The organism is Aidingimonas lacisalsi, assembly GCF_008079445.1.
Lineage (GTDB): Bacteria > Pseudomonadota > Gammaproteobacteria > Pseudomonadales > Halomonadaceae > Aidingimonas > Aidingimonas lacisalsi.
In genome coordinates this window covers 115,344-230,686 of the sequence record NZ_VRYH01000006.1, presented here as the reverse complement: position 1 = coordinate 230,686, position 115,343 = coordinate 115,344, and the positions used below count along the sequence as shown (strand labels likewise).

The following is a 115,343-nucleotide window of genomic DNA, read 5'->3' as shown; positions in this document are numbered from 1 at the left end:
GTTCACAGCGGACTCGCAAACCATGACCGCCAGTCACGATAAATTCGATCACCGAGGGTTGCTAACGACCGCTAGCGTCCCAATAGTTTATAGTCAGGCTGTATTGACAATGAGACATGCACGGGTTGGCCCCTCGGTTACCCGACATGTCACCCGGACCACCCACTCACACAAGGGGGTTTAACGATGAGCCTTAGAATCGGCGATACTGCTCCGGACTTCACTGCAGAAACCACGCAAGGCAAACTGAATTTCCACGAATGGATTGGTGACGACTGGTGCGTTCTCTTCTCGCATCCCAAGGACTTCACGCCGGTGTGCACCACCGAGTTGGGCTATATGGCCAAGTTGAAGCCCGAATTCGACAAGCGTAACACCAAGATCATCGGCCTGTCGGTGGATCCCGTCGACAACCATGCGGCCTGGTCGAAGGATATCGAGGAAACGCAAGGGACCGCCCCCAACTATCCCATGATCGGCGACAGCCAACTGGAAGTCGCCAAGCTTTATGACATGTTGCCGGCCGATCTTGATGGCAGTGCGGAGGGGCGTACCCCGGCGGATAACGCGACCGTACGATCGGTCTTCCTCATCGGTCCGGACAAGAAGGTCAAGGCGATGCTCGTCTATCCCATGACGTCCGGGCGCGATTTCAACGAGGTGTTGCGTCTGCTGGATTCCGTTCAGTTAACGGCCAAGCACACTGTGGCCACGCCGGTTAACTGGCAACCAGGGGAAGATGTCATCATTCCCCCGTCGGTCAGCGACGAAGAAGCGCAGAAGAAATACCCGGAAGGCTACAAGACACTCAAGCCGTATTTGCGTACGGTCAAACAACCATCGTGATCGTCGATGGCGCGATGGCTCGATAAGCCGTCTTGTTGGATAGTCCGTCCCGTACCCGCCAGGGTACGGGACGCTCATGTACATGGGGGAATCATGACAGCGAGATTCACGGCGCTCTTGGCGTCGACGGTCGTGTCCATTGGTGCGCTTCAGGCACATGCCGATGCCGTGCCTGACGAAGCCAAGCTATACAAGTCACCAGCATGCGGCTGCTGCGACGGTTATGCCGACCACCTCGAGTCAAAAGGCATCGACGTCGAAGTGATCGATACCGACAATCTGCATCAGATCAAACAACAGGCAGGATTGCCTTACGGAGAAGGTGCTTGCCACACCATGGAGATGGGGAGCTACGTCATCGAAGGCCATGTGCCATTCGCCGCTATCGACAAGCTGTTCGAGACAATGCCGGATATCGATGGCATCAGCCTGGCAGGCATGCCCATAGGGACGCCCGGCATGCCTGGCATCCAGGAAGAACCCTATGAAGTCAAAAGCTTCACGGACCGGGAAGCGTCGCCCTTCATGACGCTGTAGTCTCGAAGCGATAGGCCAATAACCGCATGGCATTGAGCGTCACCAGGACGGTGGCGCCAGTATCGGCCATGACGGCGATCCACATGCCCGTTATGCCGAGCATCGTGGTAACCAGAAAGATCGCCTTGAAGCCCAGTGCCAGAGCGACATTGGTCTTCACATTGCGTAGCGTGGCGCGAGACAGGCCGACCAGTTCGGCGATACCGCCAACCCGGTTGCGGAGCAGTGCAGCATCGGCCGTTTCCAGAGCCACGTCGGTTCCCCCCCCCATGGCGATCCCCACGTCCGCCGCCGCCAGTGCAGGCGCATCATTGATGCCATCCCCCACCTTTCCGATCGGCCCACGACCGGCGGCTTGCCATTCATCTATCCGCCGGGCCTTGTCTTCCGGCAGCAAACCGGCATGCGTTTCGATACCCAAGGCTCCTCCGATCGCCGCTGCCGTTCGTGGATTGTCTCCTGTCAGCATGACGACCCTCAGACCTAATCGGGACAGCGCCGCTAGCCCTTCACCCGCATCCTCGCGTGGTTCGTCACGTACGGCGATGGCCCCAATCGGCTGCTCTCCGTCCAACAGCACGGTCACGGATTTTCCGGCACTTTCCAGTTGGGTGAGGCGTTCGCTTATCACCGCATGCGAGCGGAGAATTTCCTTGGCCATCTGAGGACTGATCAAGCGTAAGTCTCGCCCCTCGACACGGCCGCCCACACCATGCTCGGACAGCGCATGAGCCTCCTGTACAGCAGGTACGTCGACCGTCTCCTCACCAGCCCGATCGACAATGGCGGTAGCTATCGGATGGCTGCTGTCACGCTCCAGCGCGGCTGCCAGACGCAGTACCTCGTCATCACTGACCGAAAACCCGCAGATATCCGTTACCTGAGGTGTGCCCTCGGTCAATGTGCCGGTCTTGTCCAGAGCCACGATCTTTAGCGTTCCGAGCATTTCCAGAACCGCTCCGCCCTTGATCAACAAACCTCGACGAGCCCCGGAAGAGAGCCCCGCAGCGATGGCTGCCGGGGTCGATATCACCAGGGCGCAGGGGCAAGCGATCAACAACAGTGCCAGTGCCCGATACACGGACTCGGACCAGGCCAGCCCCACGACCCAGGGGGGCACGATGGCAACGAGCACGGCAACACCCACCACGGCCGGCATGTAATAACGCGCAAACCGGTCAATGAATCGAGCGACCGGCGCTTTGGCGTCTTGTGCCTCTTCTACAAGGCGAATGATTCTAGCGATCGTATTGTCCGTAGCGCTTCGCGTCACTTCGACCGTAAGTACCGCCCCCAGGTTGACAGTGCCCGCGAAGACGTCATCTCCCGGCCGCTTTTCGCAGGGCACGGATTCGCCGCTGACCGGCGATTCATCGAGACTGGACGCTCCTTCGAGAATACTGCCGTCACAAGGCATCCGGTCACCGGGACGGACGACGACGCGATCGCCAGGTACCAACGAGTCGGCGGCAACGTCACGTACCTCCCCCGAGTCCAGTAACCGAGCCGTCGATGGCGTAAGATCGGCCAAGGCGGAAATACTGCGACGAGCACGTGAGGAAGCGACGCCTTCCAGCAACTCGCCGACCGCGAACAGGAAAACCACCACGGCCGCTTCGGCCGCAGCATCGATGAGCAATGCACCCAATGCGGCTACGCTCATCAAGGCTTCAATGGTAAACACGTTCCCCAGCCGCAGGGACTGCCAGGCGGCTTTGGCGATCGGTACCAGACCGACCAGGGTTGCCACGACGAATGGCCAACGCCCCAGAACGGGCAGCAGCCACTCCAGTACGACCGCGATGACCAGTAGCAAACCGCTCGCCAGCACTAAACGTCCTTTAGCCGTCTGCCACCAGCGTGATGCCGTCGGGTTGGCCTGACGCTCCCGCTGCTCCTGATCCGATATGACGCCGTACCCGAGCCCCCGAATGGCCTCGACTATGGTGTGATTGGCCGGTCGACTGACGGTTGGGGTGACAATGACGGTACCGGCCGTCACATTGGCAGAGACATCACTGACCCCGGCGATTCTCGACACGGCGGTTTCGATTTTTGTCGCGCATCCCGGACAATCCATGCCTTCCACACGGAACCTGATAACCTCCTGAGTCGAGGCCTCGTGCGATACATTCGCCATTGGTAGACACTCCTGAGCCCTTGCCTTTGCCTAGGTGTTAAGCGCAGCATAATTCCTATAGTCACTAGAGGTTCAAGTGGAGAGGTCGAAGCCGAGGAGATACGCCAATGTCGAACGTCACCTCATCCGGCATGAGTATCGGCACACTCGCCGAGCGGGCCCAATGCAAGGTACAAACGATACGCTACTATGAACAGATCGGCCTGTTACCTGCGGCCATACGAAACGAGGGGAATCAGCGTCGCTATGGCGAGGATGCCGTCAAACGCTTGACATTCATTCGTCATGCTCGCGATTTTGGCTTTTCCGTGGAGTCGGTCCGCGAATTGCTCGAGATGGCCGACCATCCGGACATGCCCTGTGATGAAGCCGATGCCCTGGCGAGACACCATCTGCGCGAGGTCGAGGCGCGCCTGGCGAGGCTCGCGGCGCTTCGCGATGAATTGCGCCGCATGGTGACACAATGCCAGGGCGGCTCCGTGGATGAATGCCGAGTCATCGAAGTGCTCAGCGATCACCAACTATGCTTGCACGACGAGCCGCACGGCGGGGCGCAGGATATTCATTGAGCCTGCTGAGGCACCCAGTCCAGACGGGCTTCGAGTCCTCCCCGCTCCCGATTGCCGAGACTCAGACGAACGCGTTGTCGTCTGGCCAATTCGACGACGATGGATAATCCCAGGCCGCTGCCCTGGATGCGTTGCCTGGATACGCGCCGAAAGCGCTCGGTCACGGCCTCCAGCAACGCCTCCGGTATCCCCGGACCGGTGTCACGAATTGCCAGCCAGGGGTGCCCCTGATCCTCACCCCACACCACCTCGACGGTGCCTCCCGCCGGCGTATATCGCAGGGCGTTGTCGAGCAGGTTGCGTATCAGGATGCCCAGCTCGGTTACATCTCCCTGCACGGTCAGACGTGGTGAATCGGCTACCTGCAGCGTCTGATCATGCGCTTCCGCCAGCGGCCAGAGTTCAGCCGCCAACTCCATGACCAGTGCCGGCAAATCGACCGACGTAAGCGGTCTCCCGTCATGGCTATCCAGCCGTGCCAGGGTCAACAATTGCTCCACCACGCGTTGCAACCGTTCAATTCCGCCATATGCCTTGTGCAAGGCGTCATGTTCACCGGCAATGGCATTGTCCAGCTGGATCTTCAGTGCGGCTAGCGGTGTGCGAAGCTCGTGCGCAGCATCGGCCGTGAAGCGCCGCTCTCGTTCCAGAGCCGCTTCGAGACGAATGATGAAACCATTGACCGAGTCCCTGAGCGCCCGCAGTTCGCCGGGCACCACTGTCTGGATCGTGCTCATATCCCGCGCATTGCGTGCCTGCACCTGGTTGGAAAGTGTCGTAATGGGGCGCAAGCCGCGCCGAATGATGCGCGTCATGATCCATAGCAGCAGCGGCAACAGAATGGCCATCGGTATCAGGTGATTGAGCGTCACCCGCGCCACCAGCGCCTGCTGGAAATCCTGGCGAATACCGATACGCAGCCAAAAGCCGCTCTCGGCATCGAAAAGGCTGAGTACCCGCCACTCGCTGCCTTCATGAGTCAGCCATTCGTAACCTTCACTCGCGGGAGGGGGCGGAGGCGACGCATGCCAGCCGCCGCCATGTAGACGTGGCTCGCCGCCATCCTCCCAAATGCCGATGGCCAATTTGCGCTCCTCATGGTGATAGAGCGTGGCCTGTTCCCGGGAGGTCGGTTGCTCTTCGCCATCGCGGTAAAATCTGGCGGGCTGGTCCGGCTGGTGCAACCGTTCGACGATAGGGGCGAGATCGTCCGACGTCATGCCGGGAGCCAGTAGCCCCGAGACGATTCGACCGCTCAATCCCAGTTCGGCATCGAGCATGTTCTCCAGTTCATGGTCGGTGATCACATAGGCAGCGGTTACGGTCACCAACGTCACGATCACGAAGACCAATGCCAGGGTACGGGAGAGATAGCGCTGAATAGAAATCATGTCGCCTGGCTATCCAAGCGATAACCGATACCGCGAACGGTCACGATCAACGATTTGCCAAGTTTCTTGCGCAAGTGATGTACATGCACTTCCAGGGCATTGGATTCAAGTTCTTCGCCCCATCCATAGAGAAGACTCTCCAGTCGCGGACGGGGCAACACCTGGTCGTGATGCCGCGCCAACTCCAGCAGCAAGGCAAACTCACGCCGCCCCAAACTGATTTCCTGCCCGTACCAGATCACTCGATGACTCGCTTCATCGATCGACAGGTTGCCCAGCTCGAGCCGCTGCGATGCCCTGCCTTCGGCACGCCGGGTAATCACTCGCAGCCTGGCCAGCAACTCCTGCAGATCGAAAGGCTTCATGACATAGTCGTCGGCCCCCGAATCGAGCCCACGAATGCGTGCATCGACGGTATCGCGGGCGGTCAGGATCAAGATCGGCAGGCCACTGAGACGGCGCATCTCGGTCAATACCTCAATGCCATCGATATCCGGTAACCCCAGATCCAGCACCACCAGCGAAAACGCTTCCGTGCGTAGCGCAGCCAAGGCATCGCATCCATGCGTCATCCAATCGACGGCATACCCCTCACGCAACAACGCCGATTTTATGCCATCGCCCAACAAGGGGTCGTCCTCAACCAGCAATACCCGCATGTCACTCCCTCATTATTCTGCGACATTCCGCCGAGTCCGGTAGAGGTTTGCGATGCCGCTGGCCATGCCCTTCGAGGCTTAAGCCTGTGTTAAGGAAAGCATGAAATACTGACTCATATCGGACACACAGCGGTCACAACACGCGGTCCGCCCACTGACATCGTTCACCTTATTGGAGGTACCCGATGAATGTCATGACACGCTCTCTACCCTCGCTGGAATCACTGCACGGCTCACTTTCCATCCGCCGCCCCGCGACGCGTACCAACCTCTCAGCCGATAGTCCCGCACGCAGCATCCTGACCGATTTCTCGCTGTCTCCGGCGCTGACGGTGCCGGCCAACACACCGACCCGCTATGCCCAGGAAATCATGAAAGCCAGTGGCGTTCGTCTCTTGCTGGTCGTCGACGGTGCCGGGGAGTGCAACGGTGTTGTCAATTCCCGGGACCTGATCGGTGGACGTCGTATCACTCAGGCCATGCAACGGTTCGACATTCCCCGTCACGAAGTCACGGTCGGGATGGTGCAGACATCCTGCAGCAATCTCCACGGCCTGTCCTTGAACCAGCTCGACGCCATGACGATCGGGGACCTGATCAGAGCGTTGCAGACCCATGGCGACCAACACCTGCTGATCATCGAACACGATACGGCCAAGGGACAGCGTCTGCGGGGGCTCGTCTCGGCCGCCGACATTGGACGTGCACTGGATATCGAACTCCCCCAGTTGCCGGAAGCCCGGACATTTGCCGAAATCTGCCAGGTCATTCTCGGCCGCGAACTGTAGGCTGCCAAACCGTCACCACGTCAGCCCGTGTTGCGCAGCCCGGCAGCGATCCCCGCCATGGTCACCATCAGTGCGCGAGACAACTCGTGACTGATGGCGCCATCGGCATCCCGGTTGCGCTGCAACAGTTCCGCCTGCAAACCATGTAATGGATCGATGTACGGGTTGCGTACTTCGATAGCCTGGCGAATCAGTGGTGTATTCTCGAGCAATTCCTGCTGATCGAGGATCTCCAGCAAGGCTGTCTGCAAACGCGTAAACCGGTTGCGCAATTCGCTCCCCAGTTCCAGCAAGGATGGCTCATCGACCAGACGACGCTCATAGTAAGCGGCGATATCCACATCCGCCTTGGCCGACAGCATTTCGAGCATGTCGAGATAGGTACCGAAGAACGGCCACTCGGCACGCATTTCCCGCAACCGCTCCAGGCCGCCTGCTTCTTCCAGCCGTGCGTTGAACGCTTCTCCGCTGCCCAACCAGGCCGGCAGCATCAAGCGCGTCTGGGTCCAGGCGAAAATCCAGGGAATCGCTCGCAACGTTTCGACGCCACCGTCCTGACGCCGTTTGGTCGGTCGTGAGCCGAGCGGCAAACGGCCCAAGGCACTCTCCGGTGTGACAGCACGAAAGTAGGGCACGAAATCCGAGTTCTCCCGTACGACACCGACATATCCCCGATGAGCGACCTCAGCGAGATGATCCATCTCTTCACGCCATTCTGGTTTGGGCGCCGGAGGTGGCAACAGAGTCGCTTCCAGCACGGCACACGCATAGATTTCCATCGACCGCAGTGCGATATCGGGCTGACCGAACTTGAAACGTATCATTTCGCCCTGCTCGGTCACCCGCAGACTGCCATTCACCGACCCCGGCGGCTGGGACAAAATGGCGGCATGAGCCGGCCCGCCACCGCGGCCTACCGTGCCGCCTCGGCCATGGAACAGCGTCAGACCGACGCCGTGGGCATGACAGATATCGACCAGTGTTTCCTGTGCCCGGTATTGGGCCCAGGCCGCTGCCAGTTGGCCGGCATCCTTGGCCGAGTCCGAATAGCCGATCATCACTTCCTGAGCATCGCCCACCAGCCGTCGGTAACCGGGTAGCGCCAGCAAGCGGTCAATGACATCGCCGGACCGGTTAAGATCGTCGAGTGTTTCGAACAACGGCGCAATCGGCAGACGCACGTCGCCACCGACCTCCTTCATCAGCAGCGCTACCGCCAGGACATCGGAAGGCTGTGCCGCCATCGAGATGACATAGGTTCCCAATGCTTCGCTCTGTTCACGTGCGATCACGCGGAAGGTGTCGAGCACCTCGCGGGTCTCGGTGGAACACTCCCAACGCCGCGGAATCAGTGGACGCGCCGACTCGAGCTCCTGCAACAGGAATTCCTGACGCTGTAATTCACTCCAGTCGCGATAATGGCCAATGCCGAGAAATTCGGTCAGTTCTTCGAATACCTGGCTATGGCGCGCCGCATCCTGCCGAATATCGAGACGCGTCAACGTAACGCCGAACACAGCGACACGGCGCAATGTATCGAGCAGGATGCCATTGGCGATAGTATCCAGCCCTACATCGCAGAGAGAGCGATAGCAGGTCAATAGAGGTGCATAGAGTTGGTCGCGATGCTCAATGATCGGGCCTCCTTCATAGGGTTGGCCATCCAGGCAGGCCTTGGCCCAGTCACGCGTGGCCTCGACACGAGCGGCCAGACGCTTGAGTAGCGCTCGATACGGTTCGGCTTCGTCGCCGACCTCGGCACGCAAGGCGCTGTTGGCTCGCCACATAGACAGTTCAGCCTTGAGTTGCTCGAGATCACGCAGATACAGATCGGCCGCCATCCAGCGACCGAGCAGCAAGACTTCACTGGTGACATCGGCCGTCACGTTCGGATTGCCGTCACGATCCCCCCCCATCCAGGATGCGAAGCGCAGTGGCGCAGCATCCAGGGGTAAACGTTCGCCGGCCGCATCGAGCAGCAGGTTGTCGAGATCACGGTGAAAATCCGGCACCGCCTGCCACAGCGAGTTCTCTATGACGGCGAACCCCCATTTGGCTTCATCCACCGGCGTCGGACGCTCGTGGCGAATCTCATCGGTATGCCATGCCTGACTGATCAACTCTTCCAGCCGACCATGAGCCCGGTTGGCTTTCTCCGGTGACTCCGCCGCTCCTTCGATCGCCGTCAGGCAATCATCGATGGCGTCGTATTTCTGGATCAGCGTCCGCCGGATGACTTCAGTGGGATGGGCCGTCAAGACAAGATCCACTCGCATCCCGGCCAGCGTCTCGACGAGCTTCCTTGATGCGTATCCTTTGTTCTTGGCCCTCTCCAGCAATTCACCCAGCGCCGGCTGCGATCCCGGCTTGTAATCCTCGACTCGACGGAAGCGGGCACGATAATGCTGCTCGGCGATGTTGGCCAGATTCAGGAACTGGTTGAAGGCCCGCGTAACGGGCAGCAAATCCCGGTCCTCCAGTCGGCGCAAATACTCGATCAGGGCTTGCCTTCCTTCGGGCTCCCCCTGACGTCCCTCTTTGGCATAGGCTCGAATGGCTTCAATCTTATCGACGAAGGCTTCGCCTTGATCGTCGGCAATGGTACGTCCCAGGCTATCGCCCAGCACGCGCACATTGTCCCGCAATGACTCGTGAAGATCGTGACTCACTTCGTCCCCTCCTCTTGAGTGACGTTGTCCTGCGTGCGAGGGATATCGGTGTTGGATGACTGTCGTTTGGCCGCTTGCCAGTGCCGTTCCATACGTTCCAGGCTGACCTCGCCAGGCTGTAGCCCCTCAGCCTGCAGGACGGATTCCAGATACCGAAACCGGTACTCGAATTTGGCATTGGTATCGCGCAGGCAACGTTCAGGATCGGCCTTGAGCGTTCGTGACAGATTGACGACAGCAAACAGCAGATCACCGACTTCCTCGCAAGCCTGATCATGATGTCCTGCCGCCATTGCCTCCTCGACCTCGGCCAACTCTTCGCGAATCTTGTCGAATACTCCCTGGCTATCCGGCCAATCGAAACCTACCGTCGCGGCCCGCTTGGACAGTTTTGCGGCTCGCGACAGCGCCGGCAGCGTTCGTGGCACATCATCCAGCACAGAAGTCGCTTCTCGTTGGGCGCGTTCTTCGGCCTTGAGAGATTCCCACCGATGTTTGACCCGAGAGGTGGTCACTTCTGCTGCCGGGGTGTCCATTCGGCGTGATGACAATATGCCATCGGGAAAGACATGCGGATGTCGTCGCACCATCTTGACGGTCACGTCATGCACGACGTCATGGAAGTCGAAGCGCGCCTCCTCGCTGGCGAACTGACTGTAATACACCACCTGGAACAGTAGATCACCCAACTCCCCCGGCAACTCATCGAAAGCGCGCCGTTCGATGGCATCGGCCACTTCGTAGGCTTCCTCGAGCGTATGCGGCACGATACTGTCCCAGTTCTGTTTCACGTCCCAGGGACAGCCTTGTTGCTCATCACGCAGTACCGACATCAGGGTCAGCAAATCGTCGAGTCGATAGCGATTTCCGCTCATGCCTACTGTCCTTTTCCAGTCTTGGTGGGCTTGCGAGACTTTTTGCCGCCTCCACCCGTACGTAGCCGTTTGACGTCGGTGACATTGGGCAGTTGCTGAATACGTGAAAACAGTCGCCCCAATGTCTCGAGCCCATCGACTTCCACGGTGATGGTCATGCAGGCAATGCCGTCGTCCTGGTTGGTCAGCGTATTGACCGACAATACATTGACCTTGTCATTGCTGAGTACATTGGTCACGTCGCGTAACAACCCGGAGCGGTCCCATGCCTCGACCTGGATATCGACCGGATATTGCGTTTGCGCTTTCTCTCCCCACTCGACATCCACGATCCGTTTAGGCTCATCGACACGTAACTGCAGCAGGTTGGGACAATCCTGACGATGAATGGTCACGCCGCGACCTTGCGTGATGAAACCAACGATGGCTTCCCCCGGAACGGGGTGACAACAGTTGGCCATGCTGGTCTTGAGGTTACCGACTCCCAGCACGGTGATACCATCGCTGGACTCCTTGCTGGGCATTCGTCTCGGCTTGGCCAGCAGTCGATCCAACTGTTCCTGATCATCCGTTTCACCAAACAGCTGTTGCGCCTGGTGCAATACTTGCCCCACCCGCAGGTCCCCCGCACCCAACGCCGCGTACATATCATTGGGCGTGGTGTAATTGACCTGGCGGGCCAGCGCATCAAGGTCCATATCCTCGATGTCGAGACGTTTCATCTCCTTGTCGAACAGGGCCTTGCCTTCCTCCAGATTCTGATCGCGTGCCTGTTGCTTGAACCAGGCCTGGATCTTGGCACGAGCCCGGGAGGTCTGGACGAAGCCCAATGACGGATTCAGCCAGTCACGGCTGGGTCCGCCCTTGGTGGCTGTCAGTATCTCGACCTGCTGCCCAGTGTCCAACCGGTAGGTAAGAGGCACGATACGCCCATTCACCTTGGCGCCACGGCAACGATGACCGATTTCCGTATGCACCCGGTACGCGAAATCGATAGGAGTCGCCTGCTTGGGCATATCGATGACATGCCCATCCGGGGTGAAGACATAGATACGATCAGGTGCGACATCACTGTTCAGCCCTTCGCTCAGGTTGCCGACATCGCCGACTTCCTCTTGCCATTCGAGGACCTGACGCAGCCAGGCGATTTTCTCTTCATAGCCTCGGCTCTTGGTACCGGTGTCGTGGCCTTTGTAACGCCAGTGTGCACAGACACCGAGCTCGGCTTCCTCATGCATGGCAAAGGTGCGTATCTGGATCTCCAGCACCTTGTTTTCCGGCCCCAGTACCGCCGTATGCAGCGATTGATAGCCATTCTTCTTGGGGTTGGCGATATAATCATCGAATTCGCGAGGCACGTGATGCCATTGCGAATGCACGATGCCTAACGCGGTGTAGCAATCGGCCACTTCGGGAACCAGAATACGCACGGCGCGAACATCATAGACTTGAGAAAAGTCGATCCCCTTGCGCTTCATCTTGCGCCAGATCGAATAGATGTGCTTAGCGCGTCCGTCGACGTCACAACGGGAGATGCCTTGTGCCACCAGCAGTCCCTTTAGCGTCTCCACCACATCATGGATATAGCGATCACGAGCCAACCGCTTCTCGGCCAGTTGATGTGCAATGGATTTGTACTCGGACTCATGCAGGTATCGAAATGAGAGATCCTCGAGCTCCCATTTCAAATGACCGATACCCAGACGATGGGCGAGTGGGGCATATATATCGAAAACCTCTCGCGCAACGCGCAGTCGCTTGTCACGGGTCGTATCCTTGACCTGCCGCAAGGCACAGGTTCGTTCGGCGATCTTGATCAAGGCCACGCGCACGTCGTCGATCATCGTGACCAGCATCTTGCGCAGGTTTTCCTGCTGATTGTGCTGTGACAGGCTTTCGCTAGGTGCCTGCTGCGGACTGATCGCAGCCATGTGCAAGACGCCCTCGATCAAGTCGGCCACTTCCGTGCCGAACTGCTTGGTGATCGTGGCAACGTCGGTCTGGCCTTCACGAACCGCCCGGTACAATACCGCAGCTTCCAATGTCTCCTGGTCCAGCTTGAGCTCGCCCAGGATATCGGCCATTTCCAGCCCCATGCGAAAACTCGAGCCTTCGTTCAACCATGCCTTGTGCGGTTGCTCTGCTTCGCGCGCCACCCGATCGGCCATCTCGCACGCTTGGCGCATCTGCGCGACATCGCGCAGGCAGACGTCCTCCTGCAATCGCTCCAGCCATTGCTCGATATCGACTGCCCCCGATTCGGTCAATGGCTGATCTTCGCGCACTTTCACCATTGCGGTGGTTCCCTCCTTCCTTATGGCCGAGCGTGAACCGTTTCGAACAACAATGCCGATTCCAGATGCGCGGTCTGGGAAAACATATCGGCGATGGCGCTTGCCGTGATGCGGTATCCACCTTGCACAAGGCATGCCGCATCGCGAGCCAACGTCGCCGGATCGCATGAGATGTACAGGATACGCTTGGGTTGGCGCTCGGCAAGAGCCTGACACAGTATGTCGGCTCCCCCGCGTGGCGGGTCCAGGATCACCAGATCCCAGCATGACGCTGCCAACAGCCTGTCGACATCCACGGTCTGCATCAGATCCCCTTGATGCGAAATGACATTATCCAGTGCATTGTGACGCGCATTGTCGGCTAGTCGCTCCACCATGGCCGCACTACCTTCCACCCCGGTCACGCTTGCCGCGTCCACGGCCATCGCCAAGCTGAAATTACCGACACCGGCAAACAGGTCGAGGACGTCTCCACCGGTGATGAACGGTCTCACCCAATGAATGACGGTATCGATCAAGCACTGGTTGACTTCCGCATTCACCTGCAGGAAATCACCGGGCTTAAAACCGATATGCAACTCCCGCGAGCCAGTGGCGAGGCGATAATACAACCGGGGCGTCACTCCTCCGGCCCACTGGAGTATGGGCTCCTGACGGCCGGCTAACCAGCCCAGGTGCACGTCGTTAGACGATGCCCATGTGCGCCAGCGACGTTCATCTTCAGGGTGTGGTCGTAACTGGCGGACGATGACGCAGCCCCCGGCCTCGCTATCCAGCAACTCGACATGGCCAACAAGATGGGGCGCTTCCAGGGATGACAGTACCGCCGACAAGGGCGTCAAGAGAGACGACAACGATGGCACCAGAATGGCGCAATGCGCGATGTCGACCAAATGTCGGCTTCCGGCAGCACGAAAACCACAGTGAACCTGTCCTGTCGCATCGACCTTGACCCCTAAACGGGCCCGTCGCCGGTAACCGAACCCCTCGGTCGCCACCATTATCGGGTCATCGTCCAGCACGATCCGATGACGTGCCAGTTGCTCACACAGCACGGAACGCTTGTGCTCCCGCTGAGCGCTCAGAACCATGTGCTGCAGATCACAACCGCCACAACGCCCGAAATACTCGCATTCCGGCGTCTGACGATCCGTCGAGGCGCGCATGATCTCGCGTACATGTGCCTCATCATAGCGTCGACGGGCGTGGTGCACCGCGATGGATACGCGTTCGCCTGGCAACGCCCGCTCGACGAACATCGTCTTGCCACTCCGGGAGCGCGCCACACCACGACCATCGTGAGCCAGCCGTAACACCTCCACTCCCGGTTCATCCGCGTCACTGCGCTGCTCCTGCCGCGTCGTCCGTGACCTGTCCGGATTACGCGCGGGACGCCTTTTGCCTAACATGGCCATATCAGTGATCCGGGGCGTACAGCCCGGTTGACAGATAACGATCGCCGCGATCACAAACGATGAAGACGATCACGGCATTTTCAGTTTCTTCGGCGATACGCAGTGCACCCGCCAGCGCACCGCCCGACGAGACCCCTGCCAGGATACCTTCCTCACGTGCTAGGCGTCGCATGTGCGTTTCGGCCTCGGCCTGTCCGATATCCACGACCCGATCGACACGCGACGCATCGAAGATGGATGGGAGGTACGCCTCGGGCCACCGTCGTATACCGGCGATGGTGGCACCATCCTCGGGTTGTAGACCGATGATCTGGATCGAGTCGCGCTGTTCCTTGAGATACTGAGACACCCCCATGATGGTCCCCGTCGTGCCCATGGAACTCACGAAGTGAGTAATGTCACCATTGGTCTGCCGCCAGACCTCAGGCCCCGTGGTCCGATAATGCGACAAGGGGTTATCGGAATTGGCGAACTGATCGAGCGGTTTACCCTCGCCCCTGAGTATCATCTCCTGGGCTAGATCACGCGCCCCTTCCATACCGGATTCCTTGGTCACCGTGACCAGTTCGGCACCATAAGCCGCCATGGCTTGCTTGCGTTCGCTGGAGGCACTCTCCGGCATGACTAGGACCATGCGATATCCCTTGATCGCCGCGGCCATGGCAAGTGCAATCCCGGTATTCCCGGATGTCGCCTCGATCAAGGTGTCGCCGTTTTGGATGTCACCGCGCGCCTCGGCTTCGGCTAGCATCGACAGTGCAGGTCGGTCTTTGACCGACCCTGCGGGGTTATTGCCTTCCAGTTTGGCCAGCAGCGTATTGTTGCGACCCGCTGTAATGCGCTTTAGTCGCACTAACGGCGTATTGCCGACCGCATCCTCGAGGGTGGGAAAAGCCATACAAGCATCCTTATGGTATCGTCTGACGGAATTATATCGCTGTGGAAGATGAGACAACAGCGATAGCGCTGCCGCGACCTGGTGGCATACTACGCGTTTTCATTGCCGGTATCGGATGGCGAAGCATGTCGTTGAAGTCCCGTTTGATCGCTTTATTACTGGGTTTGCCGCTTGCCGCGGCAATACTGGTAGCCGCCCTGGCCATATTCAATGACATTCAGCAACGTCGAAGCGCTCTGAGTGAATCCCTGATCAGCAATGCCGACATACTGGCACCATCATTGAGTGCCATCCTGGCGCGCCATGACAGTGACGACCTCGCTCCAACCGAGGCGTTGCAGACGGAACTGCGGCCATTGGCCAAACGGCTCTTGAACATCGACGACGTGCAGTCAGTCTCTCTCAGAACCGGTGATGGAGAGACACTGCTGCAGCTCGGACAACATCCCGCTCGGCCAGCCGCATCGGTTCCCGAATCGACACGCCTCGAGACCGATGGACCGCCATGGCGACTGGACATGCCATTGGCGACACAAGACGACGCCCCACCGGTCTGGCTCGAAATGGAGGCCGATACCGTCGCCCTGGCTCTGGGGACTTACCATTTTCTGAGCTTGATGGGGCTGGTCTTTCTCATCACGGCCGTCCCCATCGCCATTTTCGTCTATCTCTTCAGTCGACGAATCTCCCGCTTCATAACCTCGTTACATCAGGCACTCGCCAGACTCTATACGGATGAACCCTTTACGCCACTCGACGCCAGCGGACCTGCTGAATTGGCGGAGCTATCGACCAAGATCAATGCCTTGGCCCGACGGCAGCAAGACGCCAAGGAAGACACACAGCGCCACATAGAGCAAACCACCCAAGAGTTGCAGGAGTCGATGGAAACCATCGAGATCCAGAATATCGAACTCGATATGGCTCATCGGCGGGCGCTCGATGCCAATCAGATAAAATCCGAATTCCTGGCCAACATCAGCCATGAGATTCGCACTCCCCTCAATGGCATCATCGGCTTTTGCCAACTCCTCGACCGTTCCCGACTGGAAGCCAGACAGCGCGATTGGCTAGGGCATGTGCAGAATGCCTCGGAAAGCCTGTTGTCGCTAATCAACGATATCCTGGACTTTTCCAAGCTGGAAGCCGGCAAGTTGGAACTGGAGTCGGTCACCCTCGACATGGTCACGCTGGTCGATGACGTTCTCGGCCTTCAGGCGCCCCAGGCACACGAAAAAGACCTGCACCTGCTCGGTCTGGTCTATGATGACGTCCCCGCCCAACTTCAGGGGGATCCGTTACGCATCAAGCAAGTCCTGACGAACCTGGTTCACAACGCCATCAAGTTCACCCAGCAGGGCGATATCATCGTCCGGGTAATGCTGGAAGACATTCAAGAGCGGAGCTCGATGACCGAAAAGGAAGGCGATGAGACGACATGGCGCGTCGTTCTGAAAGTCACTGTCAGTGACACGGGGATCGGGCTGTCGCCCGACTACCACCAGCGCCTGTTCAAAGCCTTCAGCCAAGCCAGTATCAGCGATACACGCCAGTATGGCGGCACCGGTTTGGGTTTGAAGATCTGTCGCCAGTTGCTTGAGCAGATGGGGGGCGATATCGATGTCGACAGCCAACCTGGCAAAGGCTCTACCTTCAGTTTCACCCTGCCGTTGCAAGCCACGAGCCTCGACGAGCGAGCGCCGGAAATGGTGCTGGATGACGCGCTGATCGTCCTGCAGGAGTCCCATCCGCCCACACGCAGAGCCTTGACCCATCTGTTGAGCCATTGGGGAGCCAGAGTGACTTCCCCGGCAGCACTGCAGCATGACGACTCTCCTGCACTATGCATCATGAACCTGCATGACCGGCAACATGAGAATCGGTCACTCGGCACGCAGGAAAGTGATATCCCGCAATGCGCGACATGTCCGACCTTGATACTCCTCAATGCCAGCCCGGTCGATACGCGAGATGCCTCCCTGGCCGACGCCAGCGACGTATTGACCAAGCCCTTGTCACGCCGAACGCTCGCCGACAGCATCCAGCGCTTGTTAACGGCTGGCCCCCAACAGGCGCATGATACAACGACCACAGACGCCAGCCCGTTGAGCGATGCCCGTCGGACACGAGTCCTGATCGTCGACGATAGCGCGTCCAACCGTTTACTGATTCATGAGACGCTTAAAGGACTGGGGATCGAGACCCTGCTTGCCACCAGCGGCGAAGAAGCGATTGCCCTGGCACAAGAACAGGACGCCGACCTGGTCCTGATGGACATACGCATGGAGGGCATGGATGGGGTCGAAACGCTGCGGAGCCTGCGCCGTCTCACCGGGCGTTGGCGTCACTGTCCTGTCATCGCCGTCACTGCGCATGCCTTGGAGGACGAACGCCGTCGCCTCTTGAACGTCGGGATGCACGATGTGCTGATCAAGCCAATCCAGATCGATGACCTGATGCGAATGCTCAATGATTATCTCGGTCTGGACAAGGACAGTGAGCCGGCGAGCCAGCCCCAGCCCGTTCCGGACCGCACCGTCACCGCCACCAGCAACGATCTCGCCATCGTCGACCATGAGATGGGCATTCGCCTGGCGGGCGGTAACGCGAGCCTGGCTGTCACGATGCTCGACCAACTGGTTGCGGAACTCGACGAAAGCGAACCGGCATTGGCATACGCCCGTGAGCACGGTGACCGGGACACCCTGCTCGACATCGTGCACCAATTGAATGGCGCCTGCCGCTACTGCGGTGTCCCACGCCTGGCGCTACTGGCGGAAACTCTGGAAACGCGGTTACGCGTGAATGGGTCGGCAGACATCGATGACCTTCTTGATGCATTGTTTCGTGCCATGGCAGAACTTCGCAGTTGGCAAACCAGTCATCGCACGAGCCTACCTGACGCTGGGGATCAGGATTCCAGCACCACGACGGCCGATGCCAGGTCCTTCTCATCGGACAATGACACATGAATGCACCGCACCTGAGCGGCATCGGCAAGTGCCCGTGCTCGCCCATCCAACAGCATGACAGGACGTCCCAGGGAATCGTTCACGACTTGGATATCCGTCCACCGCATGCCGTGCCGCAACCCTAACCCCAATGCCTTGACGAACGCCTCCTTGGCGGCGAATCGCTTGGCCAGGTAGGCACCGGGTTGGCGGTGCCCACTCAGACGGATACGTTCGCGCTCGCCCAGCAGCCGTTCCACTGCGCGTTCTCCGTGACGTGCCAATACCGCCTCGCAGCGCGAGACATGCACGATGTCATTACCAATCCCGATAATCATCGTCTTCAGTCGTGGTCATGATCGTGCGATGCCATGGCCGCCACCAGGCCGGCTTCCTGACCCGCTATCGCCAGGCGCCTCATTTCGGTCACGGCCTCCTTCATGCCGACGAACAGGGCCCTCGCAATGATGGCGTGCCCAATATTCAGTTCATGAATACCGGGAAGGGCCGCAATCGCTTCGACATTATGGTAATTCAGGCCATGTCCCGCATTGACGGTCAGTCCCAGATCGAACGCCAATTCGGCCGCCCTCACCAGACGCTCATACTCGGCCCGGGTCGAATCACCGCCATCGGCGTAAGCACCAGTGTGTAATTCAACAACGGACGCCCCCACTCGATGCGCACCCCGGATCTGCTCTACATCAGGATCGATGAATAACGATACCGTACATCCTGCATCGCTCAAGCGCTGGCACACGGCTTCGAGAGCGTGTTGCTGGCCGACGACATCGAGCCCGCCCTCGGTCGTCAGTTCCTCACGCTTTTCAGGGACGAGACATACGTTGGCCGGTTGCAACGCCTCAGCCAACGTCACCATGTCATCCACGACAGCCATTTCCAGGTTCATGCGTGTATTGAGTGTCTCGGCCAGCAGCCTGACATCACGCTCCTGGATGTGGCGACGGTCCTCACGCAAATGCACCGTAATGCCATCGGCGCCGGCTTCCTCGGCCATCATCGCGGCTTGAACGGGATCCGGGTAACGCGTACCGCGCGCCTGACGTAACGTCGCAACATGGTCGATATTGACGCCCAGGAGGATTCTCGGCGGGTGCATGGCAGTCTCCATCAAGGATTGCATTCAAATGACCTGTCAGGACGTCGAGCCGTGACGTCGCCTGGCAAGTTTCACCATCAACTCTCGGGAGCGCAACGGCTTGTTCCCCAACAGGGACGCCAGGGCCGTGCGCGTCACGCGTTTGGCCGATGAGGCCAGTCCCGGAGTCGCCCAGTCACTGTTGGCAAGCAAGCGGAGAGTCCGGCCGTCCAACCCGGCGCTCTGATCGGATGCCGGTACGAAACAGCGCTTGTCCGGACAATAATCATAGCGGGCATGCGCGTCGAGCGACTGGCCGTCAACGTCGATGAACAATGGGTCGGCATCCAGCGCTTCCAACAAGGCCAATTCCAGACGCCGTAATGCCGGCTCTCTGCCTTCAGGACGTGGCAGACCTTCCAGCATCGAAGCGTAAAACGCGAAGACTTCCTTGACGGGAAACTCCAGCGGTAGCAAACGGGACAATAATTCATTGGCATAGAAACCGCACAGTAGCGCTTCCCCTGTCAACATGGCGGCCCCGCCGCGACTCTCCATCATGCGCAGGCGCTTTAGATCGCCCTCACCGGTCCAGGTGACATGCAAAGGGGCATACGGTTGTAGCCGCGCGCGTCCTCGACTGCCTGGCCGCTGCACACCCTGTGCCACCGCCCGAATGCGGCCGTGATCCATCGTCAGCAACTCGACAAGAGCGCTGGTCTCACGATAGGGGTGTTTATGCAGCAAGTAAGCCGGCTGAGGTTGCATGGCACGAATCAGCGATCAATCCACATCATAGCCAAGACTCTTGAGCGCCCGGCTGTCGTCGGACCAACCCCGCTTGACTTTTACCCACAGGTTAAGCATCACCTTGGCGCCAAATGCGCGCTCCATTTCCAGGCGAGCTTCCCGTCCGATATGCTTGATCCGTTCGCCATTCTCTCCAATCAGGATCTTCTTCTGGCCCTGACGCTCGACGAGCACCAATGCATCGATATGGATGATGCGACCTTCATCGCGGAACGCTTCGATCTCCACGGTCATCTGATAAGGGAGTTCGTCTCCCAGTTGGCGAGTGATCTTTTCTCGCACCAGTTCAGCAGCCAGGAAACGCTCTGTGCGATCGGTGACCTGATCCTCGGGATAGTAATGGATACTCTCGGGCAGATACTTGGCAACTTCCGCTTCAAGCTCGCTGATATTGGTCCCATGCTTGGCGGATAAGGGCACAATCGCGGCAAAATCTCGCTTGCTGGCAAGCTGCTCCAACCAGGGCAACAACGTGGCCTTGTCCTGTACACGGTCGACCTTATTGACGGCCAGGATGACAGGCGCCTGGACATGGGCCAGTTTGTCGAGAACGATCTGGTCTTCTTCGACCCAACGTGTTCTATCGATGATGAAGACGACGCAATCGATATCCCGCAAGGCGTGAGTGGCCGACTGATTCATCGCGCGGTTGATCGCCTTGTTGCGATCCTTGCCCATGATATGAATCCCGGGCGTATCGACGTAGATCGACTGGGAATCTCCCAGGGTCTTGATACCCAATACCTGATGACGAGTCGTCTGGGGTCGCCGCGAAGTGATCGATATCTTCTGGCCAAGGACATGATTCATCAATGTCGATTTACCGACATTGGGACGCCCGACAATGGCAACGAAGCCACAGGTTTGTACCATTTAGGCTTCCCTCCGGGGATCGAGTTGCTGCAACGCTTTCTCAGCAGCCTGCTGTTCGGCATGCCGACGACTCGACCCAATACCCAAGGTGTATTGCTCCAACACTTCGACATGACATTCGATCGTGAAGGTCTGTGCATGCGCCTCACCTTCGACCGACACGACCTCGTACCGTGGCAGAGCGGCTTGCCGGGACTGCAGGAATTCTTGCAATCGCGTTTTGGGGTCCTTCTGGGTGTCCTGCAAATCGATGGCTTCCAGACGCGTACCGTACCAGGACAGGACCCTAGTCTTGACGACATCCATGCCAGCATCCAGGTAAATGGCACCAATGACCGCTTCCATGGCATCGGCCAGGATGGAATCACGGCGATGACCACCACTTTTCATTTCACCGGATCCGAGATTCAGACAATCACCAACGTCGAACTCTCGGGCCAGTTCCGCCAGCGTCTGACCTTTGACCAGACGGGCCCGCAAGCGGGATAACTGCCCCTCTCGTGCATCCGGAAAGCGGCGATAGAGCGCTTCGGCAATCACGAAATTGACGATCGAGTCACCAAGGAACTCGAGGCGTTCATTATTTCGGCCACCATAGCTACGATGGGTCATGGCTAATTCCAACAACGCAAAGTCACTGAAGGAATGGCCAATACGCCGACTGAATGTTTTCAGGGGGTTACTCACGAAACGTATGCTCTATTATCCGGATGTTACGATTGCGTATGACGTCGCCAGTACATTAATGGTGCGATTCAATGCAGCAGGCGGATATCGGTAAAGCTGGGCAACCCTCCATCCCAGTGCATCCATACGGCAAATGCCTTGCCGACGATATTTTCTTCGGGAACGAATCCCCAGTAGCGGCTATCGTTGGAATGGTCACGGTTATCACCCATGGTGAAATAATGCCCTTTCGGCACTTCCAGTTCACGCAATTGGGGACCAGGATCGTCCGGATCATTATAGATAAAGTGCTCTCGGCCATCTAAGTTCTCCAAGAGCATCCGTTCATTGGGTGACTGTTCCGGGTTGTCCTCGACGAGCGTATGGGATACCTGCTCACCGTTGACATAGAGTTGCTTGTCTTCATAACGAATCCTGTCACCAGGAAGCCCGACAACACGCTTGATGAAATTGACCGATGGGTCTTGGGGAAAACGGAACACCATGATGTCCCCCCGCTCAGGCTCATCGACCTCGACGAACTTCGTGTTGACTACGGGTAGCCGCAATCCATAGGCGAACTTGTTGACCAGGATGAAATCCCCAACCTCCAACGTTGGTCGCATCGATCCCGAAGGTATCTGAAAGGGTTCGACCAGAAAGCTTCGCAGCAGCAGGACGACCAGCAGAACCGGGAAGAAAGAGCGCGCATAATCGACGAGCCAAGGGTCCTTGGCCAATTTGTTGCGTGTTTTCTCGTCCAGTGTGCCCTCGGATTCGGCGGACGCTAAGCGTGCCTTGCGCCCCCGTTTCCACCAGAGAGAGTCGAAGAGCCAAATCAGCCCCGAGACGGCGACGGCCACCACCAGCAGCAGCGAAAAATCCATGTGATATCTCTCGTTCCTAGTCGTTCACCTTGAGCGCAGCAAGGAAGGCATCCTGGGGAATTTCCACCTTACCCACTTGTTTCATCCGTTTCTTACCGGCTTTTTGTTTCTCGAGCAGCTTTTTCTTGCGGGTCACATCGCCGCCATAGCACTTGGCCGTCACGTTCTTACGCAAGGCCTTGACAGTGGAGCGCGCCACGACCTGGCTACCGATCGTCGCCTGAATGGCCACGTCGAACATTTGTCGGGGGATCAATTCCTTCATTTTGTCGACGAGCGCGCGACCACGGCTATGAGCCTGATCGCGATGCACGATCGCCGCCAGTGCATCGACTTTATCACCATTGATCAATACATCCAGCCTCACGAGATGGGCCGCTTCGAAACGTTCGAAGTTATAATCCAGCGACGCATACCCTTTCGACAAGGACTTGAGGCGGTCGAAGAAATCCATGACCACTTCGCTCATCGGTAACTCATAAGTAAGCTGGATCTGGTTACCGAGGAACTGCATATCGAGTTGAGAGCCACGCCGCTGTTCACACTCAGCAATGACATTACCCACGAATTCCTGCGGCACCAGGATGCTGGCTCGCACCACTGGCTCACTAATGGATTCAACGCTGGCCAGGTCGGGCAGCTTGGAAGGATTGGACACATACGTGATGTCGCCATCATGCATCAACAGTTCATAGATGACTGTTGGTGCCGTCGTCAGCAACTCAAGGTCATACTCACGTTCGAGACGCTCTTGAACGATCTCCATATGCAGCGTGCCGAGAAAGCCAACTCGAAACCCGAATCCCAATGCATCGGAATTCTCGGGTTCGTAATCCAGAGAGGCATCATTGAGCGCCAGCTTCTCCAAGGCATCGCGGAAGTCTTCATAGTCATCGGAGCTAACCGGGAACATACCGGCATAGACTTGCGGTTTGACTTTCTGGAAGCCCGGTAGCCGAGGAATATCGGGGGTTTTTGCATGGGTTATCGTATCGCCGACCGGTGCACCATGGATATCCTTGATCCCCGCGACGACATACCCTACCTCCCCTGCACGCAGGATGTTGGTCTCTCGGCGCAGCGGAGTGAAGATACCCACTCCATTGGCTTGCCAGTCCCGACCCGTCGACTTGATACGCAGTTTTTCCCCTTTCTTGAGCGTACCGTCGAATAGCCTGACAAGTGATACCACCCCCAGGTAATTATCGAACCAGGAGTCGACGATCAACGCCTGCAAGGGGGCGTCCGGATCACCTTTGGGAGGCGGTATGTCCCGGACAAGACGCTCCAGTAACGCATCCATACCCAAGCCGCTCTTGGCCGATACCCGACAGGCATCGGTGGCATCGAGCCCGATCACTTCCTCGATTTCCTGAGCGACGCGATCAGGATCAGCCTGAGGGAGATCCATCTTATTGAGAACGGGCAGCACTTCCAGCCCCTGCTCGACGGCGGTATAGCAGTTGGCTACCGACTGCGCCTCGACGCCTTGCCCAGCATCAACGACCAGCAAGGCACCTTCACAAGCATACAGGGAGCGTGACACCTCATACGAAAAGTCGACGTGCCCGGGCGTATCGATGAAGTTGAGTTGATAGGTCTGACCATCATCCGCCTGGTAATCCAGCGTTACCGACTGGGCCTTGATGGTAATGCCTCGCTCACGCTCGAGATCCATCGAGTCCAGCACTTGCTCCTTGAGCTCACGATCACTCAAACCGCCGCAGATCTGAATGATCCGGTCGGACAAGGTCGACTTGCCGTGGTCGATATGCGCAATGATGGAGAAGTTTCGTATATGGCTGATTTCTTTACGGTTATCGGTGCTGCTCATGCAATATGATCCGGTTTACGTACACGCTTCTGCACAGATGATGCGGTGTGTCATTTCCAGAGCGCGAGAAAGAGGTTGCACGCATTGTACCGGCATGCGCCTGACAGGAACAGCAACCATCGAACCGAAGTCGTCTTATCTCCCCGAATGCCACAGAGCGACATGTCTCTGCTTGATTCGGGTAGAGATGGATTCGGGGCCGCTGACGGCCCCGAACATGGTTTCTATCGTCGAGTGAAACAACCTGGTATAGGGTTGTTTCACCCGGGTCGAGGGATCACTCGTTCCCGAGACGAAGCGCCACGAACAAGGAGCGTCCATCACGATACAGGCGTACCGGGACGGCCCGATCGGTGTCCACGGAATCGATGATCTCGACCAGACGACGTGGAGAATCGACCGTCTGCCGGTCTACCGAGACGATGACATCGCCGGCACGAATACCCGCTGCGGCCGCCGCTCCGCCGGATTCGACTCGGCGCACCTGCACCCCGCCATCGATGTCCAACTGTTCGCGTTGACGTGGATCCAGTTCACTGACGGAAATGCCGATACGCGCCTGGCTGTCACTATCGGACTGCCCCATGGCGCTACCGCTCTGCTCACTATCCGGCCAGTCGCCGACGGTAACGGCCTCGGTGCGTCGTTCACCGTCACGCAACAGGGTCAGTTCGACCTCGGTCCCCGGGGAGACACGGCCGATCAAGCGTGGCAGTTTATTGGAGGCTTCCACCTTTTCTCCATCGACCTCGAGGATGACGTCACCGGCACGCAATCCGCTCTCGGCGGCAGGGCCATCAGGATCGAGATCCGCAATCAAGGCACCGCTCGGCCCCTCCATACCAAAGGACTCCGCGAGATCCTTGGATACCGGCTGAATCACGACACCCAACCAGCCACGGCTGACATGGCCGTCTTCACGTAACTGATCGGCGATATCCATCGCCACGTCGATGGGAATGGCGAACGATAGTCCCATGAACCCGCCGCTACGCGTGAAGATCTGCGAATTGATACCGACGACTTCACCGTCGAGGTTGAACAGCGGCCCCCCCGAGTTACCAGGATTGATGGCAACATCGGTCTGAATGAAAGGCACGTAGGCGTCGCTGGGCAGGGTCCGGTTGATGGCACTGACGATACCTGCCGTCACCGAATGGTCAAAGCCGAAGGGAGACCCTATCGCCGCGACCCATTCACCAACCTGAAGGTCCTCGGAGTCACCTATGGCGAGGACCGGCAAGGACTCGTCGTCCTCGACCTTCAACAGGGCAACATCGGTCTTGGTATCAGCACCGACCAGCTCCGCTTCCAGTTCCCGGCGGTCATTTAGACTGACCACGATCTCATCGGCGTCCTTGACGACGTGTGCATTGGTCAAGATATAGCCATCCTCGCTGATCACGAAGCCGGATCCCAACGACTGGCGCTGCTGCTCCCGTCCTCGATCACTGCCGGGAGGCATCGGAATCTGGTCGCCAAAGAAGCGACGAAAGATTTCGGGGATCTCTTGACCACCGGGCCCTTGGAACTGAGAGCCTTGGGCCGAGATGGTACGCGTCGTGGAAATGTTGACTACCCCCGGGGCGGCATCCTCGACCAATTCGGTGAAATCGGGTAAGTCACGGGCATTAGCGGATTGCCAGGCAAATAGCATGACCAGCAGCCATACCCCCAGGAAAAGATGTCTAGTTTTGCGTTCCATGAGAACTCCTGCGAAAGCGTCAAAGTGTTAACGTGTATCACCCTTGCTCATGCCCTCGATACTCGTTAAGCGGGTATCGACAATCTCGTTGTTATCGTTCGAAACCAGGATCTCCATCAGTCGGGGGCGATAGAGGCCGGCCCAACGACGTGCCAGCCAGTGGGACACACCGAAACCGGCCAACAACCCCGCACCAAAAGCCATGGGTACACTACCTTGGTAAGACGGCCAGGCCATTTCCGCCACGCTTCCAGCCACGAGCGATAGACACAGCGGTAGACCATAGACGAGCAGTGCCCCATTGAGCACGCGTTTCGAATCGATACCGATACGAACGCTATCACCCACTCGCAGTGGACGGTCGGCCAGGATAGCCAGGCGCCGCTCCGCTGGTCGCCGCCAAGCTGAAAGCAAGCCGGCACCACAGCCCTGACGAGACTGACATCGCTGACATCCGCCAGCCGGAACCACCGCCACCCAAGCCCCCCCGGAGAAGGGGGCGACGACTCGAGCGGTCTCGATCAGTAATGAGTCATCGGGTAAAGCGTCTCTGTCCATCGTCATCACGCACTACAATCAATCAACGGTATCGTTGCTGTCGTCATCCGAGCGCCACTCGATTTGCTCCACCACCTGAAGTAGTACCCGCGGGGGGAGCTCACCCATGGCCATGACCTGCCTGGGCTGATCATCGACGTCGATATGGCGTACAGCGGCATAGGAAATCCCCAAACGGTGCATGCCTGGTGACAAGGAGGGGGTCCCCGCTTCCAGCGGCTCGACGAAGACACTCAAGGTGGACAAACCATCACTGAACAGACGATGCCTGATACCATCGTCATCGTGGTCGCGGGTCATCGCGATCGGTTGGGGAGCGTACCCATTGGGTAACCAGCCCGGCTCCCAGTCGGTTTCCGGTGAAGTGCGAAGCTCGTCGAGCTGGATGCGTCCATCGTAAAGCGTGGGCCGTTCGAGTCCTGTCAACTGAAAGGTTTCCAGCACACGGCCATCATGACGAACCAGCATCTGCTTCAGAGGCAAGGCGGTGGCGTAATCCAGCCATAGGCGGTGCCCATACCGCATGCTGTCCAATGGTTCGATATCCAGGCGCACTGACTTGCGGCCAGCAATCCGTTCTTCTTCTCCCAAGGTCAGGCGATAGTGTTCGCGGACATGGTCCATCGTTACGGACGGCGATGCCGGCACGTCCTTGTCAGGTTCGGTCCAGCCGGCACGACCTATACGGCCACGTCGTTCATAGACCATCTGGGGGCCATCGAGGAAGCGGGCCACTTCGCGCTCGATGCCATCCTGAATGTCATGGGAAAGTGCCAGGGTCCTGACGCCATCACTACTGATGCGGACAGCACTCGCCTGAAGCGTGTAACAATGCTTGGCCCATAGGCTTCGCTCGAACCATTGTGCCGCCGTCTCGGGGGACGACTGGCCATCCAGAACGCGGCAATCGAACCCTTCCGCATCCCATGCATCGCTCAAGGAGGTGTCGGCTGCCGACGCAATCAATGGCAAGGCGGCAATACACATGCCAACGACCCAGGCGCTGCCATTCTGCATCCTGCGACGCATCAACGCCGTCCCAGTGGCTCATTTCCCGATGCCCGCAGCAACGGCATCCAAGTATCCCCGCTGCGGTAGGCCGATCCTTCAGCATGGCGATCGAGATAGGACTGAAGCAAACGCGCCTGCTCCTGATCCCGTACCTGGGAATCGCTGGCATTGGGAGCCATGAACATCGGCATTTCCGATGAGGCCCCGACAGTCATGACTCCCTGAGAGGTACCAGAAGACTGGAATAACGGCAGTGCGGAGAGCGATCCCTCGAGGCCATTGCCCACTCGGATATCGCCACCATTCGAAGCAACGGACGCAGGTTGGGCGCCATTGCTCGCATTGACGCTCTGGCCATCGGAGCTTCCATCGGAACGACTGGCGACACTTGGTTGGCTACTGTCGGATGCGGGATCGAATGCCGTGTTGTAATAGTGAGCGCCGGTAATGACCATCAACGAAACAGCCGCGGCTATAGCCGCACTGCCGGCAAAGGAAAAGTGCCCCGAGCGTCGCTCGACGACATTATCAGGCTTGGGCGAAGGTTCTTCCGCTATTCTCGCCATGATGCCCGCCGACAGATCCGTCGTGACGTCGACCTCGCGATCGCGCTGCATGAGACTGCGAGCCAAGTGGTAACGCCGCCAGTGTTCTGCATCGTCGGGAGACTCGTCCAACACGTTCAGAACACGACGCAATTCGAGTTCATCTCCCTCATTGTCCATCAAGGCGGACAATGACTCCCGTGCACTATGCTTCATTACTCACACCCTCACACTCGATAGGACTCGATACCTGCTGCATCTCTATGTCGCTATTCAGTATCACAATCTCGTCAGAATCGCTTGCCGCTGACGATCACACCCAAACAGTCACTTCCTCTGACGCTTTCATCGCGCAACAGTTCAGCCAAATCATAAAACAGTTGATCAACGACGCGTCGAGACCATACCGGCACGCTATCCGGGACTCGTTCATTCATGAATCATGTCCTTCGATCGCGTCGTGGACAGCAGTGGCTGTATGGACTTATCGACCGCTTCACGGGCACGAAATATCCGCGAACGCACCGTCCCCACAGGACACTGCATGATTTGCGCAATATCCTCGTAGGATAGCCCGTCAAGCTCGCGCAACGTGATGGCCGTGCGCAGATCCTCGGGCAATTTCTCAATAGCCTCGTAAACGGCAGCTTCCAATTGATCCCGGGCGATCGCTGCCTCCGGCGTTTCCAGATCCGAGAGCCTGCCGCTGTGATCGACCACTTCGGCATCGACGATATCCAGATCGCTCCCTGGCGGCCTGCGCCCACGAGACACCAGGTAGTTCTTGGCGGTATTGATGGCAATACGATACATCCAGGTATAGAAGGCGCTTTCCGAACGGAACTTGCCAAGCGCACGGTAAGCCTTGATGAAAGCCTCCTGAGCTACATCGTGAACTTCGGAGGGATCGTGCACATAACGTCCCACCAAGGCGATGATCTTGTGCTGGTACTTCTTGACCAATAAATCAAAAGCTCGGTTATCGCCCTTCTGAGCACGCTCGACAAGTTGCTGGTCGGTCTCCCTGACGCTCATTCATACCCCCCCGAGACGCGGGAGCGGCTGGGACGGCTCAGGCGGCAGGGCCGACCTGCCAAGGATCACACGAAACGAGGAGTTCATAATTAACAACCTAGGGAACAAGTGGCGTCCGTTGATGGCATGGGGTAAGTGTTCCTGTTTCTTGGCATTCCATCAAGCCAGTAATTCTGACGTCAACGATCCGCTGTGACCGTAACGCTATGCTTGAGTTCCCGCACGAGATTGATTTTTTCACCCTCGAAGCGCCATAGTAGACGCTCCCGATTCACTCACGACGTCATTTTCGTCACAGGTAGCGCCATGTCTCAGCAGCAGGTCAACAACCTCAACGTGCTCGCTCAGGATGTACTCATCACGCCTGAAGCTTTGAAACAAGAAATCCCTCTTACCAGCGCCGCCGAACACACTGTTGTCGAAGGCCGCGAAACCATCAAGCGTATCCTGGACGGACAGGATCCACGCCTGCTGGTCGTGGCTGGCCCTTGTTCGATCCATGATGTCGATGCAGCACTCGACTATGCTCGCCGGCTCCGGCGGTTGGCGGATGAGGTAAAGGATAGCCTTTACATCGTCATGCGCGTCTACTTCGAAAAACCCCGCACGACCGTTGGCTGGAAAGGCCTGATCAACGATCCGCATCTGAACGGTTCATTCGAGATCGAGGAAGGGCTCCACAAGGCGCGTAATCTCCTGGTCGAATTAGCGGAAATGGGATTACCTCTGGCCACTGAGGCGCTTGACCCCATTTCACCGCAATACCTGCAAGATTGCATCAGTTGGTCAGCCATCGGCGCCCGAACGACCGAATCCCAGACACATCGGGAGATGGCTTCTGGCCTTTCCTCACCGGTCGGTTTCAAGAATGGCACCGACGGCAGTCTCGATGTCGCGGTCAACGCGCTGAAATCCGTGGCACATCCACACAACTTCCTGGGTATTGACCAGGCCGGTCAAGTGGCGATCATTCGCACGCGAGGCAACGCTTACGGCCACGTCGTATTGCGCGGTGGCAATGGCAAGCCAAATTACGACAGTGTCAGCGTGGCACTGGCCGAACAAGAGCTCAAGAAAGCCGGCGTACAAGCCAACATCATGATCGACTGCTCCCATGCCAACTCCAACAAGGACCCTGCCTTGCAGCCATTGGTCATGGAGAACGTGACTAACCAGATCCTGGAAGGCAATCGCTCCATTATCGGCTTGATGGTCGAGTCACATATCGGCTGGGGCAGTCAATCGATTCCGGATGACCGCAGCCAGCTGAAATACGGCGTATCGATTACCGATGCCTGTATCGACTGGGACACGACGGTCCAGGCGTTCACGCAAATGAACGAGAAACTGCGATCGACTCTGAAGAGCCGTCGCAACGACTGATACCGTTCATCGGGCCCATGCGGGCCCGACCTCTCCATTTCCTACGACACGATATTCACGCTGCTCCGCCATCGATCTCGCGCCGGAATGGCGGCAAGGAATCCAGCAATGCCTGGCCGTATCGTCGCGTCAAGACGCGTCGATCCAGCAGCGTGATGCGCCCACTATCGTTCTCTTTGCGTATCAAACGGCCACATGCCTGAACCAGTTTGACAGACGCATCCGGCACGGCAATGCGCATAAAGGGATTGCCGCCATTGCTTTCGATCCATTCCGCCAACGTGGCACCGACCGGATCGTCCGGAACCGCGAATGGCAACCGGGTAATCACGACATGAGTCAAATAATCCCCCGGCAAATCGATCCCTTCAGCAAAGCTGGCCAAACCAAAGATGATACTGCCTTGACCAGCATCTACCCGCTTGCGATGGCGATCCATCAACTCGCGCTTGGGTAGCCGATCCTGGGTCAGCACTCGTTCTGCGATTGGTTTGGGTATCGACCGTCCCACGGCACGCATCTGGGCACGTGACGAAAACAGCATGAGGACGGCTTCGGATGCATCGAGATGCTTGACGAAGTCGATGATCGCTTGCTCATGCGCTTCTCTGTCACCAGGATCCACCGCTTCCAGAGGCACGCTCAGTACGGCACGAGCGTAGTCGAATGAACTGGGCAAACGTTGATACCGGTAGCGATTGGCCAACCCTGCACGCTCCTGCAATCGCTCGAAACGGCCGAGTGCCGTCAACGTTGCGGAAGTTACGACAGCACCGTGACATGCCCCCCAAAGTGTACGTGCCAGCGTCTGTGCCGCCGAGACTGGACTGGCGGATAACGTCAGTTCGGGATCGCCCTGAACCCGCTCGAACGTCAACCAGCGTGCTCTGGGTGGTTCTTCAGGATCGTCTTCCTCGCTCATGGCCTGCCACAAGGCATGCCCCTCCACTGCGCGGCCATGCAACAGTGCCATCAAGGGCAACCAGGGCTCTGCTTGCTCTTTCGACAACCCGGTCTGCTTGTCCGGATCCAGGCTTTCACGGAGAATATCGGCCATGGTTTCGAGATCACGGGACAGGTCAGCGAAGATCGTCGTCAGAACGGATGCCTGCTCACGCAGGGCAACCGGTACGCGCCCCAAGGCGAAACGATGATGACGGCTTTCCTCCTGTGAACCCCTGGGTAAGCCATCAGGCAGCTCGGCCAACTGGTGACCGAGAGAAAACACCTCCCCGAGACGAGGCTCCAGTGCGGCGATTGCCTCCGGTAACTTACCCAGCAATCTGGACAAGGTTGGCTGCCCCCCCAGAGCTACCTGCAAGTCGGTCAGCGACTTTTTCAGGGTCCGCAACCAGCGTAACGCACCATTGATGGCAAACCGGTGCGTAAAATGACCTACCGCTTTGTCAGGTAAGTGGTGCCCTTCATCGAAGACATATATGCAATCCGCCGGTTTCGGTAGTACCACGCCGCCACCCAATGCCAGATCGGACAGTACCAGGTCATGATTGGCGACGATGACATCCGCCTGGTCCATATCGCGTCGAGCACGAAAGAAAGCGCAGGCATTGAAATGACCGCAACGACGGTTGGTGCATTGCCGATGATCCGTCGTCAACCGTTTCCAGTCGGCATCAGGAATCGCAGATGGCCAGCTGTCGCGATCGCCTTCCCAGGATCCATCGCCATATGCATCGGCCAACTGTCTGGCGAGATCCTGGAAATAATCGCCGGTACCGGCATCCAATGCTTGATCAAACAGTGAGAGCGTAGGGTCCGCTTCGGCACCGTCAAGGACCTGGTCAAGCTTGGCGACACAGAGATAGCGTCCACGTCCCTTGGCCAGGGCATAACCGAACGTCAACCCGCTGTGTTCTTGCAGGGCTGGCAGGTCCTGATGCAGTACCTGCTCTTGCAGGGCGACGGTCGCACTGGAAATGATCAACCGCTTCCCGCGGGCTTTGGCCACCGGTAGTGCAGCTAACAGATAGGCCAGCGTTTTTCCGGTTCCCGTCCCTGCTTCGAGGACACAGACATGCTCATCGGACGTTCGCCGACCGGCCTCATCGGTCTCTATACCCGCCAAGGTGCGTGCGATCTCGGCGATCATCAGCCGCTGACCGTAACGCGGGACAAGATCCATCCCCTCCAGCACTTGGCGGTAGGCTGACTGAATCTCGCCCTTGAGGTCCTCATTGAGCATGCAGGGATCCGAAAGTGCGGTTAGAGAACACCTTCCGGCGGATGCTCGCAAGGGAGTTTGCCATCGATATAGCGCTCGATCTCAGGCAACGAGAACGCATCCTCTTCGCCGACGAAACTGATGGATACCCCCTTGGCGCCGGCACGACCGGTACGACCGATACGGTGCACGTAATCTTCGGGGTCTTCGGGCAACGTATAGTTGATGACATGACTGACATCGTCGATATGAATGCCTCGACCGGCGACATCCGTCGCTACCAGCACCTGGATTTCGCCCTCGCGGAACCGTTCAAGCGTCTTGATACGTTTCGACTGTGGCACATCGCCCGACAGCATCGCGACATTGATTCCGGCCTTGCGCAACAGTTCCTCGAGCTTCCTGACCAAGTCACGGCGGTTACCGAATACCATGACACGATCGAACGCTTCCTGTTGCAGCAAGTTGACCAGCAGCTTCTGCTTGTCGTCATCGCTCACCATGTAGACGCGTTGATCGATATCGGCCTGATTGTCGACCGTGACCTCGATGTCGACGTGGGTCGCCTCATGCGTCCACTGACTCGCCAGATTGAGGATGTCCTGCGTGAACGTTGCCGAAAAGAGGAACGTCTGGCGTTCTTCCTTGTTGGGCGTATGTCGAATGATGCGTTTCACGTCGGGAATGAACCCCATCGACAGCATGCGATCCGCTTCATCGAGCACCAACACTTCGACCTCGCTCAGGTCGACATCGCGTTTTTGCTGGAAGTCCAATAGACGTCCCGGAGTCGCGACGAGAATATCCAGTTTCCTGGCAAGCTGATCACGCTGCTTCTGATAGTCCATACCTCCCACGACACTAGCGACGTTGAGCGAGGTAAAGCGTGCCAGCGCTTTTGCATCCTTCTCGATCTGCAACGCCAACTCACGTGTCGGAGCGATGATCAAGGCGCGGGGTGCCCCCGATTTCTGGCCATCCGGCACTGGCTCTTCAAGGAAGTAGGCCAGGATAGAGATCAGAAACGCCGCCGTTTTGCCGGTACCGGTCTGGGCCTTGCCCACGACATCACCACCGAGCAGGGTATGCGTCAGTGCCTCTGCCTGAATCGGCGTGCAGTATTCGAACCCCAACGCGTGGATGGCACGCATCACAGGCAGCGGCAAATCGAAGTCGTGAAAGCGCCACTTACCGGCCACGGCCGGTACCTGAAACTGACGCAGATCCCAATTGGATTGAGAGCGACGTGGCTTACGACGACGACGTTTGGGTTTCCGGTTCTGATTCTGGTTCTGGGCCGGTGCCGGGGTCTTGTCCGACTCGCTCATGCTATATTTCTGCCCCATATTCAGTGAATGTGACGTTCCTTGTGGACGCCGGAGTCATACGTGAACATGCCCATTGTACCAGTCCTTGATCGCCAGGGCCCGCCCGGGAGCGTTGTTATCGTAGATCTGTCTATTCCTGCCCCCGGGCTGATAACATTCCCATACCGAACCCAAGGATTCATGACACCATGACGAGGAAGAAGAAGACTCGCTCTCTGGCCGACAAGGTGCAGATTCGCACCGGCCGACGCAAGGATTACAAGAAGTGGCGCCACGAGAACCCGGAGCAGGTCGCGCCCTCACGGCGTTTCGTGCAGAAGAAACGTCAGCAACGTAAGCTCCAGGCTGCCCGTAAATTGGCGCGTCAGCAGCAAGGACAGCCTCTGGAGGTTCACCCGAGCCACGATGCAGGCGACAACAAGTCTTCTGACGACTCCTCCCAAAGCGATGACTAGGACGCATGATGCGACTGATCTCTTTCAACATCAATGGACTCAGGGCTCGCCTTCATCAACTCGAAGCGATCATCGACAAGCATCGACCTTTCCTGATCGGCCTTCAGGAAACCAAGGTCCAGAATGACGATTTCCCTCGAGAGGCCATTGAGGCACTCGGTTACCATGTCCACTTTCATGGACAGAAAGGGCATTATGGTGTCGCGATCCTGAGTCTCGTTGCACCGGAGAGCGTATTCCGCGGCTATCCCGACGACGGTGATGAGGCTCAAAGACGCATGATTGGCGCCCGTTTCCGACTGGCTAACGGTGAGCCGATGACTGTCTGGAATGGTTATTTTCCGCAAGGGGAAAATATCGATCACCCCATCAAGTTTCCTCACAAGGAACAATTCTATAACCAACTTTCACGATTACTCGAAACATCGCATCACCCCGATGAACACCTTGCGGTCATGGGCGATTTCAATATCTCTCCCGCAGACAATGACATCGGTATCGGTGACGCCAATCGCAAGCGCTGGCTACGTGAAGGGAAAACCAGTTTCCAACCCATAGAACGGGAATGGCTGGGACGAATCAAGGATTGGGGACTCAATGACAGCTACCGTTTGTGCTACCCCGATGTCGATGACCGCTTCAGTTGGTTCGACTATCGCTCACGAGGCTTTGAACGTGACCCCAAGCGCGGCTTGCGTATCGATCATATCCTGGTCACCCGACGACTGGCCGAAAAGGTCGTCGATGCAGGTATCGATTACGAGTTGCGAAGTATGGAGAAACCTTCCGACCACACACCTGTCTGGACAGAGGTGACCGATTAGTCGAACTCAGGGGTCGCTACTCTGGCTGGGAAATACCTGAGCTCGTCCAGACGGTGTGGACCATCGGCTCGTAATGCCTCCCTCGGGACGCCTTCGCCGGTTTGAGACCTGGCTGGTCATCGCCCGTCGATGTTTCAGACAGAGCTTAACGTAACTGAAATTCCATGCGCTGGGTCGCCCGCCGTGATTCGCCAGCGGAAGAAAACTGCCAATCAGCGATCGCTTTACGTGCCGCCCGGTCGAATACATTGCGCGGCTGCCCGTCCACGACTTCGATGGACCCGGGATCGACACTACCATCGGGATTGATCGTAAAACGTACCTCGACGTAGCCTTCGAGCCCACGACGTTGCGCCCGTGCCGGATACTCCGGCGGCACCTGCTGAGTGGGTGTCGGCGACTCTTCGATCCCTTGATCGGCCTGCGCCGCTTGCGATGCCCCTTGCGGTGAGTCGCCTGCCTCGCGTGCATCAGCATCACTCACAGCGTCCATCAGGCCATCGGGCTCCGGTTCGGGCTCAGGCTCAGGCTCCGGTTCGGGTTCGGGTTCGGGTTCGGGTTCAGGCTCCGGTTCGGGTTCGGGTTCCGGTTCGGGTTCCGGTTCGGGTTCCGGTTCGGGTTCCGGTTCGGGTTCCGGTTCGGGTTCAGGCTCCGGTTCGGGTTCGGGTTCCGGTTCGGGTTCAGGCTCCGGTTCGGGTTCGGGCTCCGGTTCGGGCTCCGGTTCGGGCTCGGGTTCCGGTTCCGGTTCGGGCTCAGGCTCCGGTTCCCTCATAGTCACTGGACTCTCCAGTTGTGGAGGGATTTCCATCGGCTGCGGGGTCGGCTCAGGGGGCTCGGTTACGGCCTCGACGGGCTCGACTTCAGGCGGTTCCGACGTCTCGGCATCAGTATCGGCACGATTCGTCGTCTCGGCCTTAGGCGCCGCCGCCAGACTCATGGGCCTAGCCATTGTTATCTCTTCGCGATCTTCTTCGGGGGGAGCCACCAGCAACGCTAACAGGGTAAAGAGTAGCACTGCCAGCAGTATGCCCCCCACGACGGAGACCACGATGCGCATCAATTGGCTCCCCGGGTTGCAGCGACAGCAACATTGTCAACGCCCGATTCACGTAGGTGATCCATGACTTCGACAAGCAGACCCGTCGTCGATTGCCGGTCCGCCTGAACGACGACACTCCCCTCATCACTGACCAGCCCGGCCACCTTTTCACCGACGCGGTGCATGTCGACCGCTTCACCATCGACCCACACAGCGCCATTGGCATTGATGGCAACCATGACCTGCGCATCCGGACGAGGCGATGCTTCCGAGGACTCGGGCCGCTCGATTTCGATACCACTTTCCTTGACGAAGCTGGTCGTTACGATGAAGAAAATCAACATGATGAAGACCACATCAAGCATCGGCGTCAAATTGACTTCGCCGGCATCCTCGGCCTGCTGGTTCAAACGTCGTCTACGCATGCGATTTCTCCACGGCACGAGCCATTCGGTCGTGCAAACGTTGATCTTCACGACGAATCAGTTGTTCCAGGCGACTGATAAAAAGCAGCCCCAATACCGCAACGGCCATTCCTGTCAGAGTGGGGAGTGTCGCCCGTGCCACACCATCCGCCATGGCACGGGCTTGGCTGATTTCACTGACCGCCAGGCTATCGAAAACCGTGATCATGCCAGTGACCGTTCCCAGCAGACCAAGGAGTGGGCAGACACCCACCAGACATTTCAACCAGGGCAAGGGACGGCGTAAACGGGCTAGCAACTCACGTGCCCAGACCTCGCGGAGCGTCAAGGCACTCCAACTCGTATGGTCCACTCGTGCGACCCAACGATGAATCAAGGCGCGGCGGGCGCGGCGGTGCGTAATACGAACGTACCACCAACGCTCGAGTATCATGCTGAAAAGAACGGCTGCTACGAAGGCGATCAACCAAAGCACCGGCCCCCCCGCATTCAGCAGCCGTATCAGGGGGCCCAGAAGACCGTTCCAGTCAGACCAAGGCATGGGCATCCGTCGTCGTTTCCGCTGTCGCTTCCGTTATCCGGGTCTCGAGATGATTGGCCAGTACCGCACTGGAACGGCCTTCAAGGACACCGATCAGGCGACGGCTCCGACTCGACAAGGCTGTATGCGCGAACAGCAACGGTACGGCTGTAATGAGACCCAACACGGTGGTGACCAGCGCCTGGCTAATCCCCCCCGCCATCAACTGGGGATCACCGGTGCCATATACCGTGATCGACTGGAAAGTCACGATCATCCCCGTCACGGTCCCCAACAGACCCAGCAGTGGGGCAACGGCTGCCAGCAATTTCACCAGTGGCTGCCCACGTTCGAGCCTCGGTTGTTCGGCCAGCAATGCCTCATCGAGGCGGGCTTCCAATGCCTCAGGCGAATGTCCCGCCTGTAGCGACCTGAAGCGTTTCAACACACGTCCCAAGGGGTTGTCAGACCGCAATCGTTCAAGGTTACGCAATTGCCGACGCAGCAACATGCTGACCCGGAGTAAATAGAGATACTGTGCAAGTGCCACCAACAACCCCAGACCACCGAGCCCTACGATCACGTACCCGACGACACCGCCTTGCTGAAAACGCTCCAGGAGACTCGGCTGTTGGGCCAACGCTTCCAGTACTCGGCCATCGGAAGGGTCTAGCGGAACACGGTCACCTTCGCCGGAGAAGAATGCCTGGACTTGCTTGCTCGCGGTGGACGGCAAACCGTCGACGGCGCGAAAACGCGCCGTGTCTTGACGACCATCGGCATCGTCACTGAGTGACAACAGATCACCGCCGGCGACCGCTTGCACCCCACCCAGGCGCATGACGTCACGGCTGGCAATCTCACCAGAGTCATCGGCGACCTCGGCGGAAAAACGCCGTACCCGGCCACTTTCCTCCGCCAGAGAACGTAAGCCCGACAGCACCATTACTGCATCCACCGAACTGCCCCCCTGAGGTGACAGCCTTGGAGGCAAGGAAGCGCTGCCGCCATACAGCAACCAGTCACCTGTCAGTGAGTCACGCAAATCGCCAGCCACTTGCGCGGCGTGCGAAGACATGGAGTCGATATCCGACTGAGACAATAGGCGGTCACCGGTTGATGCGCTCAGCAGCTTGGCTGCCGTGGTATCGACCTCCACCCGTGGAGAGGGCGCCGTATCGATCGATAGTGGCAACGTCAACAACTCCGGAGCGCGCCGTTCACGCACCACCTGAATGGCCGTACGCAGCTCGGACAGATCATCACCCTCCAATGGCTGCCACGCCTGCTCGGAAACCTTCCATACCCCCGCTTTATTTCCGTCGGGTGTCAGGTAGTAAAGACCGATACGACCGACACGCAGGTAATCCACTTCACGCTGATCGTTACCAACCAGCAGTCCACGCCAGCTGTCCATTTCCCGACCATAGTCGAGCTCGCTTCGCCAAGCACTCAAGAGCCGCTGGTATAATCTCGGCGATGCGCCCGTGGTTTCCAGCTGTCGTTTGAGGGCATCAACACGCGCCTGACGCTCATCACGCAGAAACGGCATATCGGCCTCGACGAAGGTCTCCAGCGCTTCGACACTCTCGGTGAGTTCCAGCATCAAGGGGGACATCCAGGCCAGTGCAGTGATATCCACATACGGCCGGTCGTCCTCCTGAGCAACAGCGACACTCAGGCTCAGGCACCACAGGACTGCCACTGTCATTAGCCTCCAACACACAGTTGGCAGGCCCCCTCGTTTGCGACCGAACACTTGATTGTCTCCTGCCCGATGGACTCCGATATGGCCATGCATCTTGCCATAAAAGGATAAATTTTCAAACACTAATGGTTATCAATAATAGGCATAAAAAAAGACACCGCCTCCAGGAGCCGGTGTCTTGTGGCCGGGACAGGTTGCAATCAATTCATAGCTTGCTTTCCAGTTCCGGCAAGGCCTCGAACAGATCAGCGACGAGTCCATAGTCCGCCACCTGGAAAATCGGCGCTTCGTCATCCTTGTTGATGGCAACGATCACCTTGGAATCCTTCATGCCAGCCAAGTGCTGGATGGCACCGCTGATACCCACAGCAATATACAGCTCGGGCGCGACGATCTTGCCGGTCTGGCCGACTTGCATATCGTTGGGAACGAATCCCGCATCGACAGCCGCCCGCGACGCTCCGATCGCAGCTCCCAGCTTATCGGCAACGCCTTCGAGCAGTTTGAAGTTCTCTCCGTTACCCATGCCGCGGCCACCGGAGATCACGACTTTGGCACTACCCAGTTCAGGGCGATCACCAGTGGCCAGTTCCTCGCCAACGAACGCGGAAAGCGTGTTCTCGACCACCGTGTCCACGGCTTCGACGGACGCGCCATTGCCTTCACCGACGGCTTCGAAAGCGGTTGAGCGCACCGTGATCACCTTAAGGGCATCCTGACTTTGCACCGTAGCGATCGCATTGCCTGCATAGATCGGGCGCTTGAATGTGTCCGTCCCGTCTACGGCAATGATATCGGACAGTTGAGAAACATCCTGGCGCGCGGCGACTCGAGGCATGACATTCTTGCCCGTGGTCGAGGCGGCCGCCAGCACATGCGTATAGCCATCGACCAGCGCAAGGATGAGTTCACTGGTCGGCTCGGCCAACTGGTGTGCGTAGACGGCATGATCGGCGACGCGTACCTTGCTGACACCTTCCAGCTTGGCCGCCGCTTCTGCAACTGCCTGAACACCATCACCGATGACCAGCACATCGATGTCGCCGCCACCGGCTTGCTGGATCCGTTGGGCCGCTGCGACCACATGGGCAGTGGCACCGGCCAGTTGCCCTTCGTGATGCTCTGCAATGACCAGTATGCTCATGAGATCACCTTGGCTTCGTTCCTGAGTTTATCCACGAGTTCATCGACCGAATCCACCTTAATACCGCCTTGGCGCTCGGCCGGCGTTTCGACCTTGAGCACTTGCACCTGTGCGGTTGTCTCGACACCTAGATCCGACGGTGACTTGCTGTCGATCGTCTTTTTCTTCGCTTTCATGATATCGGGTAACTTGGCGTAACGCGGTTCGTTCAGCCGCAAGTCGGTCGTGATGACCGCCGGCAGCGAGAGCTCCAGGGTCTGAAGTCCTCCGTCGATTTCGCGAGTCACCCGTAACTTGCCGTCTTCGACATGGATTTCGGAGGCAAAGGTACCTTGTGATTGGCCGGTCAATGCAGCGAGCATCTGTCCGGTCTGGTTATTATCGGTATCGATGGCCTGCTTGCCGAGCAGCGTCAGCCCCGGCTGCTCATCTTCAACCACCTTGGCTAGCAGCTTTGCCGCCGCCAATGATTCGACCTTATCATCGGTCTCGATGTGAATGGCGCGATCGGCGCCTAGCGCCAATGCAGTACGCAACTGTTCCTGAGCGGCCTTGGGGCCGACGGTGACAGCAACGATTTCGCTGGCTATACCACGTTCCTTGAGCCGTACCGCCTCTTCAACGGCGATCTCGCAAAAGGGATTCATGGCCATTTTGACATTCGTGAGATCAACGTCCGAGTTATCCGCTTTGACGCGGATCTTGACGTTGTAATCGATGACGCGTTTGACCGCGACCAATACTTTCATGATGTCCTCGCTGGGTCAGTGAAAGCGAACCTTTATCGTTAAGAACCACGGCCTTTGACCTGAGCCAAGGCATTCAAGACTCCTGAACACTCATCAGAGCCACGATCTGTTGCTCGGTATCGCCGGGCGTTTCGCATTGGCTGGCACGACGTTTGTGCAAAACGCCGACTCCAGAATAGGTTGTCACCCCATCAGGCGATGTAATCTGCCACAGCTTGCCATCGACGACAAATCGCCCTGCCAACACGCGACTTTGGCTTGCGTATTTTGCATCCGTTATTATGGCTACCATGAGCATTGCCATTATGCAAACGACCGTTTAACTTCATACATGCCATTCTGGCTACTCAGTACGCTGGCAATCACGCACAATATCTCTCGCACACAGTAGCGACATAACCGAATACAGCCCCACATCATACGAATAAGCTGGCTGAAATGCACAGACCGAGTCAGGCCGTGAGAATGATGGACAGGCAATGATGAGAGGAGACAAGCGGTGGAACAGGTAGAACGGGAATCCATGGATTTCGATGTCGTCATCGTCGGGGCCGGTCCAGCCGGCCTTTCGGCCGCCTGCCGACTGATGCAGCAAGCCAACCAGAACGAACAGGAACTGAACGTCTGTGTCGTCGAGAAAGGCTCGGAAGTGGGCGCGCACATTCTCTCGGGCGCCGTTTTTGAACCCAGCGCGTTGAACGAGCTTTTTCCCGACTGGCAGGAACGCGGCGCGCCATTGACGACACCAGCGGTTCGCGATGAGCTCTACCTGCTCAAGGATGCCGAACGTGCGCAAAAGCTGCCCGATTTTCTGATACCGAAAACCATGCACAACACCGGCGGTGACCTGACTCGTTACGTCATCAGCGCTGGCAATCTATGCCGCTGGCTCGCCGAGCAGGCCGAAGAGTTGGGGGTCGATATCTTTCCAGGATTCGCGGCTCAGGAAGTCCTTCACGACGAAGACGGCACCGTCCGTGGCATCCTGACCGGCGACATGGGAGTCAACGCCGAGGGACAGCCCAAGGACGGGCACATGCCGGGCATGGAGTTACGGGCAAGATACACCCTGTTTGCCGAGGGCGCGCGCGGCCATCTAGGGAAGGGGCTGATTCAGCGTTTTCAGCTCGATGCCGGCAAGGATCCTCAGCACTATGGTATCGGTCTCAAGGAGCTTTGGGATGTGCCTGCCGAACGACATGAACCAGGACTGGTCTTGCACGGCTCCGGGTGGCCACTGGACCCAGATGCTCATGGCGGCTGGTTTCTCTATCATACCGACGATCAGCAGGTAGTGGTTGGCCTCATTCTGGATCTCTCCTACCAGAACCCTTATCTGTCGCCATTCGACGAGTTCCAGCGCATGAAGCACCACCCCTTGCTCAAACAGTATCTCGAAGACGGCCACCGTGTGGCCTATGGTGCTCGCGCCATTACCAAGGGAGGGCTGAACAGCCTGCCGAAGATGACGTTCCCCGGCGGTCTATTGATCGGTTGCGACGCCGGTACGCTCAATTTCGCCAAGATCAAGGGACTGCATACGGCCATGAAATCCGGTATGGTCGCTGCCGACACTGTGTTCGCAGCCATTGACGAAGGCGACGAGGGTGGACGCGAGCTCAGCACCTTTACGGATAACTGGCAGGCAAGCTGGGCTTATCGTGAACTCGAAGCCAGCCGCAGTTTCGGCCCGGCGATACACAAGTATGGCACCGTCGGCGGTGGAGCCTACAACTTTCTTGACCAATGGCTGGGTGGCAAGCTGCCCAATGTGCGCGACACGATTCCCGATCATGCGCAACTCAAACCGGCCGCCGAATGCCGAAAGATCGACTATCCCAAGCCCGATGGCAAGCTGTCATTCGACAAGCCCTCGTCGGTGTTCCTCTCCAATACCAATCACGAGGAAGACCAGCCGTGTCATCTCAAGCTGACGGAGCCGGAGCTACCCATTCGCGACAACCTGCCGACCTATGACGAACCTGCCCAACGTTACTGCCCGGTTGGCGTTTATGAGGTCGTTGAAGACGATGATGGTAACGCCCAATTCCAGATCAACTTCCAGAACTGCATTCACTGCAAGACCTGCGACATCAAGGATCCCGCCCAGAACATCACCTGGGTAGCCCCGGAAGGGGGCGGTGGGCCGAACTACCCCAACATGTAATTGATGTCACCCCGGGAATGAATCTGCGGTCTTTTCCCAGTACGAACACGACAGCGGCGATCATCGGGAGCGCCGCTTGTCGGCTCTGACGACCGCAGCGTTCGTCGACGTTTCAAACGTCATTCAAACACTCTCTTCAGCCACGATTTCCAGCGGCGATCGCTTGGCCACCAGGCGACGTCTTCCGGCATGTAGAAACCGGACCTCGATGACTGGATTGTCAGCGTCTCCTTCGACATGGTGAATCCACCCTTCCCCGAAGACGGCATGTCGCAAGCGCTGTCCCACTGCGAACGTAGGCTCGATCGATTCGCACGGATTCGCTTCGCTGACGGTTAGCGGCAGCGAGAGGCCAAGGGCATCAAGGTAGCGCCCAACAATCTCGGGCGACTGCACGGATATCGGCGCCTTCGGCGACCTCTGCAGAGCTTGCGCAACGCAGCGGCAATCCTGCCAGGCTGTCTCGGTCAGGAATCGGCTGGGGCGGTGTGCTCCACCATCATGCAGCATCAGCAGATGCTCCTTGGCTCGCGTCATCGCGACATAAAACAGGCGGCGTTCTTCTTCAAGGCGCTCATCCGTCAATGGAGTTTCTCGACTGAAGTGAGGAAAATCCTCTTCATTGGTTCCCGACAGTACCACTAGAGGCCATTCCAACCCCTTGGCCCCATGTACCGTCGTCACCAACACCCCCTGCGCCTGATTCGTGACCGGACGACGCAACAGGTCGATAAACACCCCCGGGTCTTCCTCATGCTCGCTAGCCTGCTCGATCAGGACATCCAGCAGACGCACGTCTTCCTCGCCTTTCTCGCGGCGCGCTGCGGCTCGCTTGAGCACGTTTTCGGCATCGAGCCTATCGAAGATATGGCGTAGCAACGCCGCCGGCGTCCAGGCCGACATCGCTGGCAAATCACACAATAGCTGCCAACGCCGTTTGAGATTGCGACGCTGAACCGGTTTCAAATCATTCAGCAAGGGGTGGTCTTGATCGGGCCAGCTCTGATGCGTGGCCAACCATTCAGCCACCTTCACGAGTCGCTCACGGGCCACGAAAGGCGTCGGTTGCTCCAGCAGCAATAGTATATGCGCTGGATCATGCAGTTGACTGCCATCACGGGCCAGCATCAGATAGCCCGCCAAGGCCTGCACCAAGGGAAGCTTGAAAACGAAGCGGTCGTCACGATTGAGGTGAAACGGAATCCCCGAGCGCAATAAAGTGAGCTGGACCGAGACCGAGAGTGCCCAACTGCGAACCAGAATGCACGCTTCGCCCAGTGACCGTCCCATCGCCTGCCATCGGCTCAAGATCTCGACGAGTGGCGTTTCCCCTTGATCCACCGCCAACTCGGTCGCAGACGTATCGGGGCCGGCGAGGCACAACTGGTCAGGCCGTCGTCGGTTGGCGGCAATGGCATGATTGGCAGCCAACGCCAGCGCATGCCCATGACGAAACGTCAGCGACAACGGGTAATCCTGAGCACGACCGAAGATGGCCGTGAAATTATCGAGCATGGCGTCAGGCCGAGCACCTCGCCACTCGTAAATGCACTGATTGGCATCGCCCACTGCCATGACAGAAGCGCGCCTGCCTGCCAACAGAGCCAGCAGACGCTGTTGAACGAGGTTGATGTCTTGATATTCGTCGATGATCACATGGTCGAGGAAACCTTGAACCCGGTCGCGAAGGGTACCATTGCCTTCCAGGACCCGTAGCGGCCGGTACAGCAAATCGGCATAGGTCATCACCCCGTACTGTTCGAGTAATGACTCGAAAGCCTCGAAGGCCGCGACGAAATGTTGCGTGCCGGCGCCGAAATCGAGTCGTTCATAAAGTGCATGAGGTGGCGACATTTCCGCTTTGACCAGTTCACAGAAATGCCCCAATGCTTCCAGACGTTCGCTCTCCAGCGCCTCATTGCGGGCCGATTCGTCCCCGTCCAGTACCTGCGTCACCGCTTGACGCAATAATCGTTCACGCTGCCAATCCGCCGTCAACAAATCGCGCGGCGACAGAGCTCCCCAGCGTGTTAGCGTACGCGTCAACCGATGACCGACCGAATGAAAGGTGCGGACATTGGGTAGTGCCTGCCCTGGGGTGGCCAGTTGATGCAGCTTGGCATCAAAATCTTCACGAGCCGCACGGTTGAACATCAACACCAGTAACCGTTCGGGCGAAGTCCCTCGTTCCAACAGATGCAGGACACGAGCCACCAGCGTCGTCGTCTTGCCGGCACCCGCCACGGCGGCGACGCGAGCATGTCCCTCAGAGTGCGCCACCACGGCCCGTTGCTGCTCCGTCAGCCTCACAACGATGCCCTATCGAGTCCGCCCAACGAATGCCAGTGGCCAGCGCTGGTTATCCCCAGTTCAATCCAGTCATCTGAAGCGCGCCGCTCAGCATGCTCGATCAAATGATAATAGACGTTACGATTGATGCGTGCCGTCAGACCGAAGCGTACCGGCACTTCCGGTATACATTCACCAGCCGGAGCCTGGCTGAGCATGAGCGGATGCGAGGCATCTAGCCGGACACGGTCCGCCATGTTGGTCGTCATGATCCAGTCATCGTCATGGGCACTCGCGTCAACGACCACAAACGGGCAATCCTCGACGCGGATCCGCCACTTTTCGACGGGGCTCACGAGATAATAGTCGCCATCGTCATCACGCCAGAGAAGCGTAGCCAGAAGCTGAGCCAGCCGAGGCCGTTCAATGGCCCTGCCCTCATGTACCCATTGTCCATCCGCCGTGATGCACAGATCCATATCGCCCAGAAACGGAGGGCGCCAATGGTCCAGAGGCGGAACCACACCAGGCTGTTCCAACGGGGCCAGAAACGCATCAAGCGACATGGGACTCAAACCAACCCTGCATTGGCCAGTGAATCATACACATCGGAAGGCGCTTGCGGTGCCGCGGCGCGGAATAGATGATAAAAATTCGCCGTGGTCTGCATAGCGACCTCATCGACGCTGATCCCTCGCTCAGCCGCAATGCACTCCGCCACCTCAACGACCCACTGCGGCTCATTGGGTATGCCACGATAGGGAACGGGAGCCAGATAGGGACTGTCGGTTTCTATCAATAATCGATCGAGAGGAAGGCGGCGCGCCAACTCACGTATCGATGTTGCATTACGAAACGTCACGATACCCGATAGTGAGATATAAAATCCCATGGAAACGGCTTCGCGTGCCATGTCGAGGTCTTCGGTAAAACAGTGCAATACACCGCCAACGGCCGGGTCGCTGTATTCACGCATCAAGGCCAGCGTGTCATCACGAGCATCACGTGTGTGCACGATAATGGGCAACTGGCACTCCGTTGCGGCGATCAGGTGCTGCTTGAAGCGGTCGAATTGCTGCTCCCTCGGAATAGCATCGTAATGATAGTCGAGTCCTGTCTCGCCAATGGCGACCGCCTGATACCGTTCGGCGCACTCGGCTATGGCTGACGCCTCCGGTTCACGGGGTACCGTATGCAAGGGATGGACCCCAGCGGAAATGACGACATCATCATGCTGCCGCGACATCTCAGCCAATGCCGGCACATCGTCGAGCGTGACGGCGATGGCCAGGAACTGACGGACGCGACGGGTTCGCGCCGCCTCCAGTGCAACGCCAATGTCGCCCCCGTGGGCCGTAAGATCGAGGCGATCGAGATGGCAGTGAGAATCGATGAACATGCAAACCTCTCGTGACATGATGACTGACTAGGAAACCGTGGCACCAACACGGATCCGGGCTTCAAGACCGCAGCAGCGATGACCAGCGAACCAGCCAAGCCTCCAGCACCAATTGCGCATTGGGATTGCCGCCGCGAGCCAACAGACGCCGCTGCTCGCGGGCAAAATCAAGCAAGCGGAACCAGTCGTGCACGCGACCGTTCTTGGCGGCTTGTCGGTACAGAGGTAGCAAATCGGGATTCGAGACCTGCTCACTATCGCCAGAGAGGCCCAACCGGATGAGATCCTCGAGCCAGGCGATACCGTACCACAATACCGATTCCACCGGTTGACTCGACAATCGAGCCGCTTCTGCTACCGGTTCAGCCCCGCGCACCAGCGCATCAAAAACGTCATGGAGTTGTTGACGCAGGCCTCTGGCCTCCGCATCGGCCAGTTCCGTTGCCAACAGAGGGAGCCCTCCGGCCACCTGCAACCAGAACCGGGCATCGTTCTCGTCCCCCAATCGATCAGCCAGCCAGGGAATGCAATCGTCTCGCACGGGAATGGTCATCCGCCACTGCTGACACCGCGAGCGGATCGTCGCCGGCAAGCGTGACGGTACATCGGAAAGCAGCAAGAACAGCGTACGCCCCCCAGGCTCCTCGAGACTCTTGAGCAACGCATTGGCCGCAGCGACATTCAACGCTTCCGCGGGCTGGATCAGAATGACCCGATACCCACCCTGCTGAGCTGTCTGGTGGGTGAAGTCACTGATTTCGCGAACGCTGTCGATACGGATCTGACGACTGGAGCCCAATGGAGTGACGCGCATCAAGTCGGGGTGATAACCGGATGCCAGCATGGCACAACCATGACAATGGCCACAGGCGAACTCCTCGGGCTGATGACATAAGGTCCGCGCCACTAGCGCATCCGCCAGTGCCTGTTTGCCGACGCCCTTCGGGCCGGTCAGGAGCAGGGCATGAGGTTGCCTCCCGGCGTTCTGCTGATCGACCAGACGTTGCCAAGGCAACTGTTGCCAAGGTAGTGGACGAAGCCGTATTGCCCGATCGTCTACTGCCATTTCGCCACCTGCCGTTGAAGCGTATCGATGATGGTACGCTGCACGTCCGCCAGCGGGCGGGCCGCATCGATGACAGCAAAACGGTCGGGGGCCGATGCGGCGCGTTCCAGATAGCTGGTGCGCACCGCATCGAAGAACGTCAGACGTTCACGCTCGAAACGGTCAGGCTGCTCGCCTGTGCCGTCAAGGCGTGCACGTAGGCGTTGCTGTGCAGCGTCGACCGGCATATCAAGCAGTAGCGTCAGGTCCGGCGTCAGCTCGCGCTGGACGAATGTCTCCAGCATGGCGATACGTGTCGTCGAAATGCCTCGTCCCCCCCCCTGATAGGCAAACGTCGCATCGGTAAAACGATCGCATACCACCCATGCACCGCGCTCCAGTGCCGGTCGCACCTTGACGGCCAGATGCTGTGCGCGAGCCGCGAATATCAGCAACAATTCGGCATCATCATCCAGTGGCTCATCCTGGCCAGGATCCAGTAGCAACTCGCGAATCGCTTCTGCACGCGGCGTTCCGCCGGGCTCTCGCGTACGGACCACCTCGATGCCCTGGGTCTCAAGCCATCGACACATGGCATCGATGTTGGATGTCTTACCGACGCCTTCGCTCCCTTCTACGGTGATGAAACGACCGTGTGCGTTCATGGCTCTCCCATCAGGCATTCACCGGTTGAGAATATAGCGTCTTACGGCAGCATTGTGCTCCTGCAAGCTGCTGGAAAAGTGGTGACTGCCATCGCCTCGCGAGACGAAGTACAAGGCATCACCCTCCTCGGGATTGACAGCGGCTTCCAACGCACCGCGCCCCGGCATGGCGATCGGAGTAGGCGGCATACCATCAATGACATAGGTATTGTAGGGGGTTTCCTCGCGCAGGTCGGCACGCGTGATATTTCCATCATAGCTGTCCCCCATACCATAAATGACGGTCGGATCGGTCTGCAGTCGCATTCCCCTCTCCAGACGTCGGATAAAGACACCTGCGATCGCAGGACGCTCCTCGGGCACTCCTGTTTCCCGTTCGATGAGCGATGCCATGATCAAGGCGTCATACGAACTCTCGAGGGGGAGATCCTCATCACGCTCACGCCAGATCTCCTCGAGCGTTTCGCGCATGCGCCGGTGCGACTGGCGAAGAATGTCCAGATCGCTCATCCCTTTGTGGTAACGATACGTGTCGGGGAAAAACCACCCTTCGGGATGTTCGACATCACTGTCCAACTTGGCCATGAGCTCTGCGGGCGTCAGTGCCGTCGTATCATGCGCCAGCTTCGGCGCTGCCGCCAACGCTTCCCGAATTTGGCGAAATGTCCAACCTTCAGGGAACGTAATGGAGTAGGTCACCACATCGCCACTGCCTAAATGCGCCAGGAGATCACGTCCATTCATTTGCGGATCTAGCCGATACTCTCCCTGACGGAGCTGAGGCAACGATTCCGGTTCGAGATGAATCAGCACGCGATAAGGCCAGGTCGCTGCAATGACTTCCTGATCCGCCAAGTCCTCGATCACACGATACAAGCCGGCCCCTTCAGGTACCTCGTACAGCACAGGCTCATCAATGGCCAAGGGCATGGCAAGTTGCGCTTGCCAATAACGGTAACCACCATAAGTCAACGCCATGGCCAGGATAGCGAGACCCAGAATCACTTTCACCACACGCATGCATGTTCCTCGATCACAAAGCGGATACAGAGGGCGACGGATACCCCAGCAACGCATGAGCACTGGCCTGTAAATGCCGGTGCGTCGCGCTCAACGACCACTGACGGAGCACATGTCCATCGGAACTGTCGAGCTGTATGACGGGCCAGAGCCCTTGCACGGAATTGCCCAGCCAGACCGCTTCGGCCTGCAGCAAGGCTGCCGGCTCGCGCTGCACTTCAGTGATTGCGTGTTCGGCGAGTAGTGCCTCACGCAAGGTGCCGGCGACTCCGGCCTCATCGAGACCAGGCGTTTCCAGACGACCGGCGAGACGCCAGAACACATTCATCGATGTCGCTTCGACCAGCCGGTCTTGGGTATCACAGACTAGACCTTCAGCAATGCTGACATCCGACCATTCACGGCGTGCCATGACATTTTCCAGGCGATTCAGATGCTTGAGCCCTGCCAGTGCCGGCTGAAGAGACAGGCGCCAATCGCACAGGCGGACACGGACACCTTCCCGCCAATACGAGGTCTGAGGTGCAAACGGCGCACTCTGCCACCGCCATCGAGGTTCAGGTACTCCCGGTGGCGAATACCCTCGGCCACCACTGCCACGAGTCACGATGAGCTTCAAGACATTCAGCCCTGACCCTGTTCGACCAGGCACGGACGCAAGCGTCGACGGCTCCGGCATGGGAATGCCCAAACGGTGACAGCCACGCTCGAGGCGAGCGAGATGGGCTTCCCATAGCACGGGAACACCATCACGTACTAACAGGGTCTCGAACAGGCCGTCTCCATAAGCCAGGCCGCGGTCATCCAGCGGCAACGACATGTCTTCAGTCACGGCAGTCAACCGATCAGGTCAGGCGTGAAAAAACCAACGATCCATTGGTGCCACCGAATCCGAACGAATTCGATAAGCTCACGTCAATCGTCATTTCGCGTGCCGTATGGGGGACATAATCGAGCTCACACCCCTCATCAGGGTCATCCAGATTGATCGTCGGGGGGGCGACCTGATCACGTATCGCCAGCACACTAAAGACCGCTTCCACCGCGCCTGCAGCCCCCAACAAGTGCCCGATCATGGACTTGGTCGAACTGACCGCCACCGATTTGGCGCTTTCTCCCAACACGCGTTCCACGGCACGACTTTCAGCCAGATCACCTGCCTGAGTGGATGTACCATGAGCATTGATATAGTGCACTTGCGACGGCTCGATTCCGGCATCCCGGATCGCATTGTGCATCGACATCGCAGCACCTCGTCCATCCTCGGGCGGTGCCGTCATGTGATGCGCATCATCGCTCATCCCGAAGCCGGCCAACTCGGCATAGATGGTCGCACCACGCTTTTTGGCATGCTCATACTCTTCCAACACCAATACTCCGGCGCCATCGGAGAGCACGAAACCATCACGCTCCCTGTCCCACGGCCGACTCGCAGCCGCCGGATCGTCATTACGAGTGGATAGCGCACGCGCTGCCGAAAAGCCGCCCAGCCCCAAGGGAGTACTGGCCATCTCGGCGCCGCCACATAACATGACATCGGCATCACCATAAGCGATGGTGCGAGCACTGTAGCCGATGTTGTGCGTGCCGGTGGTGCAAGCCGTCGTTATGGCGATATTGGGACCCCGGAAGCCGAATTGAATGGCCAGATTGCCGGAAATCATGTTGATGATCGAGCCAGGCACGAAAAATGGAGAAATACGACGAGCACCGCCCCGGTTCATGGCATTATGATTATGCTCGATCATCGGCAGGCCACCGATTCCCGACCCAATCGCCACGCCGATACGATCGCTATTCTCTTCGTTACATTCCAGCCCCGAATCCGTGATGGCCTGGACCCCGGCCGCGATACCATACTGAATGAAGAGGTCCATCTTGCGTGCTTCCTTGGGATTCAGATACGGACCGATATCAAAATCCTTGACCGCCCCACCGAAACGCGTATTGAACCCATCGGTGTCGAAATGCTCGATATTGGCAATACCGCTCTTGCCAGAGACGATATTGTCCCAGCTTTCCTCGACGGTATTACCGACTGGTGTCACCAGACCGAGCCCTGTCACCACGACCCTTCTACCAGGCATCAGTTGTCCTCCAAACTAGCTTGGTGGCACGGCCGTATATTACCCCCGTGCCGCTTTTGCGCGCATTATACCTGATCATCAAGGACTATGCGGCTTCCACGGAACCCCGTTTCCCTGCAACGACAATGGCATAAAACAAGAGCCGCTCTGTTTCCAGAACGGCTCTCGCGCAAGTTCCGTCACGCGGAACTCATTCCGACCGAGTCACGAATGTGACGCCAGGATTCACTGATGGGCGTTGACGTAGTCGATCGCTTCCTGAACAGTGGTGATCTTCTCGGCTTCTTCGTCGGGAATTTCTGTATCGAATTCCTCTTCAAGCGCCATCACCAACTCGACGGTATCCAGGGAATCGGCGCCGAGATCTTCGGTAAAGGAGGATGTGTTCTGAATATCCTCTTCCTTGACGTTCAGGCGCTCAGCCACAACCTTCTTCACGCGCTCTTCGATCGTGCTCATTAGTCACTCCAGTCGTTCCAAATAGCCGTTTAATTCCAGCCGTGCCAAATCCGCAAGCGTTAAGCTGCGGGGTAGTTTATAGACCGCCCAAGGCCTTCGCAACCGAACGTTGACGAGGCCTCAACGCATGTTCATGCCACCATTGACGTGCAACGTCTCGCCAGTAATGTAGCTTGCTGCTTCGCTGGTCAGGAAACCCACCGCAGCAGCGATTTCCTCGGGCTGCCCCAATCGAGCCAGGGGGATCTGTTGCAGCAAGGCGTCACGCTGGGCTTCAGGCAACGCTTCTGTCATATTCGTTGCAATAAACCCTGGAGCCACAGTATTGACCGTAATATTGCGAACCGCTACCTCACGTGCCAGTGAGCGCGAGAACCCTTCCATCCCGGCTTTGGCCGCAGCATAGTTGCTTTGCCCCATATTGCCCAAGGTCGCCACCACGGAACTGACGCTGACGATGCGCCCGAAACGAGCTTTGGTCATGCCCCGCAGGCAGGCCTTGGATACTCGATAAACGGACTTGAGATTGGTATCCATCACCGAATCCCATTCTTCATCCTTCATCCGCATCAACAAGTTGTCACGAGTAATCCCGGCATTGTTGACGAGGACCGTCGGGGCACCGAATTCGTCGTTGATCGACTTGATCAAGGCAGCGACACTGGCCGAGTCGGTGACATCCAGAGAACGTCCCGCGCCTGCAATGCCCTGTTCCTTGAGGTCGGCATCGATTCTGTCGGCACCTTGCGAGCTGGTCGCAGTGCCAATCACCAGGCGACCTTGACGACCGAGCTCATGAGCAATAGCGCGTCCGATACCTCGACTGGCACCGGTAACCAAGGCAACTCTTGGCTCGCCGGTTTTCGCACTGGTTGTACTGGTCATAGTAAATACCACAATGCATTGAATCGTCAGAAAAGCGCAGGAATAACGCTGCACTATACTATTGATGACCTGGCATGACTATTGGTCACCAGCTACCGGATATCACCTGTCACACATGCCGCCGACTAATGCACCTCAGACGATGGGCGGGCCAAGGACAACGCGGTATCCAGACTTTCTGGATCATTGATCGCCGCCCCCTTGCTCTGTCGCACGATACGTTTATTGAGACCGGTCAGCACTTTGCCAGGGCCACACTCCACGAAGGTCGTAGCTCCCATGTCCGCCATCGTTTCAACGCAAGACGTCCAGCGCACGGGGCGAAACAACTGCTCGATCAACTTGCTCTTGAGTGACGTCGTATCGTCATGCGACTGAGCATCGACATTCTGGATGACCGTATAACGTGAAGGACGAAGTTCGAGTTCCTCCATTGCGGCGGCCAGACGCTCTGCAGCGGGCCTCATCAGGTCACAGTGAGAGGGTACTGAAACCGGGAGCGGCAATGCACGCTTGGCTCCCGCTTCCTGGCAAGCCGCAATGGCTCGATCCACCGCTGACTTGGACCCTGCAATGACAACCTGACCCGGGGCATTGTAGTTGACTGCCGCGACGACATCGCCCTGCGCAGCTTCGGCACACGCTTTTTCTACGGTCGCATCATCCAGTCCGAGGATCGCCGCCATCGCCCCCTCACCTTGCGGGACGGCATCCTGCATCGCTTCACCACGCAGACGCACCAGTTGCACGCCCTCGGCAAAGGTCAAGACGCCGGCACACACCATGGCGCTGTATTCGCCCAGGCTATGACCGGCCATCGCTAACGGCCTCGGCCCCTCGAGTTCCTGCCATACCCGCCAGATGGCGACACTGGAACTCAAGAGCGCCGGTTGCGTACAGGCCGTGGCATTAAGCGCCTCATCAGGCCCTTCCTGCACCACATGCCAAAGGTCGTAACCCAACGCATCCGACGCCTCTTCAAACGTAGTTCGCACCACACTGTAGCGTTCCGCCAGCTCCCGCATCATGCCCACATGCTGAGAGCCCTGCCCTGGAAACACGAGGGCCAGGGATTGCGTCATGACTATCACCTTTACGTATCGTCTTCATTTCGATCGTCTTCGACCGGCATGGTTACGGCTCGCTGTCCCCCCAACTCCTGCTCGAGATGGGTGGGGAGAGCCTGGCTGACTTCCTGAAGTGCGCGCGAGATGGCAAAGGCAAACCCCCTGGCATCCGCCCCACCATGACTCTTGACGACTATGCCGCCCAGCCCCAGAAGACTCGCTCCGTTATAGCGAACCGGGTCGAGACCATTCTTCAGGCGTTTCAACGCTGGTCGTGCCAGCATACCTACGAGACGGCTCCCCCAGTGCGCATCAAACGTACGCTGAACCCGTTCACTCAGCATGCGAGCCAGACCTTCACTGGCCTTGAGCACCACATTACCGACGAAACCGTCACAGACCACGACATCGACGTGTCCCGAATAGAGACCGTCCCCCTCGATGAACCCCTGGTAGTCGATACCACGAATGGATCGTAGCATCGTATCCGCAGCGCGGACGCTGCGACTCCCTTTCGTACCCTCGACTCCCACATTGAGCAACGCGACTCTGGGCGTATCAAGGCCATCGATACGTTTGGCCATGACGCTCCCCATCATGGCGAAATCCACCAGTCGCTCGGCACTGACATCGACATTCGCCCCCAGGTCCAGCAAGTAGCAACGCTCGCCGGTTCGCGTCGGTATCGCGGTGCAAATAGCTGGACGAGGAATACCTCCGACGGTCCCAAGCGCACGCCGCGACAATGCCATCAACGCACCGGTATTACCGGCACTGACACCGGCATCCACCTCGCCGTTCGCGACACAGCGAAGCATCGCCGACATACTATTACCCTCCACCGCACGCAAGGCGGCAGAGGGCTTCATGGACTGACTGATGGTCTGTGGAGCGTCTACCAGCATCATTCGAGCCGACAGCCCGCCTCGCAAGCGCCGGGGCAGTGCATCGACTTCAGCCTGCAACGACTCCCGAGGTCCGAACAAGCGGATCTCGAGCTCCGGATGCTCCTGCAATGCCAGTACGGCTCCTTTGACAGCCGCTGGGCATCCCAAGTCGCCTCCCATGGCATCAATGGCAATATGCACGTCAGGAAGCGTCCCTCACGAGGATCCGAAATCAGGCGTCGACGATCTTGCGACCCCGATAGTAGCCATCCGGTGCCACATGGTGGCGACGATGCGTGGTGCCGGTTTCCTTGTCCTGAGACAGCGTCGACGCCGACAGTGCGTCGTGACTACGGCGCATGCCGCGCTTGGAACGAGTCTTGCGGTTCTGTTGAACAGCCATGAAATATCACTCCAGAAATGGATCGGTATGAGTCAGGATTTGCCTTTCAGGTGACGCAGCACCTCGAAAGGGTTCTCAGCGGGCGCTTCCGATGAAACGTCAGGCGCCTCACTGCTCAGCTGGTCGCGCGAGAGGCCACAATCAGCCTCATCGTGGTAAATCACCTGGGGCAAGCTAAGGATGAGCTCATCCTCGATAACATCCAGGAGATTCAGCTGTTCGTTCTCCACCAGCACCGGTTCATGCGTGCTAGGGAGCTGTGCGGCCATGTCATCTCCACTGACGATACCCAGTAGAAAGCGACTTTCCACGTGCACCGGCATGGGTTGCAGGCAGCGTCGACACAGCAGCCGCAAATCGGCTTCGAGCCATCCATCGATCGCGCGGCGCCCTTGCTCATCGATGGAAAAGTCCAGGCGCACCTGGCACTCCCCCTCTTGAGGCTGAGCGTCAAGCGCCAAACGTTCGAACCGTTCAAGCGCCACCACGCCCTCCAATCGCTCGGCGTTGGCAGCCAGTCGATACGGCTCGATTTCCAAAGGCAGTCGCGCGGTCAACATAGGCGCGCAATGATAGGCACTCGCCCGCGCTCTGTCAAAGCACGCCACACTCGTCTGTACAATGCCATGTTGAAGACGCAGACTTCTCTCTGGTCACGCATAGGCTTATCTCCTTCTTGCCTGATAACAGGAGCTTGAACATGTCACGCTTGGTCCTCGCATCCAGCTCCGCATCGCGTCGCCGACTTCTGGACAGGTTGGGAATCGACTATCATTGTGCGCGTCCCGATATCGATGAAACACGCAAGCCCCAGGAATCCCCATCGGCCCTGGTGCAACGTCTGGCGCTATCCAAAGCCGCCAGGCTGGCGGAATCGTACCCCTCGCACCTGCTCATCGGCTCCGATCAAGTCGCTGTTTTCGATGGTGACATCCTTGGCAAACCCGGTGATGCTGCGACGGCCAAAGCGAACCTGACCCGCTTTTCCGGTCACCAGGTCTTCTTCATGACGGGTCTGGCTCTTCTCGACACGGCCAGTGGCCGACACTGGCTGACCCATGAGAATTATAGCGTGACATTCCGCACACTCAGTACACGGGAAATCGATTGCTACGTGGATCGTGAGCAACCGCTGGACAGTGCCGGCAGCTTTCGCATGGAGGGGTTGGGAATCACGCTATTCGAAAAACTCGAAGGCGATGACCCCACCGCACTCATCGGACTACCGCTGATTCGCCTTTGCCAGATGCTGCGCGATGCTGGACTGGACCCTCTCTGCCCCACCTGAGTCGGCTCACTCCTGTAACGCAAGCCTCCGGAATGCGCCCAGCCAGACACGTCAGCGCGCCTGATATCTCACCGGCGATTCGGTTGTCGGTAGCCCCAGCCACTCAGCTGCCACACGGCCGAACCGCCGCGCGATTCGATCGAAGGGATCGAGTGCCGGCGTGTAGTCCCGCCATTTCGGCTCTTCCAGTCGATCTCTAGCCAGGGTATCCAGGCTCCCCAACTCATCGACCAATCCCAACTGGACGCCCTGTTCACCAGTCCAGATCAGACCGGAAAAGAGGTCCTCATCATCCGATAACCGCTCACCTCGTCCGCGCTTGACGGCATCGATGAACTGCTGGTGAGTCGTATCGAGCACATCCTGCCAGAATACGCGCTGATCGCTATCCAACTCGGAAAAGGGATCCAGGAACGCTTTATTGTCTCCCGCCGTAAACACCCGACGTTCGATCCCGAGCTGTTCGATCGCATCATTGAGTCCGAAGCTCGAATACACGACACCTATCGAGCCAACCAGACTCGAGGGTGAAGCCACGATTTCATCGGCCGCCGCGGCAATGTAGTAGCCGCCACTCGCACCAATGTCCTCGATGACCGCAATGATCGGCTTGCCACCCTTATCACGCAGACGCATGACTTCATTGAAGATTCGCTGCGACTGCACCGGGCTGCCTCCCGGACTGTTGATATGCAACACGACGGCTTCGGCGGCATCATTGTCCCAGGCTCGCTCCAGCCCCTCTATCACCCGCCGGGCATTGGCCGCCGACTCGGCATCGATGACACCATCGACCTCGACCAGACCTAAATGCGGCCCCTCAGGTGTCTCCGGCTGGCTGGTCATGAACAGACCATAGCCAAGCATGGCAATCAACGTCAGCAGCAGGGCAGCGAACAGGAAGCGGAAAAACAGTTTCCAGCGTCGTGAACGACGCTGCTCTTTCAACACCCCATCGACCCAGCGATCCATCAAGCCCAACTGAGCCAGGCGTTGCCGCTCTCTCAGCGTTTCCACGCTCTCGTCATCACCCGGCAATGACTGCTCTGCAGACTGCCCCGCCTGCGGCGAGGCGTCGGGCGGAACCTCCGGCCCCTGGGTCCATTTGTCATCGTGTGACTCATTGCTCATTGCGTATCGTCCGATCCCTATCCGACAGTCGTCAGGCGTGCAACCAATCGATCAATGCTGAAAAGCGATCAGCACAGAACACCGGATCCCGCGCCATCAAACGCTCAGTGGCGTGCACACCATAGGTCATGCCAACGCGATCCATGTTCAGGGCTTGCGCCATTTCCAGATCATACTCGGTATCCCCGATCATCACGGCGTCGTCTACCCCGACGTCAAGCTCGGCAAGCAGTTCCTCGAGCATTAACGGATGAGGTTTCGAGCGCGTTTCATCGGCAGTACGGCTGGCATGAAACCACCCACCACTGCCATTGGCCGAGAATACTCTATCGAGCCCGCGGCGGCTCTTGCCCGTGGCCACCGCCAAGCGAGTCTCGGGGTCTGCTCGCAGGCGCGCCATTCCCGACTCGACGCCAGGAAAGAACGGCATCGGAATCTGATCGGCGGCGACGAACCGTGTAGCATAGCATTCACGCAGCCATTGAGCGCGCTCCGCAGAAATACCTGGACACAAGCGCGCGATCGCTTCGGGCAAGCCCAGTCCGATGATATCACGCACGGCATCCACATGAAGTTCGTCCCAACCGATGTCGCGTGCTGCACCTTGCATGCAGGCCACAATGCGCGACTCAGAATCCATCAGAGTGCCGTCCCAATCAAAAATCACCAGCCGATACCGCATATATCGAAGCCTCCCGACCTCAAAGCGATTGCCGAGCCCTGGACAGCGCTGTCTTCAAGGACTCATCCAAAGGCGCCTTGATGCTGACCGGCCGACCGCTACTGGGTTCAGGAAACGTCAACGACGATGCATGCAGGAAGAGTCGTGACAAGCCCAGCTTCCGCGCCTGCCGAAGCCCCGCTCGACTACCGTACTTATCGTCACCCAACAGCGGACATCCGGCATGAGCGGCATGAACCCGTATCTGATGGGTACGTCCGGTAATAGGTTCGGCCTCGACAAGCGTCATGTCGGCCAGTGTCTCCTGCACGGCAAAACGCGTTCGTGCCATTTTCCCGGCCGCATCGACACGTACGCGACGCTCGCCATTGCCGGCGTCAAAGCGATCCAGACGAGCACCGACGAATTCCCGCCGCGCAGGCCACCGGCCAGACACCAACGCCAGGTAGCGTTTCTCCATACGATGTTTCTTGAGCGACTCATTAAGCGACAGCAATGCAGAGCGGGACTTGGCAAGCAACAGGCAGCCTGACGTATCGCGATCCAGCCGGTGCACGAGCTCGAGAAAGCCCAGATCTTCACGCACCTGACGCAACGCTTCGATCAAACCGATCTTGACGCCACTGCCGCCGTGCACAGCCAGACCTGAAGGTTTATTGATCACCAACCAGTCGGGGCTCTCCAGCAACACACTACCCGCCAGCAGATTACGTAAATTATCGCTGACTTCCTGGACGGCCTCTTCGGGGGCGAGTCGCAAGGGCGGAATTCGCACTAGATCACCAGGCGACAAACGATAATCCGCCTTGACGCGCTTCTTGTTGACCCGAACCTCGCCCTTGCGCACCACGCGATAGATCAACGACTTGGGCGCCCCTTTCAGCCGAGAGCGCAAAAAGTTATCTATACGCTGCCCAGCCTGATCTTCTTGAACCTCTACCCACCGCACTTCGCGCCCTTCGGCCATAACCTCTCTCGCTACGGAACTCGTGAAAGATGCATTCTACCTTAGCCGACGGGTCATTGTGTCAATTGCTGTGGACGCCTATTGCTGGTATATTTTTCACTCGCTCAAATGGGCGAGAAGCGCCTGAAAAACGCGCCTGCACGACAGACACGCGGGCCAGAGCGACGAAACAAGGTGTCCGACGTCTCATTTGGCTAGCGGTCACCCATTGAAACGATTATATACGCCACGCCCGGACCCGAGTCGCGCTGTAGTGTGCGAACCAAGGCCACGGGGCTTAGTCATCGCGTGCCGGAAGCCGGCGTTGGCGAATCGATGAATGCCAGGTGTCTGGCGGTAGACAGCAGGGCCGGATGAGCGACATGTTCTCCGCGATATGTCCTGCCACCGCCGCGTACTCACAACATGGTCAGCCGCTCATGATGCGGAACGATGCCGTTCCGTGACGGTGAAGCGCAGTATTGCATTCATGACATGAACTGAGCACAAGCACGCAGCACCCAAAGGTTCGCCTTCGTCGACGCCATAGGGCACCTTACGGCACGCCCTTAGTTAGCGAGACGACATGAAAAGAATGCTCATCAATGCGACCCAGCCGGAAGAGCTGCGCGTCGCGCTGGTCGATGGTCAACGCCTCTATGACCTGGACATCGAATCCGGTGCCCGGGAGCAAAAAAAAGCCAATATCTATCGCGGCAAGATTACCCGCATCGAGCCCTCCCTGGAGGCTGCCTTCGTCGATTTTGGAGCCGACCGTCATGGCTTCCTCCCTCTCAAGGAAATCTCCCGCGAGTACTTCGTCAAGGAGTCTTCCGGGCGCCCCAATATCAAAGACGTCCTGAAAGAAGGCCAGGAAATCATCGTACAGGTCGATAAGGAGGAGCGCGGCAACAAGGGCGCCGCCTTGACGACCTTCATCAGCCTGGCCGGCCGTTTTCTGGTATTGATGCCCAACAATCCTCGCGCCGGCGGCATTTCTCGCCGGATCGAAGGCGAAGAACGCAGCCAGCTCAAGGAAGCCATGGGGCAACTGACCTTGCCCGACAAGATGGGAGTGATCGTGCGTACGGCCGGGATCGGGCGTACACCGGAAGAGCTTCAGTGGGATCTGGATTATCTGGTTCAAGTATGGGAATCGATCACCGAAGAAGCCGGCAAGCGCCCCGCGCCTTTTCTGATCTATCGTGAATCCAATGTCATCATTCGCGCCATGCGTGACTATTTGCGTCACGACATCGGCGAAGTCCTGATCGATAGCCCCGAAATTCATCAGGAAGCGTTGGCGTTCATTCGACAGGTAATGCCCTCCTACCAGCAGAAGATCAAGCTCTATGCTGACGAGGTGCCACTCTTCTCCCGATTCCAGATCGAATCGCAGATCGAAACCGCCTACCAGCGTGAAGTCAAGTTACCTTCCGGAGGCTCGATCGTTATCGATCATACCGAAGCACTGGTTTCCATCGATATCAACTCGTCAAGAGCGACACGAGGAAGCGATATCGAGGAAACGGCTCTGCAGACCAACCTGGAAGCGGCTGACGAGATCGCTCGTCAATTACGACTCAGGGACATCGGTGGTTTGGTGGTCATAGACTTCATCGACATGAGCCCTGCCCGCAATCAGCGAGAGGTCGAGAACCGGACCCGTGATGCTCTCAAACTGGATCGGGCGCGAGTCCAGATCGGCCGGATTTCCCGTTTCGGTCTGATGGAGATGTCACGCCAGCGACTCCGTCCGTCCCTGGGTGAAACCAGTGGCGTGGTCTGTCCACGCTGCGTCGGTCAAGGCACGATCCGCGATGTTCGATCCTTGTCGCTTTCGATCCTCAGGCTGATCGAAGAAGAGGCAATGAAAGAACGGAGCGCACATATCCGAGCCATCTTGCCGGTATCGGTTGCGACCTACCTGCTCAATGAGAAGCGCAATGTCCTGGCCGACATCGAACGACGTCAGAGCGTACAACTGGTACTTCTGCCGAGTGCCGATATGGATACGCCGCATTACGACGTTCAACGGCTGCGCGACGACCATCTGGATGGCGACGGCTCAGACAAGTCAAGTTTCGAACTCTCCACCGATAGCGAGGTCGGTCGCGACCCGGCAACCGAGATCGACAAGCCGGTCCAAAGAGACGAAGCCGCCGTCAAGAGCGTAACTCACAATGCGCCTGCACCGGCGTCATTACAAAGGGAAGCCCCCCAAGCGGCACCGACGCCCAAGGCCCAGCAGGATCAAGCGACAGGCGAAACCAGCGTCATTACACGCCTGTTCAAGGGCTTCGGGAAGCTATTAGGTGGCAACGAGCCCTCCAGTGCTCGTCAAACGACTCAGTCGGCCGAACAACCAGCCACCTCGACACGGAACCGGCAGCAAGCGCCACGCGACAACGCGAATCGTGATGACACGACAGCATCATCGAATCAGGAGCCGAGTTCTCGCAGTGGCGGTGGTCAACGCCGCCAACGCGGTCGCAATGGCAACCAGGAACGAGACGATAATCGCGCCAAGGGGCAGCAGCGTCAGTCTGCCGGCGACGACAGTCGTTCAAGTGCCAAGTCCGAGACTCAATCCGGCAATGGTAACCGTAAAGGCGAAGGACGCAATACGCGTCAACGCGGCGGTCAGCAGGATAATCAACGCCAGTCGAATAGCTCGTCAGCGCCAGCCAAACAGCAACGTGACGGGGCCAACAAGCCAGCGCCGGAAAAAGCCAAAACGGGCAATGGCAGCGAACCGAGCACTAAGCAGGAAGCCCCGGATGGCAAACCGAAGCGCACACGCAACAACCCGCGCAAGCGTACACGTAAGCATGCCATCAACCCCAAGGCCGAAGCCGAACAGAAGCAGTTGCAGACCGAAGCGGACAATGCCGACTCCTCCGACCCGGCACATGCAACGGTAACCGCTGACGCTCACACCGAGCAGTCACCCAATGAGACCGAGGCCTCTGACGCCTCCCAGTCCGTGGCGGAGAATCAGCAAGCGTCTCAGCAGGCGGGTGAGCAGAAAACCAGCTCTGCAGCGAAGACATCATCCCCCCGCCAGGCCTCGCAGACCGAGTCTCCGACCGACACGAGTGCTCAACACTCGCAAACCACCCCTGACAAGCCAGCCCAGGATGAGTCGCAGGTCCCCGACGCACCGACGCTGACGGACCAGTCGGTGGAGACTCCTCAAACCGTCACCGATGGTGATACGTCCGAGAATCAGTCCAAGGCCTCTCAGCAGGCCGCTGAATCGGCCACCGCGAACGACCAGCAACCCGCTGACAGCGACCGGAGCAATGCTGCTGCCGAGGTCGAGGAGAATGTCACCGAGCCCGTTGATACGAGCGCGGCGGACGAGCCGCAAACCTCGGCACCGGAAGCAACGCCGTCGCCACTGACAGAAGCCGAACCGGCATCCACCGATGACCAGCGGTCCCCGATGGAAACGGTGTCCTCCGCGGCCGAGGAAGCGCAAACCGAGGCACCTCAAGACGATGACGCAGCCGTCTCGGCTGTAACAAGTGGTGAAGCTGCCAGTAGCAGCGTCTCGCACGGCGAGCCGGAAACTACGAACCATCAAACCACCGAGGCGATCGCCAACGCGGAAGAGACCGCGGCTTCGCCCGACTCCGAGCCGGCTCAGAAAGCTGATGCCAGGGACGAAACTCAAGCGGAACGTGCTAGACGGCGGCGACGGGCCCACAACGATCCACGCGAAATTCGCCGACGCGAACAGCAAGGCACCACGGAAAGCGGCCAGCACTAAGATCTCTCTCAAGGCCCCTCCACGACAAAGCCCGCAGCCATGGCTGCGGGCTTTGTCGTTGGCCGGCCCGTTTGACGCTCAAGCCGTCATGCGCCAATCACTCGTGGCTCGCGCTCGAGCATGACATCAAATCGTTCGCTCACTTGCCGGGCAATATCATCGGCGAACGCCAACAACTCAGCCGCTTCCCCCCCACCATGATGCACCAGTACCAGCGCTTGCCGTTCATGCACACCGAAGGCCCCTTGTCGAACCCCCTTGAAGCCACACCGTTCGATCAACCAGCCTGCCGCAATCTTGACCCGGCCATCCGGCAGAGCAAAGTGAGGCAACTCCGGATACTCATGGAACAGCGCGTCTGCGTGATGAGCGGTCACGATCGGATTCTTGAAGAAACTCCCCGCATTGCCCAATACAGTCGGATCAGGCAGCTTGTCACGCCGAACTCGGCACACTGCCTCAGCAACGTCCAGCGCGGTAGGGTCGGGGCGTCCTACACACTCTGCCAGATTGCCATAGTCCAGGCGCGGACAGGCGCGACGATCCAGGCGCAGCACCATTCGTGTAATGATCGCACGCCCTGATAAGTCACGTTTGAAGACACTATCTCGATACCCGAACTCGCAATCGGCCGCGCTCATGACGGCCAGATCACCATTTTCCGGATCAAGCACCTCAACCGACTCCAATACGTCTGCCAGTTCGACACCGTAGGCACCGATATTCTGGATGGGAGCCGCACCGCAATGTCCAGGAATCAGCGCCAGATTCTCGATACCCCACAACCCTTGCTGCGCCACCGACATGACCAGATCGTGCCAGGTCACTCCTGCGTCGGCATGAATTCGAACCGTATCGGTATCGATCGATTCCTGCCACCATTGTGCAAATACCGGTTTGACGGTCAGCCCACCCAAGCGTGGTCCCAGGACCAGATTGCTGCCGCCCCCGAGAACGGTAAGGGGCCAGCCTTGTTCATGGGCAACGAGGCAGGCCCGCTGCAACTCTTCAGGTGTCTCGGCCGCAACGTAGCGGTCAGCCCGACAAACGAGCCTGAGCGTATTGGCATCGGTGAGATCGCGATCCCGCTGCCATTCGAGAGTCACCGGCGTGGCTCCAGACGCTCTTTCAGATGGGCAATCAGTCCATCGGCTCCGGATTCGATCAAGTCCAGCACACCGTCAAACCCATCACCGCCACCAAAGTACGGGTCGGGGATCGCCTGCGTCTGCATGCCGGCCACGTCAAGAAACAGTCCGATCTCGGCACGGCTGTCGACGGGCCGACGCGATTCAATGACTGAGAGATTGTCATGGTCCATGGCCAACAGCAACTGATGGCGATAGAAATCCGCCTCTTCGAGCTGTCGCGCACGTAAATCGCTCATATCGATGCCACGCCTGGCTGCTGCCCTTTGCGCGCGTGGATCCGGCGGTTCTCCCACATGCCACGGTCCGGTACCGCAGGAATCCACAGTCACGACATCACCGAGTCCCGCGGCAACCAGACGCTGCCGCAGTATGGCTTCCGCGGTAGGCGATCGACAGATATTGCCGAGACAAACCAGCAAGATACGCATGTCGTACTTATCCCTTTGAAGCTGCTGTGGTCAACCAGGTTCGCACTCGCTCCAGATCATCCGGAGAATCCACACCAGCGGGATGCGGCTCGCGCGCCAGCGCCACCAAAATGCGATGACCGTGCTGCAGCGCACGCAACTGTTCCAGTTGTTCGAGTTGTTCCAAAGAGGACGGAGACCACTGACGATATGCGAACAGAAATCCCGCACGGTATGCGTACAACCCGATATGTCGGAGCCAGGCATCATGCGCCAACAGTTGCGGACGGTTCGTGAAAGCGTCTCGATCCCAGGGAACCGGCGCGCGGGAGAAATAGAGGGCTCGCCCTTCGAGATCGCGTACCACTTTGACCACGTTGGGATTGAACAGTGCATCGACGCTCGCAATGGGCTCAGCAAGCGTCGCTATCGATGCGACAGGGTCATCGGCCAAGCGTAGCGCTGTCTGCTCGATCAGGCCGGGCGGCAACAGAGGCTCATCGCCCTGCACATTGACGAGAATCTCGTCCGGCGCCAGAGATAAACGATCTGCCACTTCAGCCAGACGATCCGTTCCCGACGGGTGATCGCGATCCGTCATCAAGGCCTCGCCACCGACCGTCAGGATGGCATCCCGAATACGTTCATCGTCGGTGGCCACCACAACGCGAGACGCCCCGCTCAGGCCGGCCAAACGCCAGACATGAACGATCATCGGCTCCCCAGCGATATCCAGCAATGGCTTACCCGGCAAGCGGCTCGATGCATAACGCGCCGGAATCACGACTGTATAGTCACTCATGCAGAATCGCTCCGGCCACTATCGGGTCCAGGCACCGTTTTGCCCAGCTTTTCGTCGACTGACATCACCCGAGCTTCATCTTCCAGCATGACCGGAATACCGTCTCGAATCGGAAAGGCCAAGCCATCGAAATGACATTTGAGCTCGCCGTTATCGCGATCGTATTTCAGTTTGCCCTGGCAGAGCGGGCACACCAACATGGCCAATAGTTGCTTATCCATTGTCATTCCTCTTCGAAGCGTGAGAATCCCTCACCCCCTATAGAGCCTTGCCTCTCTCAGCATGCAGTGTGGCAAGCCGTTGCGACAACCACTCGACGAATGCGGCATCGGGGCTAGCAGCCACATCGAGCGCCCAGCATTCGGCCCCGGCAAAACCGCGGCACTTCACGGCATCCTTGGCGGTCATGACAATCGGGCGTGGGTCGGCAAACGCAAGATCCTGAGCCCGAAAGTCATGGTGATCCGAATAAGCATGGGCGTCATACTCCACGCCCAGGGCATCCAGAGTTGCAAAGAAGCGCTGCGGATGGCCGATGCCCGCGACTGCGTGTACCGGTTGCGCAAACGGAGCCGGTACCAGCGGACATGCCTGATCATCGAGTAAACGACGCCACTGCTGGGGTTCGAGTATCATGCGATAGGCACCTCGTGGCGGCGTGAATCGTGGCGTGCCATTGATGATGACGGCATCGACACGCTGCAATCTCGATACCGGTTCGCGCAAGGGTCCAGCCGGCAAGCATACGCCATTGCCGAACCCGCGCTGGCCATCCACGACGACCAACTCGATATCTCTCCCCAAGGCCAAGTGCTGCAACCCATCATCGGCCAATAGGATATCGCACCCTTCCTCGAGCAGTCGACGAGCGCCGCGTGGCCTATCAGGATCCACAACGAGAGGCACCTTGACTTGCGCCGCCAGCATGGCAGGTTCATCGCCACAGGCACTGGCGGGTGTTTCGGGCGTCACCATTAGCGGGTGATCATGCCCCGCTCCTCCATAACCGCGCGACACGATGCCCGGCTGCCAGCCACGCGCCAGCAACCAATGTGCCAGCCACGATACCAATGGCGACTTGCCGGTCCCGCCTACCGTGATATTGCCGATCACGATGACCGGCACAGGCGCTTGCCAGACCGCCTTGTCCCCCGAGGTATAGGCCTTGGCACGCTGTATCATCAGGTGCCGATAACACCAGGCCAGGGGACGTAATGTCTTGAGCCAGGCAGCGTCGGCATACCAGGCATCAAGCAGGCGTGACGACAGGCTCATGTCGTCTCCTGGAACTGCAACCGATGCAATGCGGCATAGGCCCCACCACGGGCGAGCAGTTCGTCGTGCCCCCCCTGCTCGACGATCTCACCGTGCTCCATGACCAGAATCCTGTCCGCCCGTTCGATCGTGGACAAACGATGCGCGATGACGAATGTCGTGCGCCCACGGCAGACTTCTTCCAGGGCACGCTGGATATAGCGCTCGGATTCGGTATCCAGGGCCGAGGTCGCTTCATCAAGAATCAGGATCGGCGCATTCTTGAAGATGGCACGGGCAATGGCCAGTCGCTGACGCTGTCCCCCGGATAGCATGACGCCGTTGTCGCCGATCACACTATCGTATCCCTGCGGCATTCGTTCGATGAACTCATGGGCGTAAGCCGCCCGTGCAGCCGCTTCGATCCGACTACGAGGCGCTTCGCTAACACCATAGGCAATATTGTCGGCAATGCTGGCATTGAACAGGGTCACCTGCTGGGATACCAGAGCGATCTGTCGGCGTAACGGTGATAGTCGATACTCGTCAATGGGAATGCCATCGAGACAGATCTCTCCGGCCGTCGGTCGATAGAAGCGTGGCAGTAAGCTGACCAGTGTCGACTTACCACTACCGGAACGCCCGACAATCGCGACCATCTCGCCGGGCTCGACCTCAAGGTCGATACCCTTGAGGACTTCGGGTTGGCCGTCGTCATACGCGAAATGAACGCCCACCAGGCTGACCTGGCCTTGCAGAGGCTCCGGATCCCGCCGCCCCTCGTCTGGTTCCGGCGGTTCGCGCAGCAAACCGAAGAGTTCCCCCGAGGCAGCGATCCCTTTCTGGATTTCGCTGTTGATATCGGTCAATTGGCGTACCGGCTTGGCCATCAACGCCGCCGCAGTGATGAACGCGACGAATTCGCCAGGCGTCATATCGGCCATCAAGGCGGGAGACATTGCCAACCACACCAAGGACGCCAATGCCAGAGCAATCAGCAACTGGATGACTGGCGTACTGATGGCCTTGGTCAACGCCTCTTTCATGCTCTGCTGGCGATTGTATTCACTGACGTCAGCGAAACGCCGTTTCTCGTACTCTTCCGCACCATGTGTCCGAACGACGCGATAACCGGATAAGGCCTCGGACGCCACATGGGTCACGTCTCCCATGGAGTGTTGGATGCGACGAGACAGGCGGCGAAACCGCTTACTGGCGAATCTTACCACGCCCCCGATCAACGGCGTGACAGCCAGGAAGAGCAAGGTCAACAGCCAGTTGGTCCACAGCAGATATCCGACCAGGCCGATCACGAACAAGCCTTCACGCAGTAGAATCGTGACGGCCCGTGTGGCGGCACCCGTGACCTGTTCAACATGATAGGTCACCCGCGAGATCAGATGGCCGCTGGAGTGGGCGTCAAAGAAGCGGCCGGGCAAATGCAGCATGTGGTTGAAGACATTACAGCGCAGGGCATGAACGATGTTGCGCGCCACATCGCTCATGAAGTAGGTCCCCAGAAAGGTCCCCAACCCGCGTGCCGCGAACATCCCCACCACGAACAACGGCAGAAACAACCGAAAGGCGGCATCCGGCTCCTGAATGCCGTCGATCAGTCGTTTCATCATTTCCGCCAGGGCCGTACTCGACGCCGCATAGATGGCATAACCCACGACAGCCAGAGAGAACGAACGCCAGTGAGGCCTGACATAGCCCAGCAGTTGCTTGTATGAAGACCAACCCGAATCCTGAGTCACGCTAACTCCACTACTGTTGATGACTTCGATCGACCGTCGATCCCCGGTTGCGCAACGATTCTACCTGATGGCATCGAGAGCCGACACCGACGGGTGGTCGTTCGGCCGTCACCTGACTCGTCGTCCTGCCCAGTTCCAGTGTCACGGCACCATCACTGGCCGTATTCCACAGGCAGCTCGCCTGCCGACGGAAGCGTCTGACGACATCGTCGTCAGGATGTCCGAACGCATTGTCACGGGCCGAACTGAAGATGACGTGTCCTGGCATCGTCGCAGTGACGAATCTGGAACCGGAGCTGGTCCGGCTGCCATGGTGCCCGGCAACCAGCACATCCAGCGGCCCCTCCAGCGAGGCGAGCAGTCGGCGCTCGACCGAGCGGTCGGCATCGCCGGGCAGGAGCACTCGCTGCCGAGACGTCTCGATCAGCAACACACAGGAGCGGTCATTACTCGACAATGCCGGCTGCTCTCCAGGAGGCGGCCATAAGATACGAAAAGTCACACCGTCCCACCGCCAGATATCGCCTTGCTGGCAGGGAGCAAACGAATCATCCGGCGCTTCGCTCGCAGGGGAGACCCAACTGGCGACCTCATGCACTTCCAATGCTTCGAGACCACCGGCATGGTCCATATCCCCATGACTGACAATGACTCTGTCGAACTGGCGACCGGCCGGCCACATACCCTCCAGCGGCATGAACCCGGATCGAAACCGGGGACCAAGATCGTACAGTGCATGATGATGTTGTGTGCGTAATTCAACCGCCAATCCCTGTCCGACGTCCATGACGCGCATCCATAACTCGCCCGCAGCGGGGCTGGGGGCATCTAGAGTGACCGGCAACACACAGAAGACCACGCTGGCCAGACAGCGTAATGGCAGCGGTAATCCGGGAATCGCCCACCATATCGACAACGACGCCAGAGACAGAATCAACGGAACGACCAACCAGTCAGGTGGCGTCCAGACAGGCAGCAGAGCGATGCCAATGGAGAGCGCGTCATGAAGGCATTGGCGAGCCAATGCAAAAGCGGACCAGCACAGTTCCGCCAGTGCAGGGGACCAAGCGACCAGCCAGCCAGACATGCCCAAGGGCACCAATACGCTACTGACCCATGGCACGGCTAGCAGATTGATGAACGGTGCCGCGGGAGCCAACCGGTGGAATGCCCACAACGCTGCGGCCGCCATCAACGGCGCCAATAGCAACTGCGTTCTCACCAGTGCCGATAACCAGCCACCAACGCCGCGTGGGCGGGCGCGGCCTTGCCATATCAGGATCAGCAGCCCGACGGCCAGGAACGACAGCCATAGGCCAGGCCGCCATACCGACAGAGGATCGCTAATGACCACCAATCCGAGGGCTAGCCACCATGCTTGCCAGGTACCGGGAGCATGACGACCGCTGGCGACCCATAAGCCCACCAGTGTCATGATCATGGCACGCATGGCCGGTGAATCAAGACCCGCCAACCAAGCGTACCCAGCCGCTGCCACGCCGGCTCCCCACCAAGGCCAGACCGCCATGCGCCAACGTCGGGGCGACAGCCAGAGCGCCACCCCACGCAACAACCACAGCGTGCCAGCAGCCACCAGCCCCACATGCAGGCCGGATATCACGACAAGATGTGTCGTGCCACTGCCATTGAGCAAAGACCAATCGTCAGCGGTGAGACGTTCGCCAGCTCCCAACGTAAGTGCCGCGAGCCATCGTCGAGTCCGGTCATCGAGAGCCCGTTCATCCAGATAGCTAAGCGCCAGTCGACGCAAGGTAGCCGGGGCCTCGGCCATACGCCTGGCACTCGGTTCGCTGCGCACGTAGCCGGTCGCACCGATTCCCTCCCGCCATAGCCAGCCGCGGTAATCGAATGTCTGAGGATTGGCAAAACCACTGGGGGGACGCAGTCGCACGGTCAGTGCCCAATCGTCACCCACTTGGATATCGAGGTCATCGTAAAGGGATAACCGTACCTGCTCGAGGTTGTCACACGCTGGTAATCGAGACGACAGCGGCTGACACTGCTCGACCGCAACTCGCAACCGAGTCACGTCACGCTTGGTGTCACTGGCAAGGATACGCCCTTGCAGACGCACATCCTGGCGTGACAACCCATCGACCAATTCGGCGCCATCGGCCAATAGAATGGACGACGCCGTCCAGGCCAGAACCAGCAGCACGAGTAGACTGTGGAGACGACGGGCCGTCAGTAATGTGATCAGCGCCCAGATCTCGAACATGCCAGGCGGCATCCAGCCTCCCAGCACGACGCCTGCCATGGCGGCAAACGCCAATGGCAGAGCCCAACCGATATGCATTCCGTTGCCCTCGGTATTATCTGCCATGACCGTTCACATGCATGCCATGGCGAGACGCAAGACTTGTATGGATAATACCCCAAATCCGCCAATCCAGGGAGACGCCATGCCGCGCCGGTTTCTGCAGCGTTATCTTCCGCGTCCCGAGGTCCTCAAGCGTAACCGCTCGTTACGTATCGTCGGGCCTCTCATCGGTGATGCGTCGCTCTGGATGCTGTCGCGTCGCAGCGTGGCCAACGCATTCATGGTCGGCCTGTTCAGCGCCTTGCTCCCCATTCCCTTTCAGATGCTGCTGGCCGCCTTCGGCGCCTGGCTCCTGCGCTGCAACCTCCCACTCTCGCTTGGACTGGTCTGGATCACCAATCCACTGACCATGCCACTGATCTTCTACGGCAATTACCGCCTGGGTAGCTGGGTGTTGAATACCCCGGCTCGGGAAGCACCGGACCAACTATCGACGCGCTGGGTCGCTGAACAAATGCTGGATATCCTGCCTGCGCTGGCCATTGGTTCGATCGTCAGCGCAGTAATCGCCGGACTGTTGGGCAATATCACCATTCGTTTGATCTGGCGCTGGCAAGTTTCACGCAGCTGGCGGCGTCGCAAGCGGCGCCGGCTGGCACTCCAACGCCGTTAGCGACTCAAGGACCTTACACCGAAGAAAGATGGCCTTCATCCAACCGCATGACACGGTCCTGGTGGTTGGCGAGCGCATGATCATGCGTCACTACCACAAAAGCACACGCAGTGGTCTCTGCCAGTTCGTCCATCAACGACAGGATGTTTGCCGCCGTCGCCTGATCAAGATTGCCCGTTGGCTCATCCATGAGAACCAGGCTGGGGTCGGTGACCAGAGCGCGGGCGATAGCAACGCGTTGACGCTCGCCACCGGATAGTTCCCCGGGTTTGTGATCTGCCCGGGCGTCCATGCCTACCCGAGCGAGTATCTCTCTGGCACGCGCCTGGGCTTGTGCTCTCTTTTGCCCCCGGATGACCAGGGGCAGTGCGACATTTTCCAGTGCCGTCAACTCCGCCAGCAAATGGTGAAATTGATAGACAAAGCCGATATGACGGTTTCTGAAACGTCCCAGTTCAGCGTCATTGAGTTCGGACAAGGCCTGACCAGCGACCCTGACTTCCCCGGCACTCGGTGTGTCCAGCCCCCCCAGGAGATTGAGTAGCGTCGTCTTGCCGGATCCCGAACTGCCAACGACCGCGACTCGTTCTCCGGCACGCACATCAAGACTCAATGCGTTCAGTACCGTGAGATCACGCGGGCCTTCTCGGTATGTGCGAGTCAACCCCTGGCAATGCAAGAGCACGCCCGTATTGACCTCGACGCCGTGTTCATGACCTTCCATAGCGATCTCCTCATTCATAGCGCAACACCTCGGCCGGCTGAACACGCGACGCACGCCAGGCGGGATATAGTGTCGACAGGAACGTCAGCGTTACCGCAGCCGCGACGATATTACCCACGTCTCCCCAGTTGAGTCGTGACGGCAAATCACTGATGAAGTACACATTGGCATTGAGGAACTGGATATTCAGGACGCTTTCGAGCCAGCCGATGACATCGGAGATACTCAATGCCAACGCAATGCCGAGCACGACACCGGCCAGAATACCGATGAACCCGATCGCCAATCCCTGCACGATGAATATCCCCATGATCGAACGTGGTGTCGCGCCAATGGTTCGCAAGATGGCGATATCAGCGTGCTTGTCGGTCACGACCATGACAAGCGTTGAGACGATGTTGAAAGCCGCCACGGCAATGATGACGGTCAACAACAACCCTATCATGCGCTTTTCCATGGCAATGGCGTCGAACAAGTTACCGCGGGTATATGTCCAGTCGAGCCCACGGTAATCGCCCCCTAGCTCATTGACGATCGCCTGCGTTTCATTGCTGGCTGCGAAAAGGTCGTCGAGTTCCAGACGTACCCCTCCTACGGCATCTCCCAGACGTGCCAAGCGCTGCATGTCCTCGATGTTGGCGTAGGCCAGACTACCATCGAGGTCGGCCCCTACGCTGAAGATACCACTGACCGTGAAACGCTTGAGACGTGGAAACACGCCCGCCGGGTTAATGGAGGCTTCGGGTACCAGCAAGGTCACCTGATCTCCGACACCGACGCCCAGGTTGCGTGCCAGCAGACTGCCGAGAACGACATGCCATTCGCCAGGCACCAGCTCATCCAGGCTGCCGCGGACCATGTGTTCATCGACGATCGATACCGCTGTTTCCCGGGAAGGTTCGATCCCATTGACCATCGCCCCTTCGTTGCGGCCGCCCACCGAAAACATGCCCTGCTGTTCGACGTAGGGCGCCGCGCCGATGACTCGCTCTCGTTCGGTCAGACGTTCAGAGAGACCTTGCCAATCCTCGATTCCCCCCGGCTTCTCGATCTTGGTGTGGGGCACCATGCCCAGAACACGGGTACGGAGCTCATGGTCGAAACCATTCATGACCGACAGGACCAGGATCAGCACCGCCACACCGAGCGTCAGTCCCAGCATCGAGGTCAATGAAATGAATGAAATGAAATGATTGCGGCGCTTGGCGCGAACATAGCGCAAGCCCAGCATAAACGGCAAACGGTCGAGCATCGCGATCGGTTCCTTGTCAACGGGCGCTCATGGTACGTTTTTTTACCAATAGGTGCATCGTCGGGCACGGTGATCGACATTACTTGCTTTCCGCAAACGCCGATCATACATTGCCTTTCCCAACTGGCGGACGATCACCCGCCAAGAGCATACCGGCGAGAGACAGTCATGGCTAACCGCTTGTTCCCCGAATGGTGTCATCAGGATGCGATACAACTGACATGGCCCGCACCCGATAGTGACTGGGCTGCCATGCTCGCGTCCATTGAAGCCACTTTCGCGACCTTGGTCATTGCCATTACCCGCTACCAGCATGTCCTGATCAGCGTGTCGGACGAAGCGACACGTACTCGCTTGTCGGCCACCTTCACCCGACTCGGCATTCCAGCAGATAAGGTGCGACTTTATATCGCACCGAGTAATGACAGTTGGGCACGTGATCATGGTCCGATCAGCGTGGAGCGAGGTGGGCAACCGCAGTTGCTCGATTACACCTTCACCGGCTGGGGCGGCAAGTTCCCAGCCGATCTCGACAACACCCTGACCAGTCGCCTGGCCCACGCTGGCGCGTTCACTACCTCGGTAGCAAGCCAATCGCTGGTTCTGGAAGGAGGTGCCATCGACACGGACGGGCAAGGAACGCTATTGACCACGACGGCTTGCCTGCTCAACGCCAACCGCAACCCACATCTCGATCGGGCTGCACTGGAGGCCAACCTGAGTGAGGCATTGGGTATCGAGCGCTTCCTATGGCTGGAAAACGGTCATCTGGAAGGGGATGACACCGACAGCCACATCGATACCCTGGCACGCTTCTGTGCTCCGGACACCATCGCTTATGTTCGTTGCGAAAACGATAGCGACTCGCACTTTGCCCCGCTGCGTGCCATGGAAGCCGAACTGCAGGCTATGCGTCGCCCCGACGGGAAACCTTACCGTCTGATTCCATTACCCTTGCCAGCCCCTTGCCATGACCCGGAAGACGGCCATCGACTGCCGGCAACTTATGCCAATTTCCTGATCATCAATGGTGCCGTACTCATCCCCATCTATGGTGATGCGGCAGATACACGGGCGATCCAGGCATTGGCCGGCGCGTTCCCTGAACGCGACATCATTCCCATCGATTGTCGCCATGTGATTCGACAACATGGCAGCTTGCATTGTCTAACCATGCAACTTCCACGCGGCAGTCTCAATCTGTCACCATGAAGAGCGTCCCCTCGAAGGAATCCATTATGTCGACAACGCTGAAAGTGGGCCTCGTGCAACAAACCGCCTGGCCCGACAAGGCCGAAAGCTTAGCGGCCAGTGAAGCCGCTCTTCGTCGTCTGGCCACCGATGGTGTGGATCTAGTATTGCTTCAGGAACTGCATGCCACCCACTACTTCTGTCAGTACGAAGATGCCGACCTCTTCGAGCTGGCCGAACCCCTGGATGGTCCCACTGGCGAGAGGCTGGCCGGGCTCGCCGCAGAACTCGATATTGTCTTGGTCGGCTCACTGTTCGAACGGCGGGCGCCAGGCATCTATCACAATACAGCGGTCGTCTATGACCGACAGCAAGGACGCGTAGGACATTATCGCAAGATGCACATTCCCGATGATCCGGGATTCTATGAAAAGTTTTATTTCACGCCCGGCGAGAGTGACGGCAGTCAGGGATTTCAACCGATCGAGACCTCGGTCGGGCGATTAGGCGTACTGGTATGCTGGGATCAATGGTATCCCGAAGCCGCGCGTCTCATGGCGCTGGCCGGCGCCGAGCTCCTGCTGTATCCCACTGCCATTGGTTGGCATCCACCCGACGACGACGCCGAAAAAAACCGCCAGCGAGAGGCCTGGACCTTGATTCAGCGGTCTCACGGAGTGGCCAATGGGCTACCGGTGATGGTCGCCAACCGGGTCGGCCATGAACCTGACCGCTCCGGAGTCAGCGCAGGCATCGACTTTTGGGGGGGCAGTTTCATATGCGGACCACAAGGCGAACTGCTCGCCCATGCGGGGCAAGACGACGAAGCCCTGTGCATCGAACTGGATCTGTCGCGTAGCGAACACACGCGCCGTATGTGGCCATACCTTCGCGACCGTCGGATCGATGCCTATGGTGACCTGACGCGGCGGTATCGGGACTAAAGACACACAAGCGCCGCGGCAAGACTAGAAGAGGGACGACGCTGCCTGGGGGTGTGAAACAGCAATATGCGCTCCCTCTTCTGCCTGCCTGCTACTTTCTCATTTCCAGAAATCCCGAATGGAGGCGATACCTTGTGCCCCCACGCTGCGAGCATGGTCTGCATCGTGGCGGGTCATGCCTCCCAAGGCAAAGACCGGCATCGCAGCACGCTCCACGAGTTGCTGGAAATCGTGCCACCCCATAGGAGCGACATCGGGATGGGTCGGTGTGGTACGCAACGGCGACAGGGTCACGAAGTCGCACCCAATGCGACCCGCCTGTTCCAGTTGCGCATGATCGTGCGTCGATGCTGCCAGCCACTTGTTCTCGGCCAACGGACGCCGTTCCAGCTTCATCAAATGCTCACTGGTCAAATGAATGCCGTCGGCATCCACCGTGTCGAGCAGCGCCGGATCGCCATTGAGCAACAAGCGGGCATCGTACCGACGGCACAGTGCCAGGGCCTGCTCGGCTCTAGATACGTACGCTTCCGGTTCCAGTGTCTTCGCGCGCAATTGGACCAGACGAACGCCATCTTCACGCAGAGCGCGTTCCAGTTTGGTCAGAAACGTATCGTCGCTCGCCTCTTCGGCTGTAATCAGGTACTCGGTCGGTAACATGACCGCGCGAAGAATCGGCATATTCGCTGCGGGAAAGGGATAATTGAAGAGGTCCGTCAAACCGACCCAGCGCACCGCCTGGCCTTCTCGACCGAATGGTTCACCGGCATAATCACGAACCTGCCAGACATCCATCAGTACGTGCTTATCCGGATATTCGTGATGGACGCGAATCAGGGGCTGGGCACGTTGAATTTCCACGCCCAACTCTTCATGCAACTCGCGCTTCAGAGCCTCGAAGCCGGTTTCATAGGGTGCCAGCTTGCCACCAGGGAACTCCCATAGGCCTCCCTGGTCGACGGTCGACGGTCGACGTGCAATCAGCACTCTGAGGCCGTCGCCACTGACCATGGCCGCCGCCGCTACATGCACCCTTCTCTTTACCATTGTGTCCATTAACCCCTTTCCACCATGAAAACGACAGTTCAGCGAGATCAACTCCGATAATCGGCATTGATCGATACATAATCATGGGACAAATCCGACGTCCATACAGTCGTTTCGGCCTTGCCCCGACCGAGGCGAATCCGGATAGTAATGTCGTCCTCGGCCATGACTGCACTACCCGCTTCCTCGGTATAGCCGGTGGCACGTCCTCCATTCTCGACGAGCCGGATCTCTCCCAGGTCGATCCTGACGCGTTCGACATCGAAATCTTCGACAGGCGCCCGTCCGACGGCCGCCAGAATACGGCCCCAGTTGGCGTCGGAAGCATAGAGTGCCGTCTTGACCAACGGCGAGTGCGCCACGGTGAACGCCACGTTGCGCGCTTCTTCATACGTACGTGCTTCGCTCACTTCCAGAGTGACGAACTTGGTCGCCCCTTCTCCATCACGCACGACCTGCTGTGCCAGATCGATCAGCACCTCATCGAGGGCAAGACGAAAACGACGCACGGCTTCTTCGCTCTCCACACGTGGCCCCCGACCGGTAGATACCAGCATGCATGCATCATTGGTGGAGGTATCGCTGTCGACCGTGATCGAGTTGAACGAGCGCCGAACGCCACTTTGCAACCATTCGGTCAACGGGTTTTGAGCCACCGTTGCATTCGTAGTGACAAACGCCAGCATGGTCGCCATGTTCGGCTGTATCATGCCTGAGCCCTTGCCTATTCCATTGATGGTGACGGTCTGCCCCTCGATCTCGACGCTGACCGTGGCCCCCTTGGGACGAGTGTCAGTGGTCAAGATGCCTTCGGCGGCCTGCATCCAGCCATCCTCGTCCAGTGATGCCAGCGCCTGGGGAAGGCCAGACAACAAGGACTGCATGGGCAGCGATTCGCCTATCACCCCGGTTGAAAAAGGCAATACCGCCTCGGGATCGACGCCCGCCAACCGGCCCAACTCCGTACAACAGGACCTGGCGTCCTCCATACCTGCCTCGCCTGTCCCGGCATTGGCATTGCCAGTGTTGATCAACAAGTAACGTGGTGATGCGCCTGCCTGTACACAAGTCGACAAATTAGCCTTGGCCAGGTGCACTGGCGCTGCACAAAAGGCATTGCGCGTGAACGTACCTGCGACACTCGCGCCCTCCGGGATCTCTATCACCACCAGGTCACGGCGGTTGGGCTTCTTGATACCCGCCATCGCCGTGCCCAACCGAATACCGTCAATGGACGGCATGGCTGGAAACCGGACTGTTCCCACCGCCATGATACTGTCTCCTCAGTTCAGCTTGCCGCAACACTGCTTGTATTTCTTGCCCGAGCCACAGGTACAAGGATCATTACGACCCACCTTGGGACCTTCACGACGCAATGGCCGACCATCGGCCCCGGGTGGGCGAATCCGCTTGTCGTCTTGCTCATCTTCCGCTTCCGGTTGTTCATCGTGTCGCGATGCGGCAGTGGCTTTCTCACGCTCGAGCGTCTCTCGCCGCTGGCGTTCGAGCTCCTCGACCTCTTCACGGCGGCGAACCTGAACATGACTGAGTATGCGAGTGACGTCGGATTTGATATTGGTCAACAATTGCTGGAAAAGTTCGAACGCTTCCCGCTTGTATTCCTGCTTGGGATTTTTCTGTGCATACCCCCGCAAATGGATACCGCGACGCAAATGATCCATGGACTGCAAGTGCTCTTTCCAGCGCGTATCGAGGACCTGAAGCATGACTTGCTTTTCGAACCGACGCATCAACTCTTCACCGACAGCTTCCACCTTGGCGGAATACGCTTCTCTATGCTGCGTCTGCAAGCGTTCGCGCAACTGCTCTTCGTGGAAATGATCATCGTCTTCGGCCCACTGAACGATGGGCACCTCCAGATTGAACTCGGCTTTCAGATGGTCCTGTAATCCTTGAAGATCCCACAACTCCGGCAAGCTCTGAGGAGGAACGAAACTGCTGATTGCTTCATCAAGCACCTCCTCTCGAATGCCCATAACGTTGCTGGACACATCGTCAGCCGCGAGGATTTCGTTGCGCTGCTCATAGATGACCCGACGTTGATCGTTGGCAACGTCGTCGTACTCGAGCAGTTGCTTACGGATATCGAAGTTACGCCCCTCCACTTTTTTCTGCGCGCGTTCGACGGCATTGGACACCATCTTGTGCTCGATCGCTTCGCCATGCTCCAGCCCCAAAGCCCCCATCAGTTTCTGGACCCGCTCGGAACCGAACAGGCGCATGAGGTTATCCTCCAGAGAGAGGAAGAAGCGTGTCGCACCCGGGTCACCCTGGCGCCCTGCACGGCCTCGCAACTGGTTGTCGATGCGTCGAGATTCATGACGCTCCGTCCCCACGACATACAAGCCACCTGCTTCGAGTACGGTATCATGCCGCTCTTGCCATGCTGACTTGATAGCGTCGAGCTGCTCCTGACTGGAGTCATCGAGTTTAGCAGCTTCAGCCTCCCAGTTGCCGCCGAGAACGATATCCGTACCACGACCCGCCATATTGGTGGCAATGGTAATGGCGCCAGGACGACCGGCTTGGGCAATGACCTCCGCTTCCTGCTGGTGTTGCTTGGCATTGAGCACATTGAAGCTCATGCCCTCGCGTTTCATCATCTCGGCCAAGCGTTCGGAACTCTCGATGGAGGCGGTACCTACCAGTACCGGACGCCCCGACTCGGTCGCAGCTTTCACGTCGGCAATGATGGCTTCGAACTTTTCTTCTTCACTGAGATAGACGAGATCGTTGAGATCTTCACGGATCATCGGCTTGTTAGTGGGGATGACCATGACATCGAGTCCATAGATCTGCCGAAACTCGAATGCCTCGGTATCCGCCGTACCGGTCATGCCGGCCAGCTTGTCATAAAGCCGGAAATAGTTCTGGAACGTCGTGGATGCCAGCGTTTGACTTTCCCGCTGGACGGTGACGCCTTCCTTGGCCTCCACTGCCTGGTGCAGACCTTCCGACCAACGCCGGCCAGGCATGGTACGCCCTGTATGTTCGTCAACGATGACGACCTGATCATCATTGATGATGTAATCCACATCACGCTGATACAGGTGCCTGGCACGTAACGCCGAGTGCATGTGTTGCAGCAAGTTGAGGTTCTTGGCCGCGTAAAGCGAATCCTCTTCGCTGAGCAATTCCTGCTGACGCATCAACGACTCGACCTTGTTATGGCCTTGCTCCGTCAATTCCACCTGCTTGTGCTTTTCGTCGAGCGTGAAGTCACCAGACGTGGGGTCTTCGGGGTCACTGCAGGGTTCAACCTCTGTGGCCAGACGATCGACCACCTTGTACAGGTCGGTGTTCTCTTCGACGGGACCGGAGATGATAAGAGGTGTCCGTGCTTCATCGATAAGGATCGAATCCACTTCATCGACGATGGCGTAATGCAATTCCCGCTGGACCTTGTCTTCCAGCGAAAAGGCCATGTTATCGCGCAGGTAATCGAAGCCGAATTCATTGTTGGTGCCATAGGTGATATCGCAAGCATAGGCCGCTCGCTTCTGCACCGATGATTGTCCCGAATAGATGGTACCGACGGAAAGTCCCAGCAATTCATATAGAGGCCGCATCCACTCGGCATCACGACTCGCCAGATAGTCGTTGACCGTGACGACATGCACGCCCTGACCGGAAAGCGCGTTCAGATAAACGGCCAAGGTTGCGACCAAAGTCTTGCCTTCACCGGTCTTCATCTCAGCGATTCGACCACGGTGAAGTGCCAGTCCACCAATCAACTGTACATCGAAGTGGCGCATGCCCATGGCCCGCTTACTGGCCTCCCGTACCGTAGCAAAAGCCTCAGGCAGCAGCTTTTCCAGGTCTTCCCCACCGGCAAGACGATCACGAAACGCGGCTGTTTGCGCTGTCAGCGATGCATCATCCAGCGACTCGAACTGGGGCTCTAGCGCATTGATCTGGGTGACAAGCTTACCCAGGCGTTTCACTTCACGGTCGTTTTTCGTACCAACGACTTTGCGTAACAACGTATTGAGCATGGATTGTCCAGTCTCTGCCAAAGCGCAGCGTCACCTCTCTCCAGAGGATGGTATGTTCCCGGCTGCGCTGTTCATTAAGGGTATCGGACGGTTTTCACGCGCCATGCTGGTGGGCCCCGGCAAGACAGGAGATCATGAGCAGCGCTCGGGAGACGTCGCAACGGCCACCATGAGACCACGTTGATGCGCGGTAGCGCAGGCAGGGATAGCCGGGGATACCAACGCCACCGGTAGGCAATATGTCGACTCCGGGCGCGAATGACGTCGGGCGCCAACAGGCATATCTGAGTGACACGTTCAACGGCCCGCCCCGGCTCGGCATGGAGCAGGGTTGCCGGTAACAGACAACCCACCAACAGTCCCGCCAACCACCAACGGGTGATCATGCCGCGCGGCGAAGCCGTTACGGCCCCCGATCCGGTCTCGTCGGGTGCTGTCGTCGTGTGGCTCATACTGTTGGCGCACTCCTGTTCGTGCTAGGGTATCAGGCAGTTGTCACTGGGCCTTGCAGAGCAAACACATGAGTATAAAGGTTAAGCGTTTCCGCGCCCAGCCCGTGAATTCCCTCCTGGCCGGACAAGGGGATCTCGGCCACTTGATGCGAACGGCAACGCTGATTGAGCGCGCGCAGAACGAATTGCGTCAGGTGCTTCCCGAGGAGATGCGAGAACACGTTTTCGTCGGCGGTTACCGTCAGGGTAAACTGACGGTGATTACGGATCAGGCTGCCTGGTTGACTTGGTTGCGCTTTCAGCAAACACAACTGCTGACGGTATTACATCGCATGCCCGAACTGGAAAGTGTGCTTGGCCTTAACTTCAAGGTGCGCCCCATCCACCCGCCGAAACCGCCACAACGTCAAGTGCGCCGGCTTCCGACAGCCGCCGCCGATGAATTGTCCAGTTGCGCCGCCGACACAGAAAATCCCCGTCTCAAGCGTTCTCTGGAACGCCTCGCCTCCCATGCCGAACGTCATCGCTAGATGCCGACGCACGGTCAGGATCGTAGCGCCATTCATCAGTTGACAGTGCAGGACAACCTAAAACGCCGCCTCATTGGAAGGCGGCGCTGACGGCCATGGGACACTGGCGGCATCACTTCGACAACATTCTATCTATGCCATGGCCGGTGCTGCATAGGAAATAGGCGCACGTGCTGCCTCGTCCTCGAACGTGACGATTTCCCAAGCATCGGGTTGCTGCAGCATGGCGCGACAGAGCTGGTTATTCAAGGCATGGCCTGATTTGACCCCTCGAAACTCTCCGATCAGGCTATGTCCCAATTGATAGAGGTCGCCGATGGCATCCAGTACCTTGTGCTTGACGAACTCATCGTCATAACGCAAACCACCTTCATTCACGATGCGATAATCATCGACCACGATGGCGTTATCCAGGCTCCCCCCGAGCGCCAGATTATGAGAGCGCAGAAACTCCAGATCACGCATGAATCCGAAGGTGCGCGCTCGAGAGACTTCTCTTACGAAAGACGTCGTGGAAAAATCGACAACAGCGCTCTGCTTCTGCAATTCGATGACGGGATGGTCGAAATCGATGGCAAAAGAGACTTTGAAACCGTCATGCGGTAGAAACACGGCCTCTTTGTCATCTTCACGAACTCCGATTTCCCGCTTGATGCGGATGAACTTCTTGGGCGCCTCTTGCTCAGTGATCCCGGCTGACTGAATCAAGAAGACGAATGGCCCGGCGCTGCCGTCCATGATCGGGACTTCGGGAGCACTGACATCCACGTAGGCATTGTCGATACCCAACCCCGCGAATGCCGACATGAGGTGCTCGACCGTTGCCACCTTGGCTCCCCCTTGCGACAGGGCTGTGCAAAGTGTCGTATCAGTGACATTCTCCGCGCGAGCAGCAATATGCACCATTGGATCCAGATCCGTACGCACGAAAACGATGCCTGCGTTGGCAGGCGCAGGTCGCAGCGTCAGATAGACCTTTTCCCCCGAGTGCAATCCCACACCCGTGGCGCGAATGGTATTCTTAAGAGTCCGTTGTCGTATCATGGGCATCCGCCAGGCAGCCATTCATTATCAAACACCGTTCACTATAACACCAAACGAGCTTGTCAACAAAGTGTCATTGCCCAGCACACCCTCCATCGCCCTCATAGCCAGGCTCAATCAGCCTGGCGTCTCAGGAATGCCGGGATATCCAAGTAATCGTCAAGCTCTTGCGACTTACGCCGATCCGAGCGTGAGCGAGCCGCGTTCTCCTGTTTCTCAGCCTTGGCTGCTTGCTGACGAGCGACAGCAGGTTGCTGCTGCAGTGTGCGGTAGTCCGAGGACTCCGGGCGTGCCGCCACTGCTTCACGGGGAGCCGCCGTCTGCTGATTGCCTTCCAACCCGGCAGCAACGACAGTGACACGAAGCTCATCAGACATTTCCATGTCGATAGAAGTGCCGACCACGATGGTCGCATCCTGGGACGCGAATTCCTGAACGGTGGCGCCGACATCGTTGAACTCACCAATGGAGAGATCCGGGCCGGCAGTAATGTTGACCAGGATGCCGCGTGCACCATGCAGGTCGATATCTTCCAGTAGAGGGCTGCGAATGGCCTTCTCGGCAGCTTCTCGTGCGCGATTTTCGCCCGTGGCACCGCCGGTTCCCATCATCGCCATTCCCATCTCGGACATGACGGTACGAACGTCGGCAAAGTCCACGTTGATGATGCCAGGACTCGTGATCAGTTCGGCAATGCCCTGAACCGCACCCAGCAAGACGTCATTGGCGGCACTGAATGCCCCCAACAGACTTGCGTTCTTGCCCAGAACGGCCAGCAACTTTTCGTTGGGAATCGTGATCAGAGAGTCGACGTGCTCCGAGAGCTCTTTCATGCCCTCTTCCGCAGCCCGCATCCGCTTGGGCCCTTCGAACGGAAACGGCCGAGTCACGACAGCCACGGTCAGGATACCCAGCTCTTTAGCCACCTGGGCAACGATGGGCGCACCGCCGGTTCCGGTTCCGCCTCCCATGCCGGCTGTAATGAAGACCATGTCGGCACCATCGATCAACTCGGCGATGCGGTCACGATCCTCAGTTGCTGCCTGTCGGCCGACATCAGGATTCGCCCCGGCACCGAGCCCTTTGGTAATGTCGCTGCCGAGCTGGAGAACGGTCTTGGCGGTGACGCGTTTCAGCGCCTGGGCATCGGTGTTGGCGCAGATGAACTCCACACCTTCGATATTGCTCTCGACCATGTGGTTGACGGCATTGCCACCGCCGCCACCGACACCGACCACCTTGATGACCGCACTGCTTGAGGGTGCGTTATCTACCAGTTCGAACATAACCCCGTCTCCTGGACCGTTCGCGGTCCTCTTCAGAAATTTCCTTTGAACCAGCCCTTGATTTTGTCCAGCGCCGGAATACCATCCTTGAATCCACGCCGGGAGACGTCCTCCCCTTTCGGCTGTGCCGATACGACTCGACCCTGCCCATGGCGGCCATGCCCGAGCCTGGCTTCACGCATACCATAATGTAGCAAACCTACTCCAGTGGAATAAATCGGATTGCGCACTACATCTGCCAGGCCCCTGACATTATATGGACAGGCAATGCGAACCGGCATATGAAAGATTTCTTCAGCCAATTCGACGACACCTTCCATGCGAGAAGTTCCGCCAGTCAACACGACACCTGCAGCCACGAGATCTTCGAAACCGCTTCGTCTAAGCTCCTCGCGAACGAGGGTAAACAGTTCTTCGTAACGTGGCTCCACCACCTCAGCGAGCGCCTGACGGGACAAGTCTCTAGCGGGACGATCCCCGACACTCGGCACTTTGATCATCTCGTCACTCGATGCCAACTGTGTCAAAGCGCAAGCATACTTTACCTTGATATCTTCGGCATACTGAGTCGGCGTACGCAGGGCCATGGCAATATCATTGGTCACTTGATCACCGGCAATCGGAATCACTGCCGTATGCCGTATGGCACCTTCAGTAAAGACCGCGATATCTGTTGTACCGCCTCCGATATCAACGACACAGACACCCAACTCGCGTTCATCCTCGGTCAATACGGAATGGCTGGATGCCAACTGTTCGAGAATAATCGCATCAACTTCGAGGCCACAACGTCGTACACACTTCTCGATGTTCTGTACCGCATTGAGCGCCGCAGTCACCAGGTGAACACGTGCCTCAAGCCGCACACCGGACATCCCGAGGGGTTCACGAATCCCTTCTTGATTGTCGATGGCAAATTCTTGAGGCAATACATGTAGAACACGCTGACCTTCCGAGATGGCTCTTGCACGAGCCGAATCGATAACTCTATCGATATCGGAAGACATCACCTCACGTTCTTTGATCGCCACCACACCGTCAGAATTCATGGAACTGATGTGACTACCAGCGATACCGACATAGACAGAGTGGATATCACAACCAGCCATCAACTCAGCTTCTTCTACCGCTCGCTGAATTGATTGGACAGTCGATTCGATATTGATCACCACTCCTTTTTTCATGCCCCGAGATGGGTGCGAACCGATACCGGCGATTTCAATGCCACCATCGTCCGTGGCTTGTCCAACGATCGCAACGACCTTGGAGGTTCCGATATCCAGCCCGACTACCATATTCGACGCATTGGATTGTACTGCCATGGGCCGGGATGACTCCTTAATACTAGTCTATGTCGAACGCCCGGATTAAGAGCGCAATAACACCTTGGGCCAATTATAGGAACAACTTGCACTGATTAACCAGCCCTGTTGTAAATCATTGGCCAGAATACGGGGGTTTTTACCAAAAAGGAACAGTTGAAAAGTCCTGTTGGCGGGAGGTGAGCCAAAAAAACGGCTCATGAACCTCCATTACCATTCAGTGATTCGGTATCAGTCTCACCATGCCATGCTACGGCAACACCATTTGGATACCTAAGATCTATGTAGCGAATTTGCGACGCCTGACTACCCAACTGACGTTGCCAGGCAGCCATCAATCGAGCCAATCTCGCATCACGATCGTTTCGTCCCAACATAATCCAGACACTATCATCTAGTTGAAGACGCCAAGCTCCACGCGCTTCCAACCTCAATTGCGTCACTTCGACACCTAGCGTCTCAAAGCGCACCTGAAGTGTGTCCAAATAATCCAGAACTTCCTTGCCGCTATTAGGCGGGCCGGCGAGATCAGGTAGACCGGGTGGCGGTGCCACGGGACCACTTTCAAAAGAAATGCCCGCGGAATTAAGCAAGGAATCATCGTTCCAGCGTGCAACAGGTCGTTGTTCCACCAACTCGAAAGACAGGGCATTGGGCCATTCGCGCGCGACACTGACCTCTGCCAGCCAACCGATATCCCTGGCCTGCTCACGCAACTCGCCCAGATCCACCGACAACCATGTCTGCCCGCGCAACAACGGAGAGAGTGCTTCACGCAAATAGCTAGCACTGACATGATGAAGCTCACCGCCAACCGAAACTCGCTCGATCGGCCGATCCAGCCATAACCATAACGCCCGACCACCGGCTCCAAGCAGTACGACCAGCAGCACGACCCCCAACCACGAACTACGCATGATGGGTCAGGTATCCAAAGAGGTGTCGAGAATACGCATGATCAGGGTGTCGAAGTCGAGGCCGGCGTGCGCCGCTGACTGAGGCACCAGGCTATGATCGGTCATGCCTGGCACGGTATTGACCTCCAGCAACCAGGTTTGTCCTCGCGCATCACGCATGACGTCGACTCGTCCCCAACCGCTTCCTCCAAGCACGGTAAATGCTTGATGACAGAGTGCTCCTAGTGATCGTTCTTCGTCGGGCGTCAAACCGCATGGCAGGTGATACAACGTGTCATTGGCATGGTATTTGGCTTCATAATCGTAAAACCCACTCGGGACTTCGACGCGTATCGCCGGCAACACCTCGTCGCCCAGCAGCGACACCGTATATTCGTCACCCTCGATGAAACACTCGGCCATGACATCAGCATCAAAACGGGCTGCGTCCTGAAAGGCCGACTTCAACGCCTCGATGTCATCAACGATAGTGATGCCAAGGGTCGACCCCTCATGGACCGGCTTGACGATCATGGGCAGGCCGAGGCGTTCGCAAACGGCCTGCCAATCCGAATTTGCATCCAATGTAACGCTTTCCGGCGTCGGCAACCCCTGGGCACGCCATAACCACTTGGCCCGCTGTTTATCCATGCCCAGTGCAGATGCCAGAACGCCGCTGCCAGTATAGGGAATCTTCAATAACTCCAAGGCACCTTGAAGCGTACCGTCTTCACCGTCGCCACCATGCAACGCAATAAACACACGGTCAGGTCGCAGGGCTTCCAGACCAGCCAACCCGCCCTCTGCCATGTCATGGCCTTGAGCATCGATGCCCTGACGCCATAATGCAGCCAGGATTGCCGCCCCACTGATCAGGGAAACCTCTCGCTCGGCGGAATCCCCTCCATAGAGGACGACGACGCGACCATAGTCGACGGGGTCTCGAGCCATACTCATAGCTTCACCTTTTCGAGATTCAGACGACTATCCGCCAAACGCGTAGCAATGCCGCCAATATCCCCGGCACCTTGCGTGATAAGGATGTCACCGGGCCTTAGCAGCGTGGCGAGCAATTCGGGCAACTCCCGCTTTTCTTCCACGAAAAGAGGATCCACCTGACCCCGTTGACGAATCGATCCGGCCAATGTGCGACCTTCGGCACCTGGAATCGGGGTCTCGCCGGCACTGTAGACGTCCAGCAATAACAAGGTATCGACACCGGATAGCACGCGCACGAAATCTTCGTACAAGTCACGAGTGCGCGAAAAGCGATGAGGCTGGTAGACCATGACAAGCCGCCTTTCTGGCCAGCCGGCCCGAATCGCATGAATCACCATCTCCACTTCACGCGGATGATGACCATAATCGTCCACCAACATGATATCCCCTTCCCCGTTGGGAGCGGGATAGTCACCATGTACCTGGAAGCGCCGACCGACACCGGCGAACTCCGACAAGCCTGTCAGAATAGCCTCATCCGACACCCCTGCATCACTGGCCACTGCAATCGCCGCCATGGCGTTCAAGGCATTGTGACGTCCAGGCATCGCGAGACTGACCTCCAGTGGTGCCCGTCCATCTGGCCTTGCCGCCGTAAACTGGACACCCCCCGCTTGCTGGACGAAATTCGTGATGCGGTAATCGGCGTCGGCACTGAAGCCATAGGTCACGAACTGCCGGTGCACCAAATCAAGCAAGCCTCTGACATGCTCATCATCGATACACAGTATGGCTAATCCATAAAACGGCAAATTATGGAGAAATTCGACGAAGGTGTTCCTGAGCCGCTCGAAATCACCGCCATACGTGGACATGTGGTCTGCATCGATATTGGTGACTATCGCTACCATGGGTTGCAGATGCAGAAAGGAAGCATCGGACTCATCGGCTTCGGCTACCAGCAGATCCCCTTCACCAAGACGTGCATTGGTACCGGCACTGGTCAACTTTCCACCAATCACAAACGTCGGGTCCAGCCCGCCTTCGCCAAGCAGAGTGGCAGCGATACTGGTCGTCGTCGTCTTTCCATGGGTACCAGCCACGGCAATTCCATGTCGGAATCGCATCAATTCAGCCAACATCTCGGCGCGGCGCACTACCGGCACTCGATGCTCCTGGGCCCACCGTATTTCCGGATTGGTTGGGTCCACCGCAGTGGATACCACGACGACATCGGCCTCTGCGACATGACGAGCATCGTGTCCAATCGCGACCTCGATACCCACATGCCGCAAATGGGTGACAACCGACGTTTCCTTGAGGTCGCTGCCACTGACGTTATATCCCTCATTGGCCAGTACTTCGGCGATACCGCACATACCGGCACCACCAATACCGACAAAATGGATACGCCGGATTCGACGCATCCCCATGCCTCGACTCGTACCGTTGCGCTTTTCCTGACCACGAGACCCGATGGATACGTTATCGTTCAAGACCTATCTCCATACAGCCGGCCACCAGACGATCGACGGCATCGAGGTGCGCATTCGCTCGTGCGTCCTTCGCCATAGCGGCAAGAATTTGGGGATCCAGCAAGTGACTCAGCCGTTCGGCCAAGTGTGCCGCGGTCAGGTCCCGTTGCAACAACAGCTCCCCACCTCCGACATCAACGAGCATTCGCGCATTGGCCACCTGATGATCATCGACGGCATGGGGGAAGGGAATCAGTAACGCCGGCTTGGCCGCGGCCGCCAACTCCGACACGGTCAACGCCCCCGCACGGCAAACGATCAAATCTGCCCACTCATAAGCCGCAGCCATATCATCGATGAACGTCGTCACCTCCGCATCGACCGCTTGATCTGTATAAGCCTGACGCGTAGCCCTCTCCTTGTCACGACCGGCCTGGTGACGCACCTCCGGTCGCTGTGCTGCAGCCAGCAGACCCAAGGCCTCGGGCATCATCTCGTTCAGAACGCGAGCGCCCAGTGATCCCCCGACTATCAGTAAGCGTAACGAACGCCCCGACATCATTGGCACATTCCTGGGATACTCGCCAAGCACTGCAATATCCTGCCGGACCGGATTGCCGATAACATCGACGTCGCGCCCCGGAAAGGCGCCCGGAAAGGCTGCATAGACACGCTTGGCCAGGCGTGCCAGGACCTTGTTGGTCAATCCGGCTATCGCGTTCTGTTCATGGATCAACAACGGACGACGCATCATCCAGGCAGCGACACCGCCAGGCCCACTGGCAAAACCACCGAGTCCGACGACAAGCTGCGAATCGGTTCGCAGGATGATCTGCCTCGCCTGATGGACAGCCTTGAGCAGCCGCAATGGCGCCATCAACCACCCCACCATGCCGTTGCCTCGCAACCCCGCAACGGCGATGTGGTGAAGAGGAAAGCCGGCCTCCGGAACGAGCTGGTTTTCGATGCCTCGCGGGCTTCCCAACCATGCCACTTCGACACCTTCGTTGGCCAACCCTTTGGCCAACGAGAGCGCCGGAATGACATGCCCACCGGTACCGCCAGCCATGATCAACACACGTGCGGGTCCACCTGGATGCATCACCGCGCTCCTTGTCGATTGGCAGAGGACCTTGTCGGTCGCTTGGGTGCCGCCGGCCGCGACTGCCTGACACGACGACGCGTCTCGATATCGGCACGTATGAGTAACGCCACCATGAGGCTGCTGACGAACAGACTGGACCCGCCATAGCTGAGCAGCGGTAGCGTCAAGCCTTTAGTCGGCAGCATGCCGGTGCTCACGGCAATATTGATGAATGTCTGGGATCCCAGCAGCAAGGCGATGCCATAACTGAGATAGGCCGCAAATGGTAACTTGGCCAATTCCGCACGCCGGCCCACGGCCAGTGCTCGATAGATCAACAAGGCAAACAACAGCACGACCCCCATCGCCCCTATCAATCCCAGCTCTTCGGCAAGGACGGCAAAAACGAAGTCGGTATGCGCTTCCGGCAGATAGAACAGTTTCTGCACACTATTGCCCAACCCCAGTCCGAACCAATGCCCGCGTCCATAGGCAATCAATGCCTGCGTCAACTGATACCCACTGGCGAATTGATCCGCCCATGGGTTGGCGAAACTGGTCAATCGTGCCAAGCGGTACGGCTCAGCAATAGCGACATAGAATCCTAATACACTGACTCCGACGAGTAACAACAAGAAACGCCACCACGGCGCACCAGCCATCAACAACATCCCCAGAACGGCGCCCATCAGCACCACCACGGCGCCATAATCAGGTTCGAGAACGAGCAGCAGGGAAAACAGCATGGCCACGATCAAAGGGCGCAGGAACGCGCCCCATTGCCGCCGAACTTGCGGCAGGAAACGTTCCAGATAGTCGGCCAGATAAACGACCAGGAATAACTTGGCGACTTCCGAGGCCTGCAAGTTGAAAGGTACGCCGGGTAATGACAGCCAACGCCGGCTGCCATTGACCTCACGTCCCACGATCAACACCAGCACCAGCAATGCCAATCCCAGCAACATCAGGAAAGGGCCATTGACCCGCCACCAAGCGAGAGGGACGCGCGTCATGAGTGCCGCCGCACACAACGACACCAGTACGAAGATGCCATGGCGGATACTGTAGTAGTAAGGACTTCCCGTCAGCCCCGAGGCGACCTCGGTCGAGGCGGAACTCACCATGATCCAGCCAATGATCATTAACGCAAGCGACGCCACCAGCAACCAGCCGTCGAATGGATGACCGGCGGTCGACAAGCGTTGTCTCAGTGACCGAAACATGGGGCGCCTCCCGCATTAGACAGTACCCAACGACGAAAGGCATCACCACGTTCACGGTAATCGGCAAACTGGTCGAGACTGGCACAAGCCGGTGACAATAACACGCAATCACCGGGCTCGGCTGTCTCCCGTGCATGGGCCATGGCCTGCTCCAGGTTTTCGACCCGACGCACTGCGACATGCTTGACCAGAGCGGCCTCGAGCGCTTCAGCATCTTGCCCGAACAGTATGACTTGGCGTGCATATTCCGCGAGCGGCAGCCCAAGCGGCGAAAAATCCGCGCCTTTGCCGACGCCCCCCGCCAACAGGACCAGCTTGCCGTCCAGGGTGGGCCCCAGCCCGTTGATGGCGGCGAGTGTCGCCCCTACGTTGGTGCCCTTGGAATCATTGATCCAGCTCACACCGCCGCTCTCCGCCACCCACTCACCGCGATGCGGCAATCCAGGGAAACGGGTGAGGGTATCGCGCATCGCATCCAGTGACAGCCCCAAGCGAGTTCCCATTGCCAGTGCCGCCAAGGCATTGAGTTGGTTGTGTCGCCCCCGCAAAGCCATATCCGCCGTTCGCATCAACGCCACATCGCCGTGCATCAACCAAGTCCCATCGGCCAACTTACCGACTCCCCACTCCCCCGATACGGGATGCTGCGAGGTGAATCGGTCCAACGTAGGTGGCTGCGATACCGGCCAGGTCCGGTCGTCTTCGGCATTGACGACAGCATGTCGTGCTCCTTGGAAAATCGCCTGTTTGGCGGCGGCATAACGGGCCAGATCGCCATGGCGATCCAGGTGGTCCTCACACAGATTGAGGAACGCGACCGACTCGGCCCCCAGCCATTGCGTCGTTTCGAGCTGAAAACTCGATAGCTCGAGCACGAACAGGTCGGCATCGGGCTGCTCACGCAGCAACTCCAGTGCTGGAGTCCCGAGGTTGCCCCCGACAGCGACTCGGCGGCCGGACGACAACGCCATCTCGCCTAGCAAGGTGGTCACGGTAGACTTGGCATTCGATCCTGTCACGGCGGCAATGGGCGCCTGGCACGCACGCACGAATAGCGTAATTTCTCCCACCACTCGAGGGCCTCTGCCGTCTGGCGAATCATGCCTCATCATACCTTCCAATCCAGGGGTGCCGGGATCGACCCCGGGACTCAATACGATTTCCTCCGCCTCGCCCACCTCCAGTTCCGTCAGCGGACCGCAATAAAGCGGCACGTCGGGGAATTCGGTTTGAAACGCTGTGACGCCCGGAGGGGACGAGCGCGTATCGGCCAGCATGAATGGCACCCCACGCTGAGACAGAAATCGGGCAATGGCCAGTCCGGAGATACCCAGCCCGACTACCAGCGTTACTCCATGGGGGACTTTCATAACGACACCTCTCGGCTAACCAAGCGTCACTCCATCCTGGCCAATGGTATTCACCGAATCTTGAGTGTCGCCAAACCGAGCAACACCAGAACCACCGTGATGATCCAGAAGCGCACGATGACGCGGGGCTCGGGCCACCCCTTGAGTTCGTAATGATGGTGTAACGGTGCCATTCGGAAGATACGGCGACCGGTCAATTTGTAGGATCCCACTTGCAAGATGACCGATACCGTTTCCATGACGAAAATGCCGCCCATGACGAAAAGCACGATTTCCTGGCGCACGATCACGGCAATCACACCCAATGCCGCACCCAACGCGAGTGCCCCAACGTCCCCCATGAACACCTGAGCAGGATAGGTATTGAACCACAGGAACCCCAGGCCGGCACCGGCGATAGTGCCGCAGAACACGGCCAGCTCACCGGCACCGGGGATCACCGGTATGTGCAGATACTCGGCAAAAACGACATTTCCGCTGGCATAGGCGAAGACAGCCAGCCCCATGGCCACGAGAACAGTGGGCATGATCGCCAAGCCATCGAGACCGTCGGTGAGGTTGACGGCATTGGAACTGCCGACGATCACGAAATAGGTCAGCACAATGTAGAAGACCCCCAACTGCAAGACGACTTCCTTGAACAGCGGCACGATCAGACTGGTCTCGACGGGGCCAGCGGCGGTCACATAGAGCAGCACGGCTGCGGTCAAGCCAATCACGGATTGCCAGAAATATTTCCAGCGGGCCGGTAAACCGCGAGGGTTCTTCTCCACCACCTTGCGGTAGTCATCGATCCAACCAATGGTGCCGAAACCCAGCGTCACTCCCAGCACGATCCAGACATAATGATTGCGCAGATCCCCCCAGAGCAGAGAGCTGATGGCGATTGCCATCAGGATCATGGCCCCTCCCATGGTCGGCGTCCCCGCCTTGGACAGGTGAGATTGAGGACCGTCATCCCGTACCGCCTGACCGATCTGTCTCTCGACGAGACGCCGAATCATCACGGGTCCCAACCATAGGCACAACAACAGGGCAGTCAACGTCCCCAGGATGATGCGCATCGTCAAATAATTGAACACATTGAAGGCGCTTTGGAATTGCGCCAGAAACTCGGCCAGAAAAAGCAGCATGTATTCCGTTCACCTTGATCCATCACAACACAACGCGGCAACGACACGTTCCATCCCCGCACTGCGCGACCCTTTGACCAGAACACTGGCCCCTGGCGGTAAATACGCTTGAACATGGCGCACCAGCGCCTCGTAATGCTCGAAATGGCAACCTGCATCGCCGAAAGCCTCTGCAGCGGGCCGTGCGTCCGGCCCCAGAGTCGCCAGGAAATCGATGCCGCATGCCTTGGCATGTCGACCCATCTCCGCATGCAATGCCGCTGAAGCGTCACCCAGCTCCGCCATGCTGCCCAACAGGCACCATCGCGGCTGTGGCCATTCTGACAGCAAGTCGAGCGCTGCCTTTACCGCCCCGGGACTGGCATTGTATGTATCATCCAGCAGATAACTGCCGTTAATGCCGTCGACAACCGCCATACGCCCCGGCAGTGGGGGGAATGACGATAGTCCAGCCACGACAGTCGACTCGGCGACCCCCATGGCCAATGCACTGGCCGCCGCCGCCAAGGCATTAGATACATTGTATTGACCCAACAGCGACAACCTGACTCGCCCCAAGGGCCGGCCATCGAACAATAGCGTGAAAGCATAGCGCCCTAAAGCGTCACAAACCAGCCCAGTGGCCCGAACCCGTGCTTGCGCATGCAATCCGAAATCGATGATTTCACGAGGTAGCGCCAGGCGTCGCCACACACTATAGAACGTATCATCGCGGTTCAGAACCGCGATCCCGGTATCGGCCAATCCTGCCAGAATCTCTCCTTTGGCCTGGGCAATCTGCCCCAGACCGCCGAACTCACCGAGATGCGCTCCTGTCACATTCGTGATCACCGCCACATCGGGAGCCGAGAGAGTCGCCGTCCACGCAATCTCACCCAAATGATTGGCTCCGAGTTCCATAACGGCACAGCGATACGTCGGCTCCAACGCCAATAGTGTCAATGGCGCCCCGATATCATTATTGAAGTTCCCCTCGGACGCCAGGGTCTCGTGTTCGTGCGCCAGTAGCGACGCCGTCAACTCCTTGACGGTTGTCTTGCCACTGTTGCCGGTAACGGCTACTAGAGAGCCTCCCCATGCGCGGCGCCGGGCTTGCCCCAACAATCCCAATGCCAGGCGCGTATCCGCAACCACTAACTGCGGAATATCGACATCGGCATGACGCGATACCACGGCAGCCAGCGCACCGAGCTCATGCGCCCTGGCAACGAAGTCATGGCCGTCGAAGCGCTCTCCCACCAGCGCCAGAAATACGTCACCTTCAGCCAGCTGTCGCGTATCGGTCACGACACGCCGGACCACCGAAGCCCCCTGGGCCGGACAGTCCATCCCCAGCACAGCCGCAATATCGGCTAGCGTTTGCCATCGGCCATCGCTCATTAACCCTTTCCTCGCTGCTTCAACACCGACATGGCAATATCGACGTCCGAGAAGGCATGGCGCACACCATGGATTTCCTGATACGCCTCGTGCCCCTTACCGGCGATCAGCACGACATCACGAGCCTCTGCCGCCAGAATGGTGTGTTCGATCGCCCGACGCCGATCACCGATACACCATGCCTGATGCTGCGCTTCATCGCTCAGCCCTGCCATGATATCGGCACGGATCCCGGCAGGATCTTCCGTGCGGGGATTATCGTCGCTGACCACCCAACGATCGGCATGCTGCTCGGCCACCTTGGCCATCAAGGCACGCTTGCCCCGATCACGATCACCGCCGCAACCGAAGAGACACCATAGACGGCCCTGCTGTCCCAAATGGGCGCGTAATGCCCTCAAGGCATTTGCCAGCGCATCCGGTGTATGAGCGTAATCGATGACGACGCTCGGCTGGCCGGGACTGGCCAGCGACTCCATCCGCCCCGGAACCGGCTGCAATTCGTTCGCGGCCTGGAACAACGCATCCAGGTCCGCACCCAGCCCCCATGCAGCAGCCATCGCCAGCAGGACATTGTCTAGATTGAACCGCCCCATCAACGAGAGAGCCAGCGCATACTCGCCCTGAGGCGTTGCCACAAGGGCATGCTGGCCATGCTCATGCGCCTGCCAGTCAACCACCCGCAACGTTGTCGCTTCCTGTTCGCCACAGGCAAGTATCCGGACATGACGCGAAACGCCTGAAAGCATCAAGCGGGCCAACGGGTCGTCCCCATTGACCACGACAGTCCGTAGTTCATGACGCTGGAAGAGCCGGGCCTTGGCCGCTGCATATGCCGCCATGCTGCCATGATAATCGAGGTGATCGCGGCTCAGATTGGTAAACACGGCGGTATGGAAGTGGCAGCCACTCAAGCGCTGCTGATCCAGGGCGTGAGATGACACTTCCATGGCAACTCGAGTCACGCCATGCCTGGCCATATCCCCCAACTGGGCCTGCAGGGCCAAGGGACCGGGGGTCGTCAAACCACTCTCCTTGAGTGCCTCGACGGGACCATACCCCAGCGTGCCAATGACGCCGGCGGGATGACCTAATCGATCACTCAGGTTGGCCAGATAGTGTGTCACCGAGCTCTTGCCATTGGTACCGGTCACTCCAACCAACGCCAAGTCATCCGGTACGGCAAACAAGTGCCGTCCCAGTTCACCCAGCCATTGCTGCAGACCGGCAAGACCAACGACCCGTCCCGAGGCGCTATCATCGTTCGGCGCCAAGTCGCTGTCGTCATCATGTCGTAACACCAACACGGCCCCTGCCTCCAGTGCTGAGCCGACATGTTCCCGACCATCGGCACGAGAACCGGGAACCGCAATGAAAACGTCGCCATCGGCCACCAAGCGACTATCCATCACCAGGCGTACCCGCTCAGGCAGTCGGATCGGCAATCGTTGGATACCGGCTTGTGGCCACATCGTGTCGAGGCACAACAGCAGGTGCCGGCTATCGAGAGACATCAACTCATCCATTCGCGTTAGCGCCCCGCCTGTTGATCGGGTGGAACATCCAGCAACCGCAATGCACTTCCCGTTACCTTGGAAAAGACAGGGGCTGCCACGATACCGCCATAATAATCGTCGCCTCGCGGCTGATCGATCATCACCACGGTCACGATACGAGGGTCCGATACGGGAGCAATACCAGCGAACAAGCCACGATAGGCATCCTTTTCATAGCCACCGGCAGACGACTTACGTGCCGTCCCGGTTTTACCGGCGACCCGATATCCCGCCACGGCTGCACGATGGCCGCCGGCGTCAGGCTGAACGACCTCCTCCAGCATGCGCAGCAGATCATGAGATACCTCCGGTTCGAAGACTCGAGTCGCATCCGGCTCATCGTTAAGCTTGAGCAAGGAAGGGGCCAGATACTTCCCGTCATTGGCGATAGCGGTGTATGCACTAGCCAGCTGCAATGTCGAGACAGATAGGCCATAGCCATACGAGAGGGCGGCTTTCTGACTTCGCGACCATTGGATGGGTGGGGGGACACTCCCGGCGGCTTCACCGGGAAAGCCTGTCTCAGGCGAGTGTCCAAGCCCCAACGCATTGTATCGCTCCCACAAGGTCACATCGTCCAACTCCAGTGAGACTCGCGACATGCCGATATTGGATGATTTTTCCAAGATTTCAGCCATCGTCAGTCGGCCATAGTTACGGAAGTCATGGATGGTGAAGCCATCGATACGCATCCAACCGGGAGCCGTATCGATCACGGTATCCGGTTCGTACCTGTCGGTGGACAAAGCAGCCGACATGGCCAATGGTTTCATCACCGAGCCAGGCTCGAACACGTCGACAATTGCCTGGTTACGCAGCCCTTTGGGGTCGATGGCAGAGCGATCGTTGGGATTGAATGAGGGCGTATTGGCCATGGCCAATACTTCACCGTTGCGAGCATCCAGCATCACCAGACTGCCGCCTTTGGCATCATGCTCGGCAACCGCCGCCTTGAGCTCACGATAGGCCATGTACTGCAACCGCTGATCTATGGCCAGCGTCAAATCCCCTCCCGGGTTGGCCTCCTGCAACAGTTTTACATCACGCACCAGGCGTCCACGCCGATCCTTGAGGACACGCCGTTTGCCCGGTGTTCCCGACAGGTAAGGCTGGTAGGCAAGCTCCAGCCCCTCTTGCCCCTTGTCATCGACATTGGTGACGCCCAATAGCTGGGCAGTCACTTCCCCCGATGGATAGTAGCGGCGGTACTCTTTTTCGGCATGCACGCCGGAAAGGTTCAGATCAAGCACTTGCTGAGCGGATTTAGGCGTCAGCTGGCGACGCAAGTACATGAACTCACGGTCCTGATAGCGTGAGATGCGCTCGTTCAGCTCACTCAGTTCCATATCGAGCGCTCGAGCCAGCATCAACCGCTGAATGTCATCGACCGGCAAGTCTTGGGGGTCGGCCCATAGCGTCACGACAGGCGTCGAAATCGCCAGTGGCTCACCATGTCGGTCCGTAATCATCCCGCGGTGCGCGCTTAGCGATTCGGTACGCAAGGTGCGCGCGTCTCCCTGATCCTGAAGAAAGGTGCGATCGATGATATGCAAGTCAACGATGCGCATGCCAAGCAATCCGAGTGCAATGACCACAAGGCATACCATCACGACATAGCGTCCGGCGCCCATCGGTTCCATTGGCGGAGGACGGCGTGGAGTAGCCGCTTCTCGGCGATCCTCGCTCATGGGCGAATCACCTCTGCCTCATTGACGTCCGGAAGGCGCATGTTCAGACGTTCACTCGCCAATTTTTCGATGCGAGCCGGCGACGACCAGGCACTCTCCTCCAACAGCAATTGCCCCCACTCCGTCTGCAATTGGTCTTCTTCCTGCTCAAGACGTTGGAGGCGCGCATATTGCTCGCGTGTCAGGTGAGCCGTGGTGATGACCGCCAAAGCGCTACCCAACATCAGCACCAGCAGGCAAACCACCAGCAGAAGCATCCCACTGGGTTTCCATCGTTCACCGACCCGGAACAAGGCAGCTCGCTCCTTGAGCATCGTCGATCTCATGCTAGCTTACGCGCCGCGCGCATGACCGCGCTGCGGGCCCGTGGATTTTCATCGACCTCGACGTCACTGGGGCGTCTGGCTTTCCCCAGCATTTCAAGCCGTCTAGCCAACTCCTCATCGCGGATCGGCATGCCACGCGGCAAGTGAGTGTCACCGCGAACGTGCTTGCGAATGAAGCGTTTGACACGCCGGTCTTCCAGCGAATGGAAGCTGATGACCACCAGATGACCACCGGACGCAAGCGCCTCGAGTGCAGCGTCCAATCCAGCCTCCAACTGGTCGAGTTCGGCGTTGACCTGGATACGCAGCGCTTGGAAAACGCGTGTCGCCGGATGCTTGCCCTTCTCCCATGCTGGATGGGCCGTTTTGACGACGGCGGCCAGATCCTGCGTCCTCTCGAACGGTTGCTCTCGACGCCGGCGTGCAATCGCCCTGGCAATTCGCTTGGCATAGCGTTCTTCGCCAAACGTCTTGAACACGCGACTCATTTCCGACTCACTCGCATGTGCCAGCCACTGAGCGGCACTTTCTCCCCGAGATGGGTCCATGCGCATATCGAGAGGACCATCGCGCAGAAAACTGAATCCCCGCTCGGGGTCGTCAAGCTGAGGTGACGACACCCCTATATCCAGCAAGACTCCCGCCACCTGTTGCATGACGTCATGGCGTTCAGCGACCTCGGCCAGATCAGCGAACTCGCCGGCCACGATGGTAAAGCGCGGGTCATCGATGGCATGAGCGGCGGCTAGCGCATCCGGGTCCCGATCGATCGCGATCAACCGTCCATCCGGCGATAGCCGTTGCAGAATGGCCCGAGCATGTCCACCACGACCGAACGTACCATCGATATAGGTGCCATCCGGGTCATGGATCAAGGTATCCACGGCGCCATCGAGCAGAACACTGGCATGACGATGGGTCGATTGGGCCGTGACGTTTTCTGATGACGACATGCTATTCTCGATCGGCTAGAGCCATGACGGGACATCGCGACACAGCCACGATGACGGTAAATAATGGAGTGAAGGGAGTCGGCCGATAAGCCGGGTTCTGTCGAAGACAGCCATTCATCTAGAGGATATGTCGCCATACCCTTCCAGCAACCTACCCGAATCCAGCGCGGGCCACGCCCATGGATTCCTATTTGGTCTTGCTCCGGGTGGGGTTTACCTTGCCACGCACTGTTACCAGGCGCGCGGTGCGCTCTTACCGCACCCTTTCACCCTTACCGGTTCCCCATCTGCATGGAGAACGTAGGCGGTCTACTCTCTGCTGCACTAGCCGTCGGCTCACGCCGCCCAGGCGTTACCTGGCACCCTGCCCTACGGAGCCCGGACTTTCCTCCCCCAGTACGAGACTGGCGGCGACTGTCTGGCCTACTCCCAAGCAGCGAAGAATAACAGCGTCCCCCACCCCGCTCAAGCCATTCACCGCCATCAACTCAAGGTCCGATCCTTGGCCTGCTGGATCTGTTCATACCACCCCTTTTTTCCACCGCCCATCAGTCTGGCGGCGATGGCGGCCGCCTGTTTGACGCCGACCCTTTCAGCGATCAAGGCATCGACCAACCGCTGACCGTCGATCAGGGCCGAGGGTTCATCAAGTGGTGGTGGCGCCCCCTCCAGCATCAGCACGAACTCACCACGCAACTGATCCGGGTCCTCTGCCATAATCGCGAGCAAATGGGTAGCAGTACCGTCGAGAAACGTCTCGTACGTTTTCGTCAATTCGCGCGCCAATACCACACGCCGCTCGGAGTCGACCGACTCGATATCCTTGAGGGTATCCCTGATGCGGTGTGGAGACTCGTAAAAGATCAACGTCTCCTCCCGATCGATCAATGCCTCGAGTCGCGACCGGCGAGCACCGGACTTGGCCGGAAGGAATCCATGGTAGGAAAATCGATCGGTCGGCAACCCCGACGCAGAAAGCCCGGCAATCAGGGCACAGGCGCCTGGAATGGGTACGACCCGATGCCCCGCGTTACGCAGCGCACGTACCAGCAGGAAACCGGGGTCACTGATCAACGGGGTCCCCGCATCACTGATCAAAGCCACATCCTGACCTTTCTCCAGACAGCCCTGGATGCGGTTAATGCGAGCCTTCTCATTGTGCTCATGCAGCGATAACAACGGCCGCTCGATCCCTAGATGTCGCATTAGCCGGCCGCTATGGCGCGTATCTTCCACAGCGATCAACGACGCGCGCTCGAGTGCATGAGCGGCCCTCGCCGTCAGGTCATCAAGATTCCCAATCGGTGTAGCGACCACGTACAATGCGCCGTAAGCTGATAGAGTCATTGCGGTTCCGACTGCACGTTACCCAGACAAGGGATAAAGGATTTATGGACAAATCGCCTCGAAGCCTCTTGGCGGCTGCCCTCCTGGCACTTCTGATAGCAGGTTGTGCGGGCCAACCGGGCCCAGTAGAACGCGACGATGCCGATCCCCGCCAGCTGTTGCAGCAGGCCGAGGAACAGTCTGCCGCCGATGCCGCACGCACTCGCTTGGAAGCAGCGGACATCCTAGCACGTCGCGACGATGAGGCGCAGGCTCTCGACGTTGCTCGCGATATCGATGACACGCAACTGGAAGTTGACCAGCGCATCCGCTGGGCCTTGCTGCTCTCGGAACTTGCCCTGGAACAGGGCGATGACAAGGCCGTCATCGACGCAACGCGGATACTCGATGACGATCTGGACATTTCGCGTGGAGATACCAGCACACTGCGGGAACGCCAGGGGATCGCGCTAGGCCGCATAGGCGAACCTCTAGCGGCTGTCGAAGCCTTGCTTGCCGTCCAGCGCGATACTGACGATCTTGCCCTGAACGATGACATCTGGAAGCAAGTGTCTCGTCTCAACGAGCGACAACTCGAGACCTTGAGAGACGATCCGGATCGCTTGCAGCAGGGCTGGCTCGCACTGGCCGAACTGCAGAAACGCAGCGGCGGAGATATCGACCGTTTGATACGCCTATATGATGACTGGCGCAATCAGTATAGCAACCATCCGGCGGCACGCCGCACACCGGCGGAACTCTCGGCTCTGAGGGAGTTGCGCGACCAGCAGGTTGAACGGATCGCCGTCATGCTGCCGGAATCCGGCTCATTGGCCGATGTCGCCGATGAGATAAAAGAAGGCATTGAGACGCGTCACATGCAGGCCGTCAACGCCGGCGAATCGACCCCCCAGGTCATGTTCTTCGACTCCAGCAATAGCGAGTTGGATGCACTTTATGCCGAAGCCACCATGAATGGGGCCCAAGTCGTCATCGGCCCCTTGGACAAGGAACGCGTCACTGAACTGGAATCGCGCCGTGAAGTTCCCTTGCCGACACTTGCCTTGAACTACGGACGCGCTGAGCGCAATAACGCCGAGAACCTGTTTCAATACGGCCTGTCCGCAGAGGACGAAGCGCGCCAGGTGGCCAGACGCGCCTACCTTGACGGCCATCGCCGTGGTGCCGTGCTAGTCCCCGATAACGACTGGGGCGCGCGCGTTGCCGATGCGTTTCGCCAGGAATGGGAATCCCAGGGAGGCGAGATCAATGCCGCACTACAGTATGCCCCCGACGCGCCCGTCAGTCGTGCCATCGAACGACTGCTTGATGTCGGTGGCAATGACCGCGCTCGTACCGATGACATCGATATGCTGTTTCTCCTGGCACTACCACGCTATGCCCGCCAGGTCCCTCCGACGCTCGACTACTATTACGCGGATGATCTACCGGTGTATGGCACTTCCCATCTTTACGAAGGGCAGCCACAACCCAGCAGCGATCACGATCTGAACGATGTCTTTTTCATCGACATCCCGTGGCTGCTCCCCAATGCCGCTGTCGGGGGAGAAGATGCCTTACCCTTTGCATCCACCTATCAGTCACTCAGTGACGGTAGTGATCCATCGTTGCTCAAGTTGCAGGCGATGGGCGTCGATGCCTACGAACTCGCACGTCGGTTGCCACAGATACAGCAAATCCGTGGTACCGAGGTCTTCGGGGCCACCGGTACCCTGCATGCCGGGGAAGATGGACGCATCGAGCGTGAGCTGCCTTGGGCACAGTTTATTGATGGCATACCTCAACTTCCCCTGCAAAGTGCTGCACGCGGCGTTTTCGGTGACGATTTCGACGAAGCTTTCGGTAACGACGGCGATGAAGACGATGATGAAGAGCCATGATGCACGGGCAAGAGGCATGGCCATCGAACGCCAGGTAGCAACCTGGCTTCAGACCCAGGGACTCGTGCCGGTGGCAAGCAACCACCATGTCAAAGGCGGGGAGCTCGACCTGGTGATGCATGATGACGACACACTGGTCTTCATCGAGGTAAAGCATCGACGCGACACGAGATACGGCCATCCCTCGGAGATGGTCACTCCCCTCAAGCAACGCCGTCTGATACGAGCCGCCCATTTGTATCTTGCCAGCAACGGGCTATCATCACCCTGCCGGTTTGACATCGTCGCCGTGACAGGGACGCAACCATCACTCACCTTTGAGTGGATCAAGGCCGCTTTCGACGCCTTCTGAACGCTAACGGACCAGGGTTCCAGCATGGACTTCCAGACGCGCATACTCGACCAATTCAATGCAAGCATCGACACCAAGACCTATGCCAGTGAGGTATTACCGCCGTTCATCGAAGTGGCCAGCCAGATGATGGTCCAATGTCTGGTCAATGAAGGCAAGATACTGGCCTGTGGCAACGGAGGAAGTGCCGGTGACAGCCAGCATTTTTCATCGGAGCTGCTCAATCGGTTCGAACGCGAACGCCCCAGTCTGCCGGCCATGGCACTAACCACTGACACGTCGACATTGACATCGATCGCGAACGACTACACCTATAACGAAGTCTTTTCCAAGCAGATACGGGCACTGGGTCAGCCTGGTGACGTATTGCTGGCCATTTCCACCAGCGGTAACTCCGCCAACGTCGTGCAGGCCATTCAGGCAGCCCATGACCGGGATATGACCATCGTCGCACTCACCGGAAGAGACGGTGGTAACATGGCATCGTTGCTTGGCCAGGACGATTGTGAAATTCGCGTTCCGGCTACGGTAACGGCACGCATTCAAGAAGTACACCTGTTGGCGATACACTGCCTGTGCGACTTGATCGACGAACAACTCTTTGGTAGCAGCGAGTCTCTCACATGAAGAAAGGATTGATTACTCACGCCATACTGCTGAGTCTGATGTTATTGCTGGGTGGCTGTACGACAGTCGCCAATGTCACTCACTCAGGAACGATCGAGGAGAATTACGGCAAACGCACGGTTGGGTCTCAGGTCGAAGACGAAAGCATCGAAACCAAGACCGAAGTCAACCTGAGCAAGACGGATGCACGTTTTGATGATGCCAGAGTCAATGTCGACAGCTACAACGGTATCGTCCTGCTGACTGGCCAGGTTCCTAGCCAGGAACTCAAGGACAAGGCATTGGAGATCGCCGAAGCCGTGAGGAACGTGCGCAAGGTACACAATGAACTCAGCGTGTCTGCCAACCTGCCCGTCGGACAGCGTATCTCCGATGGATGGCTCAGCACCCGCATTCGTACCGACCTGGCTACGAACGAATCGATCGATGCCAGTCGTATACGCGTTGTCACGGAAAATGCCAGCGTCTATCTGATGGGGATCGTGACTCGTGACGAAGGTGATCGAATTGCTCAAGCCATCGCCAATATCAATGGTGTGCAACGCATCGTCAAAGCGTTCGAATACCTGGATTGAAGGCAGGCGATCCAATGCAAAGGGCAGATCCGCTGGATCTGCCCTTGCGAATCGAGGAGAGACTATACGCCTTACTTGACGACTCGTAGCGAAGGCCGGCCCTTACTGGGCGTCTTTTCCTTGTTGACGTCCTCAGCATCGGTATCCGAAGCAGGCGCGTCGTCAACAGTCGCAAGATCAGGCCCGCCTTCGGCCTCACCGCCAGTCATGTCATCTTCAGCATCATCTTCCTGACCTGGCATCACCGGCTCGTGCCCGAATACCATTCCTACACCATTCTCCCGGGCGTACAAAGCAATCAAGGCCTCACTCGGCACGACAACTTCCATGGGATGGCCGCCAAAGCGTGCATTGAACGTGATGGCATCATTCTCCATGGCCAATTCACGTACGGCCGTCGGGGCAACATTCAGCACGATCTGGCCATTTTGCACAAACTGCCTAGGTACCATGACCCCTTCACGCTCGGCATCCACCACGATATAGGGAGTCTGGTCATTATCCAACAACCACTGGTACAACGCCCTAGCAAGATACGGACGGCTAGATAGCATGGGAACCTCTCTTCATCGCAGACAACGCAGTGTCACGATTAACAGTCACGTTCACGCTCGCATTTCTCGCTCAGTCTCGGAAAGCGAGGACTGAAACGTGTCGCGAGCGAATAAACGATCCATGTATGACATCAGTGGCTTGACCTGTTTCTCGGGCAATTCTACGCCCAATGCAGGCAAACGCCATAGCAAAGGTGCCAGACAACAATCCACCAGAGAAAATTCTTCACTCATGAAAAACGGCATATCCTCGAAGATCGGAGAAATCCCCGCCAGGCTCTCACGCAACTCCTTACGGGCCCGTTCTGCATCTTTCTTGGTACCATCAGCGATCTCATCGACCAGTGGGCACCATTCCCGTTCGATGCGATGCATCCACAACCGGCTCTGAGCCCGAGCGACCGGATACACCGGTAGCAAAGGAGGATGGGGGAAGCGCTCATCCAGATACTCCATCATCACCTTGGACTCATAGAGCACCAAATCACGGTCCAGTAGTGTCGGCACACTGTTGTAAGGATTAAGGTCCGCCAGTTCCTTGGGGTGATTGTCTTCAGTGACATCCAGGATGTCGACAGCCACGCCTTTTTCGGCCAAGACGATACGCACTCGATGACTGAAGTGGTCGTCACTCCCAGAGTAGAACGTCATCGACGACCGCTTTGTCACTACACCCATGAAACAATCCTCGCATCTATTCAATTCAAGATGATAACACGTCCTGGCTACCGTTCGCTGCCCATGTGTGCTGTCAAGATATCATGAGGGGGCGTCCGACGAACTCAAGGACGCATGGCCCCGGGCCATGCGTCCTTGAATGTCGTGATTCCAATGAGCTCAGTGAATATCGCGCCAGTACTCTCGCTTGAGCAGGTAGGCAATGACACCAAAGATAAATATGAAGATCAGCACCTTTGGGCCCAGGGTGTTGGCCTGTAGCTTGGAAGGCTCGCCGACATAAGCCAGGAAATTGGTCAAGTCATAAACAGCCTCTTCGAACTCGTCAGGACTCATCTGCCCAGGCTCGGTAACCTGGAGCACACTACAGGAGGCGTCACCCTCTGCTTCGCCATTTTGATGCTCGGCGTCAGGACATACCTTTTCCTGGACACCTTGCAAGGGCTCAAGCACATTGGGCATGGCGACCATATCGAAGACCTTGTTGTTGACGCCGGTAGGCTGTTCATCATCCTTGTAGAACGTCAACAGGTAGGAATAGATCCAGTCCGAGCCACGCAAACGGTTGTGCAGGGTCAGATCCGGAGGCGCCGCCCCGAACCAGTTGGCCGCATCCTCTTCCTCCATGGCGATTTCCATCTGGTCGTTGAAGAGCAGATCGGAAGAGAAGATCAAGTTTTCTTCCACCAGATCCTGCGGCATACCGAGATCACTGGCGGCACGCGAGAAACGCTGATATTCCAGTGAGTGGCAACCCAGGCAATAGTTGACATACAACTTCATGCCATTTTGGAGTGACGCCTTATCCTCGAGGTCCGGTGTCATCGAATATGGTACGTCACTGCTGGTCGCAGCCATGCCTGTCAAGGGCACCAGCGCGAACAGCAGTGCGAACAGTTGTTTTTTCATCAGCCTGTCACCCTTTCCGGAACGGGTTTGGTCTTTTCGACCCGTGTGTAGTACGGCATCAGCAAAAAGAAGGCAAAATAAACGGCCGTACATACTTGCGAGACCTGCGTCCGCACCCCGGTAGCCGGCAATACCCCCAGCACGCCCAGAATACAGAAACTGACCACGAAAAGACCCAACATTGTCCGCGAGATCCACCCCTTATAGCGCATCGAACGTACCGGGCTCCGATCCAGCCATGGTAGAACGAATAGAATGGCTATCGCCGCACCCATCGTCATGACACCCAGGAACTTGGCATCGAGTCCGAACAAGGAGAACGTAATGGAGCGCAACATCGCGTAAAACGGTGTGAAATACCATACCGGCGCGATGTGATCAGGCGTTGATAGAGGATCTGACGGCTCGAAATTGGGGGTTTCCAGAAAATAACCACCACCTTCCGGAAAATAGAAGATGACTACACAGAAAACGAACAGGAACACCGCGACACCAAACAGATCCTTGACGGTGTAATAAGGATGGAAGGGGATGCCGTCAAGCGGCTTTCCGGATGCATCCTTCCGATCCTTGATCTCGACACCGTCGGGATTGTTGGAGCCCACCTCATGCAAGGCAATGATGTGCAATACCACCAGCCCCAGTATCACGATGGGTAACGCGACCACATGGAGAGCAAAGAAGCGGTTGAGGGTGATACCCGAGACTAGGAAATCCCCGCGAATCCACTGAGCCAAATCCGGCCCGATGAGCGGGATTGCCGAGAACAGTGAAATAATGACCTGGGCCCCCCAATAGGACATTTGCCCCCAGGGCAGGAGATACCCCATGAAAGCTTCGGCCATCAAGGCGAGATAGATGATCATACCGAAAACCCATACCAACTCCCGTGGCGCTCGGTAGGAGCCATACAGCAAGCCGCGAAACATATGCAAGTACACCACCACGAAGAATGCCGAAGCGCCCGTGGAGTGCATGTAGCGAATCAGCCAACCATATTCGACATCACGCATGATGTACTCAATGGAATCGAATGCCCCTTCTGCGGAGGGGTTGTAGCTCATGGTCAACCACACACCGGTCAAAATCTGGTTGACGAGCACGAGCAACGCCAGCGACCCGAAAAAGTACCAGAAATTGAAATTCTTGGGAGCGTAATATCCAGATAGATGATCCTGCCACATCTGGGTAGCAGGAAAACGGTCATCCACCCAACGCATGAACCCTCGTTCCGCCTTGACGCGATTCGGATTACCCATCAGGCGCTCTCCTCGTCTTCCCCGACCCAGATGATGGTGTCGCCTTCATAACGATGAGGCGGCACTTCGAGATTGGTAGGCGCCGGCACATTGGCGAACACTCGGCCTGCCAGGTCGAAACGCGAACCATGGCAGGGGCAAAAGTATCCTCCCGGCCAATTTTCGCCTAAATCGGACGCACCTGGCTCCGGACGAAACGTGGGAGAACATCCCAAGTGCGTGCAGATGCCGACCATGACGCCCACCTCTGGTTTGAGAGAGCGAAGCGGGCCAGTAACGTAGTCTGGTTGTTGAGGATCTTCCGAATCGGGGTCTGCCAAGCGCGATGCATCGATTTGCTGGGTCGCTTCGATCATTTCAGCGCTGCGCCGCACCAGCCAGACTGGTTTGCCACGCCACTCGATCGTCATTTGCTGACCTTCATCGAGTTTGGAGATATCGGCGGGCACAGGTGCTCCCGCTGCCCTTGCTCTGGCACTAGGTTGCCAGGAAGCCACAAAGGGGACTGCCACCCCGACGGCACCCACCGCACCTACGACGGTAGTCGCCCCGACGAGGAAGCGGCGTCTCCCTTTGTTTACGCCGTTCTCTGTCATTGTAATATTTCTCCCATCAATTCACCCGCTGTGTCATGCACGCTGATGTCGGGCGACTCACGGACAAGGATCCAAGCTATGGTAAAAAAGCGCATAGTTCAACACAAGATAAGCCGTCTCTGACCTAAGTTGCATAACCATAATAAATCGCTGATTTACATAAAAAAGCGCCCAGGCCGTATGACCTGGGCGCACGGAAGGTCGCTTGACGCGAAATTAACGCTTGGAGAACTGAGGACGACGGCGCGCCTTGCGCAGACCGATTTTCTTACGCTCGACGCTCCGCGCATCACGGGTTACGTACCCGGCAGTCCGCAACGGCTTGCGGAAATCCTCGTTGTACTCGATCAAGGCACGGGTAATACCGTGACGAATAGCACCGGCCTGCGCCGAACCACCGCCACCCTTGACGGTGACATAAACGTCGAACTGACCCTGAGTTTCCGTCAGTTCCAGCGGCTGGCGAACAACCATATGACCGGTAACACGGCCGAAGTAGTCGTTCAGTTCGCGCTTGTTGACGGTAATCTTGCCGGTACCCGGCTTGAGAAAGACACGGGCCGTTGAAGTCTTGCGGCGCCCGGTCCCGTAATACTGTTGTGTCATGGCGAGTACACCCCTTAAAGATTCAGTTCTTGCGGCTGCTGCGCAGCATGCGGATGATCAGTGCCGGCATAGACCTTGAGCTTGGCATGCATGGCACGCCCAAGAGGACCTTTGGGCAGCATACCCTTGACGGCCTTCTCGATGACACGCTCCGGCGCATAGCTGATCATGCCGTCGAAATTCATGGAACGCAGACCACCAGGATAGCCGGTATGGCGATAGTACTGCTTGTCACTAGCCTTGTTGCCGGTCACACGAACCTTCTCTGCGTTGACCACCACAATGTAGTCGCCAGTATCGACGTGCGGGGTATACTCGGGCTTGTGTTTGCCACGCAAACGGCGGGCAATTTCGGTCGCAAGACGACCGAGCGTCTTGTCCGTCGCGTCGACGACATACCAGTCGCGCTGGACGGACTGTGGCTTAGCACTGAACGTCTTCATGAATTGGATCACCAAAAACAATGTATTGGGCCACCAAAAGCAGATGACCTGCCTAGGTGACCATCCCTATTTTTCTTGGTTGCGCCATATGGGAATCCCCGATAACGACGCAACGGTCGAGCGAGCGCGCATTATACATGCCCGATAGGGAAAGGTTAAGGGCAAATTGACGACGAACGACGGCACAGGCTGATGGTGCCATCGATTCAACCTGCTCACCGCCCAAGACGCCATGTATCGTGCTCATGGCTCACGGACCGACGTCAAGGTTTATGCGGTAGCGCCAGATATTCATGCGACTGCATCTCTAGCAGCCTGGATAGCGTCCGATCGAACTCGAACTCCAAGTCTCCCCCGCTATAGAGCCGTTCGACGGGAGCTTCCGCCGACATCAGTAACTTGACACCACGGTCATAGAATTCATCGACCATGTTAATGAACCGGCGCGCTTGATCGTCGCTGCCTCGCCCCATAGTCGGCACATTCGATAACAACACACTGTGAAACTCACGCGCCAACTCAATGTAGTCGTTCTGGCTACGCGGGCCATCACATAGTTCGCGGAATTCGAACCACACCACATCATCGTGCAAACGGCGAGCTTGCAAGACCCGTCGATTGACCTCGATGGAAGCCGATTCCTCGCCTTCACTACCTGCAATCTCCCGAAAACTCCGCGCCAATTCGGCTTCTGCTGCTTCATCGAGTGGAAAATGAAAGATGGCGGCTCGTTCGAGGGCGCGCAGGCGGTAATCGACTCCCGAATCGACATTCACGACCAGGCAGTGGCGGTTGATCAAATCAATGGCCGGCAGGAAACGGGCACGTTGCAATCCATCCTTGTACAGGTCATCGGGGGGAATGTTCGAGGTAGCGACCAATACGACGCCTTGCTCAAAAAGCGCTTCGAGAAGGTTGGCCAGAATCATGGCATCGGTAATGTCCTTGACGAAAAACTCGTCAAAGCATATCACTCGCGCTTCGCTGGCGAACTTGGCAGCTATCAGGCGCAACGGGTTCTTTTCGCCCTTGTAGTGCTCCAGTTCATTGTGCACACGCTGCATGAAACGGTGAAAATGCGTCCGCATCTTATCGGGGAAAGGCAGTGACTCGTAGAATGCATCGACGAGATAGGTCTTCCCTCGCCCGACACCGCCCCAAAAATAGAGCCCCATGATCTCCGGCAGCTCATCGAAAGGGGATGGCGCCTTTTTCTGCCCCAGCAGCCCCGCCATTCGCGCTTTCAGCCCTTTCCCGGCAATGACCGACCTGGGTTGGGCATGGGGCTTGGATAACAGGTCATCGTAAAGGCGCTGCAGATGCTTGACCGCTTCTTCCTGGGCTGGGTCGTACTCGAAATCGTCACGTGAGACATCCGAGCGGTATCGGGCGAGTGGCGTTTCGCCCTTCTCGGCGTCGACAGCTTCATGTCGGGTCGTCAGAGTTGCACACATTAGCGTATGGCTTGCCTCGTACTGATTCATCAGACCGACCTATTATACGCTGCCTGAAGGCCAAGCGCATGTGACCGAACGTCGTCTCGCCATGTGCATTGACCTGAGTCTCGGCCTGCCCCATATAATGGGCCACGAGCGACGCAGCCGTGAGCGTCATCATAACGTGCCCGGCAACCACAAGTGCATGGGTATGGCGAGCATGGTTGCATGAATTTTAAGGGGAACGACGTGTACGAGAGCAATATCGACTGGGTACTGGCAATCGTCAGTGGTCTTGCCGGCATCGGTATCGGTGCTCTGGGCTACCATTTGCTGAACAGCAATGTGGCGCGCAACCAGAAAGTTCGTCAGCGGCTCGCCGAGACCGAGCTGGAGTTGAATCAGGTAAAGGATTCCCTGAACGACCATTTTGCGCGGGCCGCTGACCTCGTTGAGAGCATCCAACGCCAGACCCAGGAACTCGAACAACAGTTGGCTCAAGGAGCTGAGCGCTTTTGTGACGACAGCCAAATCAGGCGTCGCCTCAACAATGTCCCCATCGATCAGGGGAGTAGCGATGAGCCGTCAACGGCGGCGCCCCGCGATTATGCCGACGGCAATCATGGAACCTTGTCCGAGGATTTCGGGCTGCGGCAGAGCACGGGGGAAAAGGAGCAGCCCCAACCGCCTCGTTATTGAGACGCTCAGGCAGGGTTGTCGATATCGACGAAACGGTGCTCGAGCCCGAAGCGTGTCGCTAACCACTCACCCAGGGCCTTCACGCCATCACGCTCCGTCGCGTGGTGGCCAGCGGCCAGGTAGCTAATTCCCGTTTCGCGCGCGATGTGCGTGGTACGTTCAGAAATTTCCCCGGACACAAAGGCTTGGGCCCCCGCTTCCGCAGCCTGCGTGATCATGTCCTGCGCTCCGCCGGTACACCAGGCGATCCGCGTCAATGCCCCCTCATGTCCGTGTACCAGCAACGGCTCTCTGCCCAGGTGACGGGTCAATCGCGCCGCAAGTTCGCGATCGTCGCATGGCTCTGCCGGCGTCCCGACCCACAGTAGTCCTTCACCCAGCGGACCATCCACACAACCTTCAGGGCTTAGCCCCAGCTTCAAGCCGAGTTGCGCATTGTTGCCCAGCTCAGGATGCGCATCCAGTGGCAGATGATAAGCCAGCAGATTGATGTCATTGGCCAGTAACGTCGCCAGGCGACGCCGTTTCATGCCGGTAATGCTGACCGGCTCGTTCTTCCAGAAGTAACCATGATGAACCAGCAGGACATCGGCTTGCCATGCCACTGCCTCATCGAGCAACGCCTGACACGCAGTCACCCCCGTCATCACTCGTCCTACCTGTCGCCGTCCCTCCACTTGCAGTCCATTGACGGTATAGTCCTTGAAGCGCTCAGGCTGCAACCGCGCCTCACAGGCGTCTATCAGTTCGTCACACGAGATCATCCATACCTCCGGACAGGCGAAATGTCGCAATGTTACACTCTCGCCATTGTAACGACCGCGACCTCCGCCAGCGACCGCCTAGTCGACAAGGATTCTTTGCATGCGCCGTCTTCTACCACTTTTCTGGCCGGTTCTGTCCGGAATATTACTGGCCATCGTCCTGCTCACCTTGTTTCCTGGACTCATGGAGCGTTCTTCGGAAGAGGCACAGAACCAATCCAGCCCTTCCCTGAGCGATCAATTCCCGATCGTCGAACCGCCGGCCATTCCACAGATGACCAGCAACGAAACCTCCGGAGAAGACGCGACACGCCCCGCCCCCGATGTACAGGACGCCGCGCCCCTGTCACGCGAGCAGGGGCCTGCCAGTTATTCCGATGCCGTGGAACGAGCCGCACCGGCAGTGGTCAACATTTACTCATCTCGTGTCGTCGAACGCGATCAGCACCCTTTGATGTCGGACCCGTTCTTTCGGCAGTTCTTCGGCGATGAGATGCCCAGCAGACAGCGCATGCTCTCCAGTCTTGGTTCAGGCGTCATCGTCAGTGATGACGGTTACGTCCTGACGAACCACCACGTCATCAATGGCGCCGATCAGATTCAGGTGGCGCTTCGTGACGGCCGCGAAACCTTGGCCGATGTCATCGGCACGGATCCCGAAAGCGACCTCGCGGTCCTGAGAATCGACCTCGACGATCTGCCGGTCATCTCCATGGCCGACTCTTCGCAAACTGCGGTCGGTGACGTCGCCCTGGCGATCGGTAATCCATTCGGCGTCGGTCAGACCGTGACAATGGGTATCGTGAGCGCGACAGGACGCAGCCACCTAGGGCTCAATGCCTACGAAGATTTCATTCAAACCGATGCGGCCATCAATCCGGGTAACTCGGGGGGCGCCCTGATCAACCCTGAAGGTGCCATGGTGGGCATCAATACAGCGATATTTTCACGCTCGGGTGGTTCGCAGGGTATCGGTTTCGCCATCCCCGCCAATCTGGCACGAAACATCCTGGAAGAGCTCGTTACCCATGGACGGGTCATCCGCGGTTGGCTGGGCATTGAAGCTCAGGAAATGACGCAGGAGCTGGCTGCCTCTTTCGGGCTGAACACGCTACAGGGTGTCGTCATCTCGGGAGTAGTGCCGGACGGCCCCGCCGACGAAGCCGGCCTGAAACCCGGCGACATACTACTCGAAGTCGATGGGAGTCCCATTGTGGATGCTCGCGCTACCATGGCCGACATCGCCGCCCTGGCGCCCGGCTCCAGTCTACCGCTCAAGGTGATCCGCAATGGTGATACACTCGATGTTGAACTCACCGTCGGGGAGCGGCCAACGCCCGAGTTGCGCGAACCCGAGCGCTGAACCGTGTGAAAGCAGCCCTCATGAGCGCCTGATACGATACTCAGCCGAGCGTGCGTGAGCCGTCAATGATTCACCGCGCGCCAGCTCGGCCGCCGTTTCACCGAGCACTGAAGCGCCCTCAGGCGAACACTGGATGAGGGAAGAGCGCTTCTGGAAGTCATACACGCCCAGCGGCGAGGAAAATCGTGCTGTCCCCGAAGTGGGCAAGACATGGTTGGGCCCGGCACAATAATCACCCAAGGCTTCGGCAGTATAACGCCCCATGAATATTGCGCCGGCATGTCGAATACCCGGCAACATCGCCTGCGGATCCGCCACAGACAGCTCCAGATGTTCCGGAGCAATGCGATTGATGAGGTCCAGCGCCTCATCGCTGTCACGACAGGTAATCAATGCGCCCCGACTCTGCAGCGATTCACGAATGATCGGCGCGCGCTCCATTTCGGGAAGCAAGCGCACCATGGCTGCCTGCACCGCTGCCAGATGATCGTCATCCCAACTGACCAGAATTGCCTGCGCATCCTCGTCGTGTTCTGCTTGCGAAAACAGATCCATGGCCAGCCAATTCGGATCGGTCTGGCCATCCGAGACCACCAGGATTTCGGATGGACCGGCGATCATATCGATCCCGACCTGACCAAATACCGCACGCTTGGCCGTCGCCACATAGATATTGCCCGGACCGACGATCTTGTCGACACGCGGCACCGTCTCGGTACCATAGGCCAAAGCCGCAATCGCCTGGGCTCCGCCTAGTGTATATACCCGATCCACGCCCGCTAGATGGGCAGCGGCCAGCACCAGGTCATTCAAGACACCATCGGGTGTGGGTACGACCATGATGATTTCCCGTACACCGGCCACATGTGCAGGAATTGCATTCATCAAGACCGACGAAGGATAGGCCGCCTTGCCGCCCGGCACATAAATGCCTGCCCGATCCAGCGGCGTGACACGCTGCCCGAGCACCGTACCGTCGTCCTCGGTATATTGCCAGGAGACCGGCTTCTGCTTTTCATGGTAACCACGGATACGCTCAGCCGCCGCAGCCAGGGCGGTACGTTGCGCCTCAGGTAACCCTTCGAATGCACGTCGCAACTGCTCCGGGGTCAATGTCAGGGCGTCCATGGTCTCGGCCTGAAGCCGGTCCAAGCGATGGGTGTATTCGAGCAACGCTTCATCGCCACGACGTCGCACTGCCGCAATGATGTCATCAACGCGCTGCTGCACATCAGCATCGGACACCCCTTCCCACTCCAGCAGGGCATTCAGACGAGCGTCGAAATTCGCATCGGTGGTCGATAACCGATTGACGCTGAGATCAGTCACAGAATTGTCAGCCATGTTGCTCTCTCGGATGCCGCTCATGGATCGATCACGCCGAGACGGCCTCGCCCCCATGACGCGAGGCGACGGCTTGGCGAAGTCGACTGATCAACGGCTTCAGTTGCTCGTGCTTCATGGTCATGGCTGCCTTGTTGACAACCAACCGGGTGCTGATGTCGGCAATCAACTCGCGCGGCTCCATGCCATTGGCGCGCAGCGTATTGCCGGTATCGACGATGTCGACGATCTCATCGGCCAGATTCATCAACGGTGCCAGTTCCATGGCGCCATAAAGCTTGATGACCTCTGCCTGTATGCCTTGCTCGGCATAATACCGACGGGCAACGTCGACGAATTTGGTGGCAACGCGTCGACGCGCATGCGCAGGTTGCATCCCCTGGACACCCGCCGTCATCAAACGGCACTTGGCTATCTCGAGATCCAATGGCTCATACAGACCTTCTGCACCATGCTCCAACAAGACGTCCTTGCCGGCAACTCCCAGGTCCGCGGCCCCCAATTGCACATAGGTGGGAACGTCCGTGGCACGAATCACGACCAGTTTGACATTCGACAGATTCGTGTCGAACAACAGTTTACGACTCTTGTCGATATCTTCCGCAGGCTCGATACCGGCATCCGCCAGCAACGGTAGCGTCTCGTCAAGAATACGTCCCTTGGACAGGGCCAATATCAATTGTTTGCTCATAGCGTCTCGTCGCTTGCTCGCTTACCCGGGCACACGGCGAATTTTCGCCCCCAGCAG

The 115,343-nt window shown here is 58.1% G+C and carries 109 protein-coding genes and 1 other RNA gene (2 of these 110 cut by a window edge); 22 read left to right on the top strand and 88 right to left on the bottom strand.

The window, feature by feature from the left end; translation table 11 throughout:
• The 3 genes from FVV99_RS14235 to FVV99_RS14225 all read left to right on the top strand — a co-directional run.
• Positions 1-26: the 3' portion of a DNA topoisomerase III gene (locus FVV99_RS14235; protein WP_148254746.1), read on the top strand. The gene continues 1,906 nt to the left of window position 1, outside the view; 26 of the gene's 1,932 nt are visible here — the last part of the coding sequence; its start codon lies beyond the left edge, outside the window; its stop codon occupies positions 24-26.
• A gap of 160 nt (positions 27-186) precedes the next feature.
• A complete protein-coding gene (locus FVV99_RS14230; protein ID WP_148254745.1) occupies positions 187-846 on the top strand; it encodes a peroxiredoxin in 660 nt (219 codons plus the stop codon).
• 93 nt (positions 847-939) lie between these two features.
• Positions 940-1,383 (top strand): DUF411 domain-containing protein, encoded by a 444-nt coding sequence (locus FVV99_RS14225; RefSeq protein ID WP_148254744.1) that lies wholly within the window; start codon positions 940-942, stop codon positions 1,381-1,383.
• Here FVV99_RS14225 and FVV99_RS14220 read toward each other — a convergent pair.
• On the bottom strand, positions 1,370-3,523 hold the full coding sequence (locus tag FVV99_RS14220; RefSeq protein ID WP_148254743.1) for a heavy metal translocating P-type ATPase: 2,154 nt from the start codon (positions 3,521-3,523) through the stop codon (positions 1,370-1,372). The genes FVV99_RS14225 and FVV99_RS14220 overlap by 14 nt on opposite strands.
• A gap of 107 nt (positions 3,524-3,630) precedes the next feature.
• Between FVV99_RS14220 and FVV99_RS14215 the strand changes: the two genes are divergently transcribed.
• On the top strand, positions 3,631-4,092 hold the full coding sequence (locus tag FVV99_RS14215) for a MerR family transcriptional regulator (protein WP_148254742.1): 462 nt from the start codon (positions 3,631-3,633) through the stop codon (positions 4,090-4,092).
• Here the strand turns inward: FVV99_RS14215 and FVV99_RS14210 are convergent.
• Together FVV99_RS14210 and FVV99_RS14205 are read right to left on the bottom strand one after the other, a co-directional pair.
• Entirely contained in the window at positions 4,086-5,483 is a 1,398-nt protein-coding gene (locus FVV99_RS14210) for an ATP-binding protein (RefSeq protein WP_148254741.1), read from the bottom strand. The genes FVV99_RS14215 and FVV99_RS14210 overlap by 7 nt on opposite strands.
• Positions 5,480-6,142 (bottom strand): response regulator, encoded by a 663-nt coding sequence (locus FVV99_RS14205; RefSeq protein WP_148254740.1) that lies wholly within the window; start codon positions 6,140-6,142, stop codon positions 5,480-5,482. The genes FVV99_RS14210 and FVV99_RS14205 overlap by 4 nt, the downstream gene beginning before the upstream one ends.
• Positions 6,143-6,327: 185 nt before the next feature.
• On the opposite strand from FVV99_RS14205, the gene FVV99_RS14200 reads away from it, so the two are divergent.
• On the top strand, positions 6,328-6,930 hold the full coding sequence (locus FVV99_RS14200) for a CBS domain-containing protein (protein WP_148254739.1): 603 nt from the start codon (positions 6,328-6,330) through the stop codon (positions 6,928-6,930).
• A 20-nt stretch (positions 6,931-6,950) separates the two neighbouring features.
• Here FVV99_RS14200 and ppc read toward each other — a convergent pair whose 3' ends face one another.
• Genes ppc through cysM form a run of 5 tightly spaced genes read right to left on the bottom strand, consistent with a single transcriptional unit; the run spans position 6,951 to position 15,081 of the window.
• Positions 6,951-9,599 (bottom strand): phosphoenolpyruvate carboxylase, encoded by a 2,649-nt coding sequence (ppc, locus tag FVV99_RS14195; protein WP_148254738.1) that lies wholly within the window; start codon positions 9,597-9,599, stop codon positions 6,951-6,953.
• The gene (gene mazG / locus FVV99_RS14190; protein ID WP_148254737.1) at positions 9,596-10,474 is read right to left on the bottom strand and encodes a nucleoside triphosphate pyrophosphohydrolase; all 879 of its coding nucleotides are present in this window, start codon (positions 10,472-10,474) and stop codon (positions 9,596-9,598) included. Before mazG ends, ppc begins: the two co-directional genes overlap by 4 nt.
• 2 nt (positions 10,475-10,476) lie before the next feature.
• Complete coding sequence (gene relA, locus FVV99_RS14185) at positions 10,477-12,768, bottom strand: GTP diphosphokinase (RefSeq protein WP_148254736.1); 2,292 nt, start codon at positions 12,766-12,768, stop codon at positions 10,477-10,479.
• 20 nt (positions 12,769-12,788) lie between these two features.
• On the bottom strand, positions 12,789-14,177 hold the full coding sequence (locus tag FVV99_RS14180; RefSeq protein WP_330860676.1) for an RsmD family RNA methyltransferase: 1,389 nt from the start codon (positions 14,175-14,177) through the stop codon (positions 12,789-12,791).
• A gap of 7 nt (positions 14,178-14,184) precedes the next feature.
• A complete protein-coding gene (gene cysM / locus FVV99_RS14175) occupies positions 14,185-15,081 on the bottom strand; it encodes a cysteine synthase CysM (protein ID WP_148254734.1) in 897 nt (298 codons plus the stop codon).
• 125 nt (positions 15,082-15,206) lie between these two features.
• Between cysM and FVV99_RS14170 the strand changes: the two genes are divergently transcribed.
• Complete coding sequence (locus FVV99_RS14170; protein WP_148254733.1) at positions 15,207-18,053, top strand: response regulator; 2,847 nt, start codon at positions 15,207-15,209, stop codon at positions 18,051-18,053.
• Here FVV99_RS14170 and acpS read toward each other — a convergent pair.
• The 13 genes from acpS to rpoE all read right to left on the bottom strand — a co-directional run bounded on the left by acpS (position 17,993) and on the right by rpoE (position 29,055).
• Positions 17,993-18,370, bottom strand: a complete 378-nt coding sequence (acpS, locus tag FVV99_RS14165) for a holo-ACP synthase (protein ID WP_148254732.1) — start codon at positions 18,368-18,370, stop codon at positions 17,993-17,995. The two genes, FVV99_RS14170 and acpS, sit on opposite strands and share 61 nt — an antisense overlap.
• 5 nt (positions 18,371-18,375) lie before the next feature.
• Positions 18,376-19,152, bottom strand: a complete 777-nt coding sequence (gene pdxJ, locus FVV99_RS14160) for a pyridoxine 5'-phosphate synthase (protein WP_148254731.1) — start codon at positions 19,150-19,152, stop codon at positions 18,376-18,378.
• A gap of 36 nt (positions 19,153-19,188) precedes the next feature.
• Entirely contained in the window at positions 19,189-19,899 is a 711-nt protein-coding gene (gene recO / locus FVV99_RS14155) for a DNA repair protein RecO (protein ID WP_148254730.1), read from the bottom strand.
• A gap of 15 nt (positions 19,900-19,914) precedes the next feature.
• Entirely contained in the window at positions 19,915-20,814 is a 900-nt protein-coding gene (gene era, locus FVV99_RS14150) for a GTPase Era (RefSeq protein ID WP_148254729.1), read from the bottom strand.
• Complete coding sequence (gene rnc, locus FVV99_RS14145) at positions 20,815-21,501, bottom strand: ribonuclease III (protein ID WP_148254728.1); 687 nt, start codon at positions 21,499-21,501, stop codon at positions 20,815-20,817.
• 68 nt (positions 21,502-21,569) lie between these two features.
• Positions 21,570-22,367, bottom strand: coding sequence for a signal peptidase I (lepB, locus tag FVV99_RS14140; RefSeq protein WP_148254727.1), 798 nt, complete (start codon positions 22,365-22,367; stop codon positions 21,570-21,572).
• A gap of 16 nt (positions 22,368-22,383) precedes the next feature.
• Positions 22,384-24,201, bottom strand: a complete 1,818-nt coding sequence (lepA, locus tag FVV99_RS14135; protein ID WP_148254726.1) for a translation elongation factor 4 — start codon at positions 24,199-24,201, stop codon at positions 22,384-22,386.
• A 277-nt stretch (positions 24,202-24,478) separates the two neighbouring features.
• Positions 24,479-25,906: a DegQ family serine endoprotease gene (locus FVV99_RS14130; RefSeq protein WP_148254725.1), complete on the bottom strand. Its 1,428-nt coding sequence runs from the start codon at positions 25,904-25,906 to the stop codon at positions 24,479-24,481.
• Between the two features lie 27 nt (positions 25,907-25,933).
• Positions 25,934-26,464, bottom strand: coding sequence for a SoxR reducing system RseC family protein (locus FVV99_RS14125; RefSeq protein ID WP_161599004.1), 531 nt, complete (start codon positions 26,462-26,464; stop codon positions 25,934-25,936).
• Between the two features lie 18 nt (positions 26,465-26,482).
• A complete protein-coding gene (locus tag FVV99_RS14120; RefSeq protein WP_236645418.1) occupies positions 26,483-27,493 on the bottom strand; it encodes a MucB/RseB C-terminal domain-containing protein in 1,011 nt (336 codons plus the stop codon).
• Positions 27,493-28,236 (bottom strand): sigma-E factor negative regulatory protein, encoded by a 744-nt coding sequence (locus tag FVV99_RS14115; RefSeq protein WP_148254723.1) that lies wholly within the window; start codon positions 28,234-28,236, stop codon positions 27,493-27,495. Before FVV99_RS14115 ends, FVV99_RS14120 begins: the two co-directional genes overlap by 1 nt.
• 74 nt (positions 28,237-28,310) lie before the next feature.
• Positions 28,311-28,457: a hypothetical protein gene (locus FVV99_RS18550; RefSeq protein WP_161599003.1), complete on the bottom strand. Its 147-nt coding sequence runs from the start codon at positions 28,455-28,457 to the stop codon at positions 28,311-28,313.
• Entirely contained in the window at positions 28,450-29,055 is a 606-nt protein-coding gene (gene rpoE, locus FVV99_RS14110) for an RNA polymerase sigma factor RpoE (protein WP_148254722.1), read from the bottom strand. The genes FVV99_RS18550 and rpoE overlap by 8 nt, the downstream gene beginning before the upstream one ends.
• A gap of 306 nt (positions 29,056-29,361) precedes the next feature.
• Between rpoE and FVV99_RS14105 the strand changes: the two genes are divergently transcribed.
• Positions 29,362-30,438 carry a 3-deoxy-7-phosphoheptulonate synthase gene (locus FVV99_RS14105; RefSeq protein WP_148254721.1) on the top strand — a complete coding sequence of 359 codons (1,077 nt, stop codon included), beginning with the start codon at positions 29,362-29,364 and terminating at the stop codon, positions 30,436-30,438.
• A 55-nt stretch (positions 30,439-30,493) separates the two neighbouring features.
• Here FVV99_RS14105 and dinG read toward each other — a convergent pair whose 3' ends face one another.
• Positions 30,494-32,641 (bottom strand): ATP-dependent DNA helicase DinG, encoded by a 2,148-nt coding sequence (gene dinG / locus FVV99_RS14100; protein WP_148254720.1) that lies wholly within the window; start codon positions 32,639-32,641, stop codon positions 30,494-30,496.
• Between the two features lie 20 nt (positions 32,642-32,661).
• Positions 32,662-33,948: an ATP-dependent RNA helicase RhlB gene (gene rhlB / locus FVV99_RS14095; RefSeq protein ID WP_148254719.1), complete on the bottom strand. Its 1,287-nt coding sequence runs from the start codon at positions 33,946-33,948 to the stop codon at positions 32,662-32,664.
• A 188-nt stretch (positions 33,949-34,136) separates the two neighbouring features.
• Here rhlB and FVV99_RS14090 point away from each other — a divergent pair, with 188 nt between their 5' ends.
• Positions 34,137-34,403 (top strand): hypothetical protein, encoded by a 267-nt coding sequence (locus tag FVV99_RS14090; protein WP_148254718.1) that lies wholly within the window; start codon positions 34,137-34,139, stop codon positions 34,401-34,403.
• An 8-nt stretch (positions 34,404-34,411) separates the two neighbouring features.
• Positions 34,412-35,227 carry an exodeoxyribonuclease III gene (gene xthA / locus FVV99_RS14085; RefSeq protein ID WP_148254820.1) on the top strand — a complete coding sequence of 272 codons (816 nt, stop codon included), beginning with the start codon at positions 34,412-34,414 and terminating at the stop codon, positions 35,225-35,227.
• A 145-nt stretch (positions 35,228-35,372) separates the two neighbouring features.
• On the opposite strand, the gene FVV99_RS14080 is transcribed toward xthA, so the two are convergent.
• The 6 genes from FVV99_RS14080 to FVV99_RS14055 all read right to left on the bottom strand — a co-directional run bounded on the left by FVV99_RS14080 (position 35,373) and on the right by FVV99_RS14055 (position 40,812).
• On the bottom strand, positions 35,373-36,284 hold the full coding sequence (locus tag FVV99_RS14080; protein ID WP_236645417.1) for a TonB family protein: 912 nt from the start codon (positions 36,282-36,284) through the stop codon (positions 35,373-35,375).
• Entirely contained in the window at positions 36,284-36,691 is a 408-nt protein-coding gene (locus FVV99_RS14075; RefSeq protein WP_148254716.1) for an ExbD/TolR family protein, read from the bottom strand. The genes FVV99_RS14080 and FVV99_RS14075 overlap by 1 nt, the downstream gene beginning before the upstream one ends.
• A complete protein-coding gene (locus FVV99_RS14070; protein ID WP_148254715.1) occupies positions 36,684-37,238 on the bottom strand; it encodes a MotA/TolQ/ExbB proton channel family protein in 555 nt (184 codons plus the stop codon). Before FVV99_RS14070 ends, FVV99_RS14075 begins: the two co-directional genes overlap by 8 nt.
• Positions 37,219-38,922 carry a DUF3450 family protein gene (locus tag FVV99_RS18825; protein WP_161599002.1) on the bottom strand — a complete coding sequence of 568 codons (1,704 nt, stop codon included), beginning with the start codon at positions 38,920-38,922 and terminating at the stop codon, positions 37,219-37,221. The genes FVV99_RS14070 and FVV99_RS18825 overlap by 20 nt, the downstream gene beginning before the upstream one ends.
• A gap of 202 nt (positions 38,923-39,124) precedes the next feature.
• Positions 39,125-40,063, bottom strand: coding sequence for an electron transfer flavoprotein subunit alpha/FixB family protein (locus FVV99_RS14060; RefSeq protein WP_148254713.1), 939 nt, complete (start codon positions 40,061-40,063; stop codon positions 39,125-39,127).
• The gene (locus FVV99_RS14055) at positions 40,060-40,812 is read right to left on the bottom strand and encodes an electron transfer flavoprotein subunit beta/FixA family protein (RefSeq protein ID WP_148254712.1); all 753 of its coding nucleotides are present in this window, start codon (positions 40,810-40,812) and stop codon (positions 40,060-40,062) included. The genes FVV99_RS14060 and FVV99_RS14055 overlap by 4 nt, the downstream gene beginning before the upstream one ends.
• Before the next feature lie 499 nt (positions 40,813-41,311).
• On the opposite strand from FVV99_RS14055, the gene FVV99_RS14050 reads away from it, so the two are divergent.
• Positions 41,312-42,979: an electron transfer flavoprotein-ubiquinone oxidoreductase gene (locus tag FVV99_RS14050; protein WP_148254711.1), complete on the top strand. Its 1,668-nt coding sequence runs from the start codon at positions 41,312-41,314 to the stop codon at positions 42,977-42,979.
• Positions 42,980-43,102: 123 nt separating this feature from the next.
• On the opposite strand, the gene FVV99_RS14045 is transcribed toward FVV99_RS14050, so the two are convergent.
• The 14 genes from FVV99_RS14045 to FVV99_RS13980 form a co-directional block, all read right to left on the bottom strand.
• The gene (locus tag FVV99_RS14045) at positions 43,103-45,289 is read right to left on the bottom strand and encodes an ATP-dependent helicase (protein ID WP_148254710.1); all 2,187 of its coding nucleotides are present in this window, start codon (positions 45,287-45,289) and stop codon (positions 43,103-43,105) included.
• Positions 45,286-45,834 carry a DUF1285 domain-containing protein gene (locus FVV99_RS14040; RefSeq protein ID WP_148254709.1) on the bottom strand — a complete coding sequence of 183 codons (549 nt, stop codon included), beginning with the start codon at positions 45,832-45,834 and terminating at the stop codon, positions 45,286-45,288. The genes FVV99_RS14045 and FVV99_RS14040 overlap by 4 nt, the downstream gene beginning before the upstream one ends.
• A gap of 5 nt (positions 45,835-45,839) precedes the next feature.
• Positions 45,840-46,667, bottom strand: coding sequence for a TatD family hydrolase (locus FVV99_RS14035; protein ID WP_148254708.1), 828 nt, complete (start codon positions 46,665-46,667; stop codon positions 45,840-45,842).
• A 61-nt stretch (positions 46,668-46,728) separates the two neighbouring features.
• Positions 46,729-47,733, bottom strand: a complete 1,005-nt coding sequence (locus FVV99_RS14030; protein ID WP_148254707.1) for a DNA polymerase III subunit delta' — start codon at positions 47,731-47,733, stop codon at positions 46,729-46,731.
• Positions 47,724-48,377 carry a dTMP kinase gene (gene tmk, locus FVV99_RS14025; protein WP_148254706.1) on the bottom strand — a complete coding sequence of 218 codons (654 nt, stop codon included), beginning with the start codon at positions 48,375-48,377 and terminating at the stop codon, positions 47,724-47,726. The genes FVV99_RS14030 and tmk overlap by 10 nt, the downstream gene beginning before the upstream one ends.
• Before the next feature lie 18 nt (positions 48,378-48,395).
• Entirely contained in the window at positions 48,396-49,397 is a 1,002-nt protein-coding gene (gene mltG, locus FVV99_RS14020) for an endolytic transglycosylase MltG (protein ID WP_148254705.1), read from the bottom strand.
• A 13-nt stretch (positions 49,398-49,410) separates the two neighbouring features.
• Positions 49,411-50,229 (bottom strand): aminodeoxychorismate lyase, encoded by an 819-nt coding sequence (gene pabC, locus FVV99_RS14015; RefSeq protein ID WP_330860653.1) that lies wholly within the window; start codon positions 50,227-50,229, stop codon positions 49,411-49,413.
• A gap of 13 nt (positions 50,230-50,242) precedes the next feature.
• Entirely contained in the window at positions 50,243-51,484 is a 1,242-nt protein-coding gene (gene fabF / locus FVV99_RS14010; protein WP_148254704.1) for a beta-ketoacyl-ACP synthase II, read from the bottom strand.
• A gap of 225 nt (positions 51,485-51,709) precedes the next feature.
• Entirely contained in the window at positions 51,710-51,943 is a 234-nt protein-coding gene (acpP, locus tag FVV99_RS14005; RefSeq protein ID WP_016414620.1) for an acyl carrier protein, read from the bottom strand.
• A gap of 120 nt (positions 51,944-52,063) precedes the next feature.
• Positions 52,064-52,828, bottom strand: a complete 765-nt coding sequence (gene fabG / locus FVV99_RS14000) for a 3-oxoacyl-ACP reductase FabG (RefSeq protein WP_148254703.1) — start codon at positions 52,826-52,828, stop codon at positions 52,064-52,066.
• A gap of 125 nt (positions 52,829-52,953) precedes the next feature.
• Complete coding sequence (gene fabD / locus FVV99_RS13995) at positions 52,954-53,910, bottom strand: ACP S-malonyltransferase (RefSeq protein WP_148254702.1); 957 nt, start codon at positions 53,908-53,910, stop codon at positions 52,954-52,956.
• Between the two features lie 11 nt (positions 53,911-53,921).
• Positions 53,922-54,983: a phosphate acyltransferase PlsX gene (gene plsX, locus FVV99_RS13990; protein ID WP_148254701.1), complete on the bottom strand. Its 1,062-nt coding sequence runs from the start codon at positions 54,981-54,983 to the stop codon at positions 53,922-53,924.
• A gap of 31 nt (positions 54,984-55,014) precedes the next feature.
• Entirely contained in the window at positions 55,015-55,185 is a 171-nt protein-coding gene (gene rpmF / locus FVV99_RS13985) for a 50S ribosomal protein L32 (protein ID WP_148254700.1), read from the bottom strand.
• A 32-nt stretch (positions 55,186-55,217) separates the two neighbouring features.
• On the bottom strand, positions 55,218-55,745 hold the full coding sequence (locus tag FVV99_RS13980) for a YceD family protein (protein WP_148254699.1): 528 nt from the start codon (positions 55,743-55,745) through the stop codon (positions 55,218-55,220).
• A 140-nt stretch (positions 55,746-55,885) separates the two neighbouring features.
• On the opposite strand from FVV99_RS13980, the gene FVV99_RS13975 reads away from it, so the two are divergent.
• Entirely contained in the window at positions 55,886-56,473 is a 588-nt protein-coding gene (locus FVV99_RS13975) for a Maf family protein (RefSeq protein WP_148254698.1), read from the top strand.
• A gap of 51 nt (positions 56,474-56,524) precedes the next feature.
• On the opposite strand, the gene sppA is transcribed toward FVV99_RS13975, so the two are convergent.
• Genes sppA through rluC form a run of 3 tightly spaced genes read right to left on the bottom strand, consistent with a single transcriptional unit; the run spans position 56,525 to position 59,253 of the window.
• Positions 56,525-57,604 carry a signal peptide peptidase SppA gene (gene sppA, locus FVV99_RS13970; protein WP_148254697.1) on the bottom strand — a complete coding sequence of 360 codons (1,080 nt, stop codon included), beginning with the start codon at positions 57,602-57,604 and terminating at the stop codon, positions 56,525-56,527.
• A 31-nt stretch (positions 57,605-57,635) separates the two neighbouring features.
• Positions 57,636-58,286 (bottom strand): HAD-IA family hydrolase, encoded by a 651-nt coding sequence (locus tag FVV99_RS13965; RefSeq protein ID WP_148254696.1) that lies wholly within the window; start codon positions 58,284-58,286, stop codon positions 57,636-57,638.
• Between the two features lie 19 nt (positions 58,287-58,305).
• Positions 58,306-59,253, bottom strand: coding sequence for a 23S rRNA pseudouridine(955/2504/2580) synthase RluC (rluC, locus tag FVV99_RS13960; protein WP_148254695.1), 948 nt, complete (start codon positions 59,251-59,253; stop codon positions 58,306-58,308).
• A gap of 565 nt (positions 59,254-59,818) precedes the next feature.
• Between rluC and rne the strand changes: the two genes are divergently transcribed.
• Complete coding sequence (gene rne, locus FVV99_RS13955; protein ID WP_148254694.1) at positions 59,819-63,007, top strand: ribonuclease E; 3,189 nt, start codon at positions 59,819-59,821, stop codon at positions 63,005-63,007.
• An 86-nt stretch (positions 63,008-63,093) separates the two neighbouring features.
• On the opposite strand, the gene murB is transcribed toward rne, so the two are convergent.
• From murB to FVV99_RS13920, 7 genes are read right to left on the bottom strand one after another with little or no spacing between them, the layout of a single operon-like run.
• Complete coding sequence (gene murB / locus FVV99_RS13950; protein ID WP_148254693.1) at positions 63,094-64,113, bottom strand: UDP-N-acetylmuramate dehydrogenase; 1,020 nt, start codon at positions 64,111-64,113, stop codon at positions 63,094-63,096.
• Positions 64,110-64,586: a low molecular weight protein-tyrosine-phosphatase gene (locus tag FVV99_RS13945; RefSeq protein ID WP_148254692.1), complete on the bottom strand. Its 477-nt coding sequence runs from the start codon at positions 64,584-64,586 to the stop codon at positions 64,110-64,112. The genes murB and FVV99_RS13945 overlap by 4 nt, the downstream gene beginning before the upstream one ends.
• A 7-nt stretch (positions 64,587-64,593) precedes the next feature.
• Entirely contained in the window at positions 64,594-65,367 is a 774-nt protein-coding gene (kdsB, locus tag FVV99_RS13940) for a 3-deoxy-manno-octulosonate cytidylyltransferase (RefSeq protein WP_148254691.1), read from the bottom strand.
• Complete coding sequence (locus FVV99_RS13935; RefSeq protein WP_148254690.1) at positions 65,364-65,588, bottom strand: Trm112 family protein; 225 nt, start codon at positions 65,586-65,588, stop codon at positions 65,364-65,366. Before FVV99_RS13935 ends, kdsB begins: the two co-directional genes overlap by 4 nt.
• A gap of 37 nt (positions 65,589-65,625) precedes the next feature.
• A complete protein-coding gene (lpxK, locus tag FVV99_RS13930) occupies positions 65,626-66,642 on the bottom strand; it encodes a tetraacyldisaccharide 4'-kinase (protein WP_148254689.1) in 1,017 nt (338 codons plus the stop codon).
• A complete protein-coding gene (msbA, locus tag FVV99_RS13925; protein ID WP_148254688.1) occupies positions 66,639-68,378 on the bottom strand; it encodes a lipid A export permease/ATP-binding protein MsbA in 1,740 nt (579 codons plus the stop codon). The genes lpxK and msbA overlap by 4 nt, the downstream gene beginning before the upstream one ends.
• Positions 68,379-68,388: 10 nt before the next feature.
• Positions 68,389-70,722 (bottom strand): DNA internalization-related competence protein ComEC/Rec2, encoded by a 2,334-nt coding sequence (locus FVV99_RS13920; protein WP_236645416.1) that lies wholly within the window; start codon positions 70,720-70,722, stop codon positions 68,389-68,391.
• A gap of 79 nt (positions 70,723-70,801) precedes the next feature.
• On the opposite strand from FVV99_RS13920, the gene FVV99_RS13915 reads away from it, so the two are divergent.
• Complete coding sequence (locus FVV99_RS13915; RefSeq protein ID WP_148254687.1) at positions 70,802-71,332, top strand: DUF2062 domain-containing protein; 531 nt, start codon at positions 70,802-70,804, stop codon at positions 71,330-71,332.
• A 13-nt stretch (positions 71,333-71,345) separates the two neighbouring features.
• Here the strand turns inward: FVV99_RS13915 and FVV99_RS13910 are convergent, their stop codons facing one another.
• Together FVV99_RS13910 and FVV99_RS13905 are read right to left on the bottom strand one after the other, a co-directional pair.
• Positions 71,346-72,056: an ABC transporter ATP-binding protein gene (locus tag FVV99_RS13910; RefSeq protein ID WP_148254686.1), complete on the bottom strand. Its 711-nt coding sequence runs from the start codon at positions 72,054-72,056 to the stop codon at positions 71,346-71,348.
• A 10-nt stretch (positions 72,057-72,066) separates the two neighbouring features.
• A complete protein-coding gene (locus tag FVV99_RS13905) occupies positions 72,067-73,308 on the bottom strand; it encodes a lipoprotein-releasing ABC transporter permease subunit (RefSeq protein ID WP_148254685.1) in 1,242 nt (413 codons plus the stop codon).
• Between the two features lie 168 nt (positions 73,309-73,476).
• Here FVV99_RS13905 and FVV99_RS13900 point away from each other — a divergent pair, with 168 nt between their 5' ends.
• The gene (locus FVV99_RS13900; protein ID WP_148254684.1) at positions 73,477-74,520 is read left to right on the top strand and encodes an agmatine deiminase family protein; all 1,044 of its coding nucleotides are present in this window, start codon (positions 73,477-73,479) and stop codon (positions 74,518-74,520) included.
• A 26-nt stretch (positions 74,521-74,546) separates the two neighbouring features.
• A complete protein-coding gene (locus tag FVV99_RS13895; RefSeq protein ID WP_148254683.1) occupies positions 74,547-75,443 on the top strand; it encodes a carbon-nitrogen hydrolase in 897 nt (298 codons plus the stop codon).
• Between the two features lie 99 nt (positions 75,444-75,542).
• On the opposite strand, the gene FVV99_RS13890 is transcribed toward FVV99_RS13895, so the two are convergent.
• From FVV99_RS13890 to FVV99_RS13875, 4 genes are all read right to left on the bottom strand, one after another.
• A complete protein-coding gene (locus FVV99_RS13890; protein ID WP_148254817.1) occupies positions 75,543-76,490 on the bottom strand; it encodes a Nudix family hydrolase in 948 nt (315 codons plus the stop codon).
• Between the two features lie 47 nt (positions 76,491-76,537).
• Positions 76,538-77,761, bottom strand: coding sequence for a bifunctional glutamate N-acetyltransferase/amino-acid acetyltransferase ArgJ (gene argJ / locus FVV99_RS13885; RefSeq protein ID WP_148254682.1), 1,224 nt, complete (start codon positions 77,759-77,761; stop codon positions 76,538-76,540).
• 12 nt (positions 77,762-77,773) lie between these two features.
• Complete coding sequence (gene secA, locus FVV99_RS13880) at positions 77,774-80,506, bottom strand: preprotein translocase subunit SecA (protein ID WP_148254681.1); 2,733 nt, start codon at positions 80,504-80,506, stop codon at positions 77,774-77,776.
• A gap of 74 nt (positions 80,507-80,580) precedes the next feature.
• Positions 80,581-80,958 (bottom strand): hypothetical protein, encoded by a 378-nt coding sequence (locus FVV99_RS13875; RefSeq protein ID WP_236645415.1) that lies wholly within the window; start codon positions 80,956-80,958, stop codon positions 80,581-80,583.
• A gap of 68 nt (positions 80,959-81,026) precedes the next feature.
• Here FVV99_RS13875 and FVV99_RS13870 point away from each other — a divergent pair, with 68 nt between their 5' ends.
• On the top strand, positions 81,027-81,488 hold the full coding sequence (locus tag FVV99_RS13870; RefSeq protein ID WP_148254680.1) for a DUF721 domain-containing protein: 462 nt from the start codon (positions 81,027-81,029) through the stop codon (positions 81,486-81,488).
• A 132-nt stretch (positions 81,489-81,620) separates the two neighbouring features.
• Here the strand turns inward: FVV99_RS13870 and lpxC are convergent, their stop codons facing one another.
• The 17 genes from lpxC to rsmI form a co-directional block, all read right to left on the bottom strand.
• Entirely contained in the window at positions 81,621-82,532 is a 912-nt protein-coding gene (gene lpxC, locus FVV99_RS13865) for a UDP-3-O-acyl-N-acetylglucosamine deacetylase (RefSeq protein WP_148254679.1), read from the bottom strand.
• Between the two features lie 113 nt (positions 82,533-82,645).
• Complete coding sequence (ftsZ, locus tag FVV99_RS13860; protein WP_148254678.1) at positions 82,646-83,818, bottom strand: cell division protein FtsZ; 1,173 nt, start codon at positions 83,816-83,818, stop codon at positions 82,646-82,648.
• A gap of 32 nt (positions 83,819-83,850) precedes the next feature.
• Positions 83,851-85,140, bottom strand: coding sequence for a cell division protein FtsA (gene ftsA, locus FVV99_RS13855; protein WP_148254677.1), 1,290 nt, complete (start codon positions 85,138-85,140; stop codon positions 83,851-83,853).
• Positions 85,141-85,337: 197 nt separating this feature from the next.
• Entirely contained in the window at positions 85,338-86,057 is a 720-nt protein-coding gene (locus FVV99_RS13850; protein WP_148254676.1) for a cell division protein FtsQ/DivIB, read from the bottom strand.
• Positions 86,058-86,063: 6 nt separating this feature from the next.
• On the bottom strand, positions 86,064-86,993 hold the full coding sequence (locus FVV99_RS13845; protein ID WP_148254675.1) for a D-alanine--D-alanine ligase: 930 nt from the start codon (positions 86,991-86,993) through the stop codon (positions 86,064-86,066).
• Entirely contained in the window at positions 86,990-88,408 is a 1,419-nt protein-coding gene (gene murC / locus FVV99_RS13840; RefSeq protein ID WP_148254813.1) for a UDP-N-acetylmuramate--L-alanine ligase, read from the bottom strand. The genes FVV99_RS13845 and murC overlap by 4 nt, the downstream gene beginning before the upstream one ends.
• A gap of 52 nt (positions 88,409-88,460) precedes the next feature.
• Complete coding sequence (gene murG, locus FVV99_RS13830; RefSeq protein ID WP_236645414.1) at positions 88,461-89,552, bottom strand: undecaprenyldiphospho-muramoylpentapeptide beta-N-acetylglucosaminyltransferase; 1,092 nt, start codon at positions 89,550-89,552, stop codon at positions 88,461-88,463.
• Entirely contained in the window at positions 89,552-90,757 is a 1,206-nt protein-coding gene (gene ftsW / locus FVV99_RS13825; protein WP_148254674.1) for a putative lipid II flippase FtsW, read from the bottom strand. Before ftsW ends, murG begins: the two co-directional genes overlap by 1 nt.
• Positions 90,742-92,127, bottom strand: coding sequence for a UDP-N-acetylmuramoyl-L-alanine--D-glutamate ligase (gene murD, locus FVV99_RS13820; protein WP_148254673.1), 1,386 nt, complete (start codon positions 92,125-92,127; stop codon positions 90,742-90,744). Before murD ends, ftsW begins: the two co-directional genes overlap by 16 nt.
• 50 nt (positions 92,128-92,177) lie before the next feature.
• Entirely contained in the window at positions 92,178-93,260 is a 1,083-nt protein-coding gene (gene mraY / locus FVV99_RS13815; protein WP_148254672.1) for a phospho-N-acetylmuramoyl-pentapeptide-transferase, read from the bottom strand.
• A 9-nt stretch (positions 93,261-93,269) separates the two neighbouring features.
• The gene (locus FVV99_RS13810) at positions 93,270-94,640 is read right to left on the bottom strand and encodes a UDP-N-acetylmuramoyl-tripeptide--D-alanyl-D-alanine ligase (protein WP_148254671.1); all 1,371 of its coding nucleotides are present in this window, start codon (positions 94,638-94,640) and stop codon (positions 93,270-93,272) included.
• A complete protein-coding gene (locus FVV99_RS13805; RefSeq protein ID WP_148254670.1) occupies positions 94,640-96,154 on the bottom strand; it encodes a UDP-N-acetylmuramoyl-L-alanyl-D-glutamate--2,6-diaminopimelate ligase in 1,515 nt (504 codons plus the stop codon). Before FVV99_RS13805 ends, FVV99_RS13810 begins: the two co-directional genes overlap by 1 nt.
• Before the next feature lie 17 nt (positions 96,155-96,171).
• The gene (locus FVV99_RS13800; protein ID WP_148254669.1) at positions 96,172-97,884 is read right to left on the bottom strand and encodes a peptidoglycan D,D-transpeptidase FtsI family protein; all 1,713 of its coding nucleotides are present in this window, start codon (positions 97,882-97,884) and stop codon (positions 96,172-96,174) included.
• Entirely contained in the window at positions 97,881-98,141 is a 261-nt protein-coding gene (ftsL, locus tag FVV99_RS13795; RefSeq protein ID WP_236645421.1) for a cell division protein FtsL, read from the bottom strand. Before ftsL ends, FVV99_RS13800 begins: the two co-directional genes overlap by 4 nt.
• Positions 98,142-98,206: 65 nt before the next feature.
• Complete coding sequence (rsmH, locus tag FVV99_RS13790; RefSeq protein ID WP_148254667.1) at positions 98,207-99,163, bottom strand: 16S rRNA (cytosine(1402)-N(4))-methyltransferase RsmH; 957 nt, start codon at positions 99,161-99,163, stop codon at positions 98,207-98,209.
• Between the two features lie 70 nt (positions 99,164-99,233).
• Positions 99,234-99,593, bottom strand: an RNA gene (gene rnpB / locus FVV99_RS13785) — RNase P RNA component class A.
• A 53-nt stretch (positions 99,594-99,646) separates the two neighbouring features.
• A complete protein-coding gene (rsmI, locus tag FVV99_RS13780) occupies positions 99,647-100,510 on the bottom strand; it encodes a 16S rRNA (cytidine(1402)-2'-O)-methyltransferase (protein WP_148254666.1) in 864 nt (287 codons plus the stop codon).
• A 44-nt stretch (positions 100,511-100,554) separates the two neighbouring features.
• On the opposite strand from rsmI, the gene FVV99_RS13775 reads away from it, so the two are divergent.
• Genes FVV99_RS13775 through FVV99_RS13760 form a run of 4 tightly spaced genes read left to right on the top strand, consistent with a single transcriptional unit; the run spans position 100,555 to position 103,944 of the window.
• Positions 100,555-102,390 (top strand): penicillin-binding protein activator, encoded by a 1,836-nt coding sequence (locus tag FVV99_RS13775; RefSeq protein ID WP_148254665.1) that lies wholly within the window; start codon positions 100,555-100,557, stop codon positions 102,388-102,390.
• The gene (locus FVV99_RS13770) at positions 102,374-102,742 is read left to right on the top strand and encodes a YraN family protein (RefSeq protein WP_148254664.1); all 369 of its coding nucleotides are present in this window, start codon (positions 102,374-102,376) and stop codon (positions 102,740-102,742) included. The genes FVV99_RS13775 and FVV99_RS13770 overlap by 17 nt, the downstream gene beginning before the upstream one ends.
• Before the next feature lie 24 nt (positions 102,743-102,766).
• Positions 102,767-103,369: a phosphoheptose isomerase gene (locus tag FVV99_RS13765; RefSeq protein ID WP_148254663.1), complete on the top strand. Its 603-nt coding sequence runs from the start codon at positions 102,767-102,769 to the stop codon at positions 103,367-103,369.
• Positions 103,366-103,944 (top strand): BON domain-containing protein, encoded by a 579-nt coding sequence (locus tag FVV99_RS13760; RefSeq protein WP_148254662.1) that lies wholly within the window; start codon positions 103,366-103,368, stop codon positions 103,942-103,944. Before FVV99_RS13765 ends, FVV99_RS13760 begins: the two co-directional genes overlap by 4 nt.
• A 71-nt stretch (positions 103,945-104,015) precedes the next feature.
• On the opposite strand, the gene FVV99_RS13755 is transcribed toward FVV99_RS13760, so the two are convergent.
• From FVV99_RS13755 to zapE, 8 genes are all read right to left on the bottom strand, one after another.
• On the bottom strand, positions 104,016-104,498 hold the full coding sequence (locus tag FVV99_RS13755) for a ClpXP protease specificity-enhancing factor (protein ID WP_148254661.1): 483 nt from the start codon (positions 104,496-104,498) through the stop codon (positions 104,016-104,018).
• 51 nt (positions 104,499-104,549) lie between these two features.
• Positions 104,550-105,176 (bottom strand): stringent starvation protein SspA, encoded by a 627-nt coding sequence (gene sspA / locus FVV99_RS13750; RefSeq protein ID WP_148254660.1) that lies wholly within the window; start codon positions 105,174-105,176, stop codon positions 104,550-104,552.
• Between the two features lie 159 nt (positions 105,177-105,335).
• Positions 105,336-106,085, bottom strand: coding sequence for a cytochrome c1 (locus tag FVV99_RS13745; RefSeq protein ID WP_148254659.1), 750 nt, complete (start codon positions 106,083-106,085; stop codon positions 105,336-105,338).
• The gene (locus tag FVV99_RS13740; RefSeq protein WP_148254658.1) at positions 106,085-107,344 is read right to left on the bottom strand and encodes a cytochrome b; all 1,260 of its coding nucleotides are present in this window, start codon (positions 107,342-107,344) and stop codon (positions 106,085-106,087) included. Before FVV99_RS13740 ends, FVV99_RS13745 begins: the two co-directional genes overlap by 1 nt.
• On the bottom strand, positions 107,344-107,940 hold the full coding sequence (petA, locus tag FVV99_RS13735; protein WP_148254657.1) for a ubiquinol-cytochrome c reductase iron-sulfur subunit: 597 nt from the start codon (positions 107,938-107,940) through the stop codon (positions 107,344-107,346). Before petA ends, FVV99_RS13740 begins: the two co-directional genes overlap by 1 nt.
• A gap of 216 nt (positions 107,941-108,156) precedes the next feature.
• Positions 108,157-108,546 (bottom strand): 30S ribosomal protein S9, encoded by a 390-nt coding sequence (rpsI, locus tag FVV99_RS13730; RefSeq protein WP_148254656.1) that lies wholly within the window; start codon positions 108,544-108,546, stop codon positions 108,157-108,159.
• Positions 108,547-108,560: 14 nt separating this feature from the next.
• Positions 108,561-108,989: a 50S ribosomal protein L13 gene (rplM, locus tag FVV99_RS13725; RefSeq protein WP_148254655.1), complete on the bottom strand. Its 429-nt coding sequence runs from the start codon at positions 108,987-108,989 to the stop codon at positions 108,561-108,563.
• Between the two features lie 263 nt (positions 108,990-109,252).
• On the bottom strand, positions 109,253-110,443 hold the full coding sequence (zapE, locus tag FVV99_RS13720; protein ID WP_148254812.1) for a cell division protein ZapE: 1,191 nt from the start codon (positions 110,441-110,443) through the stop codon (positions 109,253-109,255).
• A gap of 231 nt (positions 110,444-110,674) precedes the next feature.
• Between zapE and FVV99_RS13715 the strand changes: the two genes are divergently transcribed.
• Positions 110,675-111,124, top strand: a complete 450-nt coding sequence (locus FVV99_RS13715; RefSeq protein ID WP_148254654.1) for a YhcB family protein — start codon at positions 110,675-110,677, stop codon at positions 111,122-111,124.
• Positions 111,125-111,129: 5 nt separating this feature from the next.
• Here the strand turns inward: FVV99_RS13715 and FVV99_RS13710 are convergent, their stop codons facing one another.
• Positions 111,130-111,888 (bottom strand): Nif3-like dinuclear metal center hexameric protein, encoded by a 759-nt coding sequence (locus FVV99_RS13710; protein WP_148254653.1) that lies wholly within the window; start codon positions 111,886-111,888, stop codon positions 111,130-111,132.
• Between the two features lie 100 nt (positions 111,889-111,988).
• Between FVV99_RS13710 and FVV99_RS13705 the strand changes: the two genes are divergently transcribed.
• Positions 111,989-113,251 carry a Do family serine endopeptidase gene (locus tag FVV99_RS13705; RefSeq protein ID WP_148254652.1) on the top strand — a complete coding sequence of 421 codons (1,263 nt, stop codon included), beginning with the start codon at positions 111,989-111,991 and terminating at the stop codon, positions 113,249-113,251.
• Positions 113,252-113,269: 18 nt separating this feature from the next.
• On the opposite strand, the gene hisD is transcribed toward FVV99_RS13705, so the two are convergent.
• The 3 genes in view from hisD to murA are tightly spaced (at most 31 nt apart) and all read right to left on the bottom strand, a layout consistent with a single transcriptional unit that may run on beyond the window.
• Positions 113,270-114,595 carry a histidinol dehydrogenase gene (hisD, locus tag FVV99_RS13700; protein WP_148254651.1) on the bottom strand — a complete coding sequence of 442 codons (1,326 nt, stop codon included), beginning with the start codon at positions 114,593-114,595 and terminating at the stop codon, positions 113,270-113,272.
• 31 nt (positions 114,596-114,626) lie between these two features.
• The gene (gene hisG, locus FVV99_RS13695; protein WP_148254650.1) at positions 114,627-115,286 is read right to left on the bottom strand and encodes an ATP phosphoribosyltransferase; all 660 of its coding nucleotides are present in this window, start codon (positions 115,284-115,286) and stop codon (positions 114,627-114,629) included.
• A 21-nt stretch (positions 115,287-115,307) separates the two neighbouring features.
• On the bottom strand, positions 115,308-115,343 hold the 3' end of the coding sequence (gene murA / locus FVV99_RS13690) for a UDP-N-acetylglucosamine 1-carboxyvinyltransferase (protein ID WP_148254649.1). It continues 1,227 nt past the right edge of the window; 36 of the gene's 1,263 nt are visible here — the last part of the coding sequence; its start codon lies off the right edge, out of view; the stop codon is at positions 115,308-115,310.

What these genes read in the sequence shown, in the direction of transcription:
- ftsL (WP_236645421.1), bottom strand. Translation starts at nt 98,141, where the DNA reads ATGCTTCTGCTGGTGGTTTGCCTGCTGGTGCTGATGTTGGGTAGCGCT.
- lepB (WP_148254727.1), bottom strand. Translation starts at nt 22,367, where the DNA reads ATGGATTTTTCGCTGCTGCTGGTGGTGGCCGTCGCCGTCTCGGGGCTG.
- FVV99_RS18825 (WP_161599002.1), bottom strand. Translation starts at nt 38,922, where the DNA reads ATGACAGTGGCAGTCCTGTGGTGCCTGAGCCTGAGTGTCGCTGTTGCT.
- relA (WP_148254736.1), bottom strand. Translation starts at nt 12,768, where the DNA reads ATGGTGAAAGTGCGCGAAGATCAGCCATTGACCGAATCGGGGGCAGTC.
- dinG (WP_148254720.1), bottom strand. Translation starts at nt 32,641, where the DNA reads ATGCTCAATGAGGACCTCAAGGGCGAGATTCAGTCAGCCTACCGCCAA.
- tmk (WP_148254706.1), bottom strand. Translation starts at nt 48,377, where the DNA reads ATGAACGCACACGGTCGTTTCATCACCGTAGAAGGGAGCGAAGGCGTC.
- FVV99_RS14205 (WP_148254740.1), bottom strand. Translation starts at nt 6,142, where the DNA reads ATGCGGGTATTGCTGGTTGAGGACGACCCCTTGTTGGGCGATGGCATA.
- FVV99_RS14030 (WP_148254707.1), bottom strand. Translation starts at nt 47,733, where the DNA reads ATGGCAGTAGACGATCGGGCAATACGGCTTCGTCCACTACCTTGGCAA.
- ftsZ (WP_148254678.1), bottom strand. Translation starts at nt 83,818, where the DNA reads ATGTTCGAACTGGTAGATAACGCACCCTCAAGCAGTGCGGTCATCAAG.
- FVV99_RS13870 (WP_148254680.1), top strand. Translation starts at nt 81,027, where the DNA reads ATGAGTATAAAGGTTAAGCGTTTCCGCGCCCAGCCCGTGAATTCCCTC.
- argJ (WP_148254682.1), bottom strand. Translation starts at nt 77,761, where the DNA reads ATGGCGGTGGGAACAGTCCGGTTTCCAGCCATGCCGTCCATTGACGGT.
- FVV99_RS14230 (WP_148254745.1), top strand. Translation starts at nt 187, where the DNA reads ATGAGCCTTAGAATCGGCGATACTGCTCCGGACTTCACTGCAGAAACC.
- FVV99_RS13775 (WP_148254665.1), top strand. Translation starts at nt 100,555, where the DNA reads ATGGACAAATCGCCTCGAAGCCTCTTGGCGGCTGCCCTCCTGGCACTT.
- ftsW (WP_148254674.1), bottom strand. Translation starts at nt 90,757, where the DNA reads ATGTTTCGGTCACTGAGACAACGCTTGTCGACCGCCGGTCATCCATTC.
- cysM (WP_148254734.1), bottom strand. Translation starts at nt 15,081, where the DNA reads ATGGCTTTTCCCACCCTCGAGGATGCGGTCGGCAATACGCCGTTAGTG.
- FVV99_RS13805 (WP_148254670.1), bottom strand. Translation starts at nt 96,154, where the DNA reads ATGTCTCTCGATAGCCGGCACCTGCTGTTGTGCCTCGACACGATGTGG.
- fabG (WP_148254703.1), bottom strand. Translation starts at nt 52,828, where the DNA reads ATGACCAGTACAACCAGTGCGAAAACCGGCGAGCCAAGAGTTGCCTTG.
- rpsI (WP_148254656.1), bottom strand. Translation starts at nt 108,546, where the DNA reads ATGACACAACAGTATTACGGGACCGGGCGCCGCAAGACTTCAACGGCC.
- FVV99_RS13800 (WP_148254669.1), bottom strand. Translation starts at nt 97,884, where the DNA reads ATGAGCGAGGATCGCCGAGAAGCGGCTACTCCACGCCGTCCTCCGCCA.
- kdsB (WP_148254691.1), bottom strand. Translation starts at nt 65,367, where the DNA reads ATGAGTGACTATACAGTCGTGATTCCGGCGCGTTATGCATCGAGCCGC.
- murC (WP_148254813.1), bottom strand. Translation starts at nt 88,408, where the DNA reads ATGGGGATGCGTCGAATCCGGCGTATCCATTTTGTCGGTATTGGTGGT.
- sppA (WP_148254697.1), bottom strand. Translation starts at nt 57,604, where the DNA reads ATGAGCAATGAGTCACACGATGACAAATGGACCCAGGGGCCGGAGGTT.
- FVV99_RS13845 (WP_148254675.1), bottom strand. Translation starts at nt 86,993, where the DNA reads ATGAGTATGGCTCGAGACCCCGTCGACTATGGTCGCGTCGTCGTCCTC.
- FVV99_RS14125 (WP_161599004.1), bottom strand. Translation starts at nt 26,464, where the DNA reads ATGGACAGAGACGCTTTACCCGATGACTCATTACTGATCGAGACCGCT.
- mltG (WP_148254705.1), bottom strand. Translation starts at nt 49,397, where the DNA reads ATGCGTGTGGTGAAAGTGATTCTGGGTCTCGCTATCCTGGCCATGGCG.
- FVV99_RS14170 (WP_148254733.1), top strand. Translation starts at nt 15,207, where the DNA reads ATGTCGTTGAAGTCCCGTTTGATCGCTTTATTACTGGGTTTGCCGCTT.
- rpmF (WP_148254700.1), bottom strand. Translation starts at nt 55,185, where the DNA reads ATGGCTGTTCAACAGAACCGCAAGACTCGTTCCAAGCGCGGCATGCGC.
- rpoE (WP_148254722.1), bottom strand. Translation starts at nt 29,055, where the DNA reads ATGAGCGTCAGGGAGACCGACCAGCAACTTGTCGAGCGTGCTCAGAAG.
- FVV99_RS13915 (WP_148254687.1), top strand. Translation starts at nt 70,802, where the DNA reads ATGCCGCGCCGGTTTCTGCAGCGTTATCTTCCGCGTCCCGAGGTCCTC.
- FVV99_RS13905 (WP_148254685.1), bottom strand. Translation starts at nt 73,308, where the DNA reads ATGCTCGACCGTTTGCCGTTTATGCTGGGCTTGCGCTATGTTCGCGCC.
- FVV99_RS13850 (WP_148254676.1), bottom strand. Translation starts at nt 86,057, where the DNA reads ATGCGTAGTTCGTGGTTGGGGGTCGTGCTGCTGGTCGTACTGCTTGGA.
- rplM (WP_148254655.1), bottom strand. Translation starts at nt 108,989, where the DNA reads ATGAAGACGTTCAGTGCTAAGCCACAGTCCGTCCAGCGCGACTGGTAT.
- FVV99_RS13895 (WP_148254683.1), top strand. Translation starts at nt 74,547, where the DNA reads ATGTCGACAACGCTGAAAGTGGGCCTCGTGCAACAAACCGCCTGGCCC.
- FVV99_RS13910 (WP_148254686.1), bottom strand. Translation starts at nt 72,056, where the DNA reads ATGGAAGGTCATGAACACGGCGTCGAGGTCAATACGGGCGTGCTCTTG.
- FVV99_RS14105 (WP_148254721.1), top strand. Translation starts at nt 29,362, where the DNA reads ATGTCTCAGCAGCAGGTCAACAACCTCAACGTGCTCGCTCAGGATGTA.
- FVV99_RS13935 (WP_148254690.1), bottom strand. Translation starts at nt 65,588, where the DNA reads ATGGATAAGCAACTATTGGCCATGTTGGTGTGCCCGCTCTGCCAGGGC.
- FVV99_RS13945 (WP_148254692.1), bottom strand. Translation starts at nt 64,586, where the DNA reads ATGCGTATCTTGCTGGTTTGTCTCGGCAATATCTGTCGATCGCCTACC.
- FVV99_RS14180 (WP_330860676.1), bottom strand. Translation starts at nt 14,177, where the DNA reads ATGTTAGGCAAAAGGCGTCCCGCGCGTAATCCGGACAGGTCACGGACG.
- FVV99_RS14115 (WP_148254723.1), bottom strand. Translation starts at nt 28,236, where the DNA reads ATGAAGCATAGTGCACGGGAGTCATTGTCCGCCTTGATGGACAATGAG.
- FVV99_RS14120 (WP_236645418.1), bottom strand. Translation starts at nt 27,493, where the DNA reads ATGCGTCGCAGGATGCAGAATGGCAGCGCCTGGGTCGTTGGCATGTGT.
- mazG (WP_148254737.1), bottom strand. Translation starts at nt 10,474, where the DNA reads ATGAGCGGAAATCGCTATCGACTCGACGATTTGCTGACCCTGATGTCG.
- acpS (WP_148254732.1), bottom strand. Translation starts at nt 18,370, where the DNA reads ATGATTATCGGGATTGGTAATGACATCGTGCATGTCTCGCGCTGCGAG.
- FVV99_RS14225 (WP_148254744.1), top strand. Translation starts at nt 940, where the DNA reads ATGACAGCGAGATTCACGGCGCTCTTGGCGTCGACGGTCGTGTCCATT.
- FVV99_RS18550 (WP_161599003.1), bottom strand. Translation starts at nt 28,457, where the DNA reads ATGAATGAACGAGTCCCGGATAGCGTGCCGGTATGGTCTCGACGCGTC.
- FVV99_RS14200 (WP_148254739.1), top strand. Translation starts at nt 6,328, where the DNA reads ATGAATGTCATGACACGCTCTCTACCCTCGCTGGAATCACTGCACGGC.
- FVV99_RS14075 (WP_148254716.1), bottom strand. Translation starts at nt 36,691, where the DNA reads ATGCGTAGACGACGTTTGAACCAGCAGGCCGAGGATGCCGGCGAAGTC.
- FVV99_RS13810 (WP_148254671.1), bottom strand. Translation starts at nt 94,640, where the DNA reads ATGAGCGATGGCCGATGGCAAACGCTAGCCGATATTGCGGCTGTGCTG.
- fabF (WP_148254704.1), bottom strand. Translation starts at nt 51,484, where the DNA reads ATGCCTGGTAGAAGGGTCGTGGTGACAGGGCTCGGTCTGGTGACACCA.
- rhlB (WP_148254719.1), bottom strand. Translation starts at nt 33,948, where the DNA reads ATGAGCGAGTCGGACAAGACCCCGGCACCGGCCCAGAACCAGAATCAG.
- xthA (WP_148254820.1), top strand. Translation starts at nt 34,412, where the DNA reads ATGCGACTGATCTCTTTCAACATCAATGGACTCAGGGCTCGCCTTCAT.
- mraY (WP_148254672.1), bottom strand. Translation starts at nt 93,260, where the DNA reads ATGCTGCTTTTTCTGGCCGAGTTTCTGGCGCAATTCCAAAGCGCCTTC.
- murG (WP_236645414.1), bottom strand. Translation starts at nt 89,552, where the DNA reads ATGCATCCAGGTGGACCCGCACGTGTGTTGATCATGGCTGGCGGTACC.
- fabD (WP_148254702.1), bottom strand. Translation starts at nt 53,910, where the DNA reads ATGACGCAATCCCTGGCCCTCGTGTTTCCAGGGCAGGGCTCTCAGCAT.
- hisG (WP_148254650.1), bottom strand. Translation starts at nt 115,286, where the DNA reads ATGAGCAAACAATTGATATTGGCCCTGTCCAAGGGACGTATTCTTGAC.
- murD (WP_148254673.1), bottom strand. Translation starts at nt 92,127, where the DNA reads ATGAAAGTCCCCCATGGAGTAACGCTGGTAGTCGGGCTGGGTATCTCC.
- FVV99_RS14035 (WP_148254708.1), bottom strand. Translation starts at nt 46,667, where the DNA reads ATGTTCATCGATTCTCACTGCCATCTCGATCGCCTCGATCTTACGGCC.
- rne (WP_148254694.1), top strand. Translation starts at nt 59,819, where the DNA reads ATGAAAAGAATGCTCATCAATGCGACCCAGCCGGAAGAGCTGCGCGTC.
- FVV99_RS13740 (WP_148254658.1), bottom strand. Translation starts at nt 107,344, where the DNA reads ATGGGTAATCCGAATCGCGTCAAGGCGGAACGAGGGTTCATGCGTTGG.
- FVV99_RS13965 (WP_148254696.1), bottom strand. Translation starts at nt 58,286, where the DNA reads ATGCGGTATCGGCTGGTGATTTTTGATTGGGACGGCACTCTGATGGAT.
- sspA (WP_148254660.1), bottom strand. Translation starts at nt 105,176, where the DNA reads ATGGGTGTAGTGACAAAGCGGTCGTCGATGACGTTCTACTCTGGGAGT.
- lpxC (WP_148254679.1), bottom strand. Translation starts at nt 82,532, where the DNA reads ATGATACGACAACGGACTCTTAAGAATACCATTCGCGCCACGGGTGTG.
- lpxK (WP_148254689.1), bottom strand. Translation starts at nt 66,642, where the DNA reads ATGAGCCTGTCGTCACGCCTGCTTGATGCCTGGTATGCCGACGCTGCC.
- FVV99_RS14070 (WP_148254715.1), bottom strand. Translation starts at nt 37,238, where the DNA reads ATGCCCATGCCTTGGTCTGACTGGAACGGTCTTCTGGGCCCCCTGATA.
- FVV99_RS13760 (WP_148254662.1), top strand. Translation starts at nt 103,366, where the DNA reads ATGAAGAAAGGATTGATTACTCACGCCATACTGCTGAGTCTGATGTTA.
- FVV99_RS13980 (WP_148254699.1), bottom strand. Translation starts at nt 55,745, where the DNA reads ATGTTGACCGCGCGACTGCCTTTGGAAATCGAGCCGTATCGACTGGCT.
- era (WP_148254729.1), bottom strand. Translation starts at nt 20,814, where the DNA reads ATGGTACAAACCTGTGGCTTCGTTGCCATTGTCGGGCGTCCCAATGTC.
- rsmI (WP_148254666.1), bottom strand. Translation starts at nt 100,510, where the DNA reads ATGACTCTATCAGCTTACGGCGCATTGTACGTGGTCGCTACACCGATT.
- secA (WP_148254681.1), bottom strand. Translation starts at nt 80,506, where the DNA reads ATGCTCAATACGTTGTTACGCAAAGTCGTTGGTACGAAAAACGACCGT.
- FVV99_RS14220 (WP_148254743.1), bottom strand. Translation starts at nt 3,523, where the DNA reads ATGGCGAATGTATCGCACGAGGCCTCGACTCAGGAGGTTATCAGGTTC.
- FVV99_RS13705 (WP_148254652.1), top strand. Translation starts at nt 111,989, where the DNA reads ATGCGCCGTCTTCTACCACTTTTCTGGCCGGTTCTGTCCGGAATATTA.
- FVV99_RS13920 (WP_236645416.1), bottom strand. Translation starts at nt 70,722, where the DNA reads ATGGCAGATAATACCGAGGGCAACGGAATGCATATCGGTTGGGCTCTG.
- petA (WP_148254657.1), bottom strand. Translation starts at nt 107,940, where the DNA reads ATGACAGAGAACGGCGTAAACAAAGGGAGACGCCGCTTCCTCGTCGGG.
- rluC (WP_148254695.1), bottom strand. Translation starts at nt 59,253, where the DNA reads ATGGCCGAAGGGCGCGAAGTGCGGTGGGTAGAGGTTCAAGAAGATCAG.
- rsmH (WP_148254667.1), bottom strand. Translation starts at nt 99,163, where the DNA reads ATGTCGTCATCAGAAAACGTCACGGCCCAATCGACCCATCGTCATGCC.
- FVV99_RS14090 (WP_148254718.1), top strand. Translation starts at nt 34,137, where the DNA reads ATGACGAGGAAGAAGAAGACTCGCTCTCTGGCCGACAAGGTGCAGATT.
- FVV99_RS13770 (WP_148254664.1), top strand. Translation starts at nt 102,374, where the DNA reads ATGATGAAGAGCCATGATGCACGGGCAAGAGGCATGGCCATCGAACGC.
- FVV99_RS14210 (WP_148254741.1), bottom strand. Translation starts at nt 5,483, where the DNA reads ATGATTTCTATTCAGCGCTATCTCTCCCGTACCCTGGCATTGGTCTTC.
- FVV99_RS13755 (WP_148254661.1), bottom strand. Translation starts at nt 104,498, where the DNA reads ATGCTATCTAGCCGTCCGTATCTTGCTAGGGCGTTGTACCAGTGGTTG.
- FVV99_RS13875 (WP_236645415.1), bottom strand. Translation starts at nt 80,958, where the DNA reads ATGAGCCACACGACGACAGCACCCGACGAGACCGGATCGGGGGCCGTA.
- FVV99_RS14130 (WP_148254725.1), bottom strand. Translation starts at nt 25,906, where the DNA reads ATGGAACGCAAAACTAGACATCTTTTCCTGGGGGTATGGCTGCTGGTC.
- FVV99_RS14060 (WP_148254713.1), bottom strand. Translation starts at nt 40,063, where the DNA reads ATGAGCATACTGGTCATTGCAGAGCATCACGAAGGGCAACTGGCCGGT.
- FVV99_RS13710 (WP_148254653.1), bottom strand. Translation starts at nt 111,888, where the DNA reads ATGATCTCGTGTGACGAACTGATAGACGCCTGTGAGGCGCGGTTGCAG.
- FVV99_RS13900 (WP_148254684.1), top strand. Translation starts at nt 73,477, where the DNA reads ATGGCTAACCGCTTGTTCCCCGAATGGTGTCATCAGGATGCGATACAA.
- FVV99_RS14040 (WP_148254709.1), bottom strand. Translation starts at nt 45,834, where the DNA reads ATGTCGCTTGATGCGTTTCTGGCCCCGTTGGAACAGCCTGGTGTGGTT.
- acpP (WP_016414620.1), bottom strand. Translation starts at nt 51,943, where the DNA reads ATGAGCACGATCGAAGAGCGCGTGAAGAAGGTTGTGGCTGAGCGCCTG.
- FVV99_RS13975 (WP_148254698.1), top strand. Translation starts at nt 55,886, where the DNA reads ATGTCACGCTTGGTCCTCGCATCCAGCTCCGCATCGCGTCGCCGACTT.
- ftsA (WP_148254677.1), bottom strand. Translation starts at nt 85,140, where the DNA reads ATGGCAGTACAATCCAATGCGTCGAATATGGTAGTCGGGCTGGATATC.
- FVV99_RS14055 (WP_148254712.1), bottom strand. Translation starts at nt 40,812, where the DNA reads ATGAAAGTATTGGTCGCGGTCAAACGCGTCATCGATTACAACGTCAAG.
- FVV99_RS13890 (WP_148254817.1), bottom strand. Translation starts at nt 76,490, where the DNA reads ATGGTAAAGAGAAGGGTGCATGTAGCGGCGGCGGCCATGGTCAGTGGC.
- hisD (WP_148254651.1), bottom strand. Translation starts at nt 114,595, where the DNA reads ATGGCTGACAATTCTGTGACTGATCTCAGCGTCAATCGGTTATCGACC.
- lepA (WP_148254726.1), bottom strand. Translation starts at nt 24,201, where the DNA reads ATGAGCAGCACCGATAACCGTAAAGAAATCAGCCATATACGAAACTTC.
- recO (WP_148254730.1), bottom strand. Translation starts at nt 19,899, where the DNA reads ATGCAACCTCAGCCGGCTTACTTGCTGCATAAACACCCCTATCGTGAG.
- pdxJ (WP_148254731.1), bottom strand. Translation starts at nt 19,152, where the DNA reads ATGCACCCGCCGAGAATCCTCCTGGGCGTCAATATCGACCATGTTGCG.
- zapE (WP_148254812.1), bottom strand. Translation starts at nt 110,443, where the DNA reads ATGTGTGCAACTCTGACGACCCGACATGAAGCTGTCGACGCCGAGAAG.
- FVV99_RS13745 (WP_148254659.1), bottom strand. Translation starts at nt 106,085, where the DNA reads ATGAAAAAACAACTGTTCGCACTGCTGTTCGCGCTGGTGCCCTTGACA.
- FVV99_RS14215 (WP_148254742.1), top strand. Translation starts at nt 3,631, where the DNA reads ATGTCGAACGTCACCTCATCCGGCATGAGTATCGGCACACTCGCCGAG.
- FVV99_RS13765 (WP_148254663.1), top strand. Translation starts at nt 102,767, where the DNA reads ATGGACTTCCAGACGCGCATACTCGACCAATTCAATGCAAGCATCGAC.
- FVV99_RS14080 (WP_236645417.1), bottom strand. Translation starts at nt 36,284, where the DNA reads ATGCGCATCGTGGTCTCCGTCGTGGGGGGCATACTGCTGGCAGTGCTA.